The sequence below is a fragment of the Aeromonas sp. 84A genome (assembly GCF_051919345.1).
Taxonomy (GTDB): Bacteria; Pseudomonadota; Gammaproteobacteria; order Enterobacterales; family Aeromonadaceae; genus Aeromonas; species Aeromonas veronii.
Genome location: NZ_JBQBEW010000001.1, coordinates 3786860 through 3902202 on the forward strand (window position 1 = coordinate 3786860; position 115343 = coordinate 3902202).

General features: G+C 60.2%; 95 protein-coding genes and 1 pseudogene (1 of these 96 cut by a window edge). 42 read left to right on the forward strand and 54 right to left on the reverse strand.

Going from position 1 to position 115343, the window contains the following annotated elements:
* Positions 1-25 precede the first annotated feature (25 nt).
* The 8 genes from ACTG20_RS17075 to ACTG20_RS17110 all read right to left on the reverse strand — a co-directional run bounded on the left by ACTG20_RS17075 (position 26) and on the right by ACTG20_RS17110 (position 7985).
* Positions 26-928: an ROK family protein gene (locus ACTG20_RS17075; protein ID WP_005338407.1), complete on the reverse strand. Its 903-nt coding sequence runs from the start codon at positions 926-928 to the stop codon at positions 26-28.
* 108 nt (positions 929-1036) lie between these two features.
* Positions 1037-1543 carry a GNAT family N-acetyltransferase gene (locus ACTG20_RS17080; RefSeq protein ID WP_005338408.1) on the reverse strand — a complete coding sequence of 169 codons (507 nt, stop codon included), beginning with the start codon at positions 1541-1543 and terminating at the stop codon, positions 1037-1039.
* Positions 1531-2337 carry a M48 family metallopeptidase gene (locus ACTG20_RS17085; RefSeq protein WP_005338409.1) on the reverse strand — a complete coding sequence of 269 codons (807 nt, stop codon included), beginning with the start codon at positions 2335-2337 and terminating at the stop codon, positions 1531-1533. Before ACTG20_RS17085 ends, ACTG20_RS17080 begins: the two co-directional genes overlap by 13 nt.
* 181 nt (positions 2338-2518) lie before the next feature.
* A complete protein-coding gene (locus ACTG20_RS17090; protein WP_005338411.1) occupies positions 2519-3493 on the reverse strand; it encodes a PstS family phosphate ABC transporter substrate-binding protein in 975 nt (324 codons plus the stop codon).
* 178 nt (positions 3494-3671) lie between these two features.
* Complete coding sequence (phoR, locus tag ACTG20_RS17095) at positions 3672-4967, reverse strand: phosphate regulon sensor histidine kinase PhoR (RefSeq protein ID WP_005338413.1); 1296 nt, start codon at positions 4965-4967, stop codon at positions 3672-3674.
* Positions 4968-4975: 8 nt separating this feature from the next.
* Positions 4976-5665, reverse strand: coding sequence for a phosphate regulon transcriptional regulator PhoB (phoB, locus tag ACTG20_RS17100; protein WP_005338414.1), 690 nt, complete (start codon positions 5663-5665; stop codon positions 4976-4978).
* Positions 5666-5766: 101 nt separating this feature from the next.
* Complete coding sequence (locus ACTG20_RS17105; protein WP_194496505.1) at positions 5767-6177, reverse strand: VOC family protein; 411 nt, start codon at positions 6175-6177, stop codon at positions 5767-5769.
* Between the two features lie 128 nt (positions 6178-6305).
* Positions 6306-7985 (reverse strand): sigma-54-dependent Fis family transcriptional regulator, encoded by a 1680-nt coding sequence (locus ACTG20_RS17110; protein WP_194496506.1) that lies wholly within the window; start codon positions 7983-7985, stop codon positions 6306-6308.
* Between the two features lie 236 nt (positions 7986-8221).
* Between ACTG20_RS17110 and exaC the strand changes: the two genes are divergently transcribed.
* Complete coding sequence (gene exaC, locus ACTG20_RS17115) at positions 8222-9739, forward strand: acetaldehyde dehydrogenase ExaC (protein WP_194496507.1); 1518 nt, start codon at positions 8222-8224, stop codon at positions 9737-9739.
* 80 nt (positions 9740-9819) lie between these two features.
* Here the strand turns inward: exaC and ACTG20_RS17120 are convergent, their stop codons facing one another.
* Complete coding sequence (locus tag ACTG20_RS17120) at positions 9820-10605, reverse strand: helix-turn-helix transcriptional regulator (RefSeq protein WP_194496508.1); 786 nt, start codon at positions 10603-10605, stop codon at positions 9820-9822.
* A 233-nt stretch (positions 10606-10838) separates the two neighbouring features.
* Between ACTG20_RS17120 and ACTG20_RS17125 the strand changes: the two genes are divergently transcribed.
* Positions 10839-11738, forward strand: coding sequence for a DMT family transporter (locus ACTG20_RS17125; RefSeq protein WP_439987839.1), 900 nt, complete (start codon positions 10839-10841; stop codon positions 11736-11738).
* A 76-nt stretch (positions 11739-11814) separates the two neighbouring features.
* Here the strand turns inward: ACTG20_RS17125 and ACTG20_RS17130 are convergent.
* From ACTG20_RS17130 to ACTG20_RS17150, 5 genes and pseudogenes are all read right to left on the reverse strand, one after another.
* Positions 11815-12509, reverse strand: a pseudogene (locus ACTG20_RS17130) (response regulator).
* A gap of 3 nt (positions 12510-12512) precedes the next feature.
* Entirely contained in the window at positions 12513-14081 is a 1569-nt protein-coding gene (locus ACTG20_RS17135) for an ATP-binding protein (RefSeq protein ID WP_021229142.1), read from the reverse strand.
* Between the two features lie 17 nt (positions 14082-14098).
* Positions 14099-15649 (reverse strand): NAD-dependent malic enzyme, encoded by a 1551-nt coding sequence (locus ACTG20_RS17140; RefSeq protein ID WP_194496510.1) that lies wholly within the window; start codon positions 15647-15649, stop codon positions 14099-14101.
* 23 nt (positions 15650-15672) lie between these two features.
* Positions 15673-16989 carry a 2-hydroxycarboxylate transporter family protein gene (locus tag ACTG20_RS17145; protein ID WP_194496511.1) on the reverse strand — a complete coding sequence of 439 codons (1317 nt, stop codon included), beginning with the start codon at positions 16987-16989 and terminating at the stop codon, positions 15673-15675.
* A gap of 517 nt (positions 16990-17506) precedes the next feature.
* The gene (locus ACTG20_RS17150; RefSeq protein ID WP_162838752.1) at positions 17507-17677 is read right to left on the reverse strand and encodes a hypothetical protein; all 171 of its coding nucleotides are present in this window, start codon (positions 17675-17677) and stop codon (positions 17507-17509) included.
* Positions 17678-17976: 299 nt separating this feature from the next.
* Between ACTG20_RS17150 and ACTG20_RS17155 the strand changes: the two genes are divergently transcribed.
* The 5 genes from ACTG20_RS17155 to ACTG20_RS17175 all read left to right on the forward strand — a co-directional run bounded on the left by ACTG20_RS17155 (position 17977) and on the right by ACTG20_RS17175 (position 22069).
* Positions 17977-18489 carry a MarR family transcriptional regulator gene (locus ACTG20_RS17155; protein WP_005349886.1) on the forward strand — a complete coding sequence of 171 codons (513 nt, stop codon included), beginning with the start codon at positions 17977-17979 and terminating at the stop codon, positions 18487-18489.
* A 1-nt stretch (position 18490) separates the two neighbouring features.
* Positions 18491-19546, forward strand: a complete 1056-nt coding sequence (locus tag ACTG20_RS17160) for an HlyD family secretion protein (RefSeq protein WP_040066685.1) — start codon at positions 18491-18493, stop codon at positions 19544-19546.
* Positions 19536-20633: a DUF2955 domain-containing protein gene (locus ACTG20_RS17165; RefSeq protein ID WP_204797096.1), complete on the forward strand. Its 1098-nt coding sequence runs from the start codon at positions 19536-19538 to the stop codon at positions 20631-20633. Before ACTG20_RS17160 ends, ACTG20_RS17165 begins: the two co-directional genes overlap by 11 nt.
* A 172-nt stretch (positions 20634-20805) precedes the next feature.
* Entirely contained in the window at positions 20806-21570 is a 765-nt protein-coding gene (locus tag ACTG20_RS17170) for a substrate-binding periplasmic protein (protein ID WP_040066682.1), read from the forward strand.
* Between the two features lie 142 nt (positions 21571-21712).
* Positions 21713-22069 (forward strand): MliC family protein, encoded by a 357-nt coding sequence (locus ACTG20_RS17175; protein ID WP_439987841.1) that lies wholly within the window; start codon positions 21713-21715, stop codon positions 22067-22069.
* Between the two features lie 56 nt (positions 22070-22125).
* Here the strand turns inward: ACTG20_RS17175 and ACTG20_RS17180 are convergent, their stop codons facing one another.
* From ACTG20_RS17180 to nrdD, 4 genes are all read right to left on the reverse strand, one after another.
* Entirely contained in the window at positions 22126-22518 is a 393-nt protein-coding gene (locus ACTG20_RS17180; RefSeq protein WP_005358848.1) for a TonB family protein, read from the reverse strand.
* Between the two features lie 177 nt (positions 22519-22695).
* Positions 22696-22866 (reverse strand): YqaE/Pmp3 family membrane protein, encoded by a 171-nt coding sequence (locus tag ACTG20_RS17185; protein WP_005338440.1) that lies wholly within the window; start codon positions 22864-22866, stop codon positions 22696-22698.
* Positions 22867-22930: 64 nt separating this feature from the next.
* Positions 22931-23440 carry an anaerobic ribonucleoside-triphosphate reductase-activating protein gene (gene nrdG, locus ACTG20_RS17190; protein WP_439987843.1) on the reverse strand — a complete coding sequence of 170 codons (510 nt, stop codon included), beginning with the start codon at positions 23438-23440 and terminating at the stop codon, positions 22931-22933.
* Positions 23441-23540: 100 nt separating this feature from the next.
* Positions 23541-25658 (reverse strand): anaerobic ribonucleoside-triphosphate reductase, encoded by a 2118-nt coding sequence (gene nrdD, locus ACTG20_RS17195; RefSeq protein WP_042079841.1) that lies wholly within the window; start codon positions 25656-25658, stop codon positions 23541-23543.
* A gap of 445 nt (positions 25659-26103) precedes the next feature.
* On the opposite strand from nrdD, the gene ACTG20_RS17200 reads away from it, so the two are divergent.
* Positions 26104-27078 carry an ABC transporter substrate-binding protein gene (locus ACTG20_RS17200; RefSeq protein WP_005338444.1) on the forward strand — a complete coding sequence of 325 codons (975 nt, stop codon included), beginning with the start codon at positions 26104-26106 and terminating at the stop codon, positions 27076-27078.
* 81 nt (positions 27079-27159) lie between these two features.
* Here the strand turns inward: ACTG20_RS17200 and ligA are convergent, their stop codons facing one another.
* The 3 genes from ligA to ACTG20_RS17215 all read right to left on the reverse strand — a co-directional run bounded on the left by ligA (position 27160) and on the right by ACTG20_RS17215 (position 33825).
* Entirely contained in the window at positions 27160-29166 is a 2007-nt protein-coding gene (gene ligA, locus ACTG20_RS17205; RefSeq protein WP_439987844.1) for an NAD-dependent DNA ligase LigA, read from the reverse strand.
* A gap of 99 nt (positions 29167-29265) precedes the next feature.
* Positions 29266-30435, reverse strand: a complete 1170-nt coding sequence (gene zipA / locus ACTG20_RS17210) for a cell division protein ZipA (protein ID WP_040066671.1) — start codon at positions 30433-30435, stop codon at positions 29266-29268.
* A gap of 15 nt (positions 30436-30450) precedes the next feature.
* On the reverse strand, positions 30451-33825 hold the full coding sequence (locus tag ACTG20_RS17215; RefSeq protein WP_439987845.1) for an AAA family ATPase: 3375 nt from the start codon (positions 33823-33825) through the stop codon (positions 30451-30453).
* A 213-nt stretch (positions 33826-34038) separates the two neighbouring features.
* Here ACTG20_RS17215 and cysZ point away from each other — a divergent pair, with 213 nt between their 5' ends.
* Together cysZ and ACTG20_RS17225 are read left to right on the forward strand one after the other, a co-directional pair.
* Positions 34039-34803: a sulfate transporter CysZ gene (cysZ, locus tag ACTG20_RS17220; protein ID WP_100654293.1), complete on the forward strand. Its 765-nt coding sequence runs from the start codon at positions 34039-34041 to the stop codon at positions 34801-34803.
* A gap of 146 nt (positions 34804-34949) precedes the next feature.
* Positions 34950-35564, forward strand: a complete 615-nt coding sequence (locus ACTG20_RS17225) for a trimeric intracellular cation channel family protein (protein WP_005338456.1) — start codon at positions 34950-34952, stop codon at positions 35562-35564.
* A gap of 85 nt (positions 35565-35649) precedes the next feature.
* On the opposite strand, the gene ACTG20_RS17230 is transcribed toward ACTG20_RS17225, so the two are convergent.
* From ACTG20_RS17230 to ACTG20_RS17245, 4 genes are all read right to left on the reverse strand, one after another.
* Entirely contained in the window at positions 35650-35901 is a 252-nt protein-coding gene (locus tag ACTG20_RS17230; protein ID WP_005338457.1) for a lipoprotein, read from the reverse strand.
* Positions 35902-35948: 47 nt separating this feature from the next.
* Positions 35949-36494, reverse strand: a complete 546-nt coding sequence (locus tag ACTG20_RS17235) for a DUF882 domain-containing protein (protein WP_005338458.1) — start codon at positions 36492-36494, stop codon at positions 35949-35951.
* Positions 36495-36656: 162 nt separating this feature from the next.
* Complete coding sequence (locus ACTG20_RS17240; protein WP_040066667.1) at positions 36657-38141, reverse strand: L,D-transpeptidase family protein; 1485 nt, start codon at positions 38139-38141, stop codon at positions 36657-36659.
* Between the two features lie 92 nt (positions 38142-38233).
* A complete protein-coding gene (locus ACTG20_RS17245) occupies positions 38234-38998 on the reverse strand; it encodes a substrate-binding periplasmic protein (protein ID WP_040066665.1) in 765 nt (254 codons plus the stop codon).
* A gap of 316 nt (positions 38999-39314) precedes the next feature.
* Between ACTG20_RS17245 and ACTG20_RS17250 the strand changes: the two genes are divergently transcribed.
* From ACTG20_RS17250 to ACTG20_RS17270, 5 genes are all read left to right on the forward strand, one after another.
* Positions 39315-39860, forward strand: coding sequence for a hypothetical protein (locus tag ACTG20_RS17250; protein ID WP_439987846.1), 546 nt, complete (start codon positions 39315-39317; stop codon positions 39858-39860).
* A gap of 55 nt (positions 39861-39915) precedes the next feature.
* Positions 39916-40935 carry a glycosyltransferase family 2 protein gene (locus tag ACTG20_RS17255; RefSeq protein WP_005338462.1) on the forward strand — a complete coding sequence of 340 codons (1020 nt, stop codon included), beginning with the start codon at positions 39916-39918 and terminating at the stop codon, positions 40933-40935.
* Positions 40932-41303 carry a GtrA family protein gene (locus tag ACTG20_RS17260; protein ID WP_005338463.1) on the forward strand — a complete coding sequence of 124 codons (372 nt, stop codon included), beginning with the start codon at positions 40932-40934 and terminating at the stop codon, positions 41301-41303. The genes ACTG20_RS17255 and ACTG20_RS17260 overlap by 4 nt, the downstream gene beginning before the upstream one ends.
* Positions 41303-42469: a hypothetical protein gene (locus tag ACTG20_RS17265; protein ID WP_040066657.1), complete on the forward strand. Its 1167-nt coding sequence runs from the start codon at positions 41303-41305 to the stop codon at positions 42467-42469. Before ACTG20_RS17260 ends, ACTG20_RS17265 begins: the two co-directional genes overlap by 1 nt.
* Before the next feature lie 228 nt (positions 42470-42697).
* Positions 42698-44809, forward strand: coding sequence for an alpha-amylase (locus ACTG20_RS17270; RefSeq protein ID WP_440008053.1), 2112 nt, complete (start codon positions 42698-42700; stop codon positions 44807-44809).
* A gap of 75 nt (positions 44810-44884) precedes the next feature.
* Here the strand turns inward: ACTG20_RS17270 and ACTG20_RS17275 are convergent, their stop codons facing one another.
* Positions 44885-45511 (reverse strand): glutathione S-transferase N-terminal domain-containing protein, encoded by a 627-nt coding sequence (locus ACTG20_RS17275; protein WP_439987847.1) that lies wholly within the window; start codon positions 45509-45511, stop codon positions 44885-44887.
* 170 nt (positions 45512-45681) lie between these two features.
* Between ACTG20_RS17275 and ACTG20_RS17280 the strand changes: the two genes are divergently transcribed.
* The 4 genes from ACTG20_RS17280 (at position 45682) to ACTG20_RS17295 (ending at position 49255) form a co-directional block, all read left to right on the forward strand.
* Positions 45682-46326 (forward strand): response regulator, encoded by a 645-nt coding sequence (locus tag ACTG20_RS17280; protein WP_201937267.1) that lies wholly within the window; start codon positions 45682-45684, stop codon positions 46324-46326.
* A gap of 113 nt (positions 46327-46439) precedes the next feature.
* On the forward strand, positions 46440-47036 hold the full coding sequence (locus ACTG20_RS17285) for a TetR/AcrR family transcriptional regulator (RefSeq protein WP_439987848.1): 597 nt from the start codon (positions 46440-46442) through the stop codon (positions 47034-47036).
* A gap of 82 nt (positions 47037-47118) precedes the next feature.
* Positions 47119-47997 carry an alpha/beta hydrolase gene (locus ACTG20_RS17290; RefSeq protein ID WP_439987849.1) on the forward strand — a complete coding sequence of 293 codons (879 nt, stop codon included), beginning with the start codon at positions 47119-47121 and terminating at the stop codon, positions 47995-47997.
* A 112-nt stretch (positions 47998-48109) separates the two neighbouring features.
* Complete coding sequence (locus ACTG20_RS17295; RefSeq protein WP_439987850.1) at positions 48110-49255, forward strand: patatin-like phospholipase family protein; 1146 nt, start codon at positions 48110-48112, stop codon at positions 49253-49255.
* A 27-nt stretch (positions 49256-49282) separates the two neighbouring features.
* Here ACTG20_RS17295 and ACTG20_RS17300 read toward each other — a convergent pair whose 3' ends face one another.
* Positions 49283-51235, reverse strand: a complete 1953-nt coding sequence (locus tag ACTG20_RS17300; protein ID WP_005338473.1) for a monovalent cation:proton antiporter family protein — start codon at positions 51233-51235, stop codon at positions 49283-49285.
* Positions 51236-51353: 118 nt separating this feature from the next.
* Between ACTG20_RS17300 and ACTG20_RS17305 the strand changes: the two genes are divergently transcribed.
* Positions 51354-52256, forward strand: a complete 903-nt coding sequence (locus ACTG20_RS17305; protein ID WP_108611918.1) for a GGDEF domain-containing protein — start codon at positions 51354-51356, stop codon at positions 52254-52256.
* A gap of 83 nt (positions 52257-52339) precedes the next feature.
* Here ACTG20_RS17305 and tilS read toward each other — a convergent pair whose 3' ends face one another.
* Positions 52340-53698: a tRNA lysidine(34) synthetase TilS gene (gene tilS, locus ACTG20_RS17310; protein ID WP_439987851.1), complete on the reverse strand. Its 1359-nt coding sequence runs from the start codon at positions 53696-53698 to the stop codon at positions 52340-52342.
* A 180-nt stretch (positions 53699-53878) separates the two neighbouring features.
* On the opposite strand from tilS, the gene ACTG20_RS17315 reads away from it, so the two are divergent.
* Together ACTG20_RS17315 and ACTG20_RS17320 are read left to right on the forward strand one after the other, a co-directional pair.
* Positions 53879-55912, forward strand: coding sequence for a M13 family metallopeptidase (locus tag ACTG20_RS17315; protein ID WP_194496524.1), 2034 nt, complete (start codon positions 53879-53881; stop codon positions 55910-55912).
* Positions 55913-55970: 58 nt separating this feature from the next.
* Positions 55971-56408 (forward strand): PliI family lysozyme inhibitor of I-type lysozyme, encoded by a 438-nt coding sequence (locus ACTG20_RS17320; RefSeq protein WP_194496525.1) that lies wholly within the window; start codon positions 55971-55973, stop codon positions 56406-56408.
* Positions 56409-56484: 76 nt separating this feature from the next.
* Here ACTG20_RS17320 and pdxY read toward each other — a convergent pair whose 3' ends face one another.
* The 6 genes from pdxY to ACTG20_RS17350 form a co-directional block, all read right to left on the reverse strand.
* Complete coding sequence (pdxY, locus tag ACTG20_RS17325; RefSeq protein WP_118854195.1) at positions 56485-57345, reverse strand: pyridoxal kinase PdxY; 861 nt, start codon at positions 57343-57345, stop codon at positions 56485-56487.
* 93 nt (positions 57346-57438) lie between these two features.
* Positions 57439-59571: a lysine decarboxylase CadA gene (locus ACTG20_RS17330; protein WP_005349824.1), complete on the reverse strand. Its 2133-nt coding sequence runs from the start codon at positions 59569-59571 to the stop codon at positions 57439-57441.
* A 77-nt stretch (positions 59572-59648) separates the two neighbouring features.
* Positions 59649-60983, reverse strand: coding sequence for a cadaverine/lysine antiporter (gene cadB, locus ACTG20_RS17335; RefSeq protein WP_042079861.1), 1335 nt, complete (start codon positions 60981-60983; stop codon positions 59649-59651).
* A 749-nt stretch (positions 60984-61732) separates the two neighbouring features.
* Positions 61733-63286 carry a lysine decarboxylation/transport transcriptional activator CadC gene (gene cadC, locus ACTG20_RS17340; protein WP_194496526.1) on the reverse strand — a complete coding sequence of 518 codons (1554 nt, stop codon included), beginning with the start codon at positions 63284-63286 and terminating at the stop codon, positions 61733-61735.
* Between the two features lie 391 nt (positions 63287-63677).
* Positions 63678-64958 carry an L-methionine/branched-chain amino acid transporter gene (yjeH, locus tag ACTG20_RS17345; protein ID WP_194496527.1) on the reverse strand — a complete coding sequence of 427 codons (1281 nt, stop codon included), beginning with the start codon at positions 64956-64958 and terminating at the stop codon, positions 63678-63680.
* Between the two features lie 111 nt (positions 64959-65069).
* A complete protein-coding gene (locus ACTG20_RS17350; protein WP_167570372.1) occupies positions 65070-65969 on the reverse strand; it encodes a LysR family transcriptional regulator in 900 nt (299 codons plus the stop codon).
* A gap of 154 nt (positions 65970-66123) precedes the next feature.
* Between ACTG20_RS17350 and ACTG20_RS17355 the strand changes: the two genes are divergently transcribed.
* Both ACTG20_RS17355 and ACTG20_RS17360 read left to right on the forward strand, forming a co-directional pair.
* Complete coding sequence (locus ACTG20_RS17355) at positions 66124-67146, forward strand: MBL fold metallo-hydrolase (protein ID WP_194496528.1); 1023 nt, start codon at positions 66124-66126, stop codon at positions 67144-67146.
* Positions 67147-67237: 91 nt separating this feature from the next.
* Positions 67238-67957, forward strand: a complete 720-nt coding sequence (locus tag ACTG20_RS17360) for a substrate-binding periplasmic protein (protein ID WP_064337068.1) — start codon at positions 67238-67240, stop codon at positions 67955-67957.
* A 91-nt stretch (positions 67958-68048) separates the two neighbouring features.
* Here ACTG20_RS17360 and ACTG20_RS17365 read toward each other — a convergent pair whose 3' ends face one another.
* A complete protein-coding gene (locus tag ACTG20_RS17365; protein ID WP_005338498.1) occupies positions 68049-69341 on the reverse strand; it encodes an HAAAP family serine/threonine permease in 1293 nt (430 codons plus the stop codon).
* 498 nt (positions 69342-69839) lie between these two features.
* On the opposite strand from ACTG20_RS17365, the gene ACTG20_RS17370 reads away from it, so the two are divergent.
* Entirely contained in the window at positions 69840-70778 is a 939-nt protein-coding gene (locus ACTG20_RS17370; RefSeq protein ID WP_064338523.1) for a LysR family transcriptional regulator, read from the forward strand.
* A gap of 73 nt (positions 70779-70851) precedes the next feature.
* Positions 70852-72264: an MATE family efflux transporter gene (locus ACTG20_RS17375; RefSeq protein ID WP_100646568.1), complete on the forward strand. Its 1413-nt coding sequence runs from the start codon at positions 70852-70854 to the stop codon at positions 72262-72264.
* A gap of 114 nt (positions 72265-72378) precedes the next feature.
* Here ACTG20_RS17375 and alsS read toward each other — a convergent pair whose 3' ends face one another.
* Entirely contained in the window at positions 72379-74049 is a 1671-nt protein-coding gene (gene alsS / locus ACTG20_RS17380) for an acetolactate synthase AlsS (RefSeq protein ID WP_005338504.1), read from the reverse strand.
* An 18-nt stretch (positions 74050-74067) separates the two neighbouring features.
* The gene (budA, locus tag ACTG20_RS17385) at positions 74068-74862 is read right to left on the reverse strand and encodes an acetolactate decarboxylase (protein ID WP_005338506.1); all 795 of its coding nucleotides are present in this window, start codon (positions 74860-74862) and stop codon (positions 74068-74070) included.
* A gap of 108 nt (positions 74863-74970) precedes the next feature.
* On the opposite strand from budA, the gene ACTG20_RS17390 reads away from it, so the two are divergent.
* The gene (locus ACTG20_RS17390) at positions 74971-75906 is read left to right on the forward strand and encodes a LysR family transcriptional regulator (protein ID WP_194496529.1); all 936 of its coding nucleotides are present in this window, start codon (positions 74971-74973) and stop codon (positions 75904-75906) included.
* A gap of 42 nt (positions 75907-75948) precedes the next feature.
* On the opposite strand, the gene tyrS is transcribed toward ACTG20_RS17390, so the two are convergent.
* The gene (tyrS, locus tag ACTG20_RS17395) at positions 75949-77148 is read right to left on the reverse strand and encodes a tyrosine--tRNA ligase (protein WP_184232652.1); all 1200 of its coding nucleotides are present in this window, start codon (positions 77146-77148) and stop codon (positions 75949-75951) included.
* A gap of 109 nt (positions 77149-77257) precedes the next feature.
* Here tyrS and ACTG20_RS17400 point away from each other — a divergent pair, with 109 nt between their 5' ends.
* Positions 77258-78583, forward strand: a complete 1326-nt coding sequence (locus ACTG20_RS17400; RefSeq protein ID WP_194496530.1) for a peptidoglycan DD-metalloendopeptidase family protein — start codon at positions 77258-77260, stop codon at positions 78581-78583.
* 314 nt (positions 78584-78897) lie between these two features.
* Positions 78898-80019 carry an anhydro-N-acetylmuramic acid kinase gene (locus ACTG20_RS17405; protein WP_194496531.1) on the forward strand — a complete coding sequence of 374 codons (1122 nt, stop codon included), beginning with the start codon at positions 78898-78900 and terminating at the stop codon, positions 80017-80019.
* Between the two features lie 22 nt (positions 80020-80041).
* Here ACTG20_RS17405 and ACTG20_RS17410 read toward each other — a convergent pair whose 3' ends face one another.
* On the reverse strand, positions 80042-80914 hold the full coding sequence (locus ACTG20_RS17410) for a hypothetical protein (RefSeq protein ID WP_005338512.1): 873 nt from the start codon (positions 80912-80914) through the stop codon (positions 80042-80044).
* Positions 80915-82084: 1170 nt separating this feature from the next.
* Here ACTG20_RS17410 and ACTG20_RS17415 point away from each other — a divergent pair.
* Entirely contained in the window at positions 82085-83350 is a 1266-nt protein-coding gene (locus ACTG20_RS17415; RefSeq protein WP_194496532.1) for a RidA family protein, read from the forward strand.
* Between the two features lie 139 nt (positions 83351-83489).
* Here ACTG20_RS17415 and ACTG20_RS17420 read toward each other — a convergent pair whose 3' ends face one another.
* Together ACTG20_RS17420 and tkt are read right to left on the reverse strand one after the other, a co-directional pair.
* Positions 83490-84302, reverse strand: a complete 813-nt coding sequence (locus ACTG20_RS17420; RefSeq protein ID WP_123173595.1) for a DUF2971 domain-containing protein — start codon at positions 84300-84302, stop codon at positions 83490-83492.
* 275 nt (positions 84303-84577) lie between these two features.
* On the reverse strand, positions 84578-86569 hold the full coding sequence (tkt, locus tag ACTG20_RS17425; RefSeq protein WP_118854212.1) for a transketolase: 1992 nt from the start codon (positions 86567-86569) through the stop codon (positions 84578-84580).
* 349 nt (positions 86570-86918) lie between these two features.
* Between tkt and metK the strand changes: the two genes are divergently transcribed.
* The 7 genes from metK to ruvX all read left to right on the forward strand — a co-directional run bounded on the left by metK (position 86919) and on the right by ruvX (position 92541).
* Complete coding sequence (metK, locus tag ACTG20_RS17430) at positions 86919-88070, forward strand: methionine adenosyltransferase (RefSeq protein ID WP_005338519.1); 1152 nt, start codon at positions 86919-86921, stop codon at positions 88068-88070.
* 68 nt (positions 88071-88138) lie between these two features.
* Positions 88139-88690 (forward strand): SprT family zinc-dependent metalloprotease, encoded by a 552-nt coding sequence (locus ACTG20_RS17435; protein ID WP_194496533.1) that lies wholly within the window; start codon positions 88139-88141, stop codon positions 88688-88690.
* 73 nt (positions 88691-88763) lie between these two features.
* Positions 88764-89468: an endonuclease gene (locus ACTG20_RS17440; RefSeq protein ID WP_194496534.1), complete on the forward strand. Its 705-nt coding sequence runs from the start codon at positions 88764-88766 to the stop codon at positions 89466-89468.
* 118 nt (positions 89469-89586) lie between these two features.
* The gene (gene rsmE / locus ACTG20_RS17445) at positions 89587-90318 is read left to right on the forward strand and encodes a 16S rRNA (uracil(1498)-N(3))-methyltransferase (protein ID WP_069556423.1); all 732 of its coding nucleotides are present in this window, start codon (positions 89587-89589) and stop codon (positions 90316-90318) included.
* A 51-nt stretch (positions 90319-90369) separates the two neighbouring features.
* Positions 90370-91320 carry a glutathione synthase gene (gshB, locus tag ACTG20_RS17450; RefSeq protein WP_194496535.1) on the forward strand — a complete coding sequence of 317 codons (951 nt, stop codon included), beginning with the start codon at positions 90370-90372 and terminating at the stop codon, positions 91318-91320.
* Positions 91321-91520: 200 nt separating this feature from the next.
* A complete protein-coding gene (locus ACTG20_RS17455; protein WP_005349793.1) occupies positions 91521-92075 on the forward strand; it encodes a YqgE/AlgH family protein in 555 nt (184 codons plus the stop codon).
* A 43-nt stretch (positions 92076-92118) separates the two neighbouring features.
* Positions 92119-92541: a Holliday junction resolvase RuvX gene (gene ruvX / locus ACTG20_RS17460; protein WP_005343821.1), complete on the forward strand. Its 423-nt coding sequence runs from the start codon at positions 92119-92121 to the stop codon at positions 92539-92541.
* Between the two features lie 57 nt (positions 92542-92598).
* Here ruvX and dtpB read toward each other — a convergent pair whose 3' ends face one another.
* The 3 genes from dtpB to ACTG20_RS17475 all read right to left on the reverse strand — a co-directional run bounded on the left by dtpB (position 92599) and on the right by ACTG20_RS17475 (position 96968).
* Positions 92599-94104, reverse strand: coding sequence for a dipeptide/tripeptide permease DtpB (dtpB, locus tag ACTG20_RS17465; RefSeq protein WP_194496536.1), 1506 nt, complete (start codon positions 94102-94104; stop codon positions 92599-92601).
* A gap of 710 nt (positions 94105-94814) precedes the next feature.
* Positions 94815-95777, reverse strand: coding sequence for an HTH-type transcriptional regulator YidZ (gene yidZ / locus ACTG20_RS17470; protein ID WP_194496765.1), 963 nt, complete (start codon positions 95775-95777; stop codon positions 94815-94817).
* Positions 95778-95795: 18 nt separating this feature from the next.
* Positions 95796-96968: an MFS transporter gene (locus ACTG20_RS17475; RefSeq protein ID WP_194496537.1), complete on the reverse strand. Its 1173-nt coding sequence runs from the start codon at positions 96966-96968 to the stop codon at positions 95796-95798.
* A gap of 356 nt (positions 96969-97324) precedes the next feature.
* Here ACTG20_RS17475 and ACTG20_RS17480 point away from each other — a divergent pair, with 356 nt between their 5' ends.
* From ACTG20_RS17480 to ACTG20_RS17490, 3 genes are read left to right on the forward strand one after another with little or no spacing between them, the layout of a single operon-like run.
* Positions 97325-98254: an AAA family ATPase gene (locus tag ACTG20_RS17480; RefSeq protein ID WP_376787915.1), complete on the forward strand. Its 930-nt coding sequence runs from the start codon at positions 97325-97327 to the stop codon at positions 98252-98254.
* Positions 98254-99249 (forward strand): DUF58 domain-containing protein, encoded by a 996-nt coding sequence (locus tag ACTG20_RS17485; RefSeq protein WP_194496538.1) that lies wholly within the window; start codon positions 98254-98256, stop codon positions 99247-99249. The genes ACTG20_RS17480 and ACTG20_RS17485 overlap by 1 nt, the downstream gene beginning before the upstream one ends.
* Entirely contained in the window at positions 99236-101251 is a 2016-nt protein-coding gene (locus tag ACTG20_RS17490) for a transglutaminase family protein (RefSeq protein ID WP_194496539.1), read from the forward strand. The genes ACTG20_RS17485 and ACTG20_RS17490 overlap by 14 nt, the downstream gene beginning before the upstream one ends.
* 63 nt (positions 101252-101314) lie before the next feature.
* Here ACTG20_RS17490 and ACTG20_RS17495 read toward each other — a convergent pair whose 3' ends face one another.
* Positions 101315-102745 (reverse strand): alanine/glycine:cation symporter family protein, encoded by a 1431-nt coding sequence (locus ACTG20_RS17495; RefSeq protein WP_013724018.1) that lies wholly within the window; start codon positions 102743-102745, stop codon positions 101315-101317.
* A gap of 701 nt (positions 102746-103446) precedes the next feature.
* Between ACTG20_RS17495 and tal the strand changes: the two genes are divergently transcribed.
* Positions 103447-104397, forward strand: a complete 951-nt coding sequence (gene tal, locus ACTG20_RS17500) for a transaldolase (RefSeq protein WP_019445226.1) — start codon at positions 103447-103449, stop codon at positions 104395-104397.
* A gap of 160 nt (positions 104398-104557) precedes the next feature.
* Positions 104558-104740 carry a DUF3545 family protein gene (locus ACTG20_RS17505; RefSeq protein ID WP_005338547.1) on the forward strand — a complete coding sequence of 61 codons (183 nt, stop codon included), beginning with the start codon at positions 104558-104560 and terminating at the stop codon, positions 104738-104740.
* A gap of 281 nt (positions 104741-105021) precedes the next feature.
* Here ACTG20_RS17505 and accA read toward each other — a convergent pair whose 3' ends face one another.
* From accA to bamA, 9 genes are all read right to left on the reverse strand, one after another.
* Positions 105022-105972, reverse strand: a complete 951-nt coding sequence (accA, locus tag ACTG20_RS17510; protein ID WP_194496540.1) for an acetyl-CoA carboxylase carboxyl transferase subunit alpha — start codon at positions 105970-105972, stop codon at positions 105022-105024.
* A gap of 15 nt (positions 105973-105987) precedes the next feature.
* Complete coding sequence (gene dnaE, locus ACTG20_RS17515; RefSeq protein WP_164537521.1) at positions 105988-109467, reverse strand: DNA polymerase III subunit alpha; 3480 nt, start codon at positions 109465-109467, stop codon at positions 105988-105990.
* 38 nt (positions 109468-109505) lie between these two features.
* Entirely contained in the window at positions 109506-110096 is a 591-nt protein-coding gene (gene rnhB / locus ACTG20_RS17520; protein ID WP_043818967.1) for a ribonuclease HII, read from the reverse strand.
* A gap of 118 nt (positions 110097-110214) precedes the next feature.
* On the reverse strand, positions 110215-111354 hold the full coding sequence (gene lpxB, locus ACTG20_RS17525) for a lipid-A-disaccharide synthase (protein WP_194496541.1): 1140 nt from the start codon (positions 111352-111354) through the stop codon (positions 110215-110217).
* Complete coding sequence (gene lpxA / locus ACTG20_RS17530; RefSeq protein ID WP_005338557.1) at positions 111347-112138, reverse strand: acyl-ACP--UDP-N-acetylglucosamine O-acyltransferase; 792 nt, start codon at positions 112136-112138, stop codon at positions 111347-111349. Before lpxA ends, lpxB begins: the two co-directional genes overlap by 8 nt.
* A gap of 5 nt (positions 112139-112143) precedes the next feature.
* Entirely contained in the window at positions 112144-112605 is a 462-nt protein-coding gene (gene fabZ, locus ACTG20_RS17535) for a 3-hydroxyacyl-ACP dehydratase FabZ (protein ID WP_005338559.1), read from the reverse strand.
* A 24-nt stretch (positions 112606-112629) separates the two neighbouring features.
* Positions 112630-113649, reverse strand: coding sequence for a UDP-3-O-(3-hydroxymyristoyl)glucosamine N-acyltransferase (gene lpxD, locus ACTG20_RS17540; RefSeq protein ID WP_005338561.1), 1020 nt, complete (start codon positions 113647-113649; stop codon positions 112630-112632).
* 3 nt (positions 113650-113652) lie between these two features.
* Positions 113653-114165, reverse strand: a complete 513-nt coding sequence (locus ACTG20_RS17545) for an OmpH family outer membrane protein (protein ID WP_005338563.1) — start codon at positions 114163-114165, stop codon at positions 113653-113655.
* Between the two features lie 149 nt (positions 114166-114314).
* Positions 114315-115343: the 3' end of an outer membrane protein assembly factor BamA gene (gene bamA / locus ACTG20_RS17550; protein ID WP_021229212.1), read on the reverse strand. The gene runs 1503 nt beyond the window's last position; only the last 1029 of its 2532 coding nucleotides appear in the window; its start codon lies off the right edge, out of view; its stop codon occupies positions 114315-114317.

Sequence of the window (115343 nt, forward strand, 5' to 3'; positions counted from 1 at the left end):
GGGAGATCAGACCCCACATCTGATCTCATAGATTGAGCAAGGCTGCGCCGCGCACACCACCGGCACCGCCGAAGCGGGCCTGGCGGATCTCGGGCAGGGCGACCCCGGGCAGCAAGTGACCGGGCAGACGCAGCGGCAGCTGTTCATAGAGGGCGGGCAGGCCGCTCAGGCCGCCCCCCAACACCACCACCTCGGGATCAATCACCGAAATGGCGGTGGCAAGCCCTGCGGCCATGATCTCCAGCCAGCAGTCGACCGTCTCGACCGCATGGGGTTCGTGGGCCTCGAAGCGTCCCACAATCTGGTGACCCGTGGCGCGCTGACCATGGAAATGGTGATAGAGACGCTCCAGACCGGTGCCGGAGGCATAGGTTTCAAAACAGACCAGACGGCCGCAGCCACAACGGGGACGGGGCAACTCGGGGTACTTCATCAGCATGGTCGCGGGCAAGGGGTAGTGACCAATCTCGCCAGCCAGCCAGTTGCGCCCCTGAATAAGCTTGCCCGCCAGATAGACGGCGCCGCCGATACCGGTGCCAATGGTGACGCCGAGCGCACTGCCGGCGCCGTCGGCTGCCCCTTGATGCACTTCGGACCAGAGGAAGCAGTTGGCGTCGTTATCCACCTTGACCGGCCGCTCCAGCAGCTCGGCCAGATCTGCGCCCAGATGGCGACCATTGATGGAGGGCAGATTGGCCGCCACTATGCTGTGATCGTGGCTGTTGATGACACCGGGGAAACCGATGCCGACCGAGCCCCGTGCGCCGAAGCGGGCATCCGCCTGCTCGACCCGGGAGCGGATCAGCTGCTGCAACCCCTCGTAATCGTTGCCCGGGGTGCTCATGCGCTCCTCGTGGCAGAGGTTCAATGCACCGTCATAGACCGCAAAAGCGATCTTGGTGCCACCGATATCAAAGCCGTAATACATGCCAGCACTCCCTTGTCAGCCCGTGTTTATCCAACTCTGTTCCAAGGGGGACATTGTATTAATTCGCAAAAAAAATAAAGTGACCGAAGGCGAAAAACGGGAGAGTGATCAGAGCAAACGGCTCATTTGTCGCTGCAGGCAGGGCTGCCCGAGGCTTATCAGGGTGCGCTCCTCGCCATCAAAGACGAAGCCACGGCGCAGGTAGAACCCCTCGCCGATGTGGTTGCCATCGAGCAGCCACAATTTGACGCTATGGCAACCGGCGCGGCGCATCTGCATCGCCACCGCCTGCCACAGCCGTTTACCATAACCTTGTCGCCAGTGGTCGGGATGGAGGTAAAAAGCGCGGATCAGGGCATGACTCTGTCCCGCTTCCTGCTGTGGTTGCCAGTAGAGCAGGCCAATCACCACCTCATCGAGACAAAGCAGCATGGGCCTTGGGCCCGGCTCGGCCAGACGGCTCTGCCAAATCTGCAGATGGGCGGTGACGTCCAGCTGCTCCAGCAGGTCGGCACCGAGCACCTGGCCATAGGCAGCGAGCCAGCTGGCTCGCTGCATCACCGTCATGGCGGCGGCATCGTCGCTGCGCGCCATGCGCAGGCTTATGCCTTGCATTGGGGCACCAGACCGTTGGCGCGGGCTTGCTCATAGAGCGGCAGCACTTGCGCCTGTTGCGCCTGCAACTCGGCGATCCGGTTCTCGTTGCTCGGGTGGGTGGAGAGCAGTTGCGGCGGCGTGTTGCCACCGGCGGCGGCACTCATGTTTTGCCACAGGGGGATTGCCTCGGCCGGATTGAACCCGGCGCGCGCCATCAGCTCAAGCCCCAGCCGATCCGCTTCGCTCTCCTGAGTTCGGCCATAGGGCAACATCACCCCCACCTCGACCCCGAGGCCAAGGGCGGCCATGGTGGCGCCGCGGTACTCGCTGGTGCCCATGGCAATGTCCGCAGCCGCCAGACCGATCCCCGCCAGCTGGCTGCGCGAGAGTCGCTCGTTGGAGTGCTGGGCCAGTACGTGAGTCAGCTCGTGACCGATGACGGTCGCCAGCTGATCCTGATTCTTGGCCACCTTGAGCAAGCCACTGTAGACCCCGATCTTGCCGCCGGGCAGGGCGAAGGCGTTGACCTGTTTGGAGTCAAACACCACCACTTCCCAGTTGGTGATGCCATAGCTGGCCGGCACCTGGGCGGTCACCGCCTTGGCGACACAGGAGACATAGGCGTTGAGTTTTGCATCCTTGCTCACCTTCTCCTGCTTCTTCATCTGCTCGAAGGAGTCGGCGCCCAGCTGGTTCATCTGCTGGGGAGAGTAGAGCAGCATCTGGCTGCGGCCGGTCGGCGACTGGGCGCAGGCGACCAGCAGGGAACTACAGAGGGCTACCATGCCAAACTTGGTGAGGGACGCAATCATGAAGGGATCCTTTGCCATAACGTTGCCCTATTCTCGGAAATGCCGCCCTGCTAAGCAAGGGAGCCAGCCCCCGGCTGGCGGAAAAATATCCATCCAGCGCTATTAACAAAACTGACAGCCGACAAAAACAAAACGAGCCCGCTTGGGGCTCGTTTTATCAGGGCATGCTGACTGCAGGCAGTTACATGATCCCCAGCTTTTTCAGGTCAGCCTGTACCACCTTGGCCGGCACCGGCACGTAGCCATCTTTGGCAACGATGTTCTGGCCTGCTTTGGAGAGCATCATCTTGACGAACTCTTGCTCCATCGGGGAGAGCGGCTTGTTCGGATGCTTGTTCACGTAAACGTACAGGAAGCGTGACAGCGGATACTTGCCGGTGATGGCGTTATCGGAGGTCGCTTCGATGAAGGTCTTGCCATCTTTGGAGAGCGGTACTGCACGCACGCCGGAGGTGACATAACCGATACCGGAGTAGCCGATGCCATTCAGGGAGGCAGAAACAGACTGCACCACGGAAGCAGAACCCGGCTGCTCGTTCACGCCGCTCTTGAAGTCGCCGTTACACAGGGCGTGCTCCTTGAAGTAACCGTAGGTACCGGATACGGAGTTGCGACCGAACAGTTGCAGGTCCTTAGAGGACCAGTTGCCATCCAGACCCAGATCAGACCACTTGGTGGCAGCCTTGGCTTCGCCGCACTTGAGGGTGCTGGAGAAGATGGCATCGATCTGCGGCATGGTCAGCCCCTTGATGGGGTTGTCCTTGTTGACGAACACCGCCAGGGCATCGACTGCAACGCGGATGGCAGTCGGCTTGTAGCCGTAACGCTTCTCGAATGCTTCCTCTTCACCGGCCTTCATGGCACGGCTCATCGGACCGAACTGGGCAACACCTTCGGTCAGGGCAGTCGGGGCGGTAGAAGAACCGGCGGCCTGGATCTGCACGTTGACGTTGGGGTACAAGCGCTTAAATTCTTCGGCCCACAGGGTCATCATGTTGGCCAGGGTGTCCGAGCCGACAGAGGACAGGTTGCCCGAAATGCCGCTGGTCGGTGTGTAATCCGGCAGGTCTTTATCCACACCGGCAGCCAGGGCGCTGACAGAAAACAGGGTTGCTGCGGTGAATCCGATTACACCAGCCAGTTTGTTGAGTTTCATCCAATCTCTCCAAAGTTACAGAAGGTCCGTTCTTAAGACGGCGCCAGTATCTGACCTGGCAGTGACAAATTTATGGATTTAATGTGACACTTTAATGACATGGCGACAGATTTGAACAAATGAAAAGAGGGCCCGTTCAAAGGCCCTCTTTTTGCAGCTAACTCATTGCCATAAAAGACTATTTAATCACCACCATACGGCTCGGGATGAGAAAGCTGAAGCGGCTGCCAAGGCCGACCCGGCTCTCGATATCGAGCTGGCAGTCATGATGACTGAGGGCATGCTTGACGATGGCAAGGCCCAAGCCTGAGCCGCCGGTGTGGCGCGAGCGTGCCTTGTCGACCCGATAGAACCGCTCGGTCAGCCGCGCCAGATGCTCGGGAGCAATCCCCTCCCCTTCATCGCTCACGGCAAACAGCGCCATCGCCCCCTGCTTGCGCCACTCCACGGTAATTTTTCGCCCCGCCGGGGTGTAGTGGATGGCGTTATAGACCAGGTTGGAGACCGCACTGCGCAGCTGCTCCTGATCCCCGCGCACCAGCAGATTGGGCTGCACCACAAATTCGAGCTGGTGGGCCCGTTCGCCCGAGAGCGCCCGCGCCTCCTGCTCCAGCAGCCCCAGCATGGCAGGCATGTCCACCAGATGGGAGAGATCCACGGTCGGGGCCGCCTCGATACGGGAGAGGGTGAGCAGCTGATTGACCAGATTATCCATCCGGATGGTCTGCTCCATCATCACCCGATGCGCCTTGGCCCACATGGCGGGCGGGGGCGGCTCTTCAGTCATCTCCAGATAGCCCTTGAGCACGGTCAGCGGGGTACGCAGCTCGTGGGAGACGTTGGAAACGAAGTGCTTGCGGGTCTTCTCTAGACTGCGCAAGCGAGTGACATCCCGCACCACCAGCATCGCCTGATCAGAGGCATAGGGCATGATACGAAACTCGAGAAACTTCTCCTCATTGACCGGGGAGTGCATCTCGAGGGGCTCGTCATACGCCCCCTTACCCAGATAGGCGTTAAAGGCAGGATTGCGAATGAGGTTGCCGATATGCTGGCCGGCATCCTCCGGCCAGCGAAAACCGAGCAGTTGCTCCGCCAGCCGGTTGCACCAGAGGATGCTGCCATCGGTGCGAAACACCACGGCGGCATCGGGCAGCGCCTCGGCCCCCTCCCGGAAGCGGCGGATCAGCCCCGCCAGCTCGCGGCGACGGGCTCGGTGACGCTGCTGCAGCTTGTAGATACCGTTGAAGATGTACTCCCAGCTGCCATTGCCGCTGGGGGGCACCAGGCTGCGGTCGTGCCACAGCCAGTCAGAGAGCCGCTTCTGGAAGCGATAGTGCCAGCCCAGATGCAACACGGCCGCCACCAACAGGCAGAGGGCAAGATGATCAATCAACCAGCCAACCAATGCGAAGGGGGCGTAAAAAAACGCCATTCGCCACAACTGTCGCCGCCAGGCGTAAGGTTGCAACATAACTGCCTCTAGAGACGGGTTGAGAAGCGGTATCCGGCTCCACGCACCGTCTGGATCAATCTGTCGTGCCCTGTCTCTTCAATCGCCTTACGCAAGCGACGAATATGCACATCCACGGTTCTGTCCTCGACGTACACATTGGTACCCCAGACATTATTGAGCAGCTGTTCACGGCTGTAGACCCGCTCGGGGTGAGTCATGAAGAAGTGAAGCAGCTTGAATTCGGTCGGCCCCATGTCGAGCGCCTTCTCTTCGGCACTGACCCGGTGGGAGACAGGATCGAGTTTCAGCCCCTGCACCTCGATCACCTCGTCCACCGAGGTGGGCGACACGCGGCGCATCACCGCATGGAGGCGAGCGGTCAACTCCTTGGGCGAGAACGGCTTGGTGATATAGTCGTCGGCTCCAGCCTCCAGACCACGCACCTTGTCCTCCTCTTCACCGCGGGCGGTGAGCATCACCACCGGGATCTGGCGCGTCACCTCATCCTGCTTGAGCTGCTTGATAAACTGGATGCCACTGCCGCCCGGCATCATCCAGTCGAGCACGATGAGTTCGGGGTAGGGTTCGCGCACCTTCGCCAGTCCATCGGCGTAATCTTCCGCTTCAATCGTCTCATATCCCTTCTGCTCCAACACGAAGCAGAGCATTTCGCGGATCGGTGCTTCGTCCTCGACCACCAGAATTCGCTTAGCCATTCCCTTCTCTCTCCTCTGTGAAGATGGGTGCGCCAATTATTAGAATTTTCTGTGACACTTTTATGACTTTATGACAGGCGGGATGATAAACGTTTTCAGATTCAGTTGGCAGCAGTACGTTGCAACAAGTCCCACCGGTTGCCGCTGATATCCTCAAACACCACCACGGTGCCATAAGGCTCGTCACGGGGCTGTTCACAAAAATGAACACCGTACGCCTGCATGCGCTGGTAATCCCTCCAGAAATCAGTGGTCTCGAGGAACAGGAATACCCGGCCACCGCCCTGCTGGCCGATGGCGGCCTGCTGCTGCGCATTAGCCGCTTGTGCCAGCAGCAGTGCAGAACCGGAGGCTCCTTTGGGGGCAACCCGCACCCAGCGCTTGCCCGGTTTGCCCGGTTCATCGAGCCGAGTGTCCTCCAGGAGCGCAAAGCCAAGTCCCTCGGTAAAAAAGCGAATGGCCTGATCGTAATCAGCCACCAGCAGCGTCAGCGCCCCTATATGTTGTGACATGGCAGAAAATCCTCAACGGATGAGTCAACGGGCGCAATGCCCCGGCAAGGGCGCATCATAGCGGCTGCATGGGCAGGGCTCCAGCCGTCATGTGCGTCTTGAAAACAACCGGTGAGGGGGGTGAGCACTCAAGGGGCTTCGCGCAGCGTCCGGTAGAGGGTAGTGCGGCTGATGCCGAGCTGGCGCGCCGCCTCGCTCACGTTGCCGCCGCATGCCGCCAGCGTTTGCTGTACCTGCCGCCGGGTTTGTTCACGCAAGCTGGTCGCCTCCCCCATCGGCAAGGCGCCGGGCTCTGTGGCCACACTGGGCAGATGCAGGTGGGCGGGTTCTATCCAACCCAACCCCTCTGCCAGCACACAGGCCACTTCCAGTGCCTGCTTGAGCTGGCGCACGTTGCCGGGCAGCGGATGGGCCAACAGCTGTTGCTCAGCATCGCGGGTCAGACGCAGGGTCGGGTCCATCTCCGCCAACAGTCGCTGGATCAGCTCCAGACGCTCAGCGGCAGGCCAACGGCGCAGCGGCATCAGCTGCTGGCGCCAGCCGCAGATCCGGTAATAGAGGTCTTCGCGAAATGCGCCACTCTGCACCATGGCCGCCAGATCCCGGTGGCTGGCACTGACCAGCCAGAAATCCACCGCCTCCGACTTGTGACTGCCAACCGGCGTCACGCTGCGTTCCTGCAATACCCGCAGCAGTCGGGTTTGAGCCTGCAGCGGCAGTTCGCCAATTTCATCGAGCATCAGCATGCCGCCATGGGCTGCGCGCAGATAACCCTGACTGCCCTGGCTGCGGGCACCGCTGAAGGCCCCGCCCACATACCCAAACAGCTCGGCTTCCACCAGATCTGCTGGTAACGCGCCACAGTTGACGCACACCAGTGGCTGCTCCCGCCGACTCGATGCTCGGTGCAGGGCCCGCACCAGATGCTCCTTGCCGCTGCCGGTCTCCCCCTCGATAAGCAGCGAAATGCCGCGCTCCAGCATCTTGAGCGGCACCTGCTGCGGATGTGGCACCGGGCTTGGGTGACCCGGCAGCACGGCGCGGGAAGGTGTCGCGTCCGCTTCTGGCACCAGCCGCAAGCCACGCCCCTCGCGCAGCAGTTGCCTGCCATCGAAAGGGTGCTGGCCGAGCCAAAGTCGGCCTGCCCGGTTGGCGCCGAGCAGCTCCCCCTCCTCTCCCAGCAACAGGCGAGCGGACCAGAGACTCTGGGGCTCGAGATCCACCAGCCAGCCCGGCTGACGCGCCAATAGTGCGTTTTCGAGGGTCATGGCCAGCAGCCGCACCGTGCCCAGCATGTCGCCATCGTGATGGGCCGCATCGGTGGAGATATCGAGAACCCCGAGCAATTGCCCATCCGGCCCGAGCAACGGGCAAGCGCTGCAACTGAGGAAGCTGTGCTGGGCGAAGAAGTGCTGATTGCCGAGCACCTGCACTTCGCTCTGTTCGGCCAGCGCGGTACCGATGGCGTTGGTGCCCTTGCTCGCCTCCCCCCAGCGGGCGCCACTGCGCAAAAAGATACGCTCGGCATGGCGGGCGAACCCCTCATCACCACTGGCGGCCAGAATGGCCCCCTCACCGTCACACAACAACAGGCGACAGGGGCGACCCGCCAGCAGCTGGGCAAACAGCGGCAGCACGAAGCGCTGGAAGCAGGCGATCAGCGCCCTGTGCTGCTCCTGACGGGCCGACAGCTCCCCTTGGGGCAGCAAGTCCAGATCAGCGCTCTGCTGGCGGCTCAGCCCCTGATGCAGGCAACGCTGCCAGGAACGCTGGATCGGACCGGGACCGGGTTGAAGTGACTCACTCATCACGCCTCCTGTTCACAAACAGCACGACTGTCTCGGCCACTGTCCAGAAACGGTACAGTTTTATCGCAATAGCCGTGGTCATTGGTTAACCAAGATACGCCGCCACACCCCATTTGATAACGTTTTTGTAACCTTCTACCTGCTGGTCAGACCCTTTGGCACGCCCCTTGCGATATCAGCTGGCAACCGGTCTGTCAACCAGTCCGGTCAGGATCACACACATAAAGGATGATGAGATGATTTATACCGCTCCCGGTCAGGCAGGTGCCCTGGTCAGCTTCAAGTCCCGTTACGACAACTTCATCGGTGGTGAGTGGGTGGCACCTCGCGCCGGCCGCTACTTTGAAAACATCTCGCCAGTGGATGGCAAAGTATTCTGCGAGGTCGCCCGCTCCGACGCCGCCGATATCGAGCTGGCGCTGGATGCCGCCCACAAAGCGTTCTCCAGCTGGAGCAAGACCAGCGTCACCGAGCGCAGCAACCTGTTGCTGCGCATCGCCGATCGCATCGAGCAAAACATCGAACGGCTCGCCATCGCCGAAACCTGGGAGAACGGCAAGGCAGTGCGTGAAACCCTGGCCGCCGACCTGCCGCTGGTGGTGGATCACTTCCGCTACTTCGCTGGCTGCATTCGTGCTCAGGAGGGCTCGGCCGCCGAGCTGGATCAGAACACCGTCAGCTACCACTTCAAGGAGCCCATCGGCGTGGTCGGCCAGATCATCCCGTGGAACTTCCCGCTGCTGATGGCCGCCTGGAAGCTTGCTCCTGTGCTGGCGGCGGGTTGCTGCAGCGTGCTCAAGCCCGCCGAGCAGACCCCGGTCACCATCATGCTGATGATGGATCTCATCAAGGACATCCTGCCCCCCGGCGTAGTCAACGTGGTCAACGGCTTCGGCGCCGAGGCAGGTCAGGCGCTGGCCACCAGCAACCGGATCCAGAAACTGGCCTTTACCGGTTCGACCGAAGTGGGCGCCCATATCCTGCGCTGCGCAGCCGACAAGCTGATCCCCTCCACCGTGGAGCTGGGGGGCAAGTCCCCCAATATCTACTTCGCCGACGTGATGCAGCACGAGAGCAGCTACATCGACAAGGCGGTAGAAGGGATGCTGATGACCTTCTTCAACCAGGGGGAAGTGTGTACCTGTCCCTCCCGCGCGCTGGTGCAGGCCAGCATCTATGACGACTTCATGGACAGGGTGCTGGCCCGTGCTCGCACCATAGTGCAGGGCAACCCCCTCGATACCGCCACTCAGGTGGGAGCGCAGGCGTCTCGCGAGCAGTTCGACAAGATCCTGGGCTACATGGAGATCGGCCGCGGCGAAGGGGCCAAGATGCTGATCGGCGGCGCCCCGGCCAAGGTGAGCGGACTGGAGGGGGGATTCTACATCCAGCCCACCATCTTCTCCGGCCAGAACAAGATGCGGGTGTTCCAGGAGGAGATCTTCGGACCAGCGCTCGGGGTCACCACCTTCAAGGACGAGGCGGATGCTCTGGCCATTGCCAACGACACCCAGTACGGGTTGGGAGCAGGCCTGTGGACCCGCGACAGCAATCTGGCCTGGCGCATGGGGCGTGGCATTCAGGCTGGCCGGGTCTGGGTCAACTGCTACCACGCCTACCCGGCACACGCCGCCTTTGGCGGTTACAAGAAGTCGGGGATCGGGCGCGAGACCCACAAGATGATGCTGGACCACTACCAGAACACCAAGAACCTGTTGGTGAGTCACGACATCAACCCGCTCGGCTTCTTCTAGCGCAAGCGGATGTCATCAGAAAGGGCGCCTGCGAGCGCCCTTCTTGTTTTGCTTCACCAGATGACATGTCCGGCGATTTGTTATCTGCCCGACTGTAGGCGATAACGCTGGGGGGAGCAGCCCAGCTCCCGGTTGAACATGGCGATAAAGGCCGAGGTGGAGCCGTAACCGAGCCGCCAGCTAATCTCCTGAATGGGCATGTCCCCCTTGAGCCAGGCCAGCGCCTTGAGCAACCGCAGCCGCGCCCGCCACTGACCGAAGCTCATCCCCAGCTCCCGCAGGTAGCGCCGCGCCAGGGTGCGCTCTGTGGTGTGCAGTTGTCCGGCCCACTGGGCCAGAGTACGGGGATCGGCAGGATCGCTGTGCAACGCCGCCAGCATGGGAGCCAGCAGCTTGTCCTGACTCATCGGCAGGTAGCTCTCCTGACAACGGGTCCGCGCCAGTCGCTCCACCAGCAACTCGGCCTGACGCTGATCCCACTCATCCGCCATATGGCTCACCCGCCGTTCGCAAAAGTCGCTCAGCAGGGCGCGGATCAGCGGGGTGAGCAGCAGCAATCTGGGCTCTGGCGGCAGCTTGGCCGCCAGCTCGTGGCTGACGTAGATGGAGGTGTAGTCGAGGGTCTGCTCGTTGTAGGAGGTGTGCTCGAGATCCGCCGGTACCCAGATAAGGTAGTCGGCAGGGGCCACCAGTCGCTGATCCCCCAGCTCTATCTCCATGATCCCCAGGCTGATCATATTGAGCTGGCCCCAGGGGTGGGAGTGCAGCACGGTCGCGCTGTCGGCCAGCATCTGCTGGTAACTGAAATAGAGCGGATTGGGAGCGGGCAGAACCACATCTACCGGCTGAAACTGGTGAGTGGCCATCAGCGCCCCTTGTCAGCGAGAGAGAGGAGCAGGCGTGATGCAACGCCCTGTTGGCTCGGTCTCCGGCACAGGTCAAAAGCAACCATCAGTTGCGAGCAAACGCAGCCCGTGTGGGCCGGAATAAGGTACATCAGAAAGAGTTGTCTTTTCTGCTGGGTCATCTGTCTGTTTTACGCTACTTGATAATATAAAGACAAGGGTAGACTTGGCCCCCTGTTAATAAGGAGCCTCTGATGCGAATCTTTTCCCCTCTTCTCTTTCCGCTGATGGCTGTGCTGATCTGGGCTACCAATACCGTGGTGTCCAAGGCGGCCGCCAGCGTGCTCGACCCCGCGGCTATCTCCTTCTATCGCTGGGTGATCGCCGCTCTGGCACTGACACCCTTCTGCCTGCCGCAGCTGTGGCGCCGCCGTAGCGAGGTTCGCCCCTGGCTCGGCAAGCTGCTGGTGCTGGCGGCGCTCGGTATGGTGCTCTACCAGTGTCTGGCCTACTACGCCGCCCACAGCACTTCGGCCACCAATATGGGGGTGATCGGCTCCCTCATTCCGCTGCTCACCCTGCTGCAAGGGGTGCTCTTCTTCGGCCAGCGTCCCGGCAAACAGGCACTGCTCGGCATGAGTCTCTCCCTGTTCGGGGTGCTCTGGCTGCTTGGCAAGGGCGAGCCGCTCGCCCTGCTCCATAACGGCATCAACCCGGGGGATGGCATGATGTTGCTGGGGTCCGCCAGCTACGCCCTTTACGGCCTATTGATCCGCCGCTGGCTCCTGCCGTTTGGCCCCTGGCTCAACCTCTACATGCAGATCCTGCTGGCCGTACTGCTGCTGGTACCGCTCGCTCTCAGCGCCGACTCGATGGCGGTGCCGGCCGAAGGGTGGGGACTGGTGCTCTTCGCCGGGCTCGCCTCCTCCCTGCTGGCGGCTTACTGCTGGATGCGCGGCCTCGCCTGCATGGGCGCCGAGCGCACATCGGTCTTTATGAACCTGATGCCGCTCTGTACGGCGCTGATCGCCGTCGTCGGCCTGGGGGAACCGATCCATGGCTACCACCTGCTGGGTGGCGGGCTGATCCTGGGCGGGGTGATGACCTCCCAGCTGAAGGGGCGTGCGCCGGTAGCCGAACGGGAAGCAGCCTGAGAACCAACATCGTCCGGAAACAACAAGGGAGCCCATGGCTCCCTTGTTGTTTCTGCAATACACGCCAGTGCGCATCTCAACCGGCCCGGCGCCAGCGGTAGCGCCGCTCCGGCCGCCCCCGCTGACCGTAGTTGAGATCAACATCTACCCGATCTTCCGACTCCAGATATTCCAGATAGCGGCGCGCCGTGGTGCGGCTGAGGGAGAGTCGCAGCGCCACCGTGTCGGTGGAGAAGACGCTCTCCGGCTCGCCCGCCAGCAGATCCAGCACCTGACGCAGGGTGATGCTGTCGATCCCCTTGGGAGTGACGCGCATCTCCTTGATCTGGGAGCGCCTCCCTTGCCCAACAGCTTGTCGAGATCTTCCTGCTCCAGCCGACCCCGCTCGCAGAGGCGACTGTGCAGTTGCAGGATCTCGTCCAGACTCTGCTGGATGCGAAACAGCCGCAATGGTTTGATGACGTAGTCATGAACCCCCAGGTTGAGGGCCTGCTGGATGGTCTCCACATCCCGCGAGGCAGTCACCATGATGACGTAGGCTTCGCGGTTGTGGCTGCGCAGGCGGCTCACCCACTCAAGGCCGGAGCCATCGGGCAGGGAGACATCCACCAGCAGCAGTTGGGGCACCACACCGGCCATCATGGCATCGGCTTGGGCCAGGGTGCCGGCCCGCCCCAGCAGGGAGAAACCGGGGGTCGCCGCCACCAGTTCTGACAAGATGGCACCGATCCGATCGTCATCTTCAATAACAAGCGTGATTATTGGGTCCATGGCTCACATTAATTGGTTTTTATTCAAGTAGATACCAAACAGGGTGGTCTGCTCGGCGGTTCGCCGCCATTCTATCACACCCTCGTGCCGACCCACGGTCTCCTTGACCAGGAACAGACCCACCCCGTGATCGCCGCTCTGGCGACTCACCCCGTAATCGAACAGGTGATCGGCCAGCTCCTCGTCGACCCCCTCACCGCTATCCTCCACTTCGATCACCAGTCGCCGCCCCACATCGCACAGGGACAGCAGCACCCGCGGCGGCCGCTGCTGGCGGTTGCGCCAGGCCGCCTGCAGGCCGTTGTCCAGCAGGTTGCCAATGAGGGTGATGAGATCGGCCGAGACCGAGGCCGGATACTCCGCCAGCGCCGAATCGGGATCGAGTTCCAGGGTCACCCCCAGCTCGCGAGCCCGGCTGAACTTGCCGAGAATAAGCCCCGCCACCGGCTTGTTGTCGATCAGCCGCAGCAGCTCCTGCAGCATGGTCTGGCACGCTTCGTTCTCCTGCTGGATCAGCTCCACCGCCTGATCCACATGGCCCAGCTGCAACAGGCCGGAGAGGCTGCTCAGCTTGTTGGCGAACTCGTGGCTCTGCATCCGCAGCATCTCGGCATACTGGCGCAGGTGGGTCACCTGCACCCCCAGACTGGCAGCCACCTCTGGGCGGCTGAAGATCAGCAGCCGCCCCGGTGCCTTGCCCTGCACCGCCTGCCAGCGGCCGACGAAGGACTCCCCCTGAATAGTGAAGCTCACTTCCCCACCCTCCTGCTCCAGACAGGGGGCAAGGGGTGGCACCAGCTCCGCCAGCGACTGCCCCTGCAGGGCATGGCGCCCGGTAACCGGCAGCCGCAGCTGATAGCTGGCGGTGCTGTTGATCATGTTGATGTTGCCGCGGCCATCGAGGGCGATCACCCCTTCGGTGATGTGCTCCAGCACCAGATCCTGCAGGGTGAAGCGGCGCACGATCGCCTCCGGCTCCAGATCGAGCAGGGTCTTGCGCAGCAGGTATTGCACCCAGAGTGCCAGCAGCAGGCCGCACCCCAGCACCGCTACTATGGCGCTGATGAGCAGGGCCACCCGCTCCATATAGATGCCCTCCACCTGCTGCATCAGGTAGCCCACCACCACGGCCCCCATGACGCGCCCGTCACCGCCCACCACCGGGGAGAAGCAGCGGATCGCCGGCCCCATGGTGCCCCGATCCTTGGAGCAGTAGCTGCGCCGCTCCTGCAGCGCGGGCCAGATATCCTCGCCGCGAAACTTCTGCCCCACCAGCTCGGGGTTGGGGTGGCTGAGGCGGCGACCATGCTCGTCGGTCACCACCATATAGGTGGCGTCGGTGCGGTTGCAGACGGCCTCCACGTAGTCGCGCAGGGTAGGATCACTGCCCTGACGCAGAGCTTCGACCACCCGGGTATCCGCCGCCATGACCCGTGCCAGATCGCTCCCCTTATCCTGCAGATTGCTCTCCAGCAGATGGCGGATAAAGAGGGCCAGCAGGCTGCCCAGAATGAGGATCAGCAGCAGGGAGAGCCCAAGAGAAAGGGTGACCAACTGGTGGCGAAGTTTCATGCACATACCTTAAAACGTCAGGACGCTGCCCAATAGTGCGGATGCCACCAGGTCTGGTCAATCAAAGGTGCCGGATCGCCGACAAAATCGGCCAACCCCTCCTCGCGGGCACAGAGTGCCACCGCTCTGGCGACGGCGCGGGCCACCTCTCCCACCTGCTCGATGGGGGGCAACAGCCGACCCGCCACCAGCGGATAGGCGCCAACTGCCCGCACCGCGGCCAGCAACATGCCATCGCTGATGCGGCTCGCCTTGACCGCGCAGGCTCCGAGACCGATCCCCGGGAAGACATAGACGTTGTTGCACTGGGAGACTACCCGCCGCTCCCCGGCCACCGTCACCGGCGCAAAGGGGCTGCCGGTGGCCAGCAAAGCGCGGCCATCTGTGGCGGCCCACACCTGCTCGGGGGTGGCCTCGGCACTGCGGGTCGGGTTGGAGAGTGGCAGGATCACCGGCTGATCGCACACCTCCCCCATCGCCTGCAGCACCTCGCCAGTAAAGAGGCCGCCCTGACCGCTCACCCCGATCAGCACAGCCGGGCGCACCTGACGGATGGTCTCCAACAGCGAACTGTTCCCCTCCTCAACGGCGCGGGCAAACGGCTGTTGGGCACGAGTCAGGTTGGGACGATCGGCGCAGACCACCCCATCCTGATCAAACAGCCAGACGCCGTTGTGACTCCCCGCCAGCTGGGCCAGCATGGCGGCGATGCCACAACCGGCAGAACCCGCGCCGACGATCAGCACCGGGGTATCGCACAGGGCGGTACCCGCCTGCTGCAACCCGGCCAGCACGCAGGCAGAAGCGACCGCCGCCGTGCCCTGAATATCGTCGTTGAACATGCAGAGCTCGTCCCGATAACGGGTCAGCAGGTTGGCGGCATGCTTGCCGGCAAAGTCTTCAAACTGCAGCACCACCTGGGGCCAGCGCTTGCGAATGGCGGCCACCACCTTGTCCATGAAGTGGTAATAGCTCTCGCCGTCAATGCGCGGGGATTGCCAGCCGAGGTAGGAGTCATCCTCCAGCAGCTCGGGGTTGTTGGTGCCTACATCGACACAGAGCGGCAGGGTGCGCGCCGGATTGATGCCGCCAGCAGCGGAGTAGAGCGCCAGCTTGCCGATACAGATCCCCATGCCGCCGATACCGAGATCGCCAAGCCCCAGCACCCGCTCACCGTCGGAGATGACGATCACGTCCACCTCCTGCTCCACCGACTCGAGGATGTCGTCAAGATCATCCCGGTCGTGCCAGGAGAGGTAGAGGCCGTGACTGCGCAGATAGAGATCGCTGTGGCGCTGGCACGCCTCCCCCACCACCGGGGTGTAGATGATCGGCAGCAGCTCCGGCAGGTGGTGGCGCACCAGATCGTAGAACAGCACAGGGTTGTCCTCTTGCAGCTGGCGCAGCAGCAGATGCTGGTCAAACGGACTCTGCATGGCGCTGACCAATCGGTAGATCCGGCGCCGCTGCTGGGAGAGGGACTCCTCCTTGTGGGGCATGCGACCCCGCACCCCCTGACGCTTGCGTTCTGCATAGGGCAGGCTGGTGCCCATCATGATGTCGTTCATTTTGTTTGTTCCTCAATCCGGTATCAGGCGAACAGGGAGATAAGAGCAGTAGCCAGGATCAGCATCACGGCGCCACCAAGACGGGAGGAGATCTGGGCAAAGGGCATCAGCTTCATGCGCTGGGCCGCCGAGAGCACGGCTACGTCGCCGGTGCCGCCCATGTTGGCCATACAAAGTCCGCCGGTGATGGCCGCCTCGATGGGATAGAAACCGATCATCCGGCCCACCAGCGCCGCGCCGAGGGCGCCGCCAATCACGGTGACCATGACCAGCACGAAGTAGCTGATGGAGAAGGCGCTGATCAGCTCGGGAATACTGGTATAGGCGACGCCGATCCCCACCAGCAGGGAGGGAGTGAGGTTGCTCACCACAAACTGATACCAGTCGGCCGCCGCCTGCTCATAGCGGCGCGGCAGCAGGCCGCTCACCTTGATAAAAGCGACCGCTAAAATCATCAGGGCAAAGGGGTGCATGGGGATAAAGTTGCCAAGCAGGGAGCCCAGCACAAACATGCTGGAGCTGATGAAAAGGCCCATGCCAAGACTCTGCAGGGTCGGTGCTTCGGCCTGCTCATCGGCAATGCTCTGGCTACTCTCTTTAACCATCAGCTTGCCGTTGCCGGTCAGGGAGGGGTAACGGCGACCGAGCCGCGCCAGCAGGGAGCCCACCAGAATGGCCAGGGTATTGGCGATCACCACCGCCGGTACCATGCGTGACAAGAGATCCGCACTGGACATCTGCATGGGGCCGGAGAGGATCTCCACCAGAGGCACCGCGCCAGCCCCCATGCCACCCCCCATGATCGGCAGGCCGATCAGCAGCACCGCATTCTTGAAGCCATACCCCATCAGGGAGCCGACCAGCCCCACGCTCAGCAGTGCCAGCGCCACGCCGCCAAGAATGACCGGCAGGTAGCGCATGGCGGCATTTTTCAGCAAAGCGCCGCTCATGCCAAACACGGAGCCAGTCACCAGACTGGCGATAAAGAAGTTGAGAAAGCCTCCCTCCTTCATGAAGTTGGTGATGACCTGCCCCGCCTGCACCGGCAGCAGCTGGTATTCGAACAGGGCGGCGCCGCCAAAGATGGCGAGGATGGTGCCACCCCCCAGATATTCACGGATCGGCATGATCCGCTCCCCCAGCTCGGTCAGCAGGGTGCCCAGCACAAACATCAGTGCCAGCGCACCGACCATGCCGAGCGGCAACGAGCCATTCCAGCCGGAAAAGAGAACGCAGGTCGCCAGCCCCAGAAATATAAAGAGCGGCATACCGGCAATTTGTTGGCCGCCCATAAAGGCGGCCTTTTCTTGTGTGGTTTGTAGGGGGGAGAGGTTTTTCATTGTTATGTACTCTGCGTGTGATTGTGGCCGCTACTTTATTGATCCCCCTCGCCCCTGTCGGTTAGCCAGACTGCAAAGCCATATAAAAACATTAAAAACTTAAACATCATGGTCCCGCCAACGTGTGCTGCACAATAGAACACCAGACATACGATACCCGACCAAGTCAGGAAATAGGGTGATAAAACGAGCGACCATAATGGCGGATATTTTGGTGATCAGCAGTAATAACGATGCGATGATCTCCCCCCTTCGGGGAAATAACAGAGCCAGATGACAAGCTCTGCGACCATTTATCGCCACAGATCCTGTGAGTGATAATCAGCGGGCAACGTCATCGCCAAGACGCGAGTGCCACGGCATGCCACATCAGGGTTTGAGTCAGCGTGCAGGAAGCTCTCACGATGAAAAATGGTGAGAAGAAAGATGCAAAAAGGGGAGATTGAAATAGTGATGAGTCAAGCCAGCGAATACCAGAGCACTGGCTTGAACTCACAAGGATCACACACGGTCAGGTCTATTCTGCCAACAGCAATGGAATATTGGCGGGGTCAAAATCATGACTGATATCGGTACTTCTGATTGCGCCTTCCCGATTCACGCCATGGTGTGACTCTGCACCATATTCTCCATCACTCAACAGCGCTTCAATTGCCAGATACACACATCCACTGTCATATCCATCCACAACCCGTTTCCCCCTTGTTTTATAACCCCATCAATATTAGCGGATAAAAAAAGAGCTGCTCACTGAAGCTGAAAATTTCATGAAAATAATCGCCGGATATCCTCCATTCACGGCGCAATATCCGAATCGGCAAGAGAGCCTCGAGTGGATCAGCCCCCGAGAATAATATCAGGGGCTCGAATGCTGCTCGCCCTCACCAACGAAAGATCCGACCAGAAACATGATCAGCATCACACTATTTACTTAGCCTGCTAAACAAGTATGATAGTTAGCAGGCTAAGTACATTGAGGATGAGAAGATGACGGATCTGGAAAGGTTGCGCGAGCTGTCGCTCGCCGAGCAGATAGCGCGGATGCACCGGCTATGGCGTACTGCCGCCGATCTGGAGCTGGCTCCCCTTGGCCTCACCCATCCCCGCTGGACCGCGCTGTGGAAACTCTCCCGCATGGGGAACCATGTCAGCCAGAAGACCCTGGCCGAAGCCCTCGAGATAGAGCTCCCATCCCTGATGCGCACCCTGGGCCAGCTGGAAGAGCAGGGACTGATTGAGCGCCACTGCTGCAGTCAGGACAAGCGGGCCCGCATCGTCTGCGTGACCCCGGCTGGCCAGACCCTGCTCGATCAGATCGCCGACCGCATCATGAATATCCGCCGGGAGCTGCTGGGGGGCATCGACGAGCAGACCCTGCAACTGTTTGAAGCCACGGTGCAGCGGATCTCGGCCAACGCCCTCAGCAAAATTGAACAACACCACGACCGACAAGCCGGGGGCGATACAAGCCCTCCCGAGACCGACACAGAGAGAGAATAAGATGACTCCGGATCAACAATTTACCCGCTGGATCAAATGGTCCATGGCTGGCTTTGCCACATTGTTTGCCTATTTTCTGATAGCCGACCTGCTGATGCCCCTCACCCCTCAGGCGATGGCGACCCGGGTGGTCACCAAGCTGGCCCCCCAGGTGAGCGGCAAGGTGATCGAGGTCGCCGTTCACAACAACCAGCAGGTCAAGAAAGGAGATCTGCTGTTCAGGCTGGATCCGGCCCCTTTTGAACTGGCGGTGGAGCAGGCCCGCCTTGCGCTGGCGCAGGCAGAGCAGCAGAACAGTGAACTGGATGCCGCCCTGACCGCCGCCGTTGCCGAGATCAACGCCAAGGAAACCCTGGCCAGCCAGAAGTGGCGCGAGGCTGAGCGGATCGATGCGCTGTACCAACGTCACATGGTTTCGCTGCAACAAAAAGATGAAGCTGACAGCGCCCTGCGCAGCGCCCAGGCCAACCTGCGCGCCAGTCAGGCCAAACTGGCCCAGATCAAGGCCAGTCGTGGCGTGACCGGTGAGGATAATCTGTTGCTGCGCCAGGCCCGCAACAAGCTGGCACAAGCGCAGCTGGCCCTCTCTTACAGCCAGGTCCACGCGGATCAGGATGGCACCATCACCAACCTGCAGCTCAAGCCGGGCAGTATCGCCAGCGCTGGCAGCCCGCTGCTGGCGCTGGTGTCGGAACAGGTAGATGTCATTGCCGATTTTAGGGAGAAGAGCCTGCGCCATGTTGGCGAGCAAACCCGCGCACTGGTGGCCTTCGATGGCGAACCGGGTCAGCTCTATCCTGCCCGGGTAAGCAGTCTGGATGCCGGGGTGAGTGCCGGTCAGTTTGATGCCAATGGTCGACTGGCCGCACCGGTGGAGTCGGATCGCTGGGTACGGGATGCCCAGCGGATGCGGCTGCACCTCGAGCTGGAGCAACTCCCCGATCATCTGCCAGCCGGGGCGCGGGCCACGGTGCAACTGCTGCCGGACAATGCCCTGACCGCCATGCTGGCACGAGGCCAGATCCACCTGCTCAGCCTGCTCCATTATGTCTACTAACCACGCCACTCACCCGTCGGCCAATACTGCCCCAGCCCACCCCGTCGGTGGTGCTGCCACTCACCTCTGGTATCGGCCCCTCACCGGCAACGAGCTGCGCCAGTGCCTGCGCATCGCCTTTGGCTGCACCACGGGCTTTCTGCTCTGCAAGCTGTTTGGCTGGAATTACGGGGTCTTCTATACGGTCACGCCGGTGCTGCTGCTGGGGATGGTGCCGGTGATGAATGGCCATGCCGCGCGCCAGCTGATCGCGGCGGCGGTGGTCTGTGGGGTGGAGGTCGGGCTGCTGGGGGGACTGTTTGGCAGCCATCCGGCGCTGATGACCCCCATCGCCTTTCTGCTGTTTCTCTACCGCTTCGCCGCCATGTCGCGGGGCAGCCTGTTTCTGTTCGGGGCCAACGGGGTACTGAGCCTCAGCATCATGCTGCACTTTGCCAGCTATCCGCAGACCGACCTCAACGACCTAATCCTCAACAATATCTGGGCGAGCGTGCTGTCGGTGCTGATCGCCTACCTGATGACCATGCTGATCCCGGATGTGGAGGCCAGACCCAAGCCAGCCTCGGCCCCCAAGGCACCGCACCGGATGCGCCATGAAGCCCTGCTGGGTGCCACTGTGGCCACCCTGTCGTTTCTGGTATTTCAGGTGTTTGACCTGCGCGACTCCATGTCTGCCCAGGCCACGACCTTGCTGGTGCTGTTCCCCATGCACTGGAACGGTGCGCTGAGTTATGCCCGCAAACGGGCGATGGGTACCTTGCTGGGGGTCACCTTCGGCCTGCTCGGCCAGCTGCTGCTCTATGACTGGTCAGGGCAACTGCTGCTGGTCGCTCCACTGTTGTGGCTTGGCGCCATGCTGTTCAGCCATGCCCACGTCAAGGAGGCAGGCGGCTCCGGGGTCGGCTTTGGCGCCCTCACTACCCTCGGCATCCTGTTTGGCCAGTACCTCACCCCGGGCAACGATCTGGTGTTCAGCGCCCTCTACCGGGTGAGCAGCATCCTGTTTGCCATCGTGGTCACCCTGCTGGCCTGCTACCTCGTCCACCGGTTGCTCAACCGCTTCGAGGCGACCCGCTTCGGTTATTGATTTCCTGTTGTAAGCACTGTTGTCAGCCCATGGATGAGCTCTCTTTCGCCCCGTCGCCTGCCGGGGCGTTTTTTCTCTCGCTCGTTGACTTCCCTCACCAATACTCCTGCCACTACAAGTCAGCGCAGAAGTGTGGCTATGCTTGTAAGGCTGCTGTCGATGAGGTGCACCTATGGTCGCGTTGTTAAAAAAATGGCTGGTTTGTCTGATGCTGTTGGCTACCAGCCCGCTCGGGGCCACCCCGCTTGTCATTGGTGCCGAAGATGACTGGGCCCCCTACTGCGAGCGCGACAAGGATAATGAGGATGACCAGCCCCACGGACTGGCGCCTGAGCTGGTCAAGGCGGTGTTCGCCGCCGAAGGGATCGAGATTGTCTTTCGCACCCTCCCCTTCGCCCGCTGCATGCACGATGCGAAAAGCGGCAAACTTGCGGGGTGCTTCAACGCTACCATCACCGAAGAGAACCGCTACCAGTACCACTGGCACGATACCCCCATGTTCGAGGAGGATCTTGCCATCTTCGCCCTCGCCAGCGAGCCGCAACGGGATCTCAAGCTCACCTCGCTGGAGGGCAAGCGGGTGGGCATCACCCTCGGCTACACCTACCCCACCGATTTTATGGAGAACCCCAGAATCACCCGCTTTCAGGCCAAATCCGATGCCCAGATCCTCGAGATGCTGGTGCGCGGCCGGGTCGACTACATCCTGATGAACGGCATGCCAGGCTACCTCAAGATCCAGCAGAAGCAGCTGACCGGCAAGGTGGTCAAGGTTGGCAAGCTCTCCACTGATGGCTTCTGGCTCGCCTTCTCCCGCCACCACCCGCAAGGGGAAGCGCTGGCCAAACAGTTCGAGCAGGGGCTGCAGAAGATCAAAAACAACGGCATCTATGAGACGCTGATCCGCCAGTTTGAAACCAGACTTGGCCTCTACTGATTGACGATGCCTTCCTGATAGCGCCCCCTCATACTCGCGCGGTATGCCGGACAGCCAGCGACGCACCGAATGGCCCCGCTGATTGCACAATAACGGCAACCTGTTAGGCTCACGCCCGTATGACACCAATGGAGCTGTAATCATGAATAAGGTACATATGATGGCCGCTGGTACGCTGGCCCTCGGCCTGCTCGCTGGCTGCAATCAGGGCAATACCCTCTCAGTCACTGGTGGCGAACCGGTCAGTTACCAGTGCGAGCAGGGCAAGAAGGTGCAGGTGCGCTACTTCTCTCTCTCCGACGAAAGCCTCAACTTTATCAAGCTGTCACTGCCGGACGGCAAGGATTACACCCTGCCCCAAGCCATTTCGGCCTCCGGCGCCCGCTATACGGACGAACATGAGGCCGTTTGGTGGAACAAGGGGGATGAGGGCTTTATCGAGCTTCGGGATCAGGATGGCGAGTGGCAGACCGCCTACAACGACTGCAAACAGCAATAAACGTGACCCCGGCCTGGCCGGGGTCTCTCTTTCTCTGCCATCAGAGTGGTGGGGGATCAATTGATCTCGATTTCGAAACGGTTGGTCACCTCGACCGGAATGGCATCCGGGTTGCCCTCTGCCGGGCTGTAGCGGATCCGCGAGAGGGTCGCCAGCGCGCTCTGTTCCAGCTCGCCGGGGGGCTCGGCCGCCACCACTTCCGGCTTGACCGGCGTGCCGCTGGCGTCGATTTGATAGCGAACTTCCACATACCCCTTGACCGGTTTGGCCGGCAGGGCGGGCTCGTCATTGCCAAGCCATGACCACTGCTTCTCCTGAACCCAGTAGCTGGACAACTGCTCGAGAGGGATAGCGATCGGAGCGCGCTCGTGCGCTACCTCCTGACGGGATGAGCACCCCAGCAACAGTGTCACTGCCAGACCTGACCATACTGCGACTTTCCACTTCATCTAACGCTCCTTGTTCTTTGCCGGTGCTTGTTGCCGGACTGCGGGCCGCTCAACACGCGCCCTTTTGGTCAGTCACCCATCCTAACGAAAAAGTATTCGTATGAACATGAACAAAAGGGCCAACCCCGAGAGGTTGGCCCTTTTATCGTCAATAAGCTCACTAACCAGCCTCTGGCATCAGCCGCGCTTGTCGCTCACCACCAGCCAGAGCGCATGGACCATGCCCGGCAGACCGCCCATCAGGGTCAGCACTATGTTGATTAAAAAGTGCAGGCTAAAGCCCACCTGGATAAACGCGCACACCGGGGGCAGGAAAATGGCAAGCAGGATCTTGAGCAGATTGTTCATCTCGGCTCTCCTTTTCAAAAATGTCGTCAGGATTGGAATGGGCTAACCATAAACATCCCGAGCTTCAACTGCAAACCAGACAGGGCATTCGCTCACCCGCATCACGCCAGGCGTTGAGGTCATGGATCTTCTGATTGCTGCTGCCACGCCAGAGCAGGCCGGGGTCTGCCAACGCCTTTTCATACTTGCCATCCACCAGCACATCCAGCAAGGCCACCAGCTCACGCTGGGCCTCTGACAGTTCGCCGAGCAGATAACCGGTCCAGCACCAGATATCCTTGCCCGGACACTCGGCGCGCACCCGTTTCACCAGCGCCAGCACGTGGGGCACGTTGGCCGGGTGGAGCGGATCGCCGCCGGAGAGCGACAGACCTCGCCGTTTGATGCGGCTGTCGTTGAGATCCGCAATGACGCGATCGCTCATCGCCTGATCGAACGGCTTGCCGCCATCGAGCCGCCAGGTGCTCTGGTTGTAGCAACCCGGGCACTGATGTTCGCAGCCCGAGACAAACAGGGTGGCACGGGTGCCGGGGCCGTTGATCACATCGACCGGGTAGTATTGGTGGTAGTGCATCGTTTGTTTCCTGCCTCGTTCACGGGACAGCGGCATAACTGCCGCCCTCCAATGAAAATGGCCCCTTGAGTCAGGGGCCAGCTCTTCATCGCCTGTGCGCTTACATATGTTTGACGCGGCGCTTTACTTCTTCCTGCTTGCCCGCATTGAAGGGGCGTGCATCCGGGCTGCCGAGGTAGCCGCAGACACGGCGGGTCACCGACACCTTGGCGGGGTCGTGGTTACCGCAGCGCGGGCAGGTAAAGCCCTTGGAGGTACACTCGAATTCGCCGGTAAAGCCGCAGTCGTAGCACTCGTCGATGGGAGTGTTGGTACCGTAGTAAGGCACCTTGTCATAGCTGTAATCCCAGACGTTTTCGAGCGCTTCCAGATTGTGCTGGATGTTGGGGTACTCGCCGTAGCAGATGAAGCCACCGCTGGCGATGGGCGGATAGGGCGCCTCGAAGTCCAGCTTGTCATACGGATTGACCTGCTTCTCCACATCGAGGTGGAAGCTGTTGGTGTAGTAACCCTTGTCGGTCACGCCGGATACCACGCCAAACTCCTTGGCATCGATGCGGCAGAAGCGGGTGCAGAGGTTCTCGCTCGGGGTGGAGTAGAGGCTGAAGCCGTAGCCAGTCTCCTCTTTCCACTCATCGATGGCCGCCCTGAGACGGGCGATGATGGCGATGGCTTTCTGTTGCAGCTCGGCGCTGTCAAACAGGTGCACCTTGTCACCAAACAGGGCGTTGATGGTCTCGTGAACTCCGATATAACCGAGGGAAATGGAGGCACGACCGTTCTTGAAGATCTCGCTGACGTTGTCGTCCGCCTTCAGCCGCACGCCGCAAGCCCCTTCCATATAGAGGATCGGAGCAACCCGTGCTTTCACCCCGTCCAGACGGGTGATGCGGTACATCAGCGCCTTCTTGGCGACCCGCAGGGAGGCATCGAGACGATCCCAGAAGTCCGCTTCGTCACGGGATTTCAGGGCTATGCGCGGCAGGTTGAGGCTCACGACACCCAGGTTGTTGCGACCTTCGTGGATCAGCTCGCCATTCTCCTCGTAGGCACCGAGGAAGGAGCGGCAACCCATGGGGGTCTTGAAGGAGCCGGTCACCTTGACCACCTGGTCGTAGTTGAGGATGTCCGGATACATCCGCTTGGAGGCACACTCCAGCGCCAGCTGCTTGATGTCGTAGTTGGGATCGCCCTGCTTGTGGTTGAGGCCATCCTTGATGGCGAACACCAGTTTCGGGAACACGGCGGTCTTCTTGTTCTTGCCAAGGCCTGCGATGCGATTGCTGAGGATGGCGCGCTGGATCATCCGCGACTCCCAGCTGTCCCCCAAGCCAAAGCCAAAGGTGACAAACGGGGTCTGACCGTTGGCGGTGTGCAGGGTGTTGACCTCGTACTCCAGCGACTGGAAGGCGTCGTAGCACTCTTTCTCGGTGCGAGCCATGGCGTAGGCTTCTACGTCGGCAATGCCCCACTCTTCGGCCACTTCACGGTGTTTCTGCCAGCTGATGGTCACATAGGGGGCCAGCACTTCGTCGATGCGGTTGATGGTGGTGCCGCCATAGATGTGGCTCGCCACCTGGGCGATGATCTGGGCGGTCACGGCAGTGGCGGTGCTGATGGATTTCGGGGTATCGATCTCCGCATTGCCCATCTTGAAGCCGTGGGTCAGCATCCCTTTCAGATCGATCAACATGCAGTTGAACATCGGGAAGAAAGGCGAGTAGTCGAGATCGTGGAAGTGCAGATCACCGCTCTCATGAGCCTGAACCACATCACGGGGCAGCATGTGGCTGGTGGCATAGTGCTTGGCGACGATACCGGCCAGCAGGTCGCGCTGGGTCGGGATCACCTTGGAGTCTTTGTTGGCATTCTCGTTGAGCAGGGCGGCGTTGGTCTGCTCGACCAGACCGCGGATCTCTTGCGCCAGACGGCCGCGCGCCTCGCGGGCCTGATCCCTGTCGTGGCGATATTCGATATAGGCACGGGCGATGGCCTTGTCGTCGGAAGCCATCAGGTGGTTTTCGACCCGGTTCTGGATCTCGTGGATATCAACTTCACCACGCCCTTCCAGCTCCTGACTCACGGCATTGGCAATGCGGGAGGCGAGTGCCGGATTGGCCTGATTGACCGCTTCCGCCGCTCGGCTGACCGCCTCTGCAATCAGCTGGGCATTGAATGGTGCGCGACATCCGTCACGTTTGATCACAACCGGTTTCATGAATTTTCCCCGTTAAAAGGCCAGGCATTTGCCTCTGGCTCACCCTTGTTGGGCCCCCCTCCCGGCATCTCGTCCTGGACGCAAATAAATTCAGCCGAGGCTTGACAAGCCTGGGCTGAAGATAGGAGGGGAACAGCTTATACACAGCTTAATAACACAACATATAGGGATTAAAAACGAATGCGTCCCTATATGTGGTGTCTATTAGGCACCAAAGCGAAGCCTCATTTCTTGATCCAGAACAGGTTTTTCAGCGAGCGGGACAGTTCACGACCAACCGAAAAAGAGCCCCATTCAAATCCAACCTCAAGCAGGGTGCGGGCTGGCGTCCGATCCGCCCACCCGAAAAAAATCGCCCCCCGCCGCACCGGTTTCGAGATGACAGCGCCAACCAAAACCGCCCATACTGAACAAGAACTCTCTCCCCCTCGACAAGGGATAACCCATGCGCACCTCCCTGCTGTTGCTACTGCTATCTACCCTCTCACTGCCGCTCTGGGCTGCCAACATTCTGGTGATCAGCAGCTACCATCCCGAATACCTGTGGGACCAAAGCTACAACAAAGGGCTGCTCGATGGCTTGCAGGGGGAGCACAAGATCACTCACTTCTATATGGACACCAAACGCCATCCACGGGAGAAGTTCGACGAAATAGCCCAGCAAGCCATCGCCTTTTATCTGAAGAGCAAACCGGATCTGGTGGTACTGGGGGATGACAACGCCATCAACTATCTGGCCAACGAGATCGCCTCGCTGGGCACTCCAGTGGTCTTTCTCGGCATGAACGAGAATCCCCGCCTCAAGGGCTTTGTCGGCCACCCCAAGATCACCGGCGTGCTGGAGCGCCCCCTGCTCAAGCGCAACATCAGCGAAATAAGCCAGATGATGGGGGGGCTCGACAAGGCGCTGGTGCTGTTTGATTCCAGCAATGTGGCCCTCACTGCCATTGAGGATGAATTCAAGACCCAGACCGAGCTGCGGGTCGGTCAGACCAGGATCAACAGCCAGCTGATGGGCGATTACAGCCTCTGGCAGGAGGCGGTGCTCAACGCCAAGAAGAACGGCTATCAGGCGATCTTCCTCGGCCTCTACCACACGCTGGTCGATGACAATGGCAAGCATGTGAGCGAAAAGACTGTGTTGGAGTGGACCAGCGCCAACACGCCGGTGCCGCTCTTCTGTTTCTGGGAGTTTACCGTCGGCAAGGGGATGGCCATCGGCGGGCTGGTGCTGGACGGCCACGATCAGGGGATACAGGCAGCCAGCCTCATCAACACCATACTGGCGGGCACCCTGCCCCGTACCATCTCCCCCCGCGCGGCCCTGCGCGGCGAATATGTCTTCAGCAAGAGCGAACTGGCCCGCTGGCAGCTCACAGTACCCGACAAATGGCGCCACAAGATCCTCTGGCGTGAGTAACCACCGAAACAAAAAAGAGAACCCGGCCATGCCGGGTTCTCTTTTATCGGGGGCAGCGGTTAGCGGGCTTGGTGAGGGCTATCAGCCCTGCAACGCCTGTTGCAGCTCCTCTTCGGTCCAGATGGTAATGCCGAGCTCCTGCGCCTTGGTCAGCTTGGAACCGGCCGCTTCCCCCGCGACCAGCACATCGGTCTTTGCAGATACCGAACCCGCCACCTTGGCCCCCAGCGCCTGCAGCGCCGCCTTGGCGTCGTTGCGCGACAAGGTGGTCAGGGTGCCGGTCAGCACGAAGGTCTTACCGGCAAAGGGTTGCTCCGCGGCCTCTTTCTTCTCGATGGCCGGCCAGTGGATGCCGGCAGCCAGCAAGGCTTCCAGCACCTCCACGTTGTGGGGTTGACGCAGGAAGTAGTAGACATGCTTGGCCACCACATCACCCACATCGGCCACTTCGAGCAGTTGCTCCACCGAAGCTGCGCGCAGGGCATCCAGGGTGAGGAAGTGGTTGGCAAGATTGAGCGCAGTCGCCTCCCCCACTTCGCGGATCCCCAGAGCAAACAGGAAGCGCGGCAGGGTGGTGCTGCGCGCCGCATCGATGGCGGCTACCAGATTGAGGGCCGATTTTTGCCCCATCCGCTCAAGACCGGCCAGCTGGATGGCATTGAGGCTGAAGAGATCAGCGGGGGTCTTCACCAGCCCCTTGTCCACCAGCTGCTCGACAATCTTGTCGCCAAGGCCGTCCACATCCATGGCGCGACGGGCGGCAAAGTGCTTGATCGCCTCCTTGCGCTGCGCCTCGCAGAACAGGCCACCGGAGCAGCGGGCAACCGCTTCCCCTTCCAGCCGCTCGACCGCAGAGCCACAGACCGGACACTCGGTCGGGAATAGAATTTCGCGCGCATCAACAGGGCGTTGCGCCTCCACCACGGCGACGATCTGCGGGATCACATCCCCCGCCCGGCGCACGATCACCGTATCGCCAATCATCACGCCGAGGCGATCAATCTCGTCAGCATTGTGCAAGGTGGCGTTGGAGACGGTCACGCCGCCGACAAACACCGGTTTAAGCTTGGCGACCGGGGTCACGGCGCCGGTGCGGCCGACCTGAAACTCGACGTTCTCAAGCTCTGTCATCTCTTCCTGCGCCGGGAACTTGTGGGCGGTCGCCCAGCGCGGGGCGCGGGCCACAAAGCCGAGCTCCTCTTGCAGGGCGATGGCATCCACCTTGTAGACCACGCCGTCGATCTCGTAAGGGAGCTCGCCACGGCGGGCTAGAATGTCGTCGTGGAACGCCTGACAGCCGGCTGCCCCCTCTTTGAGCTTCACCTCGGGACTAAGCGGCAAGCCCCACTCCTTGAGCTGGGTGAGACGGCCAAAGTGGGAGTCGCCCAGTTGCTCGCCCCCCACCCCCACACCATAGGCGTAAAAGCTCAGGGGACGGCTGGCAGTGATGCGTGAATCAAGCTGACGCAGGCTGCCGGCGGCGGCGTTGCGCGGGTTGACGAACACCTTCTCGCCTGCGGCCAGTGCCTTGGCGTTCATCGCCTCGAAACCGGCCTTGGGCATAAAGACTTCGCCACGCACCTCCAACCGCTCGGGCCAACCAGAGCCCCGCAATGCGAGCGGAATGGCCTTGATGGTACGCACGTTCTCGGTGATCTCCTCACCGGTGGCGCCATCGCCCCGGGTGGCCGCCTGCACCAGCTGACCATCCACATAGAGCAGGCTCACCGCCAAGCCGTCGAGCTTGGGCTCGCAGCAGAAGGTGAAAAGCACGTCACGCTTGAGGCGATCGCTCATCCGTTGTTCGAACGCCTGCAACTCTTCGCTGCTAAAGACGTTATCCAGACTGAGCATGGGGATCTCGTGGCGCACCTGACTGAACGCCGTCAGCGGCTGGCCTCCGACCCGCACGCTGGGGGACGCCGGGGTTTTCAGCTCGGGATGCTCGGCTTCCAGCGCAATCAGTTCGCGCATCAGGCGATCGTATTCGGCATCCGGCACTGTGGGGTTATCCAGCACATAGTACTGGTGACCATATTCGGTAAGCAGTTCACACAATTGACGGTGGCGGGAGAGGGTGTCGCTCATGAAAAAGTCTCGAAGTGTGATTGAACATACGGCCGGGGTAGAAACAAAAATGCGGTACCTGGGTACCGCACTTTTTCTTCACTCGACCCGCATGGCGTATTAGTCGCGACTGGCCTCGTAGGCAGCCAGCTCGTGACGGTAACGGGCAATGGTCTCGTCGCTCAGCGGGCTGCGATCCATATCTGTCAGCATGGCATCGAGATCGCTGGCCAGCTGATCGGCAGCCTGCAGCATGTCCTCGAAGGCAAACGCGGCATTGCTGCGCAGCGGCAGTTGCATGAACAAGGAGACACCCGGCGTAGTGAACTGTTCCATCCGGTACGGGTTGAAGGTACCCGGCTTGACCATATTGATCATGGAGAAGAGCACTTCACCCTTGCCGTTGGGATCTTCGTGACGGTGGAAAATATCCATCTCGCCAAACTTGAAGCCCAGCGCCATCAGGGATGAGAGCAGGGTCGCACCTTGCAAGTCGTGACCCGGACGGCCCATCAGGTTGATGACATAGACATCCTGCCAGATCTTCTCGACCGGCTGGGGCGCCATGCGCGGCTCTTCCACCACAGGTGCAGGTGCCACATAGGCAGGCTCTTCATACACAGGCTCGGGAGCCACATGACGGGGCTGCGGCTGATATTCCGGCTCGGGAGCACGCACCGGTTCAGCACGAACGGTGTCGGCGGTACGGACTGTCTCTGCACGGGCACCAAAAGTCGGGGCGGTCGCGTAAGCGGGCTCGACCAGCGGCTCGTCATCCAGCGACTGCATCATGGGCTCGCGCTGGGGACGGGAACGGTAGACCGGGGTACGACGATTGACCTGAGCAGGTTTGCGCACCGGCGCGGCAGGCGCCTCGTCGATCTCCTCGGGCAGCGGTTCGTCGAAAGCTTCCTCCTCTTCATAGACAGGAGGCGGCGGAACCGGGCGGGCAGCAGGTTTGCGCACTACGGGCGGCGGCAGATCGTCCTCGTCATCTTCATCATCAAAGGCGGGGACGGCAGGGCGACGACCGAGTTCCGGCTGGCGGCTCTCTTCACTGCGCAGCTTGGGCTCGGCACGACGGCCACCACTGACCACGCGTACCTGGCCGATGCCATCGCTGTCGAAGGCGTCGTTATCACGATCCCGCGACTTGGAGTCCATCCGTCCAATCGGTTTCTCTTTGATCGGTGCCTGACGATTCTTTTTGTTGCTCCACAACCCGTGAATGAGCAATGCCGCAATAGCAATACCGCCCAGGGCAACCAAGATGTAACGCAATTCCTGCATTAGCTGCTTCTCTTTCTAGTTTTGCTCAGCCAAAGCGACGGCTTCACCGATATCGACCGACACAATGCGAGAAACCCCGGGCTCTTGCATCGTGACGCCAACCAGCTGCTCAGCCATCTCCATGGAGACCTTATTATGACTGATGTAAACGAACTGTACTGTGCTCGACATCTCTTTGACAAGAGAACAGAAGCGACCGACGTTCACTTCATCGAGCGGTGCATCCACCTCATCCAGCAGACAAAAAGGTGCTGGGTTGAGTCTGAAGATGGCAAAAACCAGCGCAAGCGCGGTTAACGCCTTCTCCCCCCCGGAAAGCAGGGCAATGGTAGCATTCTTCTTACCCGGAGGTCTCGCCATGATGCTCACTCCGGCCTCCAAAAGATCATCGGAGGTGAGCTCAAGCCAGGCACTGCCCCCACCGAACACTTTTGGAAACAGGGATTTTAAATCTTCGTTGACCTTATCGAAAGTGTCCCGGAACCGTATTTGTGTCTCTTTATCAATTCTTTTAATGGCTTGGCTCAAGGTTTCCAGCGCTTGCTCGAGATCCTGACACTGATTTTCAAGATAGGTTGCCCGGGTTTTCGCCTCTTCATACTCCTCCAGCGCCGCCAGGTTGATGGCGCCAAGCGCTTCCACTTGCGCCTCCAGCGTCTGGATCTCCTGCCGCAGCTTGCCGCGATCAGCTGCGATCAACACCGCCTGATCGAGATCCACCAGTCGAACCCCCAACTCTTCGAACTGCTCGTGCAGCCCTTGTCGACGGGTGAGGTTGCGTTCGCGCTCAAGGCGCAGGGTTGCCAGCTTCTCTTGCAACGTCACCAGCTGCTTGTGATCGGCACTTCTGGCCTGTTCCAGCTCACCGAGCTGGCGCTCCAGCTCCGCAAGCCGTTGATGGCAGGCGAGCTGCTGCGCCTCCAGATTGCGCTGCTCGGCCAGCAGGGGCGCCAGATCCGGCACTGCCTCGCTATCCGGCCCTTTCAGCCCTGCCAGCTCCAGTCCGAGCCTCGCCAGCTCCTCTTCACCCAGGGTAATGAGTTGGCGCAGATTGCCCAGCTCCAGTTGCAAACGCTGGCAGGTCGCTTGTTGCTGTTCGCGGCGCGCACGGGCCTCGTCGACCGCCCGCTCGCAGCGGGTCAGCTGCTCCTGCGCGACCTGCAACCCTTGTGTCAGCGGCTCCCCCTGCTCCTGCAACTCGGCAAGGCGCGCCTCATCGAGCTCCAGTTGTTCACGGGCGCTGGCCAGTCGCTCTGCCTCTTCGGCCTGCTCCTGATCGAGCCGGATCAGCTCTTCGCCGAGCTGACCGAGCCGCTGCAACCGCTCCTGCCGCTGACCCTGTTGCAGGCTCCAGGCTTCGCGCAGTTGTTGCCATTTCTGCTCTTGCTCGCGCAAGGTTCGCTGCGACAACTCCTGCGCACTGGCAAGCTGGGCGCGCCGGGCATCGGCAGCAACAAGTTGCTCACTCAGCTGTGTCAGCCCCGCGGCAACCCTCTCCTGCTCGGTATGCAACCGCTCACGCTCACCCAGCAGCGCCATGGTGCCGAGCGCCGCACCCTGTCCCAAATCTGCCCAGTTTGGTCCCAGCCAGTCGCCAGCAGGAGTCAGTACCGACTCACCGGCCGCAAGGCTTGGCTGGCGGGCCAATGCGGCTTCCCGGCTCTCCACCAGCCAGATGGCGTTGAGGAAGGCAGGAATATGCTCACCACCCAGTTGCGCCGCCAGTGTACCGGCAACCGCCGGTTGCGCCGGGCCAATCCAGAGCCCCTCTTGCGCCAGATTGCACTCGTCCGCCGGCATTGCGGTGAGCCAGCGACCCAGCACTTTATCGAGCGCCTGTGCCCACTCGGGGGCAACCTGCAACCGGTCGGCCAGAGTCGCCCCCTCCATCTGTTCGCCGAGGATCTGATCCAGCGTCGCCAGCCGCGCCTCCAACTCCCGTTGCAGGCTCAACTGCTGGCCATGCAGCTGCTTGAGTTGTTCATGGGCGTCGACCGCTTGCGCCAGCTGCTCGGTCAGCTCGCCATAGGCAGCCCGCGTCAGCTCCAGCTCACCACTCAGGGCATCGAGAGCCGGTTGCAGATCGTCGGCCTCTGTGCCGAGGGGGCCAGCACGTTCATCTTCCAGCTTGAGGCGGGCCAGCCGGGTCTTGGCTTGCAGCTCCTGCAAACCACCCAACCGGGTACGGGTCTGATTGAGCTGCCCCTGCACCCCGGCCAACTGTTGCTGCCACTGCTGCTGGCGCAAGCGGGCTTGTTCCAGCTGCTCGCTGGCGTGCTGGCGAGCCTCCTGCTGCTCGGTGAGCAACTGCTCACACTGCTCCAGCCGGGCGCTCTCCTGCTCGGCGCGCAATACCCCTTCGGTCAGTTGATCCTGCTGGTTGGCAAGCTGAGCCTTGCGGGTAGCAATCCGTTCGCCCAGCGCCTCTGCACGGGCCTGCCAGTCGCGCCCCAGTTCACTCTGGTGCAGTTGCTGTTGTTCGAGGCGGGCGATGGCTTGCCCGCCGAGAAAAATCTGTTGCTGGCGGCTCGCCTGTTCGGCTTGCGCCTCTTGTCTGGCGACTGACAGGGTGACGTGGCGCCCCTCATCGGCGGTGCGCTTGGCATCGAGCGCCGCCAGCGCCTGCTCGGCCTGCGCCAGCTCTGTTTTAGCCTCGCCAAGACGCGTCTCCAGCGCCCATAACTCGGAGCCAATCAGCTCGGCGCGAGCAGCGCGCGAACGACTCTTGAGCTGTTTGTAGCGCTCGGCGGTCTCGGCCTGGGCTTTGAGGTGGTCAAGGCGCGAGCCCAGCTCGCCGCGAATATCGCCGAGGCGCTCCAGATTCTCCTGAGTGTGGCGAATGCGCTGCTCGGTCTCGCGGCGCCGCTCCTTGTAGCGGGAGACCCCGGCGGCTTCTTCCATAAAGAGCTTGAGATCGGCCGGACGCGACTCCACCAGTCGGCTGACGGTGCCCTGCTCGATGATGGCGTAGCTGCGGGGGCCAAGACCGGTGCCGAGGAAGAGGTCGGTCACATCTTTGCGGCGGCACTTCTGGCCGTTGATCTGATAGTGGTTGGAGCCGTCGCGCAGCACTTCGCGGCGCACCGAGATCTCGGTAAAGCGGCCAAACTCGCCGGGCACCCGGTTATGGGGATTGTCGAACACCAGCTCCACCGAGGCGCGCCCGTGCGCACTGCGATTGATAGAGCCGTTGAAGATGACATCGGTCATGTTCTCGCCGCGCAGATGGCGAGCGGAGCTCTCCCCCAGCACCCAGCGCACCGCGTCGATGACGTTGGATTTGCCACAGCCATTGGGGCCCACCACGGCGGTCATGTCTGCCGACAGTTCGATGCGGGTCGGCTCGACGAACGACTTGAAGCCGGCGAGTTTGATCAGTTTCAGACGCATGGCGACCTGTATCAGTGGCTAAATAAAGAGGATGCGGGCAGGTGACTTTACCAAATCCAGACCCGGCTTTGTTTGTAATATGCAGGCATCATCCCCATTCATGCCCGATTTTTGGTCGCCACGGCACGAAATAAGGAATAGTCGGCGACTTTACCAAATCAAAGGCTTGTTTGTAATATGCTGGCAGTTCTCCCATGCATAGATGGAGCTCACATGAGCCAATCACCCCATATGGTCAAAGATTCAATCAGCGGTGCAGACTACTTTCTGCGCGGTTTTTCCCTCATTCGCCAACCGGGCATCCGCACCTTTGTGCTGATCCCCCTGCTGGTCAACTTCGTGCTGTTTGCCGGGGCCTTCTATGCCCTGTTGCTGCAACTGGACGGCCTGTTCGCCTGGCTCCACCAGCAGATCCCCGCCTGGCTCGACTGGCTGGACTACCTGCTGTGGCCCATCGCCCTCATCACCATACTGGTGGTCTTCTCCTTTATCTTCAGCTCGGTTGCCAACTGGGTAGCCGCCCCCTTCAACGGCCTGCTGGCGGAGAAGGTGGAGCAGATCCTCACCGGTCAGCCCGCCAATGACGGCGGTATGCTGGATATCGTCAAGGATGTGCCACGCACCTTCGGCCGCGAATGGACCAAGCTGAAGTATTACCTGCCCAAGGCCATTGGCTGCCTGATCCTGTTCCTGATCCCGGTGGTGGGCCAGACCCTGGCGCCGGTGCTCTGGTTCCTGTTCAGCGCCTGGATGATGGCGATCCAGTATGTGGATTATCCGTTCGACAACCACAAGATCGACTTCATCACCATGCGTGACGCCTTGAAGCAACGCCGTGGCAAGTGCCTCAGCTTCGGCGCTTTGGTGACCCTCTTCTCCGCCATTCCGGTGGTGAACCTCTTCGTGATGCCGGTCGCCATCTGTGGTGCCACCGCCATGTGGGTCGATCACTACCGGCAGGAGCAGCTGGGGCGCTAACCCTTGAACATTGATTAGGAAAAGGCACCCGAAACGGTGCCTTTTTCGCATTTAGCATGAATTAAATTAATGCATGCATTCGATAGCTTGTCCCATATGACACGAGTTGGTAGGATTCTGGCCTTTCTCGTTCCCTGGGATATCTCATGTTACATGCACTCTTCTTGGTTGGCCTGGTGGCCGAAGGGATGACCGGCGCGCTGGCCGCGGGTCGGCGACGGATGGACCTGTTTGGTGTGGTGATCATCGCCTCGGCGACGGCCATCGGTGGTGGCACCATTCGCGATGTGCTGCTCGGCCACTATCCGCTGCTCTGGATTGAACATCCGGAATACGTGCTGCTGGTTGCCGCAGCTGCGATGGCAGGTGTGGTCTCCGCCCCCCTGATGCGCTACCTCGGCAAGCTGTTCATGGCCCTTGATGCCCTGGGACTGGTGGTCTTCTCCATCTTCGGTGCGGCCCGGGCGCTGGATATGGGCCACGGCGCCGGTATTGCCTGCATCATGGCGGTAGTGACCGGGGTCTTTGGCGGGGTGCTGCGGGATCTGCTCTGTCAGCGGATTCCGCTGGTGTTTCGTCGCGAGCTCTATGCGGCCATTTCGCTGATCACCGCAGCCCTCTACTGTCTGGCGCTGGATCAGGGCTTGCCCACCAACTGGGCAGCGTTCGGTTCCATCGGGATCGGCTTTGTGCTGCGACTGCTGGCGGTACGCTTCAAGTGGGGTCTGCCCACTTTCAACTACCAGTACGCGACCCATTGAGTACGCCAGCTTCTGGCGAAGCAGGTTGGATTGCGAGCAACAAAAAAGCGCCCGAGTGGCGCTTTTTTCATGGACGTTCTGCGACTCAGTTAATCCCTTCCGAGCTGAAGAAGGTCGCCTTGTCGGCGATAAAGCGGATCTTGATGTTCTTCCCTTCCCCGCCCCAGAGGCAGCTGGTAGTGCCCAAGGCATCATCACAACGCTCCGCCTTGCCCAGAATGGTGCTGGCCTCGGCGTAGCTCATCCCCATCTTCAACTGGTCGTAATTTTCACGGTTGAGCTTGCTGCAACCGGTCAACAACAGGGCGATCAGGCCGCCAATCACTATCTTTTTCATCGCAATCTCCTCTCTGGTGGGAAGAGCTTGGCAGTTTGCCAACCCCTTTACCAGCTGCGCACCGGGCCGGTATCGAGGTGAACGAAGTTATCACGGGGATAGTAACCAACCCCACCCACCTTGAGCTGGAGCGCCGCCTTGCGCAGATGGGCCAGCTGTACGCCGGGGATCCGCACATCCACCGCCTGCCCCAGGGTGTGGTAGCTGTGCTTGGCCACGCCGCGGCTCTTGTGGCGCTTCTGACGATTGGTTGCCGGGGCGCGATAGCCGGAGATCAGCTGAATTTCACTGCGCCGACCCAGCTTGTGCTGCAATAGGAACAGCTGATCAAACAGCTTCTTGTCGATGTTGAACACTTCATTGCGCCGGTAATCGCGGAAGATGTGGTTAAGCTCCGCCAACCCGTCGCTCAGATAGTGGCCATTTTCCCAATAGCTGGCGCGCACCCGCTCGCCGGTATTGAGATTGAAGAAACTGAGCTCACGCCCGGTGGTACTGCGGCTTGCCAGTGCAGGGAAGGAGATCAGCGAGCTGCCCAGCAGGCAACCGGCTCCCAACAACAGGCGACGTCGACTTATCTCTTGTTCCAGCATAAGGGGTTCGTCCATCGCAGATTCAAGCGAAAAGGTGAATAAGCTCACTGAGTGAATGTCATACAGGCGCTTGAAACTACCCTCCGGCGGGGGGCCCTGTCAAACCGCAATCGCCCATAGAAAAGCCCGGCACAGGCCGGGCTTTTCACTCTGTGGCAGGGATCACAGCAGGCGGCTCTGGAAGCTGACCCGATCAAATCCGTAGATGTCGTTACGCAGTTGCTGGCGACCATTTTCGTCGATCCAGCTGCTCCAGTAGACGGTAAAGACCGGGATCGGCGTGGTGAGCGGCAACCATTTGGTCTGGCTCTCCTTGAGGATATTGGCCACCTTGTCCGGCTGATAGCGGGAATCTGCCAACAACAGCTCGGCCAGATCGTCCGCATGTTCCACCCGGATGCAGCCCGAACTGAAGGCGCGCGCCCCCTGCTCGAACAGCGCCTTGCGCGGGGTGGAGTGCAGATAGATGGCGTCATTGTTGGGCAGGTAGAACTTGTAGCGCCCCAGGGCATTGTGATCACCCGGCTTTTGCCGCAGGCGATAGGGGAAACCGGCGGCCAGCGCCTGATGCCACCCCTCTTCGGTAAACTGGACCGGATTGCCCTCGCTGTCGATCACCTCGAACTGCTCGCGACTCAAATAGGCGGGATCGCGACCCAGCTTGGGCAGGATGTCCTTGCTCAGGATCGAGCGCGGCACATGCCAGGAGGGGTTGAGCACGATGGAGCGAATTTCGCTGGCCAGAATGGGCGTGGCCCGCTGCTCCTTGCCGACGATAACCCGGCTGGTAAACACCTCGTTGCCGGACTCCACCACGCTCAGGCGGTAGTCGGGAATATTGACCAGCACGTAGCGGCCACCGGCGAGCTGATCCACCAGATCGCGACGCCACAGGTTGCGCAGCAGCAGGCTGGCGCGCACTTGCGGGCCGGTATTGAGCCAGGAGCGGGTCTGACGACCGATAATGCCGTCCGCGGTGAGACCGTGACGACGCTGGAACTGCTTGATGGCCTGCTCGGTATCACCATCGTAAATCTGATCACCATGGCTCGGGGCGCTGTCGCCCAGCTCGTTGAGCATGGCGCGGATTTGGCCGAGCTCGGCGGAGCTCTCTCCGGCACGCAGGGTCGGCATATCGAGAGTCGGCCACTTGCTGGCCATCGGCATTGCCAGCAGTTTGTGCACTTTGGCCCGCACCGCCTCGTATTCCGCCACCTGAGGGCGCAGGGATTTCACCTGGGTGAGCAGGTCATCATCGCTGGGTTGGGTCACCACAGGGCGGTTCAAATCGAGCTTGAGGGTCTTCATCTGCTCGCGAGAGACCAGATCCATCCCCCGCCAGGCGTGCTGGAAACGACTGAGCTTGGCAAAAATGTCGTCATAGATGGCGCCACGCTTGTCTGCTGGGGTGGCCTGCAGGCGCTTCCACAGCGTGAAAAAATCGGGATGCAGCTGAGCAAGCACAGCCTCTTGCAGCTGCTGTTCCAGCTCGACACGGGCCTGTTCGGCCTGACTGCCCTGATACCAGTCGTGCCCGGTTTCACTGGCCGCCACTACGACTTGTGCTTCGGTCGCATGTACCGCGCCAGCGGGCAAACATCCCAGCCACACCAGATTGGCAAGGGCCAGCCAATACTTCATCCCCATGGGTACCTCAAAACGGTTTGTTCACTCTGTCGGGCCTGACAAGCAGACCCGATGCTCAGGCCGCTCATGATGCGTGAACGGCCAATACTTTGCTAGCGCCCGGGGGCATAACGCTGCCAGATAATGTCATACGCATCTGTCTCCTTGAACCGCGCCAACGCCTGATTGAATTGTTGCAAGAACTGCGGCGAAAAGCTGCGCTTGCCCAACATAAAGAAGCTCGGCGATTCAGATACCACCATGGGGTGACTGGTGAACAAACCGCTCATCCCCTCCTTGCTAAGGGCGCTGGGGGTAGCCAACATGTCACCGAGGAAACCGTCGATCCGCCCGCGGGCCAGCTTCTCAAAATTTTGCTGGTCGCTCACCGCACTCACCTGTTTGGCATAGCGAGCGAGCAGCGACATCACTTCATCGCCATAGAAGTACTCTTTGGTGACACCGAGGGAGTAACCACTGGCCAGCCAGCTCGCCAGCTCCTGCTCGGGGTAGTGGCTGCCCTTGCGGATCCACAGCAAGGTGCGCCCCGGGTTGTAGGAGTCGGAAAACCAGGCATAACGGGCGCGCTCATCATTGATATTCGCCTCCATCGCCATGTCTATCTCGCCATGCTCCATTTCGTGCAGTACCCGCTTCCAGGGCAGCTCCACATAGTTGACCTTGCAGTGCATGGAAGTGAGCACAGCCGTCAGCACCTCGGCTGCATAACCGCGCACCTCTTGCGGTGAGTCGGCTTCGTAATAATGGTAGGGGGGCCAGTTATCGTAACCGACCTGAATAGGCTCGGGACACAGGGCCTTGGCCAATGCCATTGGCGCCCATAATCCAAGCAACAGACAGCAAGAGATCCACTTCATATGTCATCCTTGACGAATAAGTGAGTCATCATAAATCGCCCCCTGCAAAATGGCGATAGAGGCCAGATGACTATCGCATCCGCTAGAAAATGACGCAGCAAAGCACGTCTATTTGCCAATTGCCCTGCCGGAGCGCCACTGGCAACCTGCACCCCGCAAGACCTGTTTAACCGGGAAACAGCAACGTTTGGAACAGGGGTAAAAAGGGGTTAATATGTGACCAAATATTTTTTTGTGATCCACTATGCTTTTTTTGCAATTGGATTAGCATATGCGCGACATCGGCCTACCCATTCTGTCAGGCATAGAGAGTGATATGACGTACAAAAAGTTCGGTTTTTTGACTGCCATTCTGGCGTTAAGCGGTTTTTATCTTTACACCCTCTATCTGGCTGCTCACCCCAATGTGAGTCTGGCCTACCGACTCTATTATCTGGAAGGCAAGACCCGCTTCTGGGAACACAACTCCAGCATGACCTATCAGCCTGGTAACGAGCTCAATCTGACCAAACCGAGCCGCTTCCTCTCCAGCGAAGGCTGGGCCAAGAAGCCGAGCGACGAAGGTACCCTGCTCAGCGGTCAGGGCGGTCTCTACTTTGTGCTGCCCAAGCAGGCGGCCAATCCGGATCAGCTTACCGTACAGGCTCGCATCAACAGCCCGGAAGCCGGCGCCCTGTTGAAAGTGGCGCTGGGTCACGACTTCACCACCACGGTGAAACTGGCCAAAGCGGGCATCAACGAAATCCGCCTCAGTCTGCCCGGTGACTCGCTCACGGCAGATCCCAAGCGCCCCAATTTTCTGGCGCTCTCGGCACCTACTCCCATCAATGTGCAGTCGGTACGTTTGACCGTAGCCCAGTGATCCTTGCCCCGAATACCATTTTATAAAAACAACTATCCCAAATAAGGACGTTCTTATGTCGCATCCAGATTTTCGACTCTCTCTGGTCGTTCCCGTTTACAACGAGGAAGAGAGCATCGATGCCTTCATCAACGCGATAGACAACGAACTGGCCCCGCTGAAAGACCAGCTTGAAATTGTATTCGTCAACGATGGCAGCCGTGACCGCACCCGTGAAGTGGTCGAGCAGGCCATCGCCCGTGACCCGCGCGTGACCCTGGTCAACCTGGCACGCAACTTCGGTAAAGAAGCGGCCCTGACCGCCGGTCTGCATCAGGCCAAAGGGGATGCCATCGTGCCGATGGACGTGGATCTGCAAGACCCGCCCGCCCTGATCCTGGAGTTCGTCAAACTGTGGCAGACCGGTGACTATGACACCGTCTACGGCATCCGAGTCGATCGCAGCGCCGATACCCCGATGAAGCGCCTGACTGCCGGTGGCTTCTACCGCTTCTTCAACGCCCTCTCCACCAGCACCAAGCTGCCGGAGAACGCCGGTGACTTCCGCCTGATCGACCGTCGCGTGGTCGAGGCGATCAAGCTGCTGCCCGAACGCAACCGCTTTATGAAGGGGCTGTTTGCCTGGGCCGGTTTCCGTGCCGTTGGCGTCCCCTACGAGCGCCCGGCCCGTCACGCCGGTGAAACCAAATTCAACTACTGGAAACTGTGGAACTTCGCCCTCGACGGCCTGCTCAGCTTCTCCAGCTGGCCGCTGCGGGTGTGGAGCTATGTGGGTGTCGGCGTCTCCTTCGTCGCCTTCCTCTACATCCTCAAGATCGTGACCCAGGTGGTTTTCTTCGGCATCGACGTACCCGGTTACGCCTCCCTGATGTCCGTAGTGCTGTTCCTCGGCGGTATCCAGCTGTTGTCGCTCGGCATCATCGGCGAGTACATCGGCCGCATGTTCGTGGAAGTGAAACAGCGCCCGGTCTACCTCATTGAAGGGGTCTATGGCCAGTATGCCAAGCAGGATGCGGCCAAACCGCAGAGCGCTGACAGCAACCCGCAAGAGCAGCAGGAGCAAGCGCCTCAATGATCTCCCGCGAGGAATTCTGGCGGCTGGTACGTTTCGGTTTTGTCGGCGGGGGTGCTACCCTCGTCGACCTTGGCACCTCCATCGCACTGTTTCATACCTGGCCCACCATCTCGGAGCACCTGGTTACCACGCTGGCTTTTGCCATCGCGTTCTGGTTCTCCTTCTTTGGTCACCGCTACATCACCTTCCAGAAGCAGGGAGCCGCCAGCAAGTTTCTGCTGGTCGCCCTCTTCTCGCTGGCGGTGCGTAACCTGATCCTGAGCGGCCTGCTGTTTGCGGGGCTCTCCGGTCTGCTGCCGGTGGTCATCGCCACCCTGACCGTTACCGTCCTCACTTACGTTCTCTCTCGCGTCTGGGTTTTTGCCTGATGAATGATATGACCAATACTGCCCCGCTAACCGGGGCTGCACTCCCCTATCGCCCGTCACTGCGCATCAGCGGTCGTGACTGGCTGATGATCATCGCCGCCTTCATGCTGAGCCGGGTGGCGCTGTATGGCATGGGCTACTTCGGTGTCCAGCTCTATGGCTCCCCCGACATTGGCCCGCTGCAGGCCTATTGCCAGTTCGACTGCGTCTGGTTCCAGCGCATCATCGAGAACGGCTACGACCTCTACCCGCGCTGGTTGAGCAAGGGCAATGCGGCCAACTGGGCCTTTATGCCGCTCTACCCGATGGTCTCCGGTGCCATCTCCAACCTGTTCAATGTCGAGAGCCTGATCGGCCTCATCATTGTTACCAACCTCTCCTTCTTCGCCAGTTTACCGCTGATGTTGCTGGTGTTGCGTCAGCTCAAGCTGGGGGACGATACCGCCCGCTTTGGCGTCTGGCTGCTCGCCTTCTCCCCCTTCTCCGCCTACTTCGTCTCCGGCTATACCGAGTCGACCTTTATGGCGCTGATGCTGGGGATGTTCCTGTTCGCCTATCGGGAGCAGTGGCTGATGGTGGCCGTGCTGGGGGTCTGTATCTCCGCTACCCGCAACCTGGGGGTGATGATGGTCTTCCCGGTGCTGATCCTGGCGCTGCAGGCCTACGGCTGGCGGGAATTTTTCCGCTTCACCGAGCGCGCCTTCAAGGTGGTGTTTACCCTCTGGATGATCCCGTTTGGCCTGTTTGCCTACATGGTCTACCTCTATCACCTGACCGGCGACGCCTTCGCCTTCAAACACATTCAGGTGGCTTGGGGTCGCTACATGGACAGCCCGCTGGACTGGTGGCTGAGCGGTTTCGAGCTGGGCGGCCGCAAGGCTTACCTCTCCATCATGGTGATCTTCGGCTGGTGCCTGAACGGCTACCTGTTCAGCCAGAAACGCTGGGCGGAAGCGACCCTGATGTTCATCTGCTGCACCATTCCGCTGATGACCGGCCTCAACGCCATGCCACGCTACATGTTCGGGCTCTACCCGACCCTGCTGGCCATCATTCTGCTGACCCATCGCTGGCCAGCCATCCGCCCGGCGGTGCTCTGCATCAGCGGCATGGTGGCCTCCTTCATCGCGGTGGCCTTCGTCAACTTCAAGTTCTTCACCGTCTGATGTGACGACAATGCCTGATACACCAAATGCCGGTCACCTGACCGGCATTTTTTATGGCCGCTATTTTTATCGACAGAGCGTCCCACCACCTCTCCGTCACACTTTCCTTGGCTTGAAAACGTAACCATTTGAACTGATGTCACAAATCGGCGTTTTGCCGATCCAAGGCGCGCTTTGCTGCTCCTAGAATGGGCCCTTGTCCGAACTGCCCTGCTCAAGGAATGGCTTATGCGTCGTGCTCATCACTTATCCCATCTCTGGCTCGCCCTGCTGGCCGCCCCTCTGTTCATCCAACAGGCGATGGCTGCCCCTGAGGTTCGCCTCTATGTGGATGGTCAACCGGTAGCAGCCCCGATCGCGCTGGACAAGGGCACGGTGGAGCTGACCCATCCCCTTGCCAAGGGGAGCCACCAGATCCGCATCAGCGACGCAGACAACAGTTGCGGTACCAGCTTTGGCCCGAGCGAGAGCAAGCAACTCCCCTTCGGCACCGCCCAACCCATGGACAAATGCAGCAAGGATCAGAGCTTTACCCTGCGGGTGATGCTGGCCGGGGAGTATCAGTTCACCTTCAACCCGGATACCCCCAGCCTCAAGGTGCTGCGGGCGACCAAGAAGAGCGAGTTCAAGCGCCAGCCACCACAAGAGCCCTGCATCAGCTGGGATGGCGGCCCGGTCACGGTATCCCTGAAAGGGGTCTGGCCCGACGGCACCCGACTGAGGGATGCCTACTCAAAACAGGAGGCGGTGGTCAAACAGGGCAAACTGACCCTGACCCCGAGTAAAGAGAGCGGCGGCCTGCTGCTGCTCGAGTCGGTCAAGGCAGCCAAGCCAGCACCGTTCAGCTGGGATCAGGCGAGTGTCTATTTCCTGCTGACCGACCGCTTCAACAACGGCGACCCCGCCAACGACCACAGCTTCGGCCGCCAGAAGGATGGTCAGGATGAGGTGGCCACCTGGCATGGCGGTGACTTCAAGGGGCTGACCGAGAAGCTCGACTACATCAAGAGCCTCGGCATGAACGCCATCTGGATCACCCCCATGGTGGAGCAGGTTCACGGCTTCATTGGTGGCGGCGAGCAGGGCAATTTCCCCTTCTACGCCTACCACGGCTACTGGGCGCTCGACTTCACCAAGATTGACCCCAACTACGGCGATGAAGAGAGTCTGAAAACCATGGTGGATGAGGCCCACAAGCGCGGCATGCGCATCATCCTCGACGTGGTGATGAACCACGCAGGTTACGCCACCCTCGCCGACCTGCAGGATTTGGGGCTCACCGAGCTGACCCGGAACACAGACAAGCTGCCGACCGTCTGGAACCAGTGGCGCCCGAGCGGTGGCCTCAACTGGCATGGCTACAACCAGTTCATCGACTACCAGTCGCCGAAGTGGGACAAGTGGTGGAGCGGTGACTGGGTGCGGGCCGGTCTGCCCGGCTACCCGCAGCCCGGCACCGACGATGTCACCGGCTCGGTGGCGGGGCTGCCGGACTTTCTGACCGAATCGACCAAACCGGTAGGGCTGCCGCCGTTGCTGGCCGCGAAAAAGGATACCCTCGCCAAGGCGCTACCCGACGCTACCGTGAGCGACTACCTCATTGCCTGGCACACCGACTGGGTGCGCCGCTTTGGCATCGACGGCTTTCGGGCCGACACTGTCAAGCATCTGGAGCCCGAGGTGTGGGCCAAGCTCAAGCAGACGGGCACCGCTGCACTCAAGGAGTGGAAGACCAACAACCCGGGCAAGGCCCTCGACGATCTGCCCTTCTACATGGTGGGCGAGGTTTGGGATCACGGGGTGGCCAAGGATTTCTGGTATCAGAACGGTTTCGATTCCCTGATCAACTTCGACTATCAGCGCGAGTTCGCCCTGCCCCAGGCCCAGTGCATGGCCAGCGCCGAGCCCACCTATGCCAGCTACGCCAGCCGCATCAATCAGGATCCCGAGTTCAACGTGTTGAGCTACATCAGCTCCCACGACACCAAGCTGTTCTTTGGCGACTATCAGGATGTGCCGCTACAGCGCCGGGTCGCCAACAGCTTTATGCTGCTGCCGGGCGGCATCCAGCTCTACTACGGCGACGAGTCCGGCCGCGGGCTGGCCAAGGATGGCGGGGTGTTCGATCAGGCGCTGCGCTCGGACATGAACTGGCAGGAGCTGGCCAGCGGAGACAAGGCTGAGCTGGTCAAGCACTGGCAGCAACTGGGCCAGTTCCGCGCCGCCCATCCGGCCATTGCGGCAGGCAGCCACCAGAAACTCTCGGATGCCCCCTACGCCTTTGTGCGGGAGAAGGGGGATGACAAGGTGGTGGTGGTCTTTGCCGGCCGGCAGAAGTAACCCTTGAGCCACATTGACCTGCAGCAGAGAGGGGAGCCACTGGCTCCCCTCTTTCGTTTATCTATCTGCCACGGTTCACTGTGACTGGCGCGCTGCCACCGGCCACTGCAACCGCGCCTTGAGCAGGGTCTCCTGCCACAGAGGCCAAGAAAGCAGCGCCTGCTGATAGGCTCCGGCCTGACCGGGCAACAGGATGCCGTAGCTGGCCAGCCGATAGGCCATCACCGCATAGAAGGCATCGACCATGCCCGCCTCGCCAAAGTAGAAGGGGCCCCGCGTCTGCGACCAGATCTCCAGCAAACGGGCCAGCTCACCGACCGCCTCCACCGGGGGATCGATACGGGTTGGCGCCCCAAGAAAGAAGGGGAGCAGAGAACGGATCTGCCGAAATCCGGCGTGCAACTCGGCGCAGAGGCTGCGAGCCTGTGCCCGCTCGGCCAGCGAAACGGGATAGAGCTGACGGTCGGGACAGAGCTCGTGAACATATTCGGCGATGGCCAGCGAGTCGTGAACCCGCACGCCATCGTGTTCGAGCCAGGGCACCAGCCCAGCCGGTGCCAGCCGCTTGAGCCGCGCCAGCGACTTGGCATCCTCCAGATCGAACACCTGCTCCTGCCACGTCAGCCCGCTCATGGCGAGCACCAGTGCCGCCCGCATCGCCCAGGTGGAGCCGGTGCCCACCGCCAATACCAAGGCTCCCATCTGCTGCCTCCTGCATGAGTTGCCTGCGACCGGCCGATCTGCCCTGATGGCAAAACATCCGATGGTCGCTTCACATTTGCGCACCCGCGGGTTTGACCCTCTTGGTGAGCGATGCTAGTTTGATTTTTCAAAACAATCAGTTAGCAACAATGTGAGCCATTAACCGAAATATGGACAGCCAATTTACCATCGTCATCGCAGATGACCACCCCCTGTTTCGGGGCGCCCTTTATCAAGCGGTGCACATGGCCATCAACGACGCTCAATTGCTGGAAGCGGACTCCATCGACAGCCTGACCAGCCTGCTCGGCGAGCACCCCGAAGTTGACCTGTTGCTGCTCGATCTCAAGATGCCCGGGGCCAATGGCTTCGAGGGGCTGGCCCACCTGCGCGGCCAGTATCCCGACCTGCCTATCGTGGTGGTCTCCGCCTCGGAAGAGGCGGCCATCATCCAGCAGGTGCTGCGGCTCGGGGCGCTCGGCTTTATTCCCAAGTCGGTGCCGATGAAGGAGCTGGTCAATGCCCTCAATACGGTGATCGGGGGGGATAACTGGGTGCCGGAAGGCATCTCGCTCCATCCTGAATCGGAAGATGGCCCCGATTTCGCCAGCAAGCTGGCCAGCCTCACCCCCCAGCAATACAAGGTACTGATCATGCTGCGCGATGGCAGCCTCAACAAACAGATCGCCTGGGAGCTCAACGTCTCCGAGGCCACCATCAAGGCCCATATCACCGCCATCTTCAGAAAACTGGGCGTCAAAAACCGCACTCAGGCGGTTATCGCCCTGCAACAGCTCGATATCAAGGAGAGCTGAACACCGCGCGCAGTGACACGCGCGAGACGACATAGCCAGCCATGCTGGCTATTTGTTGCTCGACAATTAGCACGATCGTACTTTATGCTGCCAGCGCCAACGAGGAGAGAGTGATGAGCAAGGGGCGCCTGACCCGGGAAACCATTTTGCAGACTGCCTTTGAGCAGGCGAGCCAGCAAGGGCTGGAGAGCCTGACTATCGGCTCGCTGGCCAGCGCTTGCGAGATGTCCAAAAGCGGCCTGTTTGCCCACTTTCAATCCCGAGACAATCTGCAGATCGCCGTGCTGGAGTACGCCGCCGAAGTGTTTCGGCTGCGGGTGATCCAGCCGGTACGCCAGCAGGAGTACCAGAGCCAGCACGACAAGCTGATCGCCCTGCTGCGCGCCTGGCAGGCGTGGAACCACTGCTTCGCCGGACGCTGCATGTTCCTCGATGCCTGGACCTCGGTGCAGGATGGCCATGAGCAAGAGAGCCCTGTGCAACAAGCCGCCCGGCAACTGGTGCGCTTCTGGCTCGACTATCTGGCCCGTCAGGTGGTGCAAGGTCAGGCTGCAGGCGAGTGGCGACAGGAGATGGATCCCTGGCGCGCCGTTTACCGCCTCTATGGCCTCTATCTGGCGGATCAGGTGTTCAACGATCTCGAACTGTGTCAGGATCCGGCCCGCCACTTCTGGCCCGAGGTGGACGCTCTGCTGAGCAGCTGGCGCTGATGTTTTGGCATCCGTTCAACACTAATTTTTAAAAACCAACAAAAAAGCACGACCGTTCGCACATAAAAACCACAGGATGACCATGAGCAGCAAGATCTACTTCAACACCCGCCGCTTCAGCCCGAGCAAATGGCTGCTGGGGATCGGCACCCGGTTACACCACAGACTCGCCCCCACCCATGCCAAGCGCACCGCCAGCAAGTTGCTGCTCACCCCCCAGCGCAACCAGCGGGGTGGCCACGAACCTGCCGGTCTGGTGAAGCAGGCCGTCCATACCAGCGAAGGGGTATTGATGAGCTATCGGCTCGGTCAGGGGCCACTGTGGCTGCTGATGCACGGCTGGTCCGGCAGCGCCAGCCAGTTCTATCCGCTGATGAGCCATATCGCCGCGCAGGGTTTCACCGCCATTGCCTACGATCATCCGGCCCACGGCCAGAGCGCGGGCAACACTGGCCACCTGCCCCGTTTCGTGCGCGCCTTCGACGAGCTGGCAACCAGGCTGGCCAGCGAAGCAGGTCAGCTGCACGGGGTCATCGCCCACAGCATGGGGGGCGCCGTCACACTATCCAGCCGTCAGGCGGGTATCGATACCCTGCCGCTGCTGTTGATTTCGCCGGTGCTCGACTATGTGCCCCAGCTCTACGGCATGGTGGCGCGCTCCGGCTACTCCATCCGGCTGTTCGATGCGGTGGTCAAGGAGATTGAGCAGGAGTACCAGCACCCCTTGAGCACGGTCGATCCGCTGGGTCGCCTCGCCAGTCGCAGCGGCGCGGCGATAATCGTGCACGACGAGGAGGACAGATTTGCACCGCACGGCGATTCCTTGCGGGCCAGTCAGGATGGTCATACCCGGCTGGTGAGCACCCGGGGTCTGGGCCACGGTCGTATCCTCGCAAGCGCCCCGGTATTCGCCGCCTTCGATCAGCTGGCTCGGCCGGAAAATCCTCACCGCGCCCTTTGACACGGGGCCATGAAAAAAACGGGCAAGCGCCCGTTTTTATATTTGATACAGCGCCTTATAGTTAACTTGTCAGTGGGAACATTCTTGTCAGAACACGATAAGGCGCCAGCATATGGCCAGACCCAATACAGCATTGTTGCTCACCGGTGGCGGTGCTCGCGCCGCCTATCAGGTCGGCGCCCTCAAGGCGATTGCGGAGCTCTACCCGCGCAATCTCGGCATCCCTTTTCCTATCCTGTGTGGCACCTCGGCGGGGGCCATCAATGTCACCGCGCTGGCCTGCTACGCCTCCTGCTTCCATCTGGGGGTGCGCAAGCTGGAGTGGGTCTGGCGCCGCTTCGAGACCCACCACATCTTCGATTTTCATCCCGGTCGCCTGCTGTGGCGGCTGATGTACGAGGGGTCGGCTGGGCTGATCAATCCCCACACCAACCACGCCTTTCACCTCTTTGACAACGCGCCGCTGCACCGCCTGCTGGATCAACTCATCGACTATCACCGCATTGATGACAACATCCTCTACGGCAGTCTGGAGGCGCTGGCCATCACGGCGTCGGATTACGATGACGGCCTATCCACCACCTTCTTTCAGGGGCGGGCTGAGCACCATCCGTGGGAGCGGGCCAGACGGCGCGGGGTGCGCACCGTGCTTACATCTGAGCATCTGCTCGCCTCCTCGGCGCTCCCCTTTGTCTTTCCAGCCACCCGGATCGGCGAGAAATTTTACGGCGACGGTTCCATCCACCAGCTGAGCCCGCTCAGCCCCGCCATCCATCTGGGTGCGGATCGGATCCTGCTGATCACCCTGGATCCGCCGGCGCACTCGGCGCCGACCCATCATCACGGCCATCTCACCAGCTCCAATATCGCCAGCCATCTGCTCGATACGGTCTTTACTGACACCCTCAACTCCGATCTGGAGCGGCTGTGGCGCATCAACCAGACTCTGGATCTTATCCCGGAGCGGGAGCGCAATCGCCTCAAGCTGAAACGGGTGGAGACCTGCGTGCTAAAACCGAGTCAGGATCTCGACACCATCGCACTGGCCTACCTGCGCAAACTACCGCTAAAGTTGCGCCGCCTGTTGCGGGTGCTGGGTGTGAAGGGGGATGAGACCAGCAGTCTGGCCAGCTTTTTGATGTTCTATCCGGGTTATTGCCAGCAGCTGATCAAGCTGGGCTATCAGGACACCCTGAGGGAGCGGGAGCGGGTCGTCGCCTTCCTCGATATCGAAGGGCTACCAAAAGAGCGTGAGTAAAGGGGGTGCCGATGAGTGCGAGGGGACTCAGCGCCCCTCCAGCAAACGCTGCTCCGCCTGCTCCATCGCCACCACGGTACCAAACAGGATCAGTCGGTCACCGGCCGCCAGCACCAGCTCGGGTCTGGGCTCCAGACTCTGATCGCCGCGCTGCACCTCCTTGATCCGCACCTCATCGAGCGGCAGCTCGCGCACTTCACGGCCTACCGCCCACGCCTGATCGTGCAGCAACAGCGGATGGAGGCGTTCAAGCAGCTGATCCGCCTCCAGATTGCTGGCGCTCTGATCCCCCCAGTAGAAGCCGTGCAGAAAGCGGTACTGGCTGCTGCGCTCGAGCTCCATGCGCCGGATCACCCGACCGATGGGGATATCGCAATTGAGCAGCAGGTGGGAGACCAGCATCAGGGCCCCCTCCTGGGATTCGGGGATCACCTCGAAGGCCCCCGCCTGCTTGTACTGCTCCAGAAAGCTGTCATCCCGGGTGCGCACCAGCACCTTGAGATCCCCCGCCAATTCGCGGATCAGTGCCAGCATCGCCTCCACCCGCTTGCGATCATCAAAGGTGATGATCACCAGCCGTGCCCGCAACAACCCGGCGGCCAGCAGAATATCGCGGCGGCTGGCGTCGCCGAAGGCCACCTGCTCCCCCGCCAGCTTGGCCTCGCTCACCCGCTCCGGGTCAAGATCGAGGGCCAGAAAGGGGATCTCCTCGATCTTGAGGAAGCGGGCACAGGTCTGCCCCGCCCGGCCAAACCCGGCAATGATGACGTGCTGGTTTTTGCTCAGGCCCGACTGTGCCACCTCGGAGCGGGTCAGCAGCGCCGGATCGGTGAGGCTGCGAGCCAGCGAATGGGCCTGGGTCACCAGCCAGGGGGTCATGGCGATGGAGATGATGCCGATGCCGATCAGCAGGGAGACCAGTTGCTGATCCAGCAAGCCGTGGTGGAGCGCCAGCGCCAGCAGCACGAAGCCGAACTCCCCCACCTGACTGAGCATGATGCCGGCGGCCATGCTGTCGCGCTTTCGCTCCCCCATCAGCCGCCCGGCCAGCAGCACCAACAGGGATTTGCACAGCACCAGCAGCACCACGCAGATCAGTACCTGCCACCATGCCCGCGCCACCAGTTCCCACTCCATGGCCATGCCGATGGTGATAAAGAAGAGCCCCATCAACACGTCGCGAAAGGGCTTGATGTCTACCTCAAGCTGATGACGGTAGTGGGACTCCCCCAGCATCATCCCCGCCAGAAACGCCCCCAGCGCCATCGACAACCCCAGCGAATGGGTCATGTAGGCAGCCAGCAGCGCCACCAGCAGGGCACTCAGAACGAACAACTCGTCGGAGCGGGCCCGCGCCACCTCGTGAAACAGCAGCGGCAGCAACCACTTGCCCACCGCCAACAGAGTGAAGAGGGCAAACAGCCCCTTGAGAGTGGCCCAGGCGATCTCGGCGGCCAGGGCGCTCCCTTGCACTTCCGGCTGGGCGAGGATCGGGATCATCACCAGCAGGGGCACCACCGCCAGATCCTGAAACAGCAGCACGCTCACCCCCAGCTGGGCGCGGCGGGTATGAAGCTGCTTCTGCTCGCCGAGCTGCTTGATCACCACCGCCGTCGAGGAGAGAGCCAACGTCCCCGCCACCACCAGCGACTGGGCCAGACCCAGCCCCCACCACCAGCCGATGGCGAAGAAGAGCAACGAGGTGAGCAGCACCTGCAACATCCCGACCCCCAGCACCAACCGGCGCATCGCCAGCAATTTCGGCAGGGAGAACTCCAGCCCCAGCGAGAACATCAGAAAGACGATCCCGAGCTCGGCAATGGTCTGCATGATCGACTGACCGGTGATCACCGCCAGCCCGTGGGGGCCGAGCAAGACGCCGGCAATCAGGTAGGCAAGGATGACCGGCAAGCCGAGGCGCCGGAAAGTTGCCACCAGCAGAACAGCGGCGAACAGCAGGATCAACAGGTCGGTGTACAAATTTCCCTCTCCTTTTATCGACTTAAGCTTAGTCAGCCGATCTGGCGGGCAGGAAAGATATATTGGGCATGCCAATTGCAGGGAGGAGACAGTAGTCAGGTGTTACAGGTGGAAGACCATGGAAAATACGTCGTCACTTAATGGCTTTAGCCATGGCATCGAGCAGTGGGTTCGCCAGATGGAGCGGCTCACGCCGTTGCCCAGCGTTGAACGCAACCAGTTGCTCGAGCAGTTGTTGGGGCAGAGCGATCTCGGTGGTCTGCTGACAACTTTTGCCGATCGTGCGGCAAGAATTGTCAGGATCCACGGTCTCTACCTCGATTGTGGCCAGCCCCATGTGCTGATCCAGCACCCGCCGCTGGCCACCCTCAACCTGCACAACTATCCGTTCGAGCTGCGCGGCCAGCATGGCCAGCTGCTCGGCCAGCTCCACTACGAGCTGGAACATCCGCTGAGCGGCAGCCAGCAACGGGTACTGATGCAATACCATCAGCTGCTCTGCCTGCTGCTGCCCCTCTATCTGCGGCTGGAAAAACTGGATCAGCTGGTCCGGCTCGATCACCTGACCGGCCTTGGCAACCGCTCCTACTTTGACGAAGCCATCGGTCGCGCCATCGAACAGCACAGCCGCGAGCCCCACGGTCTGGTGCTGGTGCTGCTGGATCTCGATCGCTTCAAGCAGATCAATGACACCTGGGGCCATCCGGTGGGGGATCTGGTGCTGAGCCGCTTCGCCCAGCTGCTCAAGGGGTGCATCCGCAGTACGGATCAAGCCTTCCGGCTCGGGGGAGATGAATTTGCCCTGCTGCTGCAACCGGCCGAACCCGAGGCGTGGCGCCCGGTCTGGCTGCGACTGCAGCATATGTTGATGACCAACAAGGAGCTCAGCACCTTCTCGGTCGGATGCAGCCTTGGCGCCGCCAGCTGGCAATCCGGGGTCGATGTGCCGAGCCTCTACGAGGCGGCCGACAGCCACCTCTACGCCCGCAAAAAAGCCGGCAAGGCCAGCTCTAACGAATAATCCCGAACTCTTCTTTGCTCCGGCACATGCGCGCCATGTGACCGGAGCTTCTTTTTTTGGGGTCCCCGCTCACACCGATCACCTCAGGAAAGATCCTGCTCGGGCAAAACCGGGGCGGCACCGCTTCCCTGCCAGTGACAGACCAGCCCGGCACTCTGTGCCATAAAACCGTCGCAAACAAAGAGCCCCACCACCGCCGCCACCTGCTCGCCATAGTAGAGGATGGGGATGCGCCCCCGCTGCCACGAAGGCACGCCATACTCCTGCAGCAGCTTCTTCATCCGCCGACTGCCGCTTCGCCCCACCGGTTTGAGGGGGATCCCGGGCGCTACCTGAAAGCGCACCGAGAGCGGCTCGTCCGCTCGGGGGGAACGCAACAGCCCCTCGCCGTGCTCCGCCATACGCACCACCAGCTCGCCCAACCCGTCCGGCAGGGTCAGCGGCTCGCCCGGCGTCAACGGCAACACCTGATGACAAGGTTGCAGATCAGGGCTCACCAGATAGAGGCGCTCCTGAAAACGGCGGCAACTCAGGCCGCCCCAGTTGAGCTGCGGATTGGCATCGGGCCGCGCCAGCGCTACCTCCTGCCACAGCCGGGCAAGCTGCTCGCGGGATGGCATCTCGCCCCCCTGACGGCGGATCCAGTAGCGCAGCAGATTGTTGCGCCGGGTAGGTGAAAGGGCGTGCAGCGGGCCGATATGGAGCGCCTCCCCATCGCCCGCCAGCTGCCAGTCGTTCTCGGCAAGCTCATCCAGCAGCGCCTCCTGCTCGGCGCACAGGGCCATGCTGCGCGCCGCGGTCTGGGCCATGGCGGGCCAGCGCGCCTTGAGCTGGGGGATAAGCGTCTGGCGCAAAAAGTTGCGGTCATAACTCACGTCCTGATTGCTCTCATCCTCCACCCAGCCAAAGGGGAGGCTCGCCGCCGCCTCGGCCAGCTCGGCGCGACTCATATCGAGCAGCGGCCGCAGCAACAGGCCGCCAGCAAAGGGCTGGCTTGGCAAGATCCCCGCCAAGCCGCGCAGGCCGGCGCCGCGCTTGAGGGCCAGCAGCAGGGTCTCCAGCTGATCGTCCTGATGGTGGGCGGTGAGCAGCCACTCCCCCTCCCGCATCCGGGCGGTCAGCCGCTGATAACGGGCGGTGCGGGCCTGCGCCTCCAGACTCTCGCCATTGCCACGGGCCAGTGTTACCCGCTCGACCAGCAGCTCCACCGCCAATTGCTGACACACGGCTTCACAATGAGCGACCCACTCATCGGCATGGGGACTGAGGCCGTGGTGCACGTGCAGGGCGCGAAGTTGCAGGCTGTGCTCGCGGGCATACTGCGCCGCCAGTAACAGCAGCAGGGTGGAGTCGAGGCCGCCACTGAAGGCCACCAGCAGACCGGTGGAACCTTCCGGCGCTGGCATAGTCAGACAAAAGCGAGAATAAAGATGAGAAATCATAGGCTTCCCCAAAACGGACCGGCCGATCTTAGCAGAGTCGGGCTTATCAAGCTGCAACCCTGCTGCTAGAGTGAGGCTCGCCCGCCCTCTCCACCAGGCTGGCCGCAAAGCGGTCGCACAACCGGTTGGAGCAAGGAAGATGGGCAGGGAAGCAAACAACCCGAATTGGAATCAAACAAGATGAACAATAAGAAAAGCTTACTGGCCGGCCTGATTGGACTGGCACTGCTGGCTGGCTGCAGTCAGGCACCGCAAGACTCACCCAAACACTCCGGGCTGGCGCTGGCCAATATGGACACCCAGGTCAAACCCGGCGATGACTTCTTCCGCTACGTCAATGGCAAGTGGCTCGCCACCGCCAAGATCCCCGACGATCGCCCCGCCGATGGCGCCTTCTACATGCTGCGGGACAAATCCCTCGCCGATGTGCGGGTGCTGGTCGAGGGGCTGGCCAAGCAGGAGGCCGCCACCGGCACGCCGACCCAGCAGATCCGCGATCTCTACGCCAGCTATCTGGATCAGGCAGGCCGTGACGCCAAGGGGCTCACCCCGCTGGCACCGGCGCTGGCCGATATCGACCGGATCGGTGATCAGGCTGCGCTGGCCCGCGCCTTTGCCCAAAGTGGCCGCATGGGCGGCGGCGCGCCGTTTGGCATCTGGATCGACGCCGATGCCAAGTCCCCCGACCGCTATGCGGTCTACCTCTATCAAGGTGGACTGGGGCTGCCGGATCGGGACTACTACCTCAAGCAGGATCCCGACAGCCAGGCCCTGCGCCAGAAGTACCAGCAGCATATCGCCGCCATGCTGAGCCGCCTCGGTGAGTCTGACCCGAGCGGCAAGGCCAAACGGATTCTGGCCCTCGAAACCCGGCTCGCCACCATCCAGTGGGACAACGTGGCCCTGCGGGATCGGGAGAAGAACTACAACAAGCGCCCCGCCAGCGAACTGACACGGCTCGCCCCCCATCTCGACTGGCAGGCTTATCTCAATGCCGCGGGCATTGCTGGCCAGCCGGAGCTCATCATCGGTCAGCCGACCTATCTGAGCGCGCTGGATCAGGTGATGGCCCAGACCCCCATCACCGACTGGCAGGCCTACCTCAAGTGGCAACTGCTGACCGACTACGCACCCTATCTCGACAGCGAGACCGACCGCGCCAACTTCGCCTTCTACGGCACCACATTGAGCGGCACGCCCAAGCAGCGCGCCAGCTGGGAGCGGGCGCTCGGGGTGCTGAACGATCATCTGGGTGAAGCGGTCGGCCAGCTCTATGTGGCCCGCTACTTCCCGCCAGCGGCCAAGGAGCGGATGGAGCAGCTGGTGGAGAACCTGCGCACCGCCTACGGCCAGAGCATCAAGGAGCTCGACTGGATGTCGCCCGAGACCAAGGCGCAGGCACTCGAGAAGCTGGCCAAGTTCCGCCCCAAGATCGGCTACCCCGACAAGTGGAAGGATTACAGCGCCATCACCATCAAACCGGATGATCTGGTGGGCAACCTGCAACGCTCGCAAACCTTTGAATACGCAGACAGTCTGGCGCGCCTCGACAAGCCGGTCGACCGGGACGAGTGGCACATGTCGCCGCAAACGGTGAACGCCTACTACAACCCGAGCAACAACGAGATCGTCTTCCCGGCGGCCATTTTACAGCCCCCCTTCTTCGACATGACGGCGGATGATGCGGTCAACTACGGCGCCATCGGCGGGGTCATTGGCCACGAGATGGGCCACGGTTTTGATGATCAGGGGGCCAAATCCGACGGTGACGGCATGATGCGCGACTGGTGGACGCCGCAGGATCTCAAGGAGTTCCGCTTCCGCACCAGCCGTCTGGTGGCCCAGTACAACCGCTTCGAGCCCATCAACGGCCAGTTCGTCAACGGCCAGTTCACCCTGGGGGAGAACATCGGCGATCTGGGCGGTCTCACCATCGCCCACAAAGCCTATGAGCTGTCACTGGATGGCAAGGAGGCGCCGGTGCTGGATGGCTTCACCGGCGAACAGCGCTTCTTCCTCGGCTGGGCGCAGGTGTGGAAGGGGATGTATCGCCCCGAGCTGATGCAGATGCTGCTGCGCTCCGACCCCCACTCGCCGCCCGAGTACCGGGTCAACGGCGTGGTGCCGAACATTCCCGCCTTCTACGAGGCATTCAACATCCAGCCGGGGGACAAGCTCTATCTGCCACCCCAGAAGCGGGTGAAGATCTGGTAACAGCATCAGGGCGGGCTCCCCGGGAGCCCGCACTCAAGAGACAGCAAGAGGTTGCAAGATGAACAGAGCATTGATGATGGCAGGGCTGCTGACCCTGCCGCTGGCCGCCCAGGCCGAAGAGGGATTTAACAAGCAACTGACCCTCCCCTCCGGGCAGGTGATCCGGGTGGCGCAGGGGGCCGGTGAGCCCGCCTCCATCGGCAGCTATGATGTGCGGCTCTACTCGGGCCAGAACGCCCAATTTCCACTGGATGAGTTTCAGGATGGCAAGGTGATGGCTCGCAACGGCTTTATCCGGGAGCTGAAACTGGTCGATTTGAATGGTGACAAGCAGCCCGAGCTGGTGGTCATCATCGAGAGCGCTGGCAGCGGCAGCTATCAGGATGCCGATGCCTACACCGTCAGCCCGCAAGGGGAGCTGGAGATCTTCAATCAGGTCAAGGAGCTGGAGCCCAAAGAGGATGTGGTCAAGGCGCTCAAAAGCCCGCAAGACTAAACCATCTCCCCGAATCTGAAATATAAAAAGCCCTGATGATCAGGGCTTTGTTGTTTCTGCTGTTGACGCAAATAGCCTAGAGGCGGGTCGCCCGAATGGAGACCTGCGGCAGCGCCATTTCGTGCTGGGCCGCCACCAGTTGTAGCTCGTAAGCTCCCGCCAGCCAGGTGCGGGCCAGCACGGCATCAACGCTGGCATTGGTAAGTTCGAACGCCGCAACCGGGGTACAACCGGCCAGCAGATTGGCCAGCATGGTGGCGCTCAGCAGATCCCCCACCCCGATGGGGTGGCGGGCAAAAGGGTAGAGTGGGCGGGAGAGGTGAAAAGTCCCCTCCTCGCACACAAGCAGCATCTCGAAGCGGTCCATGGCAAAGCCGGCCTTGCCCAGATGCTTGACCATCACCAGCTTGACCCCTTGCGCGCGCAACTGCTGGCACGCCTCGATAGCCTCCGGCACATTGCGGATATCGCGGCCGGTGAGCTGTTCCAGCTCCAGCAGATTGGGGGCCAGCATATCGGCGCAGGCCAGTGCCCTGGTTTTCAGAAAATCGGCGACGCCGGGTGCCACTATGCACCCCTTGTCGGGGTGACCCATCACGGGATCACAAAAATAGAGGGCGGCCGGATTGAGCGCCTTGAGCCGGGCCACCGCCGCCAGGATCTCCTCCCCCTGTTCGGCCGAGCCGAGGTAGCCGCTCAAGATCGCATCGCACTCGGCCAGCACACCGATCTCCGCCAGGCCGTTTACCAGCTGACGGATATGGCCGCCGGGCATCACCATTCCCTGCCAGCCTTCGCGGTATTGGGTGTGATTGGAGAACTGCACCGTGTTCATCGGCCACACCTCGATCCCGAGGCGACGCATGGGAAAAACGGCGGCGCTGTTGCCGGCACAGCCAAAGACTACGTGGGATTGAATGGAGAGCACTCGCTTCATGATTGGCGACTCACGCAATAAGAACAGGAATTCCGGAGGGAAAAACGGGCCTTGCGGCCCGTTGTTGTCACTTTCGACTGTTGTCACTGTCGATTAACGCAGCACCTTGACGGTGTAGCTGCCATCGGCCTGACGATAGAGGCCGTGGATGTCGGTCTCGAAACCCGGGTAGTGGGCACCGATCTCGCACAGCATCTCGAGGAACTCGAGCACCGGCAGAGAATCCTGGGTCACCATCTCGCCCGGCAGTACCAACGGAACTCCCGGCGGGTACGGCAGGATCATGTTGGCGCTGATGCGGTCAACCATGTCACGCAGCGGCACTTCCACCACGTTGCCGGCCAGCTCTTGCTGCCATGCGGCGTGCGGAGTCATCTTCATCTCCGGCAGTACGTCGAACGCCTTGAACATCAGCTCCGGCAGACGGTACTTGCTGGTCAGCTCGTGAATGCGCTGCGCCAGCTCCTGAATGCGCATCCCTTCGTAGAAGCTCGGGTCTTCACGATAGAGGCTCGGCAGGATGCTCTTGATGGTCAGGTTCAGGTCGTAGCCACGCTTGAACTCGGTCAGGGCACGCAGCAGCTGCATCGCCTTGGACTGATCGATACCGATGGAGAAGAGGAACAGCATGTTGTAAGGGCCGGTCTTCTCGACCACGATGCCGCGCTCGTCCAGGAACTTGGAGACCAGAGAGGCAGGGATGCCCTTCTCCAGCAGCTGGCCGTCACGACCCATACCCGGAGTCAGCAGAGTGACCTTGATCGGATCCAGGTACATGTGGTTGTCATCGATGTCCTTGAAGCCGTGCCAGTCATCTTTCGGATCCAGCTTCCAGCACTCGACGGTGTCGATGTTGTCCGGCTGCCATACGTCGAAGAACCAGCCTTCGCTCTGATCACGCAGACGCTTGATCTCTTTGCGGAAGGAGATGGCGCGATCGATGGAGTCCTTGATCAGACGCTTGCCGGTGTTGCCACGCATCATGGCAGCAGAGATCTCGGTAGAGGCCACGATGCCGTATTGCGGCGAGGTGGAGGTGTGCATCATGAATGCTTCGTTGAAGGTCTCCTCCTCCACGTCCCCCTTGATGTGGATCATCGAGGCCTGGGAGAAGGCCGCCAGCAGCTTGTGGGTGGACTGGGTTTCGTAGAACACCTTGCCCGGCATGGCTTCGCCACTCATGCCGCACTTGCCTTCATAGATCGGGCTGAAGTTGGTGTAAGGCACCCAGGCACTGTCGAAGTGGATGTAAGGGGTATCCAGACTCTCCTTGATGAAGCCGGTGTTGTAGAGCAGGCCATCATAGGTGGAGTTGGTGACGACGGCGTAACGGGGAGCCTGGGCACCCGGTGTCGCGGCAACCTTGGCAGCGATGGTGTCGCGGCTGAATTCGCTCTGCGGGATACCGCCCAGAATGCCGTAGGCGTTGCGGGTCGGACGGAAGTAGATCGGCGTCACGTCGTTCATCATCATCAGGTGAGTGAGCGACTTGTGGCAGTTACGGTCAACCAGCACAGTGCTGCCGGCTGGCGCGGAGTACATGCCGACGATCTTGTTGGCAGTGGAGGTGCCGTTGGTGACGATATAGGAGCGATCGGCGTTGAAAGTACGGGCGATGTACTCTTCGGCTTCCTTGTGCGGACCTGAGTGATCCAGCAGGGAGCCCAGCTCCGGCATGGAGATTGAGACGTCAGCCTTGAACGCGTTCGGACCGTAGAAGTCATAGAAGATGCTGCCGGCCGGGCTCATCTGGAAGGCGGTACCGCCCATGTGACCCGGAGTACAGAAGGTGTATTTACCCTCTTCCACGTACTTGAACAGCGCCTTGGTGAACGGCGGCAGGATGGCGTCCTGATACTCCTGAGTGGCCTGACCCATCTTGAGGGCGATGTCGTCGGCCATGCCGAGACGGTACTCGAAGAAGTGCACGTTCAGACGCAGGTCGGTCAGGTGAATATCCAGGGTGGACTGGTCGTTGGCAAAGGCGAAGATCGGCAGCTTCTCGTTGCGATCGTGGATCTCCTTGCACAGGCCCAGAGAGTATTTGTCCCAGTCGAAGATGGCGCCGCAAACGCGGGGGTTCTTCTCGATCAGTTTCAGCAAGTCGGCAACGTCGACCGGATAAACAACCTCGAAACCCTTGCGCTCGAGGGAGGCTTGCAGCTGGCGAATGGGTTCTTCTTTAAAGAAAACGCCCAGGTGGTTGAGGATGGCAATGATATTCATCGTAATGCTCCACACGTAAAGGGGCGCTCTCCATCAGGGATGGTGAGTGAAGAGCGCTTGGAAGATAAAAGGGGGAATTAGTTGCTGGGTTGTTCGCTCAGCAGGGCGTCGTGCTGACGCAGACCCTGTTTTTTGGCGTAGAACATCAGGATGATGAGCGACACCACGAAGGTTGCGGTGAGGTTGGAACCCTTGGCGCCCATCAGGGCCACCAGACAGAAGACGCAAGCCACACCGGAGAAGATCATCGCGCCGATGCTGCGGGAGGTCATGCCCTCGAAGCGGATCAAGTTAATGCTGGAGTAGAAGTAGGGCAGCATGGTCAGCAGCACCGCATCTGTGGTCAGCACATTGAAGAGGTCGGCAGCATGAGCGGACTGGGAGGTGAAGGCTGTCAGGCCAATCATCAGGGCAGTCATCTTGAGGGAGCCCAGGATCAGACCCTTCTTGGCCACGCCGTTCTTGTCCACTTCGCCGTAGATTTTCGGGAAGTTGCCGTCGTTGGCGGCACGCTTGCCCGCCTCGCCCACCAGCATCATCCAGGAACCGAGCGAGGTGAAACAGGCCAGGGCGGTGAAGGCAGAAACAAACGGCGCAGACCAGCTACCGAAGATGGCGGAAGAGGCCATGGCAAACGGGGCGCCGGAAGCTGCCACTTCACCGGCCGGGAACATGCCGCTGATCACCTGGGTAGAGAGGATGTAGATAACACCCGCGATACCGGTGCCCAGCATGGTAGCGAGCGGTACGGTGCGCTTGGGGTTCTTCACCATGCCGGAAGAGACGGCGGCAGATTCAACACCGACGAAGGACCAGAGGCAGATCAGCACGGCGCTGATGACCGCATGCAGGTCGCTGCCGCTGGTGGTGTTCCAGTTCTGGCTGTAGACGGTGGCATCAAAATGACCCCAACCCATCACCGCAGTACCGACAACCGGCAGCAGGATCAGCACCAGACCCAGGGTACAGAGTCGGCTCACCCAGCTACCGCCAAGCAGGTTGACGAAGGTGAAGATCCAGACGGCAGCGATGGTGGCTGCGGCGGCCGGGATCGGGCTGTTGAGAATGGGGAAGAAGACCGAGAGGTAGGAGACGCCGGTAATGGCGATGGCCAGGTTACCGATCCAGTTGGCGTGGTAATAAAGCACACCGGTCTGGAAACCGAACACCGGAGAGATCTCGCCAGCGTAAGCAATGGGGCCACCCTCTTGCGGGTTCTTGGTAGCAAGGCGGGCGAAAACGAAGGCGAGGCCCATGGCGCCTACCAGACAGATTGCCCAGCTAAAGACAGAGATGGAGCCGATGGTGGCCAGTGCCGAAGGCAGCAGCGCGATGCCACTCCCCATCATGTTGCCGGCCACCACACCTGTACAGGCGATAAGGCCAATCTTCTTGCTCGTATCTAGGGACATAAGATCTCCGGTTCTATAAAAGGTCGGGTCGTCACATACACATTTGGCGGAACGCCCCGCCAAAGAATGGGCACAGACTAGGCCTCTCATCCCCAGAAAACATAAAGACCAGCTAACGGATAAAAATATGAGGCAACTTTTTTCGCCGCCTCGTCGCTTTTGATAAAAACCATTTAAAAACAGTCAATTGACATCACATCACACAGCCGTCTTGATAAAACCTTGATATCCGGCCAACCCGTTTTTGCCCCTTGATAACCCCCTTATCTCGCCGTCTTGATATTTTTGGCCAGATAAACCCGGGATAAAGCAGCTCCCAATGCGCCCACTCCCCTTGTAACCATCCGAACGCCCTGCTGACCATCACCCTGAAGGCCGCTCACCTCCTGTTCGGCCCTTCGCTCGGCTCATCACAATCCAAACTCAGAGGTAAAGCGCAACGGCGATAACCGGTAAGCAATGAGAAATGGGTCGAGACAGACAGCTTATCCCGCCGCCAACCATGAGCAGATGTCACAAGCTGCGTGCGCGGCGTGAAGCCGAACAAACGCGAGTGCAGCGAATGCCGCGGGCAAGACAAAGGCAGATAGTGGGGAGCAGCGGAGGATAAATCGGGCCGCACCAGAGCGACTATCCCCGGTGGCAAACAAGCAGGATTGAAACAAGCAGAAACAGCACAGGCCGCCCGAAGGCAGCCTGTGGATGAGGTCGGCAACCGCACCGACCGGGGGAAAACCAACACTGCGGTGTTAGAAGAGCTTCACCTTGCTCTGGCCCAGCGCATTGAACAGGGCCGGGGTGAGGCTCTCCATATTGCTGTAGAAACCGAGCTGCTGGCAGAGCAGATAGGTCTGCTCGGTCGCCTCCATCAGGAAGGCCTGACTGTAGGCATCACCCGCCGCCTCGGGGCGACCATCCAGCTCCGCCAGCTTGCCCTGCAGTATGTAATAGAGCACCGAGCGGCCGCGACTCGCCGCCTTCTCCAGCAGATAGTTGGCCTGCTGTTGCTGGCCGTTGAGGATCGCCTGCAGGGTCAACGCCTCCCACACCCGGGCTGGCAGGACGCCGCTGTTTTGCACCACGCTGGCGAGATGGGTGCCAATCCCCTGCAGTCGCTCGCTCTCGGATTTGCCCGCCAGGGTGGCCAGCGCCTCGCCCGCCAGATAGCGCTCCGCCAACAGCAGCGGCTGATCCGGATGGGCAATCAGCGCCTGCTCCAGCAGATCGATGCCGCGCTTGAGGGCGACCGGATCCCGGCTGTTGATGTAGTACTGCGCCTCCATCATCGCCATCAGAGAGGCATCATCGATCGGCCAGCCCATCCCCGGCTCGGCATCGGGTTGGTCGAGGGCGCGCAGCAGATCCTGGCTGCTGGCCTGCAACACGCCGTGCACACTGTGGCGACTGAGCTGGTACTGATGGCTGAACAGCACCCGGTTGGTGTTGATATTGCGATACTCCAGATCGAGATAGGTGCCACGGGGCTGGCGGGTGACCCGCACACTCAGCTCCTTGCCGGGCATGATGCCCCCCATCAGAGTGGTGGCGCCGTACTGCACCCGCAGCGGCGTAGCCACGGCCACCTCCCCCATCAGGGCGCGGGTAATGCCATCGGCGAGGCGAACGTTCTCGTTGTTGTCATCCATACCGGAGTGAAAGCGGAACACCAGCAGATTGGGATCCAGCATGGAGTGCACCTGCGGCGCCGTGTGCTGGTAACTGAGCATGCTGACGATGGCAACCAGAATGACGGCCACGAAGATATCGAAACTCACCATCTTCCAGCGGCTGCGGGCATCCTTGGCATGGTTGGAGATGGCGCGGGTCAGGGGCCCGGCGGGAAAAGGGGCGACATTGGGCTGTGCATCATCATCCTGCTCAGCCACGGGCGGGCTCAGATCGGAGAGCGTCGGGTTGTCTGAGAGAGCGGTATTGACCGCAGGAGCAGGCTGCTCGTCCGCCATCACCACGGAAACCACCTGCAGCGGCCGCACCGGTGCCACCAGCTTGTAGCCGCGCTTGGGTACGGTGACGATATAGTCGGTCGCATCGGTGCGACCATCTTTGAGGATCTTGCGCAGTTCGAAGATGGACTGGGTCACCACCTGATCGGTCACCTCGGCGCCATCCCACACCTCGTTGATCAGGGCATCGCGGCCAAACACAGTGCCGGCATTATGGGCCAGAAACCGCAACAGATTGACCAGTCTGGGTTCGAGGTAGACCTCGCGGTCGGGGCGACACAACATGTTGTCGTCAACGCTCAGGGTCCAGTCGTGGATCTCAAAAACCGATTCGCTCATGATTCACTCGCTGCAGATGGTGACAATGCACGATGAGAGAGACGCAAAACCCGGGCTGACTGAACGGAACAAGGCGCTATCACCACAGGTGACAGATAAAAAGAGAACCGAAGCAATCACATCTCTGAGAGTCAGTCTGGCCAGGCCATCCTGTTTACGTCTGAAGGGCATCCTTGCGGGCATTCCGACCACCGCGATCGGAAGGGATCACTTTAAGCAAAACGGGAGCTGGATCCCACTTTTTTTGGCTATAAATCGCCGTTGAGTTGATCCGACACCGCACTTTCGGCAAATAGCGTGCCAACTAGTATTCATATGAACATCCAATATGCCGTAATCAAAAAGCCCTGAACATCAGGGCTTTCTCATTTCTTCGACCATCGGGGAGACGTTACTTCGCCAGCGGGAGCACATCCTGCTGACGACTGCGGCGCAGATGACGCCGCCACAACGAGAAGCTGCCGTAGCCAAGACTCAGCACCACCGCATAGAGCACCTGAGTGGCGAGCGCCACCAGCACCAGAGCGCAGAGCAGCACGCTTATCCCTGCCAGCCCCTTGCCCACCCCGCCGAGCAGACGCCAGCCCGCCGCCATGCAGAGCAGGTAGACCAGCACGAAATTGCCGTTGGCGTAGCGGATCAGCTCATCGAGCGGCAGTCGCAGCCAGATGATCAGGGTGATGCAGAGCAGACAGATGGCGAGCACCAGAGTGAGCGCCCGCAGCGGCGCGCCGCGCGCGGTGAGCACGGCCAGCGAGGGGGGCAGCTTGCCTTCCCGCGCCATGCTCCAGATCAGCCGGGCAAAGCCCTGAATGTAGATGTTGATGCTGGCAAAGCAGGAGAGGTAGCCGAGCACCGCCACCAGCCACTTGGCGGTGGGGCCGAACAGCAGCGCCAGCAGGGAGGGGATGGCGGTGGCGTTTTTCGCCTCATCGCCGTAGAGGCCATATTTGAGCACCACCAGCGAGTGGATCCAGTAGATAAGCCCCGCCAGCAGTACCCCGCCGAGCAGAGCAATGGGATAGTCCCGCTCCGGCCGCTTGAACTCCTCACCCATATGGGCGAAGGCTTCCAGCCCGACGAAACACCAGAACATTACCGCCAGCGCAGTGGCCATAGGGGGCCACTCATCCGCGCTCGGCAGCGGCCGGGCTGCATCGCGCCAGCTCACCTCCCCCTTGAACCAGATAAGCAGGGTGAGCCCCAGAATGGCGAGCGCAATCAGCAGTTGCAGGTTGCCGGAAGATCGCGCCCCGCGCAGCCCCAGCAGAAAGACCCCGAGCAGGGTGAGCAGCTGGATGGCCCACAGGGTCCACTCCCCCATCTCGAACAGGGCGTGCCAGAAACCGGCGGCAATCATCAGGGCGGCGGGTAGCCCCACCGGCAGCACAGCCAGAAACAGGAAGGCGGAGAAGCGCTCGGCGCCGTTGCCAAAGGCGAGGCCAATCAGGTGCGGCGCGCCGCCCGCATGGGGATAGCGACGACCGAGGCGAGCGAAGGTAAAGGCGATGGGCAGCACCAGCGCAATCAGCAGCAACCAGGCCCAGAGCGAGGCCTCACCCGCCAGCGAGGCGGCAGTCGCCGGTACCACGAAGATCCCGGTGCCGAGCAGCGAGGTGGCGAGCAGCCCCATCCCCTGCCAGAGCCCGAGATCCTTTTTCAACCCAGACATATCCTTTTGTCCTGACTAAAAAAACATCCCGCCATGTTAGGCCTGCTCCGCCCCTTTGTTAAGCACGATGAAGCACGATGGTTAATCGCGGCTGCGAAAATATGCAGCCTTTTATTCAGGCTCGGGCCCAGCTTGCAGGGACTCGGCCAGAAAATCCCCCAGCAGGGTGATTTTGAGCACCTGCCGCCGCGCCGCCGGATAGATGAAGTAGAGGGTCTTGGCAGGGCTCTGATAGCGGCCAAGCAGCGGCAACAGACGCCCCGCAGCGATATGGTCACGTACCTGTTCGGCTGGCTGCAAGGTGATGCCAGCCCCCGAGAGCGCAGCCGTCAACAAGGCTGGCCAGTGATTGATGCGCAGGCGCGAGGCGACCCGCACCTCCTCGCTCTGGCCATCCTCGCCAACAAATTGCCAGCGCTCGTGCTCGCCCCAGTTGCCATGCAGACACTGGTGGCGGGCAAGATCGGCCGGATGACGGGGCACCCCGTGACGATTGAGGTAGTCGGGCGCCGCGCAGAGCCGGTAGTGCTGGGTCAGCAATGGGCGGGCAATGAGCGCCTCATCCTGCGGGCGCAGGGTACGGATAGCGGCGTCAAACCCCTCCTCCACCAGATCGACCCAGCGCGGGGTGAGCTGCAGATCCACCTCCAGCTTGGGATAACGGTCGAGAAAAGCGGGCAACAGCGGCACCAGCCGGTAGTGGCCAAAACTGAGGGGAGCGGCGATGCGCAGCCGTCCGGCCGGCTCGGCCAGCAGGTTCTGGGTGAGCGACTCGGTCAATGCCAGCTCCTCCAGTACCCGCTGACAGCGAGCGAGAAAAAGCTGGCCCAGCTCGGTGAGAGTCTGCTGGCGGGTGGTCTTGTGAAACAGCTTGCCCCCCAGCCACTGCTCCAGTCCCAGCACATGCTTGCCCACCATCTGGGCGCTGATCCCCTCTTCGCTCGCCACCGCGCTGTAGGAGCCGAGATCCACCACCCGGGTGAAGATACGCATGCTGGTCAATCGGTCCACAACCTCTCCTTTTTGCCCGTTTCAAGGCCGTTTGACCCGCGACGAGGGCTCTATTCACAACCAAAAGTTTAGTAAGAAATGGATTTTAGCCAATTTATTCAACTTTTAGTTGCCAATACAGTGATGCTGTCCCTTCCCCACAGGATAAATTCCCATGAAAAGTACCTATCTGGCCGCGTTACTGGTCGGTCTGCTGGCCAGCGGCGCCAGTCAGGCCACCGAGAGCAGCTTTATCAGCAACCACGACCATGCCCCAGCCTCAGCAACTCAAGCCCGGCCCGATATCTTTCGGGTCAGCCTGCTCGGCACCGGCACTCCGGTACCCCAGATCAGCCGGGGCGGTTACAGCACCCTCATCGAGGCGGGCAACCAGAAGCTGGTGTTCGATTTTGGCCGCAACTCCGCCACTCGCCTGTGGCAGCTGCATATCCCCATCGGCCGGGTCAACGCCTTCTTCCTCACCCACTTTCACTCCGACCACACCAACGGGCTGGCGGATCTCTGGCTGACCGGCTGGCTGCAACCGGCCTATGGCCAGCGCCACGCGCCGATGGAGCTCTACGGCCCCAAGGGCACCACAGCTCTCGCCCGTGGCTTGCAGCAGGCCTACGCCACCGACATCGCCACCCGGGTCAAGGATGAGGGAACGCCGCTGGACGGGGTGGAGATCAACAGCCACGAGGTCACCGCCGGGGTGGTCTACAACCATGACGGGGTCAAGGTGACTGCCTTTGACAACGACCACGGGGTCAACATCAAGCCGTCATTCGGCTATCGCATCGACTACCACGGCCACAGCGTGGTGCTCTCCGGCGATACCCGCTACAGCCCCGAAGTGGTGAAGCAGGCCAAAGGGGCCGATCTGCTGGTGCACTGCGTCTCCATGACCTCTGCCGAGCAGATGAAGGCCAACCCCGGCTACAAGGCGATCGCCAGTCACCTCGCCTCCCCCGAACAGGCGGCCCGGGTAATGAACGAAGCCAAACCGGCGCTGACCGTGTTCAGCCATATCGGCCTCAACGGCAAGATCAGGGTGAAGGATCTGGCGCAGGATCTGCGCGCCCGCTACACCGGCCCCTTCGTCATCGGCAACGACCTGATGCAGATTGATCTGCCCACCACGGCCTCCGGCAAGGGCTATGCCCTCTGGCAGTCGGAGAATATCGACAACAAATAGATGGCACGGATGCCGGTCAGCCATGGCCGGCATCCGCAATCGACACCGGGGGCTATCTTTAAGGGGTGTTTGACCACAAGGAGTTATCTCTATGAGCCTGAAATGGAAGCACCTCGCCCTGGCCACTCTTCCCTTGTTCGGCATGTCGGTCGCTCAGGCGGCGGTGTTGACCAGCCTTGAATGGCCCCCTTACACCAGCGCCAGCCTCCCTGAACAGGGCAAGAGCAGTCAGGTGGTGACCGCAGCCTTTGCCCTGGCTGGCGACCCGCTGACCATCAAGTTCTATCCCTGGCAACGGGCCGTGGACGAGGCGACCAACAACCCCGAGGTACTGGGTTATTTCCCAGAGTATCTCGACCCCAAGAGCAGCTGCCTCTTCTCCGACCCCATAGGTAACGGCCCTCTCGGCTTTGCCCAGCGAGCCGATCAGCCGGTCACCTGGCAAAGCCTTGATGACCTCAAGGGCAAGAAAATTGGTGTTGTCACCGGCTATGTGAATACCACCGAGTTTGACGAAAAAGTGGCCAGCAAGGCACTCTCGGCCGATGCCACCAGCTCGGACAGCCAGAACCTGCTCAAGCTCGGCAACGGTCGGCTCGATCTGGCGGTTATCGACCAGAATGTGATGACCTATCTGCTGGAGAGCGATCCCCAACTCAAGGATGTTGCCGCCAACCTCGGCTTCAACGGCAAGATCCTCGAGGACAAATCCCTCCACGTCTGCTTTACCAACTCCGCCAAGGGGAAAGAGGCGCGGGACAAATTCAACAAGGCGCTGGCCAGCGACGAGGTGAAGAAGCTGATGAAGTAGCGATACCGCATCCGCTCAGCGCCCCAAACAGCCATAAAAAAAGCCGCCTCTTGCGAGGCGGCTTCTTCATTCAACTTGGTAACCAGCGTTATCAGGCAATCAGCTTGTAGATGATACCGGACATGGCGATCAGGCCGATGATGGTCACGAAGCCGTTGCTGATGTTGCCAGCGTATTTGCGCATGGCCGGAACCTTGGTGATGGCGTACATCGGCATCAGGAACAGCAGCATTGCGATGATCGGGCCGCCCAGGTCTTCAATCATGCCGAGGATGCTCGGGTTGATGGTAGCGATGGCCCAGGTGGTCAGGATCATGAACACGGCAGTGACTTTGTTCAGTTGCTTGGTGTCAACGTTCTTGCCCTTCTCGCGCAGCGCCTTGGCCATCAGGCCGTTCATGCCTTCTTGCGCCCCCAGGTAGTGACCCAGGAAGGATTTGCTGATGGCAACCATGGCGATCAGCGGAGCCACAGTACCGATAACCGGGTTATCGAAGTGGTTGGCCAGGTAGGACAGGATGGAGATGTTCTGTTCTTTGGCAGCAGCCAGGTCAGCCGGGGAGAGGCTCAGTACGCAGCTGAATACGAAGAACATAACGGTCATCACCATCATGACGTGGGCGCCCAGCAGGATGTTGCTGCACTTCTTCTCGGCACCTTCACCGTAACGACCTTTGTTGTCCACCGCGAAGGAGGAGATGATCGGGGAGTGGTTGAAGGAGAACACCATTACCGGGATAGCCAGCCACAGGGTCTTGATGAAGTCACCGTTGAAGGCGTCGGACAGGGCCGGAGCTTCAGTGATGATGGCACCGTTCCAGTGCGGGATCAGGTAGAACGCCAGACCCATCAGGGTGAGCACGAACGGGAATACCAGCACGCTCATCGCTTTGACGATAACCTGGCCGCCCAGACGAACAACCGCCATCAGACCGAGGATCAGAGCCAGTGACAGAACGGCACGGGGAGGTGCAGACATGCCCAGCTGGTGAACAATCACACTCTCGACGGTGTTGGTGATGGCGACTGAATACATCAGCACGATCGGGTAGATGGCAAAGAAGTAGAGCAGGGTGATGAATTTGCCTGCGGTCTTGCCGAAGTGCTCTTCTACTACTTCAGTGATGTCGCCATCACGGGTAGAGCCGGACAGCACGAAGCGGGTCAGACCACGGTGAGCAAAGAAAGTCAGCGGCAGCGCCAGGATCAACATGGCAACCAGCGGCCACAGGCCACCTACACCGGCGTTGATTGGCAGGAAGAGCACACCGGCACCGATCGCGGTACCGTACAGACCCAGCATCCAGACCACATCGGCCTTGTTGACGCCGCGGGAGGTGTTGCTGGCTAAACGACCATCAGCTGCAATATTCATGTCAGACATACGTTGTTCCTGTCATCTAGGAAAATGGGATTCTTGTTTGGTCGGGCCTTGGCCCGGTTCCATCTCCCTGGAACGCCTGCTGTCCGTCCTTGATATTAACCTCTCGCCCCCCGGCAACCTGGCCATCACTCCTTGTGACAACAGGATTGCAACAAACAACAGTGCGAGATTTTGACCCTGAGGGTCGGAGCCCGTCTCACTTAACAACCGATTAACGTGCACCACTCTTGATGGGCTGACTTTAATTAAATGCCCTTATTAATCACAGCGTTTTTTTGAATTAATCAACCAAAGTTTGATTTTGGTCGCCTTTCGGACGACCAAGATCACACTCAAAGCGCCTTATTGTGAGTTTTTTTTAACAATTCAACTTAGTTTCACTGGAATCAATGGCCTGCGAGCAGCTACATATTTGCAACAAGCCACCCGTTTAGCGCGGATTGTGTGCAGCACGGCCTTGGCGTACCCTTGTGACTTACGCCTTTTTGTTGATTGATGATGACCATTACCCGTACCGATCTCGCCGAACTGGCGGTGTTTGCCGCCGTCGCCCGTCACCGCAGTTTCAGCAAGGCCGCCCTCGAACTCGGGGTCTCCGCCTCCGCCCTCAGCCATAGCCTGAAGGGGCTGGAAGCCCGTCTGGGAGTACGGCTGCTCAACCGCAGTACCCGCGCCGTGGTGCCGACCGAAGCGGGCCAGCGGCTGCTCAAGCAGCTGCTCCCCACCCTCAATACCCTGGAAGAGGCGCTTTGCGAGCTGGCCCGCAACAGCGATGAACCGGTGGGTCGACTCAAACTCTGCGCCCCCCGCGGCGCCATCGACAGCCTGCTGGCACCGGTACTCATCGACTATCTGGCCCGCTATCCGCGGATGCAGGTGGAGGTAGTGGAGCAGGAGCTGATGCCCCGGCTGATTGAAGATGGTTACGATGCCGCGCTCTTTTATGGCGATCTGCTGCCCAAGGAGATGATCGGCATCCCCCTCGGCCCGCCCCAACGTTATCTGGTGGTGGGCTCCCCGGCCTATCTGGCGGAGCACGGTACGCCGGAGCACCCGAGCGAGCTGAGCCGCCACGCCTGCATCGGCTATCGCCTCACTCCGCACCATCACTATCGCTGGGCCTTTGCCGCCGACGGCACCATGCTGGAGATCGAAGTAACCGGGCCGCTCACCACCAGCACCCCGGCCCTCTATCTGGGCGCCGCCGAGGCGGGGCTGGGGCTCGCCTACTGTCTGGAAGAGGAGGTGAGCCAGAAGGTCGCGGAGGGGAAACTGCTCACCGTGCTGGAGCCCTGGTGCCCCACCTTTGCCGGCTTCTATCTCTTCTATCCCAGTCGGCATCAGCTGGGCAGCGGGCTGCGCATCCTGATCGACATGCTCAAGGCGCACTACCAAAACCCCGGATTAATGAGTAATACTCAGCAATTCATCAAGTGAAACCCTGATTATCACCAAATAAGTATTAATCTAGACTAGCTGTTCGATAATCGAACTCCCCGAGAGAACAGATATGTCTGCCTATTTAACACTGCGGCAACGGGCCATGACCCGTCGCTTCTGGGCTTACGCCCTCCCCTCCATTCTTGCCATGCTGGTCTCGGGGGCCTACTACCTCATCGACGGCATCTTCGTCGGCCACTATGTCGGCGCCGCTGGCCTCGCCGGGATCAACCTGGTCTATCCGGTCATCATGGTGCTGATCGGCCTGGCCGCCATGATCAGCATGGGGGCGGCCACCGCCATCTCCTTCCAGCAAGGGGCGAAAAACGACAAGCTGGCCCGTCAGGCGCTGGTCAACGCCCTCTGGCTGCTGGCCGGTCTTGGGGTAGTTGCGCCGGTGCTGCTCTATTACACCCACACCGATATCCTGCTGGGGCTGGGGATTGAACAGGGCACCGAGACCTGGAAACAGGCGAGCGACTACCTCACCTGGATTGGCGGCGGTACCCTGCTGCTGGCCAGCAATCTGGCAGTGCCCTATCTGCTGCGCAACGATGGCCGCCCGAAGCTGGCCATGGTGCTGGTGAGCAGCGGCGCCGTGCTCAATATCATCCTCAACTACATCATGGTGGGTCGGCTGGGGCTGGGGTTAATCGGTACAGCGCAGGCCACCCTGATGGCAGAGGGTGCGGTGAGCCTGATCGGCCTTGGCTACTTCTTTACCCCTTGGGCGCGGCTGCGCCTCAGCTGGCGGGATCTGGTGCCCAACCTCCCCGCCATGCCGCACCTGCTCTTTACCGGCCTGCCAAGCCTGATTGCCCAGTTCAACCTCGGGCTACTCTTGATGCTGCACAACAGCCAGCTGATGGTGTATGGCAATGTGAAGGATCTGGCGGGTTTTACCGTGGCCGGTTACACCGAAGCGGTCTTTATCGTCATTCTGCAGGGGCTGGCGTTCGGCATTCAGCCGCTCATCAGCAAAGCGGCGGGGGCCAAGCGCCATCGCAACCTCAAGTACCTGATGGAGATGGGGCTCAAGTTCACCTTTATCTACGGCATGCTGGTGTGGCTCACCATCCAGCTGCTGCCGGGACAGGTCGCCATGCTCTATACCGGCGACAAGGATCCCGAACTGCTGGCCGCCGCCATCAGCAGCCTGACCCTCAACCTCGGCGCCATTCCGCTGGAGGGGATCATCATGTTCGGCATCGTGCTGCTGCAATCCATGGCGCGTACCCGTCAGGCACTGGTCATCTCCATCGCCAAAACCGTGTTGCTGCTGCCGCTCATCTTCCTGCTGCCGCAACTGTGGGGGCGTGATGGGGTGCTGATGGCCCAGCCCGCGACCGTGCTGCTGCTCACCCTGCCGCTCTGCTGGCTGCTGTGGCGCGAGTGGCTGCGCCTGAAGATGGCCTGCGCGCCAAAAAACAAGCGTCGCCCGCAACCGGCCCGCGCACGCGCCGCCGTCCAGCTGGCCCGTTAAGGCCTCCAATCCCGCAAAACAATAAAAACCGGCATCCATTGATGCCGGTTTTTGCTATATGGGCGGGTCTGCCTGCCCTTACACAGGGATTCAGGCCAGCACTGCTGCCCCCACTTATGCCAATACTTCTGGCCTGAGCTGGGCCATCAGCCCCGGGTTGTCGGAGTAATCCACCGGAATCGCCACCACCGCAGGCCCCTCCACCGCCAGTGCGGCCCGCAGGGTTGCGCGCAACTCGTCTGCCGAGCGCACCGCAAACCCGGCCGCCCCGAACGATTCGGCATAGCGTTTGAAGTCGATGGGGCCAAAAGAGACGCCGGAGGTGCGGCAATACTTCTGCTGCTCCTGCATCGCGACCATGTTGTAGCCGTTATCGACCCAGATGATGTGAACGATATTGCTCTTGAGCCGCACCGCCGTCTCCAGCTCCATGCTTGACTGCATAAAGCTGCCATCCCCCGATACCGAGATCACCTTCTCTCCCGGCCGCACCAGCGCCGCACCGATGGCCCACGGCAGTGCCACCCCCATGGTCTGCTGACCGTTGGAGATCAACACCTGACGGGCACGGAAGCTGTATAGGTAGCGGGCAATCCAGATATGGAAGCTGCCCATGTCGACGCAGAGGGTCATGTCGTCGCGCACCAGATCCTGCAGCTCGCGCACGATACGCAAGGGGTGAACCGGATTGCCGTGCAGATCGTCGGCCCGCATCGCCAGTCGCAACCGCTGCTGGCGTACCCCTTGCAGCAACCGATCCACCTCGGGGGGACGGATTTTCGGATTGCCCATGATGCGGGTCAGCTGCAACAGGTTGGCCCGGATCGACCCCACCAGCTCGGCGGTCGGGCAGTAGCTGCTGTCGATATCGGCAGGCAGCACGTCGATATGGAGGATGCGCCGCTCCCGATCGCCATTCCACAGCACGGGGTCGTACTCGATGGGGCTGTAGCCGATGCAGATCACCAGATCGGCCCCCGCCAGCAGCTGATCCCCCGGCTGGTTGTTGAACAACCCCACCCGCCCGGCAAAGTCATCGAAGTGGCAGCTGTCCACCACCCCGGCAGCCTGATAGGTACCGGTCACCGGCAGCCGCGCCTTGTCGAGGAAGGCGCGCACTGCCTCGGCATTCTCCGGCCGACTCGCCATCAGGCCGAGCAGCACCACCGGATTCTGGGCATTGCGCAGCAGGGTCAATGCCTGCTCCATATTCTGTTCATCGGCACAGCCCGGCTCCGGCACTTCCCGAGGCACCAGCACATTGCCCTGCACCGGCTTGTTGATGATATCCATCGGCAGGCTGACAAACGCCGCCCCCGGCCGTCCCAGCTCGGCGGCGCGAAAGGCGTTGGCCATCACTTCCGAGATCGCCGCCCCGCTGTTGACCTGGGCACTGAACTTGGTGACCGGACGGCAGAGGTTGACCGTATCCATGCTCTGGTGGGTGAGCTTGAGACCATCGGCACGGCGTACCGCACCACCCAGCGCCACCATGGGGTCCCCCTCCGAGGTGGCCGTTGCCAACCCGGTAATAAGGTTGGAGCAGCCAGGGCCCGAAGTGACCAGCGCCACCCCCGCCTTGCCGGTGAGGCGCCCCACGGCGGCAGCCATAAAGGCGGCGTTCGCCTCGTGGCGCACCACTATGGTCTCGATAGGGGAGTCCTCCAGCGCATCGAACACCCGGTCAATCTTGGCACCGGGAATACCGAACACCTGCTTGACCCCTTGCGCCTCCAGATGACGAACCACCAGCTCGGCACCGCACTTCCACTGTCTGTTTTCCATGATATTGCTCCTTGTCTATCAGCCTTCGGCGGCCTGAATGGCGCGATCGAGATCGGCGGGGTTGAGGTCGGCCTGCCGGAAAGCGGGATCCGATGGCAGGGCCAGATTGAGGTGACGCACCACAGAAAGTCGCAGGGTGCCGTGGGCCATGGTGTAGTCGAGCAGGTGACCGCCCCCCTTGCGATCGGCGGTGATCATGTGTTCGTGAAAGCCCGCCACATTGACCCCCTGCACGAACGGCGGGCAGCGAAAGCCCACCAGGGTTCCCGCCACCGCGGCAAAGCGGAACAGCGGTTGCTGTTCGATGGCTTCCAGCATGGGGCGATAGGGGGGCTCCTGACGCGGCACGGTACGGACCTTGGCCGTTTCAAACTGGCCGTCGAGGCGCAGGGCGACAAAAACGTTATCGGATCCCACCAACCGATCCACCCACTGGTGGATCTCGTCACGGCTCAGGGGGTGGTCGAAGCGACGCTCCAGACAGGGGCGAAAATGGGTCATCACCGCAAAGGGGGTCTTCTGATCGGCGCGGGCGGGCCGGGCCGAGCCATCGGAGCGCAACTGGTGGATCTGGCGCTCGAAGGCGATCAGCTCGCCATCGAGGTGGTTGAAGGTGCCGAGGCCAAAGTCGCCGTGGCGCAGCAGCTCGCTCATGGTGGTCTCCCCTTCATAGACCCCCGCCAGCAGGGCGCTCATCAGGGAACTCTGGTAGATCTCGCCACCGTCATGCTGCCTGCGCCAGCGGGAAAACTGCTGGCTCACTTCGAGGGCACAGCTGCACCCGGCACTGTCAGATGTTGCAATATGTTCCATTCGGGTTTCACCTCCACCGTGAATCCTGTTAGCGTTCGGATCCAATGGTGACTTGGTTCACATTTCAACACCAATACGCTGATCCCATGACTTTGAGACTCAATCGATATGGAACTTCGTACGCTCCGCTACTTCATGGCCGTTGTTGAAAAGCAGAATTTCACCCGCGCAGCCGAATCACTCAACATGGCCCAGCCGCCCCTGAGCCAGCAGATCCGCAAGTTGGAAGAGACCCTGGGCACCCCGCTACTGCGCCGTTTGACCCGCAGTGTCGAACTGACCGAGGCGGGCGAGAGCCTCTATCGGGATGCGGCGCAGATCCTGGCGCTGGCCGATGCGGCAAAACTGAAGGTAAAGCGGATTGCCCGGGGCGAGCAGGGGGCGCTGCGGATCGGCTTTGCCGGTTCCACCGTGCTCCACCCCGCAGTGCTGACCCTGCTGCACGACTATCGGGAGCGCTACCCCGAGGTAGCCCTCAGCCCTCAGGAGGGCACCATGCCGGCACTGGTGGAGGCGCTGCGCAACGATCGGCTGGATGCCGCCATCTTGCGGCTCCCCTGCCGGGGCAGCGAGGGCTTTGCCCATCACCTTATCGAGCAGGAGCCGCTGCTGATCGCCCTGCCGACCAGTCACCCCAAGGCCAAGCCTGGCCCCTTGCCACTGGCCAGCCTGAAGGACGAGAGTTTTATTCTGTTTCCCCACGCCATCGGGCCTGGGCTCTATGACGGCATCGTGGGCCTCTGTCGGGAGGCGGGGTTCGAGCCGATACTGGGGCCCGAATGCCCACAGGTGATCTCCACCGTCGGCATGGTGCAGGCGGGCTTTGGCGTGACCCTGGTGCCCAGCTCGGTGGCGGCGTTGCGTCCGCTCGGGGTCAGTTATCACCCCATTGAGGGCAACGGCATGATGACCAGCATCAGTCTGGCGACACGGCCACACCCAAGCAGTGCCGTGCTGCGGCACTTTATCGCCCAGATCCGTGCCGCCCAGATACGACAAGGCCTCCCGAAGGAGGCCCTGTTAACCAAGGGTGAGCCGGCCTGATGACCGGCTCGCATGGCGCTACGGTTTACTTAACAGTACTGCTTATTTGACAGTCACCCGGGCAAACTTGCGCTTGCCGACCTGATAGACGGCGGTACCGGCACCGATGAGTGCCTTGCCATCTTCCAGCTTCTCGCCATCCACCTTGACCGCGCCCTGCTTGATCATCCGCAGCGCTTCGGAGGTGGTGGCCACCAGATCGGCATCTTTCAGCAGGTTGGCGATGGCCAGACCTTCGCCTTCCAGAGCCAGCTCGACTTCCGGCATCTCGTCCGGAATGGCGTTCTTGGAGAAACGCTGGGTGAAATCTTCGTGGGCCGCTTCGGCCGCCGCTTCGTCGTGATAACGGGCGATGATCTCTTTGGCCAGCCAGATCTTCACGTCGCGCGGGTTGAGGGTACCGGCAGCGATGCCAGCTTTGAATTCTTCAATTTCAGCCAGCGGACGGAAGGAGAGCAGCTCGTAGTAGTTCCACATCAGATCGTCGGTGATGGACATGATCTTGCCGAACATCTCGCCCGGAGCGTCATGAACGCCGATGTAGTTGCCTGCGGACTTGGACATCTTCTTGACGCCATCCAGACCCACCAGCAGCGGCATCATCAGCACGCACTGGGTCGCCATGCCGGCATCTTTTTGCAGCTCGCGGCCCATCAGCAGGTTGAACTTCTGGTCGGTACCGCCCAGCTCAACGTCCGCCTTCAGCGCGACCGAGTCATAGCCTTGCAGCAGCGGATAGAGGAATTCGTGAATCGCGATGGACTGGCCGCCGGAGTAGCGCTTTTTGAAGTCGTCGCGCTCCATCATGCGGGCCACGGTCTGCTTGGCCGCCAGCTTGATCATGCCGGTCGCACCCAGCTCGCTCAGCCAGGTCGAGTTGTACTCGATGCGGGTCTTGGCGGGGTCGAGGATCTTGAACGCCTGCTCGGCATAGGTGAGGGCGTTATGCTTGATAGCCTCTTCGGAGAGTGGCGGACGGGTAGCGTTCTTGCCGGAGGGGTCACCCACCATGGCGGTGAAGTCACCGATCAGCAGGATCACTTCATGGCCCAGATCCTGGAAGGTCTTCAGCTTGTTGAGGATCACGGTATGACCCAGGTGAATGTCGGGGGCGGTCGGGTCCATGCCCAACTTGATGCGCAGCGGGCGCCCTTCCTTCAACTTGGCGACAAGTTCTTCTTCAACCAGAATTTCTTCCGCTCCGCGCTTGATCTCGGCTAGCGCCACCTCGAGCTGGGACATTTTTTGACTCTCCATCACGATTCCACAGGGCCAAACATATTACTGGAATGGCGGGCCAATTGGAAAGGCTGTAAAATCCGTCCATTCTGCCCGACTTCATCTGCTTCTCATGGTTATTTGGCACGCCTTCAACGCACTCCCCCACTGGCACCGCAAGATGGTGCTGATCTTGAGCATCATGATCATGATGCTGGCTGCCTGGCCCAGCGAACAGGCAGTAGCAACACGGGTCGATGAAAACGGCAACGAAATTGCCCTGCGGGAATCGGCTAACGATAACGCGCTGAACGACGAGCTGCCGGCCGAGGCCGCCCAGCCTGCCACCCCGCCCAAACCACGCTACATCACCAAGCAGGTGAAGGTACGCCGTGGCGACAACATGGGAGTCATCTTCCAGCGCATTGGCCTGAGCACCACGGATCTGCACCTGATCGATCAGCTCGAGGGCAGCGATCCCCTGCGGATGCTGCAACCTGGGCAGGAGCTCACCTTCAAGCTCACCGAGAACGGCGAGCTGCACAGCCTCTATTACCCCCACAGTCTGGAGCAGGCGCTCAAGGTGAGCCGTAAGGAGGAGACCTTTGTCGCCCGCAACGTCAAAATCGCCCTCGACACCCGCGAACAGGTGAGCAAGGGCGAGATCCGCTCCAGCTTCTGGGGCGCCGCGGTGGATGCGGGTATGACCGAAGATCAGATCATGGACTTGGCCGCCATCTTCGGCTGGGACATCGACTTTGCCCAGGACTTGCAGCCGGGAGACAGCTTCCGGGTGGTCTATGAAGACAAGTTCCGCGACGACGAGCGGGTCGCCTCCGGCGATATTCTGGCGGCGGAGTTCGTCAACCAGGGCACCGCCTACCGCGCCGTGCTCAATGAAGATGGCAACTACTACACCCCGGAAGGGAAGGCGATGCGCAAGAGCTTCCTGCGTGCGCCGGTCAACTTCAAATACATCAGCTCCAACTTCAACCCGCGCCGCCTCCATCCGGTGACCGGCAAGATCCGCCCCCACAACGGCATCGACTATGTGGCGCCGGTGGGCACCCCCATCATGGCGGCGGGCTCAGGCAGCGTGGTGGCCGCCGGTTACAACCAGTTCAACGGCAACTACGTCTTTATCAAGCATGCCGGCAACTATGTGACCAAGTACCTGCACCTCTCCAAGCGCACCGTCAACAAGGGACAGCGGGTGAAGCAGGGGCAGACCATCGGCACTCTGGGTGGCACCGGTCGCGTCACCGGCCCGCACCTGCACTACGAATTCGTGGTGGGCGGCATTCACAAGAACCCGCGCACCCTCACCCTGCCGCAGGCAGAGACCCTGAGCGGACGCGAGCTGGCCAACTTCAAAAAGCTGGCGATGCCGCAACTGGCCAAGCTCGACAACCCCGAGCTGCAGCTGGCCCAGAACAAGCGGGATAGTCGCGGCAACTAAGTTCATCAGGGCTGGCAGGGTGAAGGCCCTGCCAGCCCCTTTTATTGAGCCCGCGCCAGGCAATCGGATTGAAATGAGTCCACTTTCGGACGTAAGATGAGATGGAACACCGGGAGCGGCATGTGGCACGGAAGCAAGGGCTTATCTATCCTGTCTCTCTCACTCTTTTTCCGGTCCGCATTGAGGATGCAACATGGTTGAGCGTTATATCGGTCTGATGTCAAAGATCACGCCATGTGGCATGGGATGAAAGCCATTCCCCTCTTCACCCTCTCTGCACACCGTATTTTCGAACAGCAATGTAAGGAGACACCATGGCTGAGCGCTATATCGGTCTGATGTCGGGAACCAGCATGGACGGCATTGATGCCGTGCTGGTGATGATCGCCGGGGATGAACTGCGGGTCGAAGCGGCGCTTTGTCACCCCTGGCCGCAAGAGACCGCCCGCACGCTGCATGCCCTCTGCACCCCGGGCGACAATGAAATCGACCGCATGGGGGTGGCCGATAATCTGGTGGCGCGAGAGTTTGCCGCCGCCACCCACGCGCTGCTGGCCAAGGCGAAGCTTGAGCCCAAAGATATTCGCGCCATCGGCAGCCACGGCCAGACCATCCGCCATCGCCCCCAGCTCGGCTTTACCCTGCAGATCGGCAACGCCGCCCTGCTGGCCGCCTTGACCGGCATCGACGTTATCGCCGATTTTCGCACCATGGATATGGCCCTCGGCGGTCAGGGGGCGCCGCTGGTGCCCGCCTTCCATCAGGCGCTGTTTGCCAAGCCCGGCGCCCTGCGAGTGGTACTGAACCTCGGCGGCATCGCCAATATCTCGGTGCTGCCGGGCAATCCGGGCGGGGTATATGGTTTTGATACCGGCCCGGCCAACACCCTGCTCGATGGCTGGTATCGCCGCCATCAGCCCCACGGCGGCAGCTATGACGCCGGTGGCAAATGGGCCGCCAGCGGCAAGCCCATCCCGGCCCTGCTGGAAAAACTGCTGGCTCACCCCTACTTCGCCGCACCCGCCCCCAAGAGCACCGGACGGGAGATGTTTACCCTCGATTGGCTCGATGGGGAGCTGGCAGACACTTCATACGCCCCCGTGGATGTGCAGCGCACCCTGCAGGCGCTCACCTGCCACAGCATCGCCCGCCAACTGCCCGCCCGGCCCGAATCAGTCGGTGCCAGCCAGCCGAAAGCCGAGCTGTTTGTCTGCGGCGGCGGTGCCCATAACGCCCCCTTGCTGAAGGAGCTGGCCAGCCTGCTGCCCGCATGGCGCATCGCCAGCACTGCCGAGCTGGGCCTTGCCCCCGACTGGGTGGAAGGCGCTGCCTTTGCCTGGCTGGCCATGTGCTTTGTTCATCGCAAGCCGGGCAATCTGCCCGCCGTCACCGGCGCCAGCCGTCCGGCTGTGCTGGGTGCCCTCTATCCCGCCTGAGTGATGACAAGGGGGCTGCAGATCAGTGTGCCCCCTTGAACAGACGCACAACCTGTTGCCGGATCGGTGCAAACAGCGGGGGCTTTGGCGGCTCCAGATTGATATGGCGCCGCCCGGCACGGGTTTCACAGCGAAGCAGATTCTGGATGTAGTGGTGGTGGGATCGATGGATCAGCTGTGAGGCCTGATACGCCCACTGTCTGGGCACGCCCCACAGGGTGCTGGCAATCGCCCCGACGATGCAGAAGAAAGCGGGCTCCTGAATTCCCATCCGGCTGGCGTTCTCCAGCGCCTCCTTGAGCGAATTGGAGTGAGCAATACAGGTCATGATATTGACCATGAAGGCGTCGTAATCATCCTCCCCACCCTTGCCAACGCGCGCCGTCAGGGTCGCCGCGGGCTGATAACCAAACTGATGGCCGATATTTTCCAACACCGTATTCCGCTGGCGGATCACCTTGCCATAAAACATCAGCATCACCATGCAGTCGATCGCCTTGCACAGCGCCTCGTAGTGGGGATGGCTCTTCTTGGGACGCGGCGCCGTGGCGAGGGCCAGCTCTTCAGAGATGGCCAAGAGGCCCACAGGTACGGCGGTGCTGACAAACGAGAGATCAATCGACAGCTCCAGCCCCTCCTCCCCTTCCATGCGGGCCACAATCACATGTTCGCCAAACAGCCGACGCTGGCGCTCGATAAAGGCGCCAAAGACCAGATCACGAAACTGCTTTTGCGGATAAGGGGTATCGAGCAGGCTCTCGATGGTCATGATGGCGGCGGATACCCGGCCGCGCAGTCGGTAATCGGCAGGAATGGGAAAGCTCTTTCCCAGGCGAGGAGGTAACCGCTGCCCAGATGTTTGACAATACATATCGCCCAGAACGAAACCCAGCATAAATCCTCCACAGTCAGGTAATGATGATCGCGACGCGATCTCGTTTGCCAATCCTGGGCAATGGCCTGCCGGTGCATCGATGCTCTCCGTCAGGGCTCCTTGATTACCTTATTAATCATACGATTAATAGCGAGTGAAAAAAGCGACCTGACTCGCAATCACGCCACTAATTAACAGTTTCATCAAGAAACCATAAGAAGTGGTCGATAAATCCATTTTTTTACATATTTCCTTTTAAAAACAATACATTGAACTTTATTCCTGCGAAATCATCTGAGCTGTTCCCGAGCCCTGAAAACCATCCCAATCATCACAACCAGCCACAGATAAGAGGGAGATCAGACAAAGCCGCAAAAAAGTGGAAAAAGCGATGACGCGGGGCAACCCCACCCATCGGGGGATGCAACCGGCGTGAAGAGAAGCGGATTGCCACCACCTCCCCCCCCCCCTCATCCAGCGCCATCTCTCATCCAGCGCCACCGCTCCCGCACGCCGTCACGCCAACGCCATGCCCCCCACTCCTGTGCAGCAGGGGCAGATCCGCCGTGCAAATTCATGGCATAGAATTTTATGGCGCTAATAACAGATCCCGGCTGCCAGCAAGGCGTCATCGAGTATGCAGGAATAATCATAAACAGAGAGGAATGCAAAAGCCGTGAATTATATTCCAGAGGTATCTTTAATAAGGTGGATATGCATATTCACGGGAATTTTCATAGCCCCTTAAAAAAGCTTAAAACAGATATCCATGCACCATAATATGCATTATTTGCACATCGGCGCATAATATTAACCCTTTATTCACACGCCAATATCCCGAAGAGGGGGAGAGCAAATCCAGTCAGGGTAAGGCTGTCCGCCGGTTCGGCACTATTTGCGCACGAATTGGCTACGATTTCGGGTGAATTGAATAGCAATATGATTAAATTTGCGCCCATTGAGCCATCTCATAGAAATGCAATCAGCGGTTTGCAACCACTGATAGCCACTCATAGAATCGCAGCGTCTGAAATATCTACCCTGTCCTCTTCTCCCTTATTCCTCTCAGTAATTGAGTGGATCACAAATAATAACCGGGGATGCCGCCACTGGCGCAGTGGCCGTGGCGCACAACAAGATGGGGTAAACCTGTACCTGAATGAACAACAAATATTAAAAAGAGGCATATCTATGAGTGGCACCATCATCAAGTCGGCAAGAAATACCCCCCATGCACCCCAGGATCTGGGCCCCTGCACCCAAACGGTGGCGTTTTCTCATTACAACAATCTCTCCGCCCAGCTGCCGGTCGATCCCGCCACCGGCAAGATGGTGAGTGGCGATGTCACCGCGCAGGCCAGACAGTGCCTGAGCAACCTCAAGGCGATCATCGAGAGCATCGGCCATGTGATGGACGATATGGTCAAAGCCACCATCTTCCTCAAAGACATTTCGGATCTGGAGGCGGTCAACGCCGTCTATCGCGAATTCTTCCCGGGCTATCTGCCGACCCGCACCACCCTCGCCGTCGCCGCCCTGCCGCTGGGCGCACTGGTGCAGATCGATGCCATCATCTCCAACGGCGAAGGTACCTTCCCGCAAGATCCTTGCTCGCTGGTTAAACTGGCCCGCAATAGCGACAAGGCGCCGCACAATCCGCTCTCGACCCATACCGTGGCCTTCTCCCACTACAACAATATCGGTGCGCAACTGCCGGTCGATGCGGCCTCGGGCCAGCTGGTTGCCGGTGGCATCAAGGAGCAGGCGGGTCAGTGCCTGCGCAATATCAAGGCGGTGCTGGAGAGCATCGACGTGCCGTTTGACGATATCGTCAAGGTTACCGTCTATCTGACCGATCTGGCCGATCTGGAGGCCGTCAACGAGGTCTACACCACCTTCTTCCCCGACTCCGCCATCGCCCGCGCCGTCGCCTATCTGCCCGCCCGCTCTGTGGTCAGTGCCGCCGCCCTGCCCATGGGGGCACGGGTGCAAATGGATGCGGTCATCTCCCACGGTGACGGCACCCCGCCACAACTGGTGGAAGACCGTCACAATCTGGTGATCCGTGCCCGCAATACCGACAAGGCACCGCGCAGCCCCTTGCACACCCAGACCGTCGCCTTCTCCCACTACAACCATCTCTCCGCGCAGTTACCGATTGACCCCGCCACCGGCAAGATCCTGGCTGGCTGCATCAAGGAGCAGACCGCCCAGTGCCTGAGCAATATCAAGGCGATTGTGGAGAGCATCGGCCATGTGATGGACGATATCGTCAAGGTCAACATCCAGCTCGGCAATATCGCGGATCTGGCCGAGGTGGATGCCATCTATACCAAATACTTCCCGGCCTATCTGCCGGCCCGCACCGTATTCGGGGTAAGCGAACTGCCCGCTGGCGCCCTGGTGCAAATGGATGCGGTGATGTCCAACGCGGAAAGTACCCCGCCGCAGGTGTAATGTTGCGGTAAATAAAAAAAGAGACCGGCTATATGCCGGTCTCATTTTATGTAACATGTGGGGCATTATTTTTTTGGCATCATCTTAAAGAACGCGAACGTCCGATTACGCTTCTACAAGTTCCTCAAAAAAATTCTTTTTAAAATCGGAAGTCACGTGCAAAATCTAGCCAAGGAGCACAGTTACGCCAAGATAGCTTTTGATATTGTAAACCGAGCATCTTTGTAGACTGAACTATTTCTCGAATCATATCATTAGAGCAATTTTCACCGAAGACTATCCCTTTAAGAGATGTTTTATAATTAAAGTAAAGTTGCTCCAAGCAATCAAAAATAACAAACCGGTATTCATCTTCACTGGACCAGTCACTTGCCTTTTCAAAAAACAACCTATTTTGAAATTTCATTAAATGGTCAAAAACATAATCATCCCCTCTACGCTCTAAATGATCGACATTCACAATGAACGCTTGTTCCATAGCGACATCAGAGATTTTTCTATCACAATATATGACATCACGGCATGAATAGGTTTTATCATTAAATTGCTCATGGAAAAACTTTGAAAAAAGAGACTCATCGAATATAAGACAAACACCGCTATGATTGGCAGCATACTGAGCCCACATTCGAGGTTTACAAAACCCACGTAACGGCATATCTTCTAAATGATTACCTGACAATATTTTATCTTTAGTAAAACATATCAAGCTTGTCTTTTCTTTCAAATCTGGATTCATCTTTTTAGATAAATATTCTGGAGTATATTTATCTAAACATCTACCTTCATTTGTCCCAGGAATGAAGAACCAATCCTTACTTTCCTTTGGATCATTTGTTGCATTGAATTTAGACAATCTAAGATTACTATTTTTTAAAATAAAGTCTAATGCAACATCCGCTTTAGTATAGTGATAGATATACTTTGTAGATTCCTTTTGAAAGGTAAACAAGCCTCACTCCTTACTTTTAATAAAGCTAATGAGAAACAATAATTAAAAATACGTAAAGTCTATATTGTTCATCAGTTTGCATACCCCTAACCAGTCAAAATATATATATAATACAGCATCGAGTTTATATTTAAACTTGCAAAATATCATAAATGTGATCTTCTCAAGTTTTACTTTTCAAAACACCATTATCTAAATAAAAAACGCCCCCCATCTTGCGATGGAGGGCGTTTTATTTTCCGGCTATTGGGCCAGAGTGGCCCAATGGTCAGCTATTACAGGGACTCTGCGGTCGCAACCACGTTTTCCACGGTAAAGCCGAATTCCTTGAACAGCAGTTCGGCCGGGGCGGACTCACCGAAGGTGGTCATACCGATGATCTTGCCGCCGAAACCGACGTACTTGTACCAGTAGTCAGCGATGCCGGCTTCGATAGCCACACGCTTGGTGACGGACATCGGCAGGACGGACTCTTTGTACTCGGCAGACTGGGCGTCGAACACGTCGGTAGACGGCAGAGAGACCACGCGCACGGCACGGCCCTTGGCAGTCAGCTGCTCATAGGCGGCAACGGCCAGTTCCACTTCGGAACCGGTGGCGATCAGGATCAGCTCCGGAGTACCGGCGCAATCTTTCAGCACGTAGCCACCCTTGGCGGTATCAGCCAGCTGCTGGGCAGTACGATCCATCTGGGCCAGGTTCTGACGAGAGAAGATCAGAGAGGTCGGGCCGTCGGTACGCTCGATGGCGTGTTTCCAGGCGATGGCGGATTCAACCTGGTCACACGGACGCCAGGTGCTCATGTTCGGAGTCAGACGCAGGGAGGCGATCTGCTCAACCGGCTGGTGAGTCGGGCCATCTTCACCCAGACCGATGGAGTCGTGGGTGTAAACGAAGATGGCGCGCTGCTTCATCAGGGCGGCCATGCGCAGGGCGTTGCGAGCGTACTCCATAAACATCAGGAAGGTAGCGCCGTAGGGGATGAAACCACCGTGCAGGGCGATACCGTTCATGATGGCGGACATGCCGAACTCGCGTACACCGTAGTGGATGTAGTTGCCGGAGGCATCGTCGTTGGTCAGGGACTTGGAGCCGGACCACATGGTCAGGTTGGACGGAGCCAGGTCGGCAGAGCCGCCCATGAACTCCGGCAGCAGCTTGCCGAACGCTTCCAGAGAGTTCTGGGACGCTTTACGGGTCGCAATCTTGGCCGGGTTGGCTTGCAGGGTTTCGATGATCTTGGCGGATTCGGCAGCCCAGTTGGCCGGCAGTTCGCCAGCGGTGCGGCGCTTGAATTCGGCAGCCAGAGTCGGGTGAGCGGCTTCATAGGCGGCGAACTTGGCAGCCCAGTCGGCTTCCAGTGCAGCACCCTTCTCCTGAGCGTTCCACTCGGCAGCGATATCGGCCGGGATAACGAACGGCGCGTGATCCCACTTCAGGAATGCGCGAGCAGCGGCGATCTCGTCGTTGCCCAGCGGTGAGCCGTGGCAGTCGTGAGAACCGGATTTGTTCGGAGAACCGTAACCGATGATGGTGCGGCAGCAGATCAGAGTCGGCTTGCCGGTCTCGGCCTTGGCGGCTTCGATGGCGGCATTGATGGCTTCCGGGCTGTGACCGTCAACAGCCGGGATAACGTGCCAGCCGTAAGCTTCGAAACGCTTGACGGTGTCGTCGGTGAACCAGCCTTCTACGTGACCGTCGATGGAGATGCCGTTGTCATCCCAGAACGCGATCAGTTTGCCCAGTTGCAGGGTACCTGCCAGAGAGCAAGCCTCGTGGGAGATACCTTCCATCAGGCAGCCGTCGCCCATAAAGGCATAGGTGTAGTGGTCAACGATGTCGTGGCCCGGCTGGTTGAACTGCTCAGCCATGGCTTTTTCGGCGATCGCCATACCAACGGCGTTGGTGATGCCCTGACCCAGCGGGCCAGTGGTGGTTTCAACGCCCGGTGCATAGCCGTACTCCGGGTGACCCGGGGTGCGAGAGTGCAGTTGGCGGAAGTTTTTCAGATCGTCGATGGAGAGGTCATAACCGGAGAGGTGCAGCAGGGAGTACAGCAGCATGGAGCCGTGGCCGTTGGAGAGAATGAAACGGTCGCGGTCGGCCCACTTGGGGTTGTTCGGGTTATGTCTGAGGTGGCTACGCCACAGCACTTCGGCGATATCCGCCATTCCCATGGGGGCGCCCGGGTGACCGGAGTTGGCTTTTTGAACGGCATCCATACTCAATGCACGAATGGCATTGGCAAGCTCTTTACGAGAAGGCATCTGAATCTCCTGCGATTGCTTCATTTGATGGCCAAGATTAAGGCGCGTTATTGTCCCAGCAGGGCGCGCGGCGTGCAAATATTATCTGGATGAATAAAGTGGCTTTGGGAGGACAATCGCTTTTCTTGCCCTCTATTGACCAAAGCAACCAGAGAAAAACGTTTGATTTCCATCCCTTTCGGGATAGGAGAGCACCGCTTGTGACCCATTGGACACTGCGCGACAAAATAGTGCTGGCAATCGGGGGGGGCGCTAATTAAAATAGACGTCCAGATGTAGATACCTCTACACCATCCCATTCATCCGGTTATTGCCGTGGCGATAACCCAGACAAGCTGAGACTCTTATCATGGCAAAGCTGTTTACTTCCGAGTCGGTCTCCGAAGGCCATCCCGACAAGATTGCGGACCAGATCTCCGATGCGGTACTGGACGCCATCCTCAAGCAAGATACCAAGGCACGCGTTGCCTGCGAGACCCTGGTCAAGACCGGTATGGTCATGGTGGCCGGTGAAGTAACCACCTCTGCCTGGGTTGATATCGAAGAGATCGTGCGTGATACCGTACGTGAAATCGGCTACACCCACTCCGACATGGGCTTCGATGCCGACTCCTGCGCCGTGCTGAACGCCATCGGCAAGCAGTCCCCGGATATCAACCAGGGCGTTGACCGCAGCGATCCGCTGGAGCAGGGCGCGGGCGACCAGGGCCTGATGTTCGGCTACGCCACCAACGAAACCGACGTGCTGATGCCGGCCCCCATCACCTACTCTCACCTGCTGGTGAAGCGTCAGGCTGAAGTACGCAAGAACGGCACCCTGCCGTGGCTGCGTCCGGATGCCAAGAGCCAGCTGACCTTCGCCTATGACGACGCAGGCAAGATCATCGGTGTGGATGCCGTTGTTCTGTCTACCCAGCACGCCGAATCCATCAGCCACAAGGATCTGGTTGAGGCGGTACGCGAAGAGATCATCAAGCCGGTGCTGCCGGCCGAGTGGGTCAACAAAGACACCAAATACTTCATCAACCCGACCGGCCGTTTCGTTATCGGCGGCCCGATGGGTGACTGCGGTCTGACCGGTCGCAAAATCATCGTCGACACCTACGGCGGCATGGCCCGTCACGGTGGTGGCGCCTTCTCCGGTAAGGATCCGTCCAAGGTTGACCGCTCCGCTGCCTACGCCGCCCGCTACGTTGCCAAAAACATCGTGGCCGCCGGTCTGGCCGATCGCTGTGAAATCCAGATCTCCTACGCCATCGGTGTGGCCGAGCCGACCTCCATCAGCGTCGAAACCTTCGGTACCGCCAAAGTCGCCGAAGAACTGCTGGTCAAGCTGGTACGCGAGCACTTCGAACTGCGCCCGTATGGCCTGATCGAAATGCTGGATCTGAAGCGCCCGATCTACCAGGCTACCGCTGCCTACGGTCACTTCGGTCGCGACGAGTTCCCGTGGGAGCAGACCGACAAGGCCGAACTGCTGCGTTCTGCCGCTGGCCTGTAAGGCTCGCTGTTGTGATAAAAGGGGAGCCTGGCTCCCCTTTTGCTTATCCGCCATTTGACGAGAACCCGATGTCAGCCACCTCTACCCGCCTCGACCCCACCCTGCATCAGCAGCTGCTGGCGCGAGTCGACGCCTGCTTTGTGCAGGCCGAAGCGCGCCTTGGCCGCACCTTCCCCCGCCCGCAAGTCCATTGCAACATGCGCGGTCGGGCGGCAGGATCGGCGCGGCTGCAAACCTGGGAGCTGCGCTTCAATCCCGCCCTCTGTCAGGCCAACCAGCAGGCGTTTCTGGATGAGGTGGTGCCCCACGAGGTGGCCCATCTGCTGGTCTATGCCCTTTGGGGTGAACATAGCGGGGAAGGTCGCGGCAGATCGCGAGTGCTGCCCCACGGCCGCCAGTGGCAATCGGTGATGCGGGAGGTGTTCGACCTTGAGCCCAGAACCACCCACAGCTTCGATCTGGCGGTTCTGGCCCAGCGCACCATCCCCTATCGCTGCCTCTGTCAGCAGCATCAGCTGTCGGTACGCCGCCACAACAAGGTGGTGCGCGGCGAAGCCCGCTATCACTGCCGCCGCTGCAAGCAGCCGCTGGAGCGGGAACGGCCGGAGCCCGAACAGTAAGCCAGCCGGTGTCGCGCTCTTGTGGTAGGGTGCCCGCCATCGTTCGTCAATCATCCCGTTTGCAAGGAATCCCATGCGTTTCATCTCCTCCCTCGCCCTGACCCTGCTGGCCGGTTTGCCGCTGCTCAGCACGCCTCTGCACGCCCAGACCTTTCGCGAAGCCAAGCAGGATCTGGTGAAGCTCTATCGCAGCCAGCCTGCGGTCACCACTTTCTACTGCGGCTGCGACATCGACTATCAGGGCAAGAAAATGAGCCCGGATCTCGCCAGCTGCGGCTATGAGCCGCGCAAGCAGGCCAAGCGCGCCGCCCGCATCGAGTGGGAGCACGTGGTCCCGGCCTGGGAGTTCGGCCACCAGCTGCAATGCTGGCAGGATGGCGGTCGCAAGCACTGCGAAAAAGCGAGCCCCGAGTTCAACAAGATGGAGGGGGACATGCACAACCTCTTCCCCGCCATTGGCGAAGTGAACGGCGATCGCGCCAACTACCGCTTCTCCGACTGGAACGGCAAGCCGGATCAGTATGGTCAGTGCCAGATGCTGGTGGATTTCAAGGATCGTCGGGTGCAGCCGCCCAAGGGGCCGGTACGGGGCCAGATCGCCCGCGCCTACCTCTACATGAGCCAGCAGTATGGGCTGCGTCTGGCAGCGCAACAGCGTAAACTGTTTGAAGCCTGGGACAGGCAGTACCCGGCAGAAGGCTGGGAGTGCGAGCGCAATCGCCGCATCGGCAAGCTGCAGGGCAATACCAATCCCTTTATTGAAAAGCAGTGCCAATAACCCCATTTGACCAGGGAGGGGATCGCCCCTCCTATCATGAAACCCTTCCCCACTGCCGCGTGAGCCTTGCTCGCCGCAGGATATGAAGGGTTTCCAAGCAAGAGACTGACAAGCAGCCATGCGCATTCCACGTATCTATGAACCGGCCACCCTGCAAGTTGGCCAGACCATCGCCCTGTCGGAAGACGGCGCCAACCATATCGGCCGGGTGCTGCGCATGCAGCCGGGCCAGCAGCTCGAGCTGTTCAACGGCGATGGCAATCAATATCCTGCCACCATCGCCAGCGTTGGCAAAAAGTCGGTTGAAGTGACCATCGACCGCTGCGACGTCCAATCGGTGGAGTCACCGCTGGCCATCCACCTCGGTCAGGTGATCAGCCGTGGCGACAAGATGGACTTCACCATCCAGAAATCGGTGGAGCTGGGCGTCACCTGCATCACCCCGCTCTTCTCCGAGCGCTGCGGCGTCAAGTTGCCGGCAGATCGGCTGGAGAAGAAGCGCGAACAGTGGCAGAAGGTGGTGATCAGCGCCTGCGAACAGTGCGGCCGCAACGTGGTGCCAGAGGTGCGCATGCCGATGGAGCTGGATGCCTGGCTGGCGGAAGAGACCAAGGAGCTCAAGCTCAACCTGCACCCGCGCGCCGAGTACAGCATCAACACCCTGCCCGTTCCCGAGCATGGCGTGCGCCTGCTGATTGGCCCGGAAGGGGGATTGTCGAGCGACGAGATCGCCCGTACCGTGCAGGAAGATTTCAAAGAGATGCTGCTGGGGCCGCGGGTGCTGCGCACCGAAACCGCCGCCCTGACGGCGATCACTGCGCTGCAGTGCCGCTTTGGCGATCTGGCCTGAAGCAGGTTTTAAGAATCTCACTAGCAATCGAGCCACAAGAAGGATATTCGGATGACCATTAAACTCGGCATCGTGATGGACCCCATCTCGGCCATCAACATCAAGAAAGATTCCAGCTTTGCCATGCTCGAAGAGGCGCAAAAGCGCGGCTATGAACTCTTCTATCTGGAGATGAAGGATCTCTACATGGAAGCCGGTCGTGCCTTTGGTACCATGCGCCCGCTCACCGTCAAATATGACTATGCCGACTGGTACACGCTGGGCGAGGTGGTGGATCAGCCCCTCTCCAACCTAGATGTGATCCTGATGCGCAAGGATCCGCCGTTCGACACCGAATTTATCTACGCCACCTACATGCTGGAGCGGGCCGAGGATGAGGGTTGCCTTATCGTCAACAAGCCGCAGAGCCTGCGCGACGCCAACGAGAAGCTCTACACCGCCTGGTTTGCCGAGCACACCCCGACCACGCTGGTGACCCGCCGCGCCGACAAGCTGCGCGCCTTCCACGCCCAGCACAAAGACGTGATCTTGAAGCCCTTGGATGGCATGGGCGGCGCCTCCATCTTCCGCATGAAGGAAGATGACGTCAACGTCGGTGTCATCATCGAAACCCTGACCGCCCACGGTAGCCAATACTGTATGGCGCAGACCTATCTGCCCGCCATCAAGGATGGCGACAAGCGGGTACTGGTGGTGGACGGTGAACCAGTGCCTTACTGCCTCGCACGCATTCCGGCGCAAGGTGAGACCCGTGGCAATCTGGCGGCCGGTGGCCGTGGTGAGGCGCGCCCCCTGAGCGAAGCTGACTGGGCCATCGCCCGCGCGGTGGGCCCTACTCTGAAAGAGAAAGGCCTCATCTTCGTCGGCCTCGACATCATCGGCGATCGGCTGACCGAGATTAACGTCACCAGCCCGACCTGTATTCGCGAAATTGAAGCGGCCTTCGATGTGCATATCACCGGCATGTTGATGGATGCCATCGAGCGTCGGCTGGCTCAGTGATCGCCAGGCAGGCTAATCAGCCTGTTCAGGAGTAACCCGCCCCTGACAAGCCCGGAAACAGAGAGGGTGGCCAGCGCCACCCTCTCTGTTTCAAGGCAATCCGGAAAGGGGCGGGATCTCGCCCAGCCCAAAAAGCGGTTTTTCCCATGGGGATCAACTGCCATAATTGACCTCAAATACCTTTGCACTATTTGGCCTCTATGCAAACACTGCAAAATCACTTCCTGCTTGCCATGCCAAGCCTGACGGATCCCTATTTCGAGCGCTCGCTGGTCTATCTGTGCGAGCACAACGAAGAGGGCGCCATGGGCTTGGTCGTCAACATTCCGGTGGAGATGTCGCTGGAAACCATGCTGACCCAGCTCCAGCTCAATCCGCCCAACAACCCGGAGCTCAAGCAGCCGGTGCTGCAAGGGGGGCCGGTTCACGCCGATCGCGGCTTCGTGCTGCACAGCTTCCGCCCCGGTTTCAACTCCACCCTGCAGGTGGGGGATGAGATGATGGTGACCACCTCCAAGGATATTCTGGAAACTCTGGGTACGAGCGAGGCCCCTGCCCATTGGCTGGTGGCCCTTGGCTATGCCGGCTGGAGCGCCGGGCAGCTGGAGCAGGAGCTGGTGGATGGCGCCTGGCTGGTGATCCCCCCCAATCCGGCTCTGGTGTTCAAGACCCCCATTCACAAACGTTGGCAACAAGCTGCCGCCAGCATAGGGGTGAACCCGGTTCACCTCTCCAGCGATATCGGCCACAGCTGATCGGCTGGCCCGCTCCGCTCTCTATTTCGAGGATTTATCAGTTATGTCATCACGCAGCATCATGGGCTTTGACTATGGCACCAAGAGCATTGGCGTCGCCATCGGTCAGGAGCTAACTGGCACAGCCCAGCCTCTGCGCGCCCTCAAGGCCAACGACGGCATCCCCAACTGGGACGAGATTGAGAAGCTGCTCAAGGAGTGGCAACCGGACCTGCTGGTGGTCGGTCTGCCGCTGAACATGGATGGTACCGATCAGGAGATCACGGTACGGGCCCGCAAATTCGGCAACCGGCTACATGGCCGTTTCGGCAAGCCGGTGGAGTTCAAGGATGAGCGACTCACCACCACAGATGCCCGCGCCCGCCTGTTTGAGCGAGGCGGCTATCGCGCGCTGGAAAAAGGCAGCGTGGACGGGGTCTCGGCGCAGTTGATCGTCGAAGCCTGGATGGAAGAGCAGTACAACTAAGCCATCAACAGCAAGGCAAGGGTCGCCGCCCTTGCCTTGTCTCGCACGATTCCCTCATTACGCCTGTGACTGACCCGCTACCAGCCCCTCGGCCTCTGTCGGCGTCGCATTCATCATCCGGTTGAGCCAGGGCACCATCAGCCCCATCACCACCGCAATCAGCAGGGTCGCCATCCCGATCTTGCCAAACACGCCGGTGTAGATCGGCAAAGTTTGCAGCGGATCCGTCATCCCTTGCGGCACGGCGGTAAAAGTCGCCACATAGCCACCCAGCAGAGACGCCATCGCTTGAGTCAGGAACCACATTCCGAGAATGAAGCCCATCAGGCGTTGTGGCACCAGCGCGGCGACCATCGCCAGTCCCAGGGCGCTGATCATCAGCTCGCCCAGACTCTGGAACAGGTAGATAAGCACCATAAACCAGGGGGAGGTAAGCCCCTGCTCATCGGCAAACCACCAGCCGGATGCCGCCGCCGTCAGAAAGCCCAGCGAGCAGAAGAACATCCCGAGAGTGAACTTGAGCGGCATGGTGAGATCCCGTCCCTTGCTGCCCATTCGGGTATAGATCATCGCGAGTACCGGGCTACCCACCACCACCCAAAAGGGGTTGAGCGCCTGGAAGCTGATGGGGTTGACGCTCATGCCCAGCATTTCGTGGTGCATATTGTTGATGGCAAAGAAGTTCAGAGACGTCGGCATCTGGGCATACAGCACGTAGAAGAGCACCGCCTCCAGCATCAGCACGAAGGCCACATACATCTTGTTGCGGCCCACGGAATCGAGCCTGAACGCCTCGCGAAAGAAGACAATCACCACGGCGATGGTTACCGTCATCAGCACCATGTTGGCGATCACCACGTGGTGCATCAGCCAGGCGCAGAAGAAGACCATGGCTACCGAACCCAATATAACCAGCAGCAGCTTGCTGTAATTCAGTGGCAGGTGATCCGGCTCGGAGCCAATATCCTTGACCATATTGCGGCAGGCAAAGAAGGTGAGCAGCGCAATAATCAGCCCCACCCCGCACAGGTTATAGGTCACGGTATAGCCGTAATGATCGGCAATCACCGGCGCCAGCGAGAGGGAAATAAGGGAGCCGATATTGATCGACATATAGAACAGGGTAAACGCCCCATCCAGCCGCGGATCTTTTGGCTGGTAGCATTTTGAAAGCAGGCTGGCCGGATTGGCCTTGAACAGACAGTTACCGACTGCAATGGTGCCCAGCGCATAGAAAATCAGGTCGGGATTATAGATAGAGAGGCCGGTCATAAAGTAGCCTATCACCAACACGATAGCCCCGAGCACCATGGTGCGCTTGGTGCCGAGTACATGGTCGCCGACATAGCCACCGACCGAGATCAGGCCATATACCAACGCCGAGAAGGCACCGAAAGTAATAAAGGATTGCTCTTGGGAAAATCCCAGTTGCTGCACAAAGAAAACCGCCAGGATCCCCTGCACGCCGTAATAACCGAAGCGCTCCCAGAGTTCGACGAAAAATATCATAAAGAAGGGTTTGGGTTGTTGTAACAACCCGGTCGGTGCTGTTGCTGGACGCATATCAACCTGCCTTTGCTGAGATTTATTTTTATTAATCTGGTGGTGGCTGCCGCACTATTTTTTCGTCCGTCATTGCCATTACGGGGAGCACAGTCAGCCTGCCAATCTGGCTATTTTCGGGTGCACGGGCCCCGTTCGATGAAAGGTGTTTTTCATCTAGCCGGTTTCAATTACGGGTTATCGGGGGATGGTGAGTGGCGTCTCCCAGTGCAGTTACCGACTCCGGGTTCTACCTTTGCTGCATCCCTTCACTCAAGCCGGTTTATCAACCTTGATGCTTATTCCCCTCTGCTCCGTCACTCATGGCTGGTGGTTAGATAGCCGGGGCATGACACGGCCACAGACGACCTGTGGGGCTGGCTCACGCCGCGCTCTACTGGCAGTCACCTACGCAGGCGATATCTAACCCCACCATTCCAAGGGGTGTCATGCTATATCACTGCAAATACAGGAACTTAATGGTCGATCACACTTTAAAAGTGACCATCAGTGAAGTTTTCTAATGAAACCACATGAATTTTTTTCGTGAAAAGAGCTTCACTCGAGACGTGCAACCAAGGCCAATCTGTGCATAAAGAGAGTTGAATGGCACACAGTTGAACCCGAACTCGGCACTTAAGTCGTGCAAAAGCACACTCATCCGGGCGATACGACAACAAAAAGCCGGAGCAGATGACTCCGGCTGATCGATAGGCACCGTCACGGCCACATTAGCGTGGCGATTCATCGTTGTAGAGTCGCCGGATCTCGTTGCGCAGCCACATCACCTTGGCATCCTGATTGTGCCGCTTGTGCCACAGCAGGATGAAGGCGATCTCCAGCTGGGCGTAGAGCTTCTCGGGTAGCGGCAGCGGCATGGCGATCAGATTGCCGTGATGCCGACTGGCATAACCACCGCAGTAGGAGGGAGCCACCGCAATCAGCTCATGGCTCGACTGGGAGGCAATATGCAGCGCCTGCTCGAAGCTGGAGACCATGATGGGCACCTCCCGCTTCAGCCCCTCGTCCTCCAGCAGGCTGTCGAGGGCCCAGGTATCGTTCGCCTCCCACACCATGCTGATCTGGGGGCAGGCCAGAAAGTTCTCCAGCGACCACTTCTGCTCGAGCAAGGGGTGATCCTTGCGCAGAAAAACCACCGGTCGATCGGTGAACAGCACCTCGTGATCGATGTAATAAGGCAAGCGGTTGACCTTGGCCAGGGAGCGGCCATGGGTCTCGCGGGCACAGAAGCCGAGATCCGCATCGCCGTTGACGATGTCGTTGAGGGAGTGGTGATCCCACCCCAGCATCCTGACCACAGAGTTGGGGTACTTCTGGTAGATGGTCATGGGCAGATCGCTCAGGAAGCTGATGTAGAAGGGAGACTCCATCACCAGCGTGAAACGGGCACCGTCGGGGATCGCCTCGCTATTGAGCGAGGTGATGCTGTCGGTAAGCTGGAACCAGACCTTCAGCTCCTCCTCCAGGGTCAGGGAGAGGTTGGTGGGCTGCAACCCCTGCCGCACCCGCACAAACAGGGGATCGTCAAACCACTCCCGCAATTTGGCCAAAGACTTGCTCACCGCCGACGGGGTGACACAGAGCTTTTTGGCCGCCCCTGCCACACTGCGCTCCTGCATCAGGTACTTGAAGACCACCAGCAGGTTCAAATCGAGTTCACCCAGATTGCGCATATCCCCTCTCATCTTCCATCAGCCCTGCGACCGCGCTTCACGAAGCGCGAGCCATGGTACCAGCCCTTTGACAGCCAGGTAACTGAGCAGAGCCAGCATCAGGGCATAGATCAGCATCTCGGTCGGGGCAAAGCCAAGTTGGCCCAGCAGCCAGATATAGAGGCCGGAGAGGCTGATCTGCATGATGCAGAGCACCGCGCTGGCGAACGCCACATTGTGTTGACAACCATCGAGCGCCTCCCCCATCGCCACTCCGAAGCCACAGGAGAACCCGACACAGACCAGCGCAAATCCCGGTAACAGCAGATGGATATTGCCCCCCAACTGCCAGCACCCGAGTAGAAAACACGCAGCCAGCAGATAAGCCAGATGGGATACCGCCAGCACCTTGTGCTTACCAAGCCAGCGCAACAGCAGGGGCATCAGAAAGGAGGTGGACATGCTCACCCCGGCCATCACCATCATCACGATGGAGTACTGCTCGGTGGTGAAGCCGAACTCCTTCATCAGGATCAGCGGTGAGACGCTGACATAGACCAAAATAGAGGTCACGCTGGCACTGGTCAGCAGGGAGAGCAGCATAAAGCGCGGCGAGCGCAGCAGGGCAAAAGGCAGCGCCGTGCCACTGCCCTGTTGCCGCGCCGGGCGGGTCTCCTTGAGCAGCAGCAGGTTGACCAGACCGCTGACGGCCGCCACCAGCGCCATCGCCACGAAGATCCCGCGCCAATCAAAATGGGACAGGATGAGGTAACCGAGCACCGGCGCCAGCACCGGGATCACGCAGATCACCCCGTTGATCATCGAGAGCGCCATCGCCAGCCGCTCCTGACACAGCACGTCCCGCAGCACGGTAAAGGTCATGATATAGAGCGCCCCCGCCCCGACTCCTTGCCAGAAACGGCCGAAATAGAACTGGCTGATCCCCTCTGCACTGCCTGCCACCAGCGAGGCAAGGACAAAAATTAGGGCGCCCCCGAGCACCACCCAGCGCCGCCCGTAGCGATCGGCAATCATTCCGCCCAGCAGCACGGTCGCCGCCATGCCAAACAGATAGATGGAGAAGGCGGTATGGATCTGCGCCTCGCTCGCCTGCAGGGTATCGGCAATCTGGGACACGGCGACCAGATAGAGATCGATCCCGACCGGATAGAGAATGATCATCAGAAAAGTGCACAACAGGAAAACAGGCATGGATGCTCCATAACAGATTGGCGTGCTGATACCTGCCAGATCACAGCGACAGGCGAACAGTGGCAGCGCCAAGGTGGTGACAAAGGTAGCAACACAGTGCGTCGCAATGGGGCAACTATATGGGCGCACACCACCCTCACCTAGTGAAGAGATGGCGTTCGGTACATTCCAATCAGGAAATATTGTATTGAGCTGCGTGCCTGGACGGCCATATTGAATCGAGCAGACTCACTAATAAACCGCGTCACCTCCCGCTCATAGCCATCCCTGCGCTGCACTTTTACCGCCCGTCTGTTATCCGCCTTCGCCCTAGCGGGCGTATAAGCTGTAGGTGCGACGCAATACAGGGAATGTGTATGAAGGTAATGAAAAGAGAAGAGCAGATTGCCGGGCTGCTGGCGGCACTGGAGCAAGTCATTCTGGGCAAGCCGCTACAGCTGAAAATCGCGCTGGTGACCCTGCTGGCGCGCGGTCATCTGCTGATCGAAGATCTGCCCGGTATGGGCAAAACCACCCTGGCCCACGCGCTGGCACAGGTGCTGGGGCTGGCATGCAGGCGGATGCAGTTCACCGCCGATCTGCTCCCCGCCGACCTGCTGGGGCTGCAGATCTTCGACCCCCAACAGCAAACATTTCGCTTTCACCCCGGCCCCATCTTTACCCAGGTGCTGCTGGCGGACGAGATCAACCGCGCCAGCCCCAAGGTGCAGAGCGCCCTGCTGGAGGCGATGGCCGAGGGCAAGGTGAGCATCGAGGGCCACACGCACCCACTCCCCGATCCATTTTTCGTCATCGCCACCCAGAATCCGGCGGATCAGGCGGGCACCTATCCGCTGCCGGAATCCCAGCTCGACCGCTTCGCCGTGCGACTCTCGCTGGGTTTTCCGCCGCGAGAGGCGGAGCGCCAGTTGCTGCGCGGCCACCAGCCGAGCGGCCCATTACCCGCCATGCTGGATGCTGCCGGACTCGCCACCTTGCAAAGCGAAGGGGATGCCATCCATGTTTCCGATGCCACCCTCGATTACCTGCTGGCGCTGGTGCACCAGAGCCGCTTTGATGGGGATCTGCCACAGCCCCTCTCCCCCCGAGCAGCCCAGACCTTGCTGGCGGTGAGCCGGGCCTGGGCACTGGTAGCCGGGCGGCGCTTTGTCACGGTGGAGGATGTGCAGGCAGTCTTCCCCTATGTGGCCGAGCATCGGCTGCGGGGCAGCTTTGGCGTACAGCACGGCGAAGCCTGTCCCCTTAGCCAGCGGCTGCTGGCCAGGGTCGATCCGGACAATCCCTGATGAGCAAATTGCTAAACCGTTGGCAGCAGTGGCGAGCCCGCTGGCAGCGGCGCTGGCCCGACCGCCGCATTCCCCCGGCCCGCCAGATCACGCTGGGTACCCGCAGCCTCTTTATCCTCCCCACCCGCATGGGGCTGCTCTATCTGCTGGTGCTGCTCGCCATCTATCTGCTCGGCACCAACTACCAGAACAATCTGGTACTGCTGCTGGCCTACTGCCTCGGCAGCCTGTTTATGGCAGCCATGTGGCTCACCCACCGCAACCTGCTGGGGCTGGAGCTGCTGGGTGGCCCGCTGGTGCTGGGGGAAGCGGGTAGCCAGCTGCCTATCCGTATCTTGGTGCAGAGCCCGCGCCCGGTGCAGGCACTTCACTTTAGCCTCAACGAAGGCACCCTCTGGCTGACACAGGCCGACGCTGTGCCTCGCACCTTGATCCTGCCGGTATCGGGCTCGCGCCGTGGGCCATTGCCCCTTGGCCGATTGCGGGTCGAGAGCCGCTACCCCCTCGGTCTGTTTCGCTGCTGGTCCCTGCTGGACTTGCAGCTGGAGGGCTGGCTTTCCCCCAAACCGGCATTCGGGGCGCTAAGAGGGGAACATGCGACCGAAAGCGAGGGGAATCAGGGCCAGCCCGCTCCGGCCACTCTCGGTGACTTTGATACCCTGCGGACACATCAGGCCGGTGAGCCACTGAGCCGGGTCGCCTGGAAGCAACTTGCCCAGGGGCGCGGCCTGCTGACCAAGCAGTTTCATGAACCTCAGCAGGATGACACTCACCTCACCTTGCAGCGAGTCACGGGTGGGGATCTGGAGCTGCGGCTGGCGGTGCTGGCCTGGTGGTGCGCCGATTACGGCAAGCGGGGCATCCCCTTTACCCTGACACTGGCAAACCAGACGCTGGGGCCCGATAGCGGTGCCGCCTTTGTGCAGCGCTGCCGGCTGGTACTGGCCCAATTCGATGCCACACCACCGAAGAGCACGCCAGATGCTGCTCGATAACCGCCGCCTGCTGCCATTCATCGCCCTGCAACAGCTGCTGCTGGTCGCGGCGCTATGGCCCCAGTTGCAGCTCTGGGTGGTGGCAGTAGGCGCCATGACCCTCGGCGTCCGGGCCATGATGCTGTGGCGCGGCTGGCCGCCCCTGCCTGCCCGCGGGTTGGCGCTGCTGGCCATCACCACTTTGCTGTTGCTGGGACTACAGTGGCGTGGCTTGGGCACCCTGCCCGCCCTGATCAATCTGCTCTGGCTCGGCTATAGCCTCAAGATGATCGAGGTTCGGCGCGAGCGGGATATCGAGCTGGTGCTGCTGCTCGCCTTCTTTCTCATCGCGCTGGCGCTGGTGCAGCGACAGAGCATCGGCTGGACGGCCGGAATGACAGTAGCACTCTGGCTGGCAGTGACCGCGCTGGTGGCCGCCATCGCCCCCGAGCAGAAACGGCCTTGGCGCAGTGCGGGCGGCGCTCTGCTGCTGGCGCTTCCCCTGCTTATCACTCTTTTTTTGCTGCTGCCGAGGCTCCCCCCCCTCTGGCAGATGCCCACCACCAGCCGCGCCCTGTCGGGGCTTTCGGAAGAGCTGGCCCCCGGCGATATCAGCGAACTGGTCAACTCCTCGGAACTGGCGTTTCGGGTCACTTTTGCCGATGGCCCGCCCCCTGTCCGCGAGCGCTACTTTCCGGTGATGCGCCAAGAAGTTTTCGATGGCCAGCGCTGGTTGCTGAGCCCCGAGGTCAGGGCGTGGCAACGGACAGTGCCGGTGCAGACCGGGCTGACCCTTCTGGCATCCTCTTCACAGGCCAACACTCAACTGGCAGATAGTCCGTTACCCGCCGGGAGCTACGAGGTGATCGCCGAGCCCCAGCGCCACCGCTGGGCCTTTGCCCTGAGTGAACCGCGTCTGCTGGCGGGCCCGGTGCTGCTAACCCCTCTAGACACCCTCTATCGACAGGGGAGCGGCGAGGTGGCGATCCGCTATCGGATTGGCCGCGGCGAAGCACAGATCGAGGACGACCACCAAGCCGCCCAGCGCAACCTGCAACTGCCAGCCAGAGGCAACCCGAGAGCGCGCGCCTATGGCCAAGAGCTTGCGGCACGCTATCCAGAACGCGCAGCGCTGGTCGCCGCCCTGCTCGCGCAGTTTCGCAGCCAATCCTATTACTACACTCTGACCCCGCCACGGCTTGGCCGTGACGGGGTGGATGAGTTCCTGTTCGATACCAGGCAGGGCTTTTGCGGCCACTACGCCATGGCGACCGCTTTCGTGCTGCGCTCCGCCGGTATTCCGGCACGGCTGGTCACCGGTTATCTCGGCGGCGAGTGGAATCCCAGAGGCAACTATCTGGCGGTACACCAGTTCGATGCTCACGCCTGGGTGGAGTATCTCGATGAAGGAGGAACATGGCGGCGAATCGACCCCACGGCTGCAGTGGCGCCGGAGCGCATTGAAGGTGGTGTGAGGGAGGCGCTGAGCGACGAGTTTACCGCCGCCGACCCGCTCGCTTTGCAGCGTTATCGCAACTGGGCCCTGCTCAATCAACTACGCTGGTGGGGCAACAATATCGACTACCAGTGGAGTCGCTGGGTGATTGGTTACGATGCGGACCAGCTCTGGCAGCAAATTGGCCTGCGCTGGCCTGCACTGGCGGGACATACACCCTGGTTGATCCTCGCCAGCCTGATGCTAGTCGCCCTGCTGGTGAGCCTGCCCCTGCTGTTGCCCGCCCGCCTGCCGCCAGAGCGGCGCATCTGGCAGCCCCTGCTCAAACGGGGTAAACGCAGCGGCTACCCACCCCAGCCCGCCGAGAGCATGGGGGCATGGTGCGAGCGGCTGGCACGGCTGCGTCCCGACCTTGCCCACGCCCTGCTAAAGAGTGCGTGGCTCTATCGACTCTGGCGTTATGCCCCCCTCAGCGAACGGCAACAAGGGCGCTGCTGGCGCCAGTTACGACGGCGTATCAGACAGCTCGCCCAGCGCTGGGATCAACAGCCAACGAGTGCGCCATAAAAGAAGAGGGGAGCCACCGGCTCCCCCTTCAGGTTTTAATCAAGAGGTTTGACTCACCGCTTGTTATTTTTTGGTCGGATTGTCCCAGATCCCCTCTTCCAGCTGGGAGCGGATCTCGGGGTATTTGTTGGCATCGAAGGTGGGCACCTTGCCCAGCCGGAGCTGGTCGTTGTAATCCTTGGCCAGCTTGATGGCAACGCTGGAGAGCAGCAGGATCGCCACCAGGTTGACGATAGCCATCAGTCCCATGGAGACATCCGCCATCGCCCACACAATCGGCAACTCACCCACGGCACCGAACATCACCATCCCCAGCACGAACACCCGGAACAGCATCAGGCCGCCCTTGTGGTTGTGTTCGAGGAACACCAGATTGGTCTCGGCATAGGAGTAGTTCGCCACGATAGAGGTGAAGGCGAAGAAGAATATGGCCGCCGCAATGAAGATGTTGCCACCGCTGCCAATCTGGGAGGAGAGCGCCCGCTGGGTCAGCTCGACACCGGTCACCCCGGAACCCGGCTCGAACTGACCGGACATCAGGATGATGGCGGCGGTACAGCTGCAGATGACGATAGTGTCCATAAAGACCCCCAGCATCTGCACATAACCCTGGGAGGCCGGGTGCGGCGGATAGGGAGTTGCAGTCGCCGCAGCGTTGGGCGCAGAGCCCATCCCTGCTTCGTTGGAGAAGAGACCGCGCTTGATACCGTTGATCATCGCCTGGGAGATGGCATAACCGAGCGCACCCGAGCCTGCCTGCTCAATCCCGAAGGCGGACTTGATGATCAGCATGAACACATGGGGCAACTCGGTGATGTTCATCGCCACGATCACCAGCGCCAGCAGGATGTAGGCCAGCGCCATAAAGGGCACTACCAGCTCGGCAAAACGGGCGATGCCACGAATGCCGCCGAAGATAATCAGGCCGGAGAGCGCCACCAGCGCCAGACCGCTGACCCAGTCAGGAATGCCAAACGCCACCTTCATCGCCAGACTGATGGAGTTGGCCTGCACCGCGTTGAACACCAGGCCAAATGCCAGGATCAGGCAGAGCGAGAAGACCACCCCCATCCAGCGCATGCCAAGGCCTTTCTCCATGTAGTAGGCCGGGCCACCACGGTAGTTGCCATCCTCATCCTTGACCTTGTAGAGCTGGGCCAGAGTGCTTTCAACGAAGGCGGTCGCCATGCCGATAAAGGCAATCAGCCACATCCAGAAGATGGCGCCGGGGCCACCCAGATAGATGGCGACAGCCACACCGGCCAGGTTGCCGGTGCCGACACGGGCGGCAAGGCTGGTACAGAGGGCCTGGAAGGAGGAGATGCCTGCGTTGTCCGATTTACGGCTGTTTTTCAGCACGGAAAACATGTGGCCAAAGTGACGGATCTGGATAAAACCCAGGCGGAAGGTGAAAAAGATACCGACCCCGATGAGCAGGTAGATGAGCACGGCTCCCCACATCAGGTCGTTTAGCATCGCAATCAAGGTGTCCATAATTCTCTCGTTGTTATTCACATCCATGGCCAGTCTGCGCTGACCGTTTTCTGTCTGTCGTTTAATTAGCGTTTCGCTAAAGGGGCGGAATCTAGCACAGCGGGAGAGCCCGGAATAGTGATCCCGGTCACGCGAGACACAAAAAACGAACGGTAAAAGCCCATAAAGCTCCATTTAAATCGCAAACTTTCAACAAACTCAATAATTCAATCAGACAGGCCACCATTAAGCCCCATAAGAGAACCTTTTTGATATATCCCTGATGAGCTATCCGAAAACGCAAACGCTTGCATGAAATGGCTTTCAAACGGAGACATTTCGCCAAACGTTTTCGCTGTAATTAAATTTCAAGTACGTAGCGAGATAATTTATGTGATCGACGACACAAATATGGATATTGGCTAAAAAAGTTCAACTGAAAGCAAACCGGAGGGAGGTCGGAATGAAATGTAAAAAACCTTACTAATCATATAGTTTCAAGCCATAAAACGGGATAACTCAACAGCCTGAATGTTTAACAACCAAGCGCCCCTATTGCAGGATGCACCACATCAGTATTAATTAGGCAGGCAATGACGATGGGCCGCCCCCATCGCGCTTTTCTGAGCCTGAGGCACCAAGATCCTGTAATTTTATTTCAGAACCACCGTCTCAAGCCCGCAACCCAGGGATTACTCCCTCATTAAGAGATGATATTCGCTATGGCCGATAAATTAACCCAGCTGAAAGCCCTGACCACTGTTGTTGCCGACACCGGTGATATCGAAGCCATCAAACGCTATCAGCCCATCGATGCCACCACCAACCCCTCTCTGGTTCTGAAGGCCTCCGAGATCCCCGAGTACGCTCCGCTGATCGAAGACGCCATCAAGTGGGCCAAAGCCCAGAGCCAGGACAAGGCACAGCAAATCATCGACGCGGGCGACAAGCTGGCCGTCAACATCGGTCTGGAAGTGCTGAAGATCGTTCCGGGCCGTATCTCTACCGAAGTGGATGCCCGTCTCTCCTTCGATACCGAAGCCAGCATCGCCAAGGCCCGCAAGCTGATCCGTCTTTACAACGAAGCGGGTATCAGCAACGACCGCATTCTGATCAAGCTGGCCTCCACCTGGGAAGGGATCCGTGCCGCTGAAGTACTGGAGAAAGAGGGTATCCAGTGCAACCTGACCCTGCTGTTCTCCTTCGCCCAGGCCCGTGCCTGTGCCGAAGCCGGTGCCTTCCTGATCTCCCCGTTCGTGGGTCGTATCCTCGACTGGTACAAGGCCAAAAATGGCCGTGATTACACCGCCAGCGAAGATCCGGGCGTGGTCTCCGTCACCTCCATCTACAACTACTACAAGCAGCACGACTACCCGACCGTGGTGATGGGCGCCAGCTTCCGCAACACCGGCGAGATCCTGGAACTGGCCGGTTGCGACCGCCTGACCATCGGCCCGGCCCTGCTGGAAGAGCTGAGCAAAACCGAAGGCGCCGTGGTACGCAAACTGGACTACACCGGTGAGCGCAAGGCCAAACCGACTCCGATGACCGAAACCGAATTCCGCTGGGAACTGAACCAGGATGCCATGGCTCACGAGAAGCTGGGCGAAGGCATCCGCATGTTTGCCATCGACCAGGGCAAGCTGGAAACCATGCTGGCAAGCCGCCTGTAATCGGTTCTTTTTTCTGATAAAAACCGGGCCCCTACCAAGGGGCCCGGTTTTTTTTCATGGGCTTTTTTAGCGCTGTCATAGAGTCGTCACGAAAACGTTTTAATTTCAGATTCGTTATGTTATACGGGTGGTGAAAACGATAAAAACCAAGGAGGGAGCCATGGAAATGTTCAACTTCGATTATGACGAGGTGGTTGAACTCGGTTCGCGTAGCCGCGGGACAACGGGAAAAAAACGTAAATGGCGTGAAATCGAGGCGTTGAAAGACAAACATCGCCTGCAGAAGGAGCTGCAATCCATCGATATCGCCTATGAAGGTCTTACAGACGAGATCGAACTGTAATACTGCCAGACACCTGTAAAAGCGCTCCGCACAGTCGGGGCGCTTTTTTCTGCCGCAATCGAATGAGCAAGCGGCTTGTCATGCCACTGCTAGCGATGCCAAAGGATGCTGCAGGCTAATGACAGTCATCACCAACAGCGTGGCAACCCTGCCCCACACCCACGAATGCAGACCTGCGCCGTTTCAGGGCGCATTGGGGCAATCACCGCAAGACAAGTAATCAGCAATAAAAAACCCCCGTCGATGACGGGGGCCTGAATACTCGGGGGTGACGGCAGCGCTTAGCAGTAACCGTAGCCCAGCAGACGCTGGTAGCGTTGCTCCAGCAGTTGCTCGGTATCGAGCGGACGCAGAGCGTCCAAATCCTGCTTGATGCGAGCCTTGAGGTTTTGGGCCATCTTCTCCACATCGCGGTGGGCACCGCCGAGGGGCTCGTCGATCACGTGGTCGATCAGCTTGAGCTCTTTCAGACGCTGGGCAGTGATCCCCATCGCTTCGGCAGCCACAGAAGCTTTGTCAGCACTCTTCCACAGGATGGAGGCACACCCTTCCGGCGAGATGACGGAGTAGGTAGAGTACTGCAGCATGTTGACGCGGTCACCAACGCCGATTGCCAGCGCACCACCGGAGCCACCCTCACCGATCACGGTGCAGACGACCGGCACAGTCAGACCGGCCATCACCTTCAGATTGCGGGCAATCGCTTCGGACTGGCCACGCTCTTCGGCACCGACGCCGGGGTAGGCGCCCGGGGTGTCGATAAAGGTGATTATCGGCATCTTGAAGCGCTCGGCCATCTCCATCAGACGCAGGGCCTTGCGGTACCCTTCCGGACGCGGCATGCCGAAGTTGCGCTTGATCTTCTCTTTGGTCTCGCGACCCTTCTGGTGACCAATCACCATCACCGGCTCACCGTCGAGACGGGCGATGCCGCCGACGATAGCCTTGTCATCGGCATAGGCGCGATCGCCAGCCAACTCGTCGAAATCGGTGAAGATATGCTCGATATAGTCAAAGGTGTAGGGGCGCTGGGGATGACGCGCCATCTGGGATACCTGCCAGGCTCCCAGATCACCGAAGATCTTCTTGGTCAGCTCTTCGTTTTTCTTCTCCAGCCGGCGGATCTCGTCTTTCAGATCCACGGCGTGATTGCCTTCACTCACATGTTTGAGTTCATCAATCTGCGCCTGCAACTCGGCAATCGGCTGTTCAAAATCCAGAAAAAGACTCATAGGGCCTTAGAACCTCTAATCAAAAACCAATTCAACCCGCTCTCGTCCAAGCAGGACTCGCAAGTCATCTATCAGTTGATCGGTGGGCGTCACCCGCCACTCGGTACCGAGCGTCAATCGCACCCGGGAGCCGGGGCGACGATAGTTTACCTGAACCGGACAGACTCCGGCACGGGCGGGCTCCAAAATCTCGCACAAACGCGGGAAAAAGCGATCATCAATCCGCTGTTCATCGAGGGAGATGCGGATTGCTCTGGCAAAACGCTCCCTCGCATCGTTGATATCCAGTAATTCTCGAGCCGACATTTTAAGGCCACCAGAGAAGTCATCAAAGCTGACCTGTCCAGAAACCACCAAAATGCGGTCTTTTTGCATCAACTCTTCATATTTTTCCAGCGCTTCACTGAACAGGGTCACATCGAGGCGACCGGAACGGTCGTCCAGGGTGAAGATCCCCATCTTGTTGCCACGCTTGGTCACCATGCTGCGGGCCGCAATCACCAGCCCCGCCGCCGTGGTTACGGTATCGCGGGAGGTGGGATGCAGATCGCACAGGCGACCCGAGGTATAACGACGCAATTCGCTGCTGTACTGGTTGATGGGGTGGCCGGTGAGATAGAGTCCGAGGGTCTCGCGCTCCCCTTCCAGCCACACCTTGTCAGGCCAGTGCGGCACGTTGGCAAACGCCTTCTTGACGTCGTCAATCTCTTCGGTGAGCACGCCGAACATGTCGACCTGCCCCACCGCCTGCGCCTTGGCGTGCTGCTCGGCGGCACGCATCGCCTCCTCCAGGGTCGCCATCAGGGCGGCACGGTGGGGGCCGAGCCGATCCATGGCGCCGGAGAGGATCAGCTTCTCCATCACCCGCTTGTTGAGCTTCTTGATGTCGACCCGGTTGCAGAAGTCGAACAGATCGCGGAACGGGCCGTCCTGATCCCGGGCGCTCAAGATCGCATCGATGGGGCCTTCACCCACCCCTTTCACCGCCCCGATCCCGTAGACGATATGACCATCTTCGTTGACCGAGAAGCGATAGCGACCGGTGTTCACATCCGGCGGGATCACGGTCAGCCCCATCCGCTGACACTCGTCCACCAGGGTCACGATCTTGTCGGTGTTGTCCATATCGGCGGTCATCACCGCCGCCATAAACTCGGCCGGGAAGTGGGTCTTGAGCCAGAGGGTCTGGTAGGAGACCAGCGCGTAGGCGGCGGAGTGGGATTTGTTGAAGCCGTAGCCCGCAAACTTCTCCACCAGATCGAAGATCTTCATCGCCAGTTCGCCGTCGACGCCATTCTTGACGGCGCCCTCCTCGAAACCGGCCCGCTGCTTGGCCATCTCCTCGGGCTTTTTCTTACCCATCGCCCGGCGCAGCATGTCTGCGCCACCGAGCGTGTAGCCCGCCAGGGTCTGGGCGATCTGCATCACCTGCTCCTGATAGAGGATGATGCCGTAGGTCGGTTCCAGAATCGGTTTCAGGCTCTCGTGCTGCCACTTCTCGTCCGGATAGGAGATCGCTTCATTACCGTGTTTGCGGTCGATGAAGTTATCCACCATGCCTGACTGGAGCGGGCCTGGTCGGAACAGGGCCACCAGTGCGATCATGTCTTCGAAGCAGTCGGGACGCAGCCGCTTGATGAGATCCTTCATGCCGCGAGATTCGAGCTGGAATACCGCCGTGGTCTCGTAGCGCTGGAGCAGGTCGAACGACTTCTTGTCATCGATGGGGATGGCGGCGATATCGACCGGCGGCTTGCCCTCTTTGGCAAGACGCGGGTTTATCATACCGAGCGCCCAGTCGATGATGGTGAGAGTGCGTAGACCCAGGAAGTCGAACTTCACCAGACCGGCGTATTCCACATCGTTCTTGTCAAACTGGGTGACCGGGTGATGGCCCTCATCATCGCAGTAGAGCGGCGCAAAGTCGGTGATCTTGGTGGGTGCGATCACCACGCCACCGGCGTGTTTACCAGCGTTGCGCACCACCCCTTCCAGGCGGCGAGCCATGTCGATGAGGTCTTTGACCTCCTCATCCTGCTCGTAGAGCTCGGGCAGCTTGGGCTCGGCCTCGAATGCCTTGGCAAGCGTCATGCCCGGATCCGGCGGGATCAGCTTGGAGATACGATCCACAAAGCCGTAAGCGTGGCCCAGCACCCGGCCCACGTCCCGCACTACTGCCTTGGCCGCCATGCTACCGAAGGTGATGATCTGGGAGACCGCGTCCCGGCCATACATGTCGGAGACGTGCTCGATCACCTCGTCGCGTCGGTCCATGCAGAAGTCGACGTCGAAGTCGGGCATGGATACCCGCTCGGGGTTCAGGAAACGTTCGAACAGCAGGTCAAATTCCAGCGGGTCGAGGTCGGTGATCTTGAGGGCGTAAGCCACCAGAGAGCCCGCCCCCGAGCCCCGGCCCGGGCCAACGGGAATGCCGTTGTCCTTGGACCACTGGATAAACTCCATCACGATGAGGAAGTAACCCGGGAAGCCCATCTGGTTGATCACTTTCAGCTCAACATCGAGGCGCTCGTCATACTCGGGACGGCGCTCGGCCCGCACCGCCGGATCCGGGAACAGAAACTCGAGACGCTCCTCCAGACCCTCTTTCGACTTGGCCACCAGAAAATCTTCGGTAGTCATGTCACCGGTCGGGAAGTTGGGCAGGAAGTACTCGCCAAGACGCACCGTCACGTTGCAGCGCTTGGCGATCTCCACCGTGTTTTCCAGCGCTTCGGGGATATCGGCAAACAGCTCCGCCATCTCCTCCTGACTGCGCAGGTACTGCTGGGGGCTGTAGCGACGGGGACGGCGTTTGTCCATCAGGGTATAGCCATCGTGGATGGCAACCCGAATCTCGTGGGCGTCGAAGTCATCGGCGTTGAGGAACACCACCTCGTTGGTGGCGACCACTGGCAGCTCGAACTCGGTGGCGATGGCCACCGCCATGTGCAGGTAGACCTCTTCGTCGGGTCGACCGGTACGCAGCAGTTCGAGGTAGTAGGCATCGGGGAAGTGGGTCTGATAGAAGGCGACACACTGCTCGGTCATCTGCCGGTTGCCCTTGAGCAGGAACTTGCCCACATCCCCCTCGCGGCCGCCGGAGAGGACGATCACCCCCTTGGCATGCTCGGCGAGCCAGCTCTTGTCGATAACCGGACGCCCCTGCACGTGGCCGCGCTGGTAACCGCGGGAAATAAGCAGGGTGATGTTCTGGTAGCCGTCGTTATCCATGGCGAGCAGGGTGAGACGGAACTGCTCGTCGCCGAGCTCATCGCTCTGCACCCAAAAGTCGGCACCGACGATGGGCTTGATCCCCTTGCCGTGGGCCGCGCCATAGAAGCGCACCAGACCGCACATGTTCATCTGATCGGTCAGCGCCAGCGCCGGCATGTTGTTGGCCGCAGCCGCCCCGACGATGGGGTTGATCTTCTGCAGGCCATCGACCATGGAGAAGTCGGAGTGGACTCGCAGGTGGATAAAACGGGGTTCAGCCATCGTCATCTCCTCTCGCTGCTCAAACTAAATGGCATGGTCTACTCGATCCCCAGTGCGCGGCGCACCGGTTTGAAGCTCTTGCGATATTCGGGCAACGGGCCCCGTTCGGCCAGAATGGCGAGGTGCTCAGCGGTCGGATAACCCTTGTGGCGGGCAAAACCATACTCGGGATGGCGACTGTCCAGCTCGGTCATCTCCGCATCTCGGGTCACCTTGGCGAGGATAGAGGCGGCGCTGATGGCGGCCACCAGGCTATCGCCCTTGACCACGGCGCGCGCTTCCATCGGCAATGCCGGGCAGCGGTTGCCATCGATAAAGACCAGCTCGGGGGTGACCTTCAACCCCGCCACGGCTCGCTGCATCGCCAGCATGGTGGCATGCAGGATGTTGAGCTCGTCGATCTCCTCCGGAGTGGCGCGACCGATGGCCCAGGCGAGCGCCTTCTCTTTGATCTCGTCAAACAGGGCGAGGCGCTTCTTCTCGGAGAGCTTCTTGGAGTCGTTTAGCCCCGCGATCGGATTGGCGGGGTCGAGAATGACCGCAGCGGTGACCACGTCACCCACCAGGGGGCCACGACCCACTTCGTCCACACCGGCAACCAGCTTGTCGTCAGGAATATCGATCATCATCTTGTAGCCTTGAATCAAAACAGGCCCCGTGGGGCCTGACTGGGGTCGACTGGCGCGGCATTACCGCTCGAAAACGGATTAACGGGCTGCGCGGCGCAATCGACGGTCCGAAATAGCGTTATCTGCCGAGCAGATCCGCCACCGCATCGGCGGCCTGCGAGTCGGCATTGCAGCGGATCAGCTGGTGCAGCTCGGTGAAGGTGTTGACCAGCGCACTGTTGTCGTGCTCGAAGTACTTGCTCACCTCTTCCACCAGATTCTCCGCGGTGCACTCGTGCTGGATGAGTTCCGGCACCAGCATGCGACCGGCAAGCAGGTTGGGCAGAGAGACAAATTCGGTCTTTACCAGTCGCTGGGCCAGCCAATAGCTGAAGGGCTTGAGCTTGTAGCCCACCACCATCGGCTTTTTCACCAGCATGGCTTCGAGCGCCGCGGTGCCAGAGGCCAGCATCACCACGTCAGCGGCGATCATCGCCTCGCGGCCCTGCCCTTCCAGCAGCACCATGTCGAGACCCGGCGCTACCTCAGCCTTGATGGCCATAAACTGCTCGCGCCGTTTCTGGTTGACCAGCGGCACGATGAAGCCGAGATCCGGATAGCGCACCGTCAGGTGTTTGCACGCCTCGAGAAACAGGGGGGACATAAAGCCCACTTCTGCGGTGCGGCTGCCCGGCAGCACTGCCAGCCAGCGGCGATTGGCATCGATACCGAGATTGCGACGCACGGCAGCCTGATCCGGTACCAGCGGAATATCATCCGCCATGGTGTGGCCGACAAAACGGCAAGGGGCGTCGAAGCGGTCGTAGAAGGCTTTCTCGAACGGCAGGAAGGCGAGCACCATGTCGGTGGCGGCCTTGATCTTGTGAATGCGGTTTTGGCGCCAGGCCCACACCGAGGGGCTGACATAGTGAACCGTCTTGATACCGGCGCGGCGCAGTTTCAGCTCCACTCCGATATTGAAATCCGGTGCATCCACGCCGATGAAGATATCGGGCGGATTGGCAATAAAGTGGCGCAACAGTTCGCGACGGACCTTGAGGATGCGCGGCAGACGGCCCAGCACCTCGGTGATCCCCATGACGGAGAGCTCTTCCATCTCGAACAGGGCCTTGACGCCGAGGGCCTGCATACGCGGCCCGGCGATCCCTTCGAACTGCGCATCCGGGTAACGGGCCTGCAGCTCGCGCACCAGACCGGCAGCCAGAATGTCGCCGGAGACCTCTCCGGCGACGATACCGATACGAACCGGATCAGGCACGGATGATCCCGCGCTCGTTATCTTTGAGGAAGTCCACATAGAGCTGGACGGCCGGTTCGGCTTGCGCCATCTCGATCAGCACCGGCAGCACCTCTTCGATGGTCTTGCCGGAGCGGAAGATCTCTTTGTAGGCACGCTTGACGGCAGAGATGGCCTCGGCGCTGAAACCACGGCGACGCAGACCTTCGGAGTTGACCCCGAACGGCTTGGCGTAGTTGCCGGCGGCCATTACGTAAGGCGGCACGTCCTTGTTCAGGGCGGCGCAGCCACCGACGAAGGCGTGGGAGCCAACTCGGCCGAACTGGTGAATGGCGGAGAGACCACCAAAGATCACGAAGTCACCGATCACCACGTGACCCGCCAGGGTCGCGTTGTTGGCGAAGATGCAGTTGTCACCGATGATGCAGTCGTGGGCAACATGAACGTTGACCATGAACAGGTTGCCGCTGCCCACCTTGGTCAGGCTCTGATCCTGAATGGTACCGCGGTGGAAGGTGCAGTTCTCGCGAATGACGTTGTTGTCGCCGATTTCGAGGAAGGTGCGCTCACCGGCGTACTTCTTGTCCTGGCAATCCTCACCGATGGAGGTGTGCTGGAAGATCTTGTTGCCGCGACCAATCTTGGTCGGGCCCTTGATCACCACATGGGAACCTACCCAGGTGTTGTCACCGATTTCCACCTCGGCGCCGATGACAGAAAAGGGGCCGATTTCAACCCCTTTACCGATCACGGCAGACTCATGGACGATGGCAGTATCGTGAATGATGGCAGTCTGGTCGATCACGTGTGTTAAACCTCGCGTTTGGCGCACATCAGCTCGGCGGTACAGACCACTTCACCGTCGACGGTGGCGACACCGGTGAACTTGGCAATACCGCGACGCTCTTTCAGGAACTCCACGTCCAGCACCAGTTGGTCACCGGGGCCGACCGGACGCTTGAAGCGAGCGTTGTCGATTGAGGCAAAATAATAGAGTTCGTTGGGAGACGGCTTGCCCACCATGGTAAAGGCCAGGATACCGGTGGCCTGTGCCATCGCTTCCAGGATCAGTACGCCAGGGAACACCGGCTTGGCCGGGAAGTGCCCCTGGAAGATCGGCTCGTTGAACGAGACGTTCTTGATGGCGCGCAGAGTTTTGCGCTCATCGCTGATCTCGTAGTCGTCTACACGATCCACCATCAGAAACGGATAACGGTGGGGCAGCAGATCCATGATTTCCTGGATACCCAGGCTCTTCTTTTCAGTAGTCAAAACAGTACCCTATACCAATCGTGATTATTCTTGATCCAGCTTCTTCTCAAGCTTGCTTAACCGCTTGTGCATCTCTTCGATACGCATCACCCGGGCGGCGGTCTTGCGCCACTCTTTATTGGTTTGCAGAGGGATGCCGGAAGAGTAGACACCGGGCTCGGTAATGGGTCGCATCACCATGGCCATACCGGTAACGGTGGCCTGGTCGCAGATCTCCATATGCCCGTTAAAGACGGAAGCGCCGCCAATGATACAGTATTTGCCGACCTTGAGACTACCAGCCATCACGGTAGAGCCCGCCACGGCGGTGCCGTAACCGATCTCCACGTTGTGGGCGATCTGGCACTGGTTGTCGATGATGACGTTGTCAGCGATGCGGGTATCTTCCAGCGCACCGCGGTCAATGGTGGTACAGGCACCGATCTCGACCCGGTTGCCAATGGTCACGCCGCCGAGCTGGGGGATCTTGATCCACTCGCCACGCTCGTTGGCATAACCGAAACCATCGGCGCCGATCACTGTGCCGGATTGAACCAGACAGTCGGTGCCCATGGTCACATTGTGATAGAGGGTGACGTTGGCCCATAGCCGGGAGCGGGCTCCCAGCCGGGTATTTTTGCCAACAAAACAGCCCGGGCCAATGCGTACATCGTCACCCAGCACGACGCCGGATTCGATCACTGCATTGGCGCCGATGGCCACTCTCTCGCCCAGTTGCACGTCAGCCGCGATAACGGCGCTCGGATGAATATCCGTGGCCGGCTGCGGGGTGGTGTCCAGCAGTTGGGCTACCCGGGCAAAGCCCACATAGGGGTCTTTGAGCACCAGGGCATTGGTGGGACAAAATGGCAGATCCGCTTCTGTAATAAGCACGGCGGTCGCCTTGCTCTGCTCCAGATAGTGCCGGTACTTCTTATTGGACAGGAAGGTGATATCCCCCTCCCCGGCCTTTTCCAGTGTCGCTACCTTGCGGATTTCCAGGGTTCCGTCGCCATGGACCTGGGCCCCCAGTTGCTGGGCCAGCTGTGCGAGAGTGAATGCCATCAATTAGTTGCTCTTGCTTACCTGAGAAATAACCTGGCCGGAGATGTCCAGCTTGCTGGCGGCATACGGGGCAGCATTGCGCTCCAGCACCAGATCGTAACCATTGCTCTTGGCGATGGAATCGATGGCAGCCTGCACCTTGGTCAGGATCTTGTTGCGCTCTTCGGACTGACGGCGGCCGTTGTCCTGCTCAAAGGCTTGACGCTTCTGGTTGAACTCCATCTGCAGCTTGGCCAGCTTCTCCTGGTTCTGCTTCTTCTGCTCGGCGCTCATGAAGGCTTCATCCTTGCGGAACTTCTCGACCAACTTCTGGCCTTCCTGTTCCAGCTTCTGCAGCTCACGCATACGCGGCTCGAATTCACCTTTCAGCTTGGCTGCAACGGCTTCACGCTGGGGCAGCTTTTGGAAGACTTCGCCCATATCAACCACGGCGATCTTGGTCTCAGCGAAGGCAGAACCCATGCCGGCAGCCATCAGTGCAAAGCTCAAACCAGCTACTTTCAACGCTTTATTCACACTTACTCCTTGTTCCCTCATGGCGAGGGCTACCTGATTTACCCGATTATGCAAGCGGCGTTAGGACCGTCTTGTTACCTGGTGAGGCACGCATACCGCGCGTCCCATCATTGAAGACCCCCACCGCATGGGTGGGGGCGAAACTCTGCTTAGAAAGTACGACCGATGTTGAAGGAGAAGACTTCGGTGCGATCCCCTTCATATTTCTTGATCGGCTTGGCCAAGGCAAACACCAGCGGGCCCATCGGCGAGAGCCACTGCAGGGAGACACCGGCAGAGACCCGGATATTGCCCGGGTTGGAGTAGTCCTGGCTCAGATAGTTGCAATCAGAACCGGCGGCGCAAGGATATGCTCCGTTGGCAAAATCGGTGCTCCAGACGGTACCTGCGTCCATAAAGACGGTGGAACGGATCTGCGGACGATAGGTCTCGGAAACAAACGGGGTCGGGAAGACCAGCTCCAGTGAGGCGACGGCCAGAGCGTTACCGCCCACCGAGGTGTCGGAACCTTCGTAGTAGCCAGTTTCACACGGCTGAGAACCCGTGCAACTGCCAGCACCCGGCTTATTGTAGGTCTTGTAGATCGCCTTGGGACCGATGGTGTTGCTCTTGAAGCCACGTACCGTATCGAAACCACCGGCATAGTAGTTCTCGAAGAACGGCAGCATGGAGTCATCGCCATAGCCGTTACCGTAGGAGACACGACCCTTGCCGATCATTACCCAGCTATGATCCGCATCGAGCGGGAAGTAGTGGGCATCCTCGGCAGAGAGCTTGTAGTACTGCAGCTCCATGCCCGGTACGGTCACCTTGGCGTTGATACGCTGACGATCGCCAGAAGTCGGGAACATCCCCTTGTTCAGGGTAGAGCGGGTCCAGCCAGCGGTGACATCGACGGTCACAAAGTCGAGGTTGGAACCATCCTGTGAGTAAGCATTCCAGAACTGATCCATCTGTACCGACTGGCGGTTATCGTTCCACTGATCCCAGCAGTAGGTATTGCCATCAGTATCCGGATTGTCTTTCAGACACTCCTGATAGTTCTGGGCATTGAATGACGGACGGCTCAACTTGGTGCTCTCGATACCGGTACTGAAGTCGAGACGGTTGAACTCGTTGACCGGGAAGCCGCTGGAGAGACGGAAACCGATGGTTTCGTTCTCGTAATCAACGATATC

Coding starts and splice junctions, on each gene's coding strand:
- alsS (WP_005338504.1), bottom strand. CDS start 74,049: ATGGAAAACAGACAGTGGAAGTGCGGTGCCGAGCTGGTGGTTCGTCAT.
- ACTG20_RS17320 (WP_194496525.1), top strand. CDS start 55,971: ATGAACAGAGCATTGATGATGGCAGGGCTGCTGACCCTGCCGCTGGCC.
- cadC (WP_194496526.1), bottom strand. CDS start 63,286: ATGAGCGAATCGGTTTTTGAGATCCACGACTGGACCCTGAGCGTTGAC.
- accA (WP_194496540.1), bottom strand. CDS start 105,972: ATGAGTCTTTTTCTGGATTTTGAACAGCCGATTGCCGAGTTGCAGGCG.
- ACTG20_RS17080 (WP_005338408.1), bottom strand. CDS start 1,543: ATGCAAGGCATAAGCCTGCGCATGGCGCGCAGCGACGATGCCGCCGCC.
- ACTG20_RS17185 (WP_005338440.1), bottom strand. CDS start 22,866: ATGAACAATCTGCTCAAGATCCTGCTTGCCATTTTCCTGCCCCCGGTG.
- ACTG20_RS17315 (WP_194496524.1), top strand. CDS start 53,879: ATGAACAATAAGAAAAGCTTACTGGCCGGCCTGATTGGACTGGCACTG.
- ACTG20_RS17410 (WP_005338512.1), bottom strand. CDS start 80,914: ATGCTGGGTTTCGTTCTGGGCGATATGTATTGTCAAACATCTGGGCAG.
- ACTG20_RS17295 (WP_439987850.1), top strand. CDS start 48,110: ATGGCCAGACCCAATACAGCATTGTTGCTCACCGGTGGCGGTGCTCGC.
- cysZ (WP_100654293.1), top strand. CDS start 34,039: ATGAGCCAATCACCCCATATGGTCAAAGATTCAATCAGCGGTGCAGAC.
- ACTG20_RS17440 (WP_194496534.1), top strand. CDS start 88,764: ATGCGTTTCATCTCCTCCCTCGCCCTGACCCTGCTGGCCGGTTTGCCG.
- ACTG20_RS17155 (WP_005349886.1), top strand. CDS start 17,977: ATGACGGATCTGGAAAGGTTGCGCGAGCTGTCGCTCGCCGAGCAGATA.
- lpxD (WP_005338561.1), bottom strand. CDS start 113,649: ATGGCATTCACTCTCGCACAGCTGGCCCAGCAACTGGGGGCCCAGGTC.
- phoB (WP_005338414.1), bottom strand. CDS start 5,665: ATGGCTAAGCGAATTCTGGTGGTCGAGGACGAAGCACCGATCCGCGAA.
- ACTG20_RS17165 (WP_204797096.1), top strand. CDS start 19,536: ATGTCTACTAACCACGCCACTCACCCGTCGGCCAATACTGCCCCAGCC.
- ACTG20_RS17405 (WP_194496531.1), top strand. CDS start 78,898: ATGGCTGAGCGCTATATCGGTCTGATGTCGGGAACCAGCATGGACGGC.
- ACTG20_RS17145 (WP_194496511.1), bottom strand. CDS start 16,989: ATGAAAAACCTCTCCCCCCTACAAACCACACAAGAAAAGGCCGCCTTT.
- ACTG20_RS17225 (WP_005338456.1), top strand. CDS start 34,950: ATGTTACATGCACTCTTCTTGGTTGGCCTGGTGGCCGAAGGGATGACC.
- dnaE (WP_164537521.1), bottom strand. CDS start 109,467: ATGGCTGAACCCCGTTTTATCCACCTGCGAGTCCACTCCGACTTCTCC.
- tkt (WP_118854212.1), bottom strand. CDS start 86,569: ATGCCTTCTCGTAAAGAGCTTGCCAATGCCATTCGTGCATTGAGTATG.
- ACTG20_RS17245 (WP_040066665.1), bottom strand. CDS start 38,998: ATGAAGTGGATCTCTTGCTGTCTGTTGCTTGGATTATGGGCGCCAATG.
- ACTG20_RS17365 (WP_005338498.1), bottom strand. CDS start 69,341: ATGTCTGACATGAATATTGCAGCTGATGGTCGTTTAGCCAGCAACACC.
- zipA (WP_040066671.1), bottom strand. CDS start 30,435: ATGCAGGAATTGCGTTACATCTTGGTTGCCCTGGGCGGTATTGCTATT.
- ACTG20_RS17090 (WP_005338411.1), bottom strand. CDS start 3,493: ATGAAACTCAACAAACTGGCTGGTGTAATCGGATTCACCGCAGCAACC.
- ACTG20_RS17280 (WP_201937267.1), top strand. CDS start 45,682: ATGGACAGCCAATTTACCATCGTCATCGCAGATGACCACCCCCTGTTT.
- ACTG20_RS17160 (WP_040066685.1), top strand. CDS start 18,491: ATGACTCCGGATCAACAATTTACCCGCTGGATCAAATGGTCCATGGCT.
- ACTG20_RS17140 (WP_194496510.1), bottom strand. CDS start 15,649: ATGAACGACATCATGATGGGCACCAGCCTGCCCTATGCAGAACGCAAG.
- ACTG20_RS17495 (WP_013724018.1), bottom strand. CDS start 102,745: ATGGACACCTTGATTGCGATGCTAAACGACCTGATGTGGGGAGCCGTG.
- rsmE (WP_069556423.1), top strand. CDS start 89,587: ATGCGCATTCCACGTATCTATGAACCGGCCACCCTGCAAGTTGGCCAG.
- ACTG20_RS17400 (WP_194496530.1), top strand. CDS start 77,258: ATGGTTATTTGGCACGCCTTCAACGCACTCCCCCACTGGCACCGCAAG.
- ACTG20_RS17250 (WP_439987846.1), top strand. CDS start 39,315: ATGACGTACAAAAAGTTCGGTTTTTTGACTGCCATTCTGGCGTTAAGC.
- ACTG20_RS17390 (WP_194496529.1), top strand. CDS start 74,971: ATGGAACTTCGTACGCTCCGCTACTTCATGGCCGTTGTTGAAAAGCAG.
- ACTG20_RS17085 (WP_005338409.1), bottom strand. CDS start 2,337: ATGATTGCGTCCCTCACCAAGTTTGGCATGGTAGCCCTCTGTAGTTCC.
- ACTG20_RS17475 (WP_194496537.1), bottom strand. CDS start 96,968: ATGCCTGTTTTCCTGTTGTGCACTTTTCTGATGATCATTCTCTATCCG.
- ACTG20_RS17240 (WP_040066667.1), bottom strand. CDS start 38,141: ATGGGGATGAAGTATTGGCTGGCCCTTGCCAATCTGGTGTGGCTGGGA.
- tyrS (WP_184232652.1), bottom strand. CDS start 77,148: ATGTCCCAGCTCGAGGTGGCGCTAGCCGAGATCAAGCGCGGAGCGGAA.
- rnhB (WP_043818967.1), bottom strand. CDS start 110,096: ATGATGATCGATATTCCTGACGACAAGCTGGTTGCCGGTGTGGACGAA.
- ACTG20_RS17415 (WP_194496532.1), top strand. CDS start 82,085: ATGAGTGGCACCATCATCAAGTCGGCAAGAAATACCCCCCATGCACCC.
- ACTG20_RS17290 (WP_439987849.1), top strand. CDS start 47,119: ATGAGCAGCAAGATCTACTTCAACACCCGCCGCTTCAGCCCGAGCAAA.
- ACTG20_RS17235 (WP_005338458.1), bottom strand. CDS start 36,494: ATGCTGGAACAAGAGATAAGTCGACGTCGCCTGTTGTTGGGAGCCGGT.
- phoR (WP_005338413.1), bottom strand. CDS start 4,967: ATGTTGCAACCTTACGCCTGGCGGCGACAGTTGTGGCGAATGGCGTTT.
- ruvX (WP_005343821.1), top strand. CDS start 92,119: ATGTCATCACGCAGCATCATGGGCTTTGACTATGGCACCAAGAGCATT.
- dtpB (WP_194496536.1), bottom strand. CDS start 94,104: ATGCGTCCAGCAACAGCACCGACCGGGTTGTTACAACAACCCAAACCC.
- ACTG20_RS17270 (WP_440008053.1), top strand. CDS start 42,698: ATGCGTCGTGCTCATCACTTATCCCATCTCTGGCTCGCCCTGCTGGCC.
- ACTG20_RS17375 (WP_100646568.1), top strand. CDS start 70,852: ATGTCTGCCTATTTAACACTGCGGCAACGGGCCATGACCCGTCGCTTC.
- ACTG20_RS17435 (WP_194496533.1), top strand. CDS start 88,139: ATGTCAGCCACCTCTACCCGCCTCGACCCCACCCTGCATCAGCAGCTG.
- ACTG20_RS17480 (WP_376787915.1), top strand. CDS start 97,325: ATGAAGGTAATGAAAAGAGAAGAGCAGATTGCCGGGCTGCTGGCGGCA.
- nrdD (WP_042079841.1), bottom strand. CDS start 25,658: ATGAAACCGGTTGTGATCAAACGTGACGGATGTCGCGCACCATTCAAT.
- nrdG (WP_439987843.1), bottom strand. CDS start 23,440: ATGCACTACCACCAATACTACCCGGTCGATGTGATCAACGGCCCCGGC.
- ACTG20_RS17215 (WP_439987845.1), bottom strand. CDS start 33,825: ATGCGTCTGAAACTGATCAAACTCGCCGGCTTCAAGTCGTTCGTCGAG.
- ACTG20_RS17370 (WP_064338523.1), top strand. CDS start 69,840: ATGACCATTACCCGTACCGATCTCGCCGAACTGGCGGTGTTTGCCGCC.
- budA (WP_005338506.1), bottom strand. CDS start 74,862: ATGGAACATATTGCAACATCTGACAGTGCCGGGTGCAGCTGTGCCCTC.
- ACTG20_RS17455 (WP_005349793.1), top strand. CDS start 91,521: ATGCAAACACTGCAAAATCACTTCCTGCTTGCCATGCCAAGCCTGACG.
- ACTG20_RS17120 (WP_194496508.1), bottom strand. CDS start 10,605: ATGGCCACTCACCAGTTTCAGCCGGTAGATGTGGTTCTGCCCGCTCCC.
- ACTG20_RS17180 (WP_005358848.1), bottom strand. CDS start 22,518: ATGAAGTGGAAAGTCGCAGTATGGTCAGGTCTGGCAGTGACACTGTTG.
- ACTG20_RS17505 (WP_005338547.1), top strand. CDS start 104,558: ATGGAAATGTTCAACTTCGATTATGACGAGGTGGTTGAACTCGGTTCG.
- ACTG20_RS17285 (WP_439987848.1), top strand. CDS start 46,440: ATGAGCAAGGGGCGCCTGACCCGGGAAACCATTTTGCAGACTGCCTTT.
- gshB (WP_194496535.1), top strand. CDS start 90,370: ATGACCATTAAACTCGGCATCGTGATGGACCCCATCTCGGCCATCAAC.
- ACTG20_RS17260 (WP_005338463.1), top strand. CDS start 40,932: ATGATCTCCCGCGAGGAATTCTGGCGGCTGGTACGTTTCGGTTTTGTC.
- tal (WP_019445226.1), top strand. CDS start 103,447: ATGGCCGATAAATTAACCCAGCTGAAAGCCCTGACCACTGTTGTTGCC.
- ACTG20_RS17105 (WP_194496505.1), bottom strand. CDS start 6,177: ATGTCACAACATATAGGGGCGCTGACGCTGCTGGTGGCTGATTACGAT.
- pdxY (WP_118854195.1), bottom strand. CDS start 57,345: ATGAAGCGAGTGCTCTCCATTCAATCCCACGTAGTCTTTGGCTGTGCC.
- ACTG20_RS17075 (WP_005338407.1), bottom strand. CDS start 928: ATGTATTACGGCTTTGATATCGGTGGCACCAAGATCGCTTTTGCGGTC.
- yjeH (WP_194496527.1), bottom strand. CDS start 64,958: ATGTCTGGGTTGAAAAAGGATCTCGGGCTCTGGCAGGGGATGGGGCTG.
- ACTG20_RS17135 (WP_021229142.1), bottom strand. CDS start 14,081: ATGAAACTTCGCCACCAGTTGGTCACCCTTTCTCTTGGGCTCTCCCTG.
- ACTG20_RS17330 (WP_005349824.1), bottom strand. CDS start 59,571: ATGAATATCATTGCCATCCTCAACCACCTGGGCGTTTTCTTTAAAGAA.
- exaC (WP_194496507.1), top strand. CDS start 8,222: ATGATTTATACCGCTCCCGGTCAGGCAGGTGCCCTGGTCAGCTTCAAG.
- ACTG20_RS17170 (WP_040066682.1), top strand. CDS start 20,806: ATGGTCGCGTTGTTAAAAAAATGGCTGGTTTGTCTGATGCTGTTGGCT.
- ACTG20_RS17305 (WP_108611918.1), top strand. CDS start 51,354: ATGGAAAATACGTCGTCACTTAATGGCTTTAGCCATGGCATCGAGCAG.
- tilS (WP_439987851.1), bottom strand. CDS start 53,698: ATGATTTCTCATCTTTATTCTCGCTTTTGTCTGACTATGCCAGCGCCG.
- metK (WP_005338519.1), top strand. CDS start 86,919: ATGGCAAAGCTGTTTACTTCCGAGTCGGTCTCCGAAGGCCATCCCGAC.
- ACTG20_RS17275 (WP_439987847.1), bottom strand. CDS start 45,511: ATGGGAGCCTTGGTATTGGCGGTGGGCACCGGCTCCACCTGGGCGATG.
- ACTG20_RS17125 (WP_439987839.1), top strand. CDS start 10,839: ATGCGAATCTTTTCCCCTCTTCTCTTTCCGCTGATGGCTGTGCTGATC.
- ACTG20_RS17175 (WP_439987841.1), top strand. CDS start 21,713: ATGAATAAGGTACATATGATGGCCGCTGGTACGCTGGCCCTCGGCCTG.
- ligA (WP_439987844.1), bottom strand. CDS start 29,166: ATGAGCGACACCCTCTCCCGCCACCGTCAATTGTGTGAACTGCTTACC.
- ACTG20_RS17355 (WP_194496528.1), top strand. CDS start 66,124: ATGAAAAGTACCTATCTGGCCGCGTTACTGGTCGGTCTGCTGGCCAGC.
- ACTG20_RS17200 (WP_005338444.1), top strand. CDS start 26,104: ATGCGCACCTCCCTGCTGTTGCTACTGCTATCTACCCTCTCACTGCCG.
- ACTG20_RS17360 (WP_064337068.1), top strand. CDS start 67,238: ATGAGCCTGAAATGGAAGCACCTCGCCCTGGCCACTCTTCCCTTGTTC.
- ACTG20_RS17265 (WP_040066657.1), top strand. CDS start 41,303: ATGAATGATATGACCAATACTGCCCCGCTAACCGGGGCTGCACTCCCC.
- ACTG20_RS17110 (WP_194496506.1), bottom strand. CDS start 7,985: ATGAGTGAGTCACTTCAACCCGGTCCCGGTCCGATCCAGCGTTCCTGG.
- ACTG20_RS17230 (WP_005338457.1), bottom strand. CDS start 35,901: ATGAAAAAGATAGTGATTGGCGGCCTGATCGCCCTGTTGTTGACCGGT.
- cadB (WP_042079861.1), bottom strand. CDS start 60,983: ATGTCCCTAGATACGAGCAAGAAGATTGGCCTTATCGCCTGTACAGGT.
- ACTG20_RS17490 (WP_194496539.1), top strand. CDS start 99,236: ATGCTGCTCGATAACCGCCGCCTGCTGCCATTCATCGCCCTGCAACAG.
- ACTG20_RS17255 (WP_005338462.1), top strand. CDS start 39,916: ATGTCGCATCCAGATTTTCGACTCTCTCTGGTCGTTCCCGTTTACAAC.
- ACTG20_RS17485 (WP_194496538.1), top strand. CDS start 98,254: ATGAGCAAATTGCTAAACCGTTGGCAGCAGTGGCGAGCCCGCTGGCAG.
- yidZ (WP_194496765.1), bottom strand. CDS start 95,777: ATGCGCAATCTGGGTGAACTCGATTTGAACCTGCTGGTGGTCTTCAAG.